At 68.4% G+C, this 114,962-nt stretch carries 103 protein-coding genes, 1 tRNA gene and 2 pseudogenes (1 of these 106 running past the window's edge); 48 read left to right on the top strand and 58 right to left on the bottom strand.

Annotated elements, in window-relative coordinates; all coding sequences use genetic code 11:
- The 5 genes in view from AC0662_RS18890 to AC0662_RS18870 are tightly spaced (at most 13 nt apart) and all read left to right on the top strand, a layout consistent with a single transcriptional unit that may run on beyond the window.
- A protein-coding gene (locus AC0662_RS18890; protein WP_452197152.1) for a DUF5691 domain-containing protein crosses the window boundary here: on the top strand, window positions 1-813 show its 3' portion. Its footprint begins 591 nt before the window's first position; the window shows 813 of its 1,404 coding nt (coding positions 592-1,404); its start codon lies beyond the left edge, outside the window; the stop codon is at window positions 811-813.
- Entirely contained in the window at window positions 810-1,892 is a 1,083-nt protein-coding gene (locus AC0662_RS18885; RefSeq protein WP_452197153.1) for an ATP-binding protein, read from the top strand. Before AC0662_RS18890 ends, AC0662_RS18885 begins: the two co-directional genes overlap by 4 nt.
- On the top strand, window positions 1,889-4,066 hold the full coding sequence (locus tag AC0662_RS18880; protein ID WP_478302083.1) for a DUF5682 family protein: 2,178 nt from the start codon (window positions 1,889-1,891) through the stop codon (window positions 4,064-4,066). Before AC0662_RS18885 ends, AC0662_RS18880 begins: the two co-directional genes overlap by 4 nt.
- Window positions 4,063-5,211, top strand: a complete 1,149-nt coding sequence (locus tag AC0662_RS18875) for a VWA domain-containing protein (RefSeq protein ID WP_452197155.1) — start codon at window positions 4,063-4,065, stop codon at window positions 5,209-5,211. Before AC0662_RS18880 ends, AC0662_RS18875 begins: the two co-directional genes overlap by 4 nt.
- A gap of 13 nt (window positions 5,212-5,224) precedes the next feature.
- Window positions 5,225-5,656 carry a GNAT family N-acetyltransferase gene (locus tag AC0662_RS18870; RefSeq protein ID WP_478302081.1) on the top strand — a complete coding sequence of 144 codons (432 nt, stop codon included), beginning with the start codon at window positions 5,225-5,227 and terminating at the stop codon, window positions 5,654-5,656.
- Here the strand turns inward: AC0662_RS18870 and AC0662_RS18865 are convergent.
- Together AC0662_RS18865 and AC0662_RS18860 are read right to left on the bottom strand one after the other, a co-directional pair.
- On the bottom strand, window positions 5,653-5,997 hold the full coding sequence (locus AC0662_RS18865) for a YciI family protein (protein ID WP_478302079.1): 345 nt from the start codon (window positions 5,995-5,997) through the stop codon (window positions 5,653-5,655). The genes AC0662_RS18870 and AC0662_RS18865 overlap by 4 nt on opposite strands.
- Complete coding sequence (locus AC0662_RS18860; protein WP_478302077.1) at window positions 5,994-6,947, bottom strand: aldo/keto reductase; 954 nt, start codon at window positions 6,945-6,947, stop codon at window positions 5,994-5,996. The genes AC0662_RS18865 and AC0662_RS18860 overlap by 4 nt, the downstream gene beginning before the upstream one ends.
- A gap of 139 nt (window positions 6,948-7,086) precedes the next feature.
- Between AC0662_RS18860 and AC0662_RS18855 the strand changes: the two genes are divergently transcribed.
- On the top strand, window positions 7,087-7,656 hold the full coding sequence (locus AC0662_RS18855; RefSeq protein ID WP_478302075.1) for a TIGR03086 family metal-binding protein: 570 nt from the start codon (window positions 7,087-7,089) through the stop codon (window positions 7,654-7,656).
- Here the strand turns inward: AC0662_RS18855 and AC0662_RS18850 are convergent.
- The 3 genes from AC0662_RS18850 to AC0662_RS18840 all read right to left on the bottom strand — a co-directional run bounded on the left by AC0662_RS18850 (window position 7,627) and on the right by AC0662_RS18840 (window position 10,282).
- On the bottom strand, window positions 7,627-8,802 hold the full coding sequence (locus tag AC0662_RS18850; RefSeq protein ID WP_478303402.1) for a hypothetical protein: 1,176 nt from the start codon (window positions 8,800-8,802) through the stop codon (window positions 7,627-7,629). The genes AC0662_RS18855 and AC0662_RS18850 overlap by 30 nt on opposite strands.
- Window positions 8,786-9,859, bottom strand: a complete 1,074-nt coding sequence (locus tag AC0662_RS18845; protein WP_452197160.1) for a glycosyltransferase family 2 protein — start codon at window positions 9,857-9,859, stop codon at window positions 8,786-8,788. The genes AC0662_RS18850 and AC0662_RS18845 overlap by 17 nt, the downstream gene beginning before the upstream one ends.
- Window positions 9,860-9,928: 69 nt before the next feature.
- Window positions 9,929-10,282 (bottom strand): GrpB family protein, encoded by a 354-nt coding sequence (locus tag AC0662_RS18840; RefSeq protein WP_478302072.1) that lies wholly within the window; start codon window positions 10,280-10,282, stop codon window positions 9,929-9,931.
- 431 nt (window positions 10,283-10,713) lie between these two features.
- Here AC0662_RS18840 and AC0662_RS18835 point away from each other — a divergent pair, with 431 nt between their 5' ends.
- Entirely contained in the window at window positions 10,714-13,563 is a 2,850-nt protein-coding gene (locus AC0662_RS18835) for a S8 family serine peptidase (protein WP_452197162.1), read from the top strand.
- Between the two features lie 39 nt (window positions 13,564-13,602).
- On the opposite strand, the gene AC0662_RS18830 is transcribed toward AC0662_RS18835, so the two are convergent.
- The 5 genes from AC0662_RS18830 to AC0662_RS18810 are packed head-to-tail and all read right to left on the bottom strand — an operon-like array spanning window position 13,603 to window position 19,754.
- The gene (locus AC0662_RS18830; RefSeq protein WP_452197163.1) at window positions 13,603-15,207 is read right to left on the bottom strand and encodes an ABC transporter ATP-binding protein; all 1,605 of its coding nucleotides are present in this window, start codon (window positions 15,205-15,207) and stop codon (window positions 13,603-13,605) included.
- Window positions 15,204-16,343, bottom strand: a complete 1,140-nt coding sequence (locus AC0662_RS18825) for a serine hydrolase domain-containing protein (protein ID WP_478302070.1) — start codon at window positions 16,341-16,343, stop codon at window positions 15,204-15,206. The genes AC0662_RS18830 and AC0662_RS18825 overlap by 4 nt, the downstream gene beginning before the upstream one ends.
- Window positions 16,343-17,230 carry an ABC transporter permease gene (locus AC0662_RS18820; RefSeq protein WP_478302068.1) on the bottom strand — a complete coding sequence of 296 codons (888 nt, stop codon included), beginning with the start codon at window positions 17,228-17,230 and terminating at the stop codon, window positions 16,343-16,345. The genes AC0662_RS18825 and AC0662_RS18820 overlap by 1 nt, the downstream gene beginning before the upstream one ends.
- Window positions 17,227-18,204 (bottom strand): ABC transporter permease, encoded by a 978-nt coding sequence (locus AC0662_RS18815; RefSeq protein WP_452197166.1) that lies wholly within the window; start codon window positions 18,202-18,204, stop codon window positions 17,227-17,229. Before AC0662_RS18815 ends, AC0662_RS18820 begins: the two co-directional genes overlap by 4 nt.
- Window positions 18,204-19,754 carry an ABC transporter substrate-binding protein gene (locus AC0662_RS18810; protein WP_478302066.1) on the bottom strand — a complete coding sequence of 517 codons (1,551 nt, stop codon included), beginning with the start codon at window positions 19,752-19,754 and terminating at the stop codon, window positions 18,204-18,206. The genes AC0662_RS18815 and AC0662_RS18810 overlap by 1 nt, the downstream gene beginning before the upstream one ends.
- Window positions 19,755-19,891: 137 nt before the next feature.
- On the opposite strand from AC0662_RS18810, the gene AC0662_RS18805 reads away from it, so the two are divergent.
- From AC0662_RS18805 to AC0662_RS18765, 9 genes are all read left to right on the top strand, one after another.
- Window positions 19,892-20,455: a TetR/AcrR family transcriptional regulator gene (locus AC0662_RS18805; protein ID WP_452197168.1), complete on the top strand. Its 564-nt coding sequence runs from the start codon at window positions 19,892-19,894 to the stop codon at window positions 20,453-20,455.
- Window positions 20,452-21,309 carry an LLM class F420-dependent oxidoreductase gene (locus tag AC0662_RS18800; RefSeq protein WP_478302064.1) on the top strand — a complete coding sequence of 286 codons (858 nt, stop codon included), beginning with the start codon at window positions 20,452-20,454 and terminating at the stop codon, window positions 21,307-21,309. Before AC0662_RS18805 ends, AC0662_RS18800 begins: the two co-directional genes overlap by 4 nt.
- Before the next feature lie 85 nt (window positions 21,310-21,394).
- Entirely contained in the window at window positions 21,395-21,601 is a 207-nt protein-coding gene (locus AC0662_RS18795) for a hypothetical protein (RefSeq protein ID WP_452197170.1), read from the top strand.
- A gap of 10 nt (window positions 21,602-21,611) precedes the next feature.
- Complete coding sequence (aceB, locus tag AC0662_RS18790; RefSeq protein WP_478302062.1) at window positions 21,612-23,177, top strand: malate synthase A; 1,566 nt, start codon at window positions 21,612-21,614, stop codon at window positions 23,175-23,177.
- 156 nt (window positions 23,178-23,333) lie between these two features.
- Window positions 23,334-25,130 (top strand): peptide ABC transporter substrate-binding protein, encoded by a 1,797-nt coding sequence (locus tag AC0662_RS18785; RefSeq protein WP_478302060.1) that lies wholly within the window; start codon window positions 23,334-23,336, stop codon window positions 25,128-25,130.
- A gap of 1 nt (window position 25,131) precedes the next feature.
- Window positions 25,132-26,109, top strand: a complete 978-nt coding sequence (locus AC0662_RS18780) for an ABC transporter permease (protein ID WP_452197173.1) — start codon at window positions 25,132-25,134, stop codon at window positions 26,107-26,109.
- Complete coding sequence (locus AC0662_RS18775) at window positions 26,096-27,028, top strand: ABC transporter permease (RefSeq protein WP_452197174.1); 933 nt, start codon at window positions 26,096-26,098, stop codon at window positions 27,026-27,028. The genes AC0662_RS18780 and AC0662_RS18775 overlap by 14 nt, the downstream gene beginning before the upstream one ends.
- Window positions 27,025-27,999 (top strand): ABC transporter ATP-binding protein, encoded by a 975-nt coding sequence (locus tag AC0662_RS18770; protein ID WP_452197175.1) that lies wholly within the window; start codon window positions 27,025-27,027, stop codon window positions 27,997-27,999. The genes AC0662_RS18775 and AC0662_RS18770 overlap by 4 nt, the downstream gene beginning before the upstream one ends.
- Window positions 27,992-28,768, top strand: coding sequence for an ATP-binding cassette domain-containing protein (locus AC0662_RS18765; protein WP_478302058.1), 777 nt, complete (start codon window positions 27,992-27,994; stop codon window positions 28,766-28,768). The genes AC0662_RS18770 and AC0662_RS18765 overlap by 8 nt, the downstream gene beginning before the upstream one ends.
- A gap of 547 nt (window positions 28,769-29,315) precedes the next feature.
- Here the strand turns inward: AC0662_RS18765 and AC0662_RS18760 are convergent.
- The 9 genes from AC0662_RS18760 to AC0662_RS18720 all read right to left on the bottom strand — a co-directional run bounded on the left by AC0662_RS18760 (window position 29,316) and on the right by AC0662_RS18720 (window position 39,906).
- Entirely contained in the window at window positions 29,316-30,476 is a 1,161-nt protein-coding gene (locus tag AC0662_RS18760) for a DegT/DnrJ/EryC1/StrS family aminotransferase (protein WP_478302056.1), read from the bottom strand.
- Complete coding sequence (locus AC0662_RS18755; protein WP_478302054.1) at window positions 30,458-32,206, bottom strand: polysaccharide deacetylase family protein; 1,749 nt, start codon at window positions 32,204-32,206, stop codon at window positions 30,458-30,460. The genes AC0662_RS18760 and AC0662_RS18755 overlap by 19 nt, the downstream gene beginning before the upstream one ends.
- Window positions 32,207-32,305: 99 nt before the next feature.
- A complete protein-coding gene (locus AC0662_RS18750; RefSeq protein ID WP_478302052.1) occupies window positions 32,306-33,610 on the bottom strand; it encodes a hypothetical protein in 1,305 nt (434 codons plus the stop codon).
- A gap of 84 nt (window positions 33,611-33,694) precedes the next feature.
- Window positions 33,695-34,351, bottom strand: a complete 657-nt coding sequence (locus tag AC0662_RS18745; RefSeq protein ID WP_478302050.1) for a Rid family hydrolase — start codon at window positions 34,349-34,351, stop codon at window positions 33,695-33,697.
- Window positions 34,348-35,928: a flavin monoamine oxidase family protein gene (locus AC0662_RS18740; RefSeq protein WP_478302048.1), complete on the bottom strand. Its 1,581-nt coding sequence runs from the start codon at window positions 35,926-35,928 to the stop codon at window positions 34,348-34,350. The genes AC0662_RS18745 and AC0662_RS18740 overlap by 4 nt, the downstream gene beginning before the upstream one ends.
- A gap of 153 nt (window positions 35,929-36,081) precedes the next feature.
- Complete coding sequence (locus AC0662_RS18735; RefSeq protein ID WP_478302046.1) at window positions 36,082-36,456, bottom strand: cupin domain-containing protein; 375 nt, start codon at window positions 36,454-36,456, stop codon at window positions 36,082-36,084.
- 5 nt (window positions 36,457-36,461) lie between these two features.
- Window positions 36,462-37,214 (bottom strand): S1 family peptidase, encoded by a 753-nt coding sequence (locus AC0662_RS18730; RefSeq protein WP_478302044.1) that lies wholly within the window; start codon window positions 37,212-37,214, stop codon window positions 36,462-36,464.
- An 84-nt stretch (window positions 37,215-37,298) separates the two neighbouring features.
- A complete protein-coding gene (locus AC0662_RS18725; protein ID WP_478302042.1) occupies window positions 37,299-39,419 on the bottom strand; it encodes a bifunctional polysaccharide deacetylase/glycosyltransferase family 2 protein in 2,121 nt (706 codons plus the stop codon).
- Between the two features lie 7 nt (window positions 39,420-39,426).
- Window positions 39,427-39,906, bottom strand: coding sequence for a hypothetical protein (locus AC0662_RS18720; RefSeq protein WP_478302040.1), 480 nt, complete (start codon window positions 39,904-39,906; stop codon window positions 39,427-39,429).
- A 256-nt stretch (window positions 39,907-40,162) separates the two neighbouring features.
- On the opposite strand from AC0662_RS18720, the gene glgX reads away from it, so the two are divergent.
- The 6 genes from glgX (at window position 40,163) to AC0662_RS18690 (ending at window position 48,809) form a co-directional block, all read left to right on the top strand.
- Window positions 40,163-42,280 carry a glycogen debranching protein GlgX gene (glgX, locus tag AC0662_RS18715; RefSeq protein ID WP_478302038.1) on the top strand — a complete coding sequence of 706 codons (2,118 nt, stop codon included), beginning with the start codon at window positions 40,163-40,165 and terminating at the stop codon, window positions 42,278-42,280.
- A complete protein-coding gene (treY, locus tag AC0662_RS18710; protein ID WP_478302036.1) occupies window positions 42,277-44,673 on the top strand; it encodes a malto-oligosyltrehalose synthase in 2,397 nt (798 codons plus the stop codon). Before glgX ends, treY begins: the two co-directional genes overlap by 4 nt.
- Before the next feature lie 5 nt (window positions 44,674-44,678).
- Window positions 44,679-46,406, top strand: a complete 1,728-nt coding sequence (treZ, locus tag AC0662_RS18705) for a malto-oligosyltrehalose trehalohydrolase (protein ID WP_478302034.1) — start codon at window positions 44,679-44,681, stop codon at window positions 46,404-46,406.
- 158 nt (window positions 46,407-46,564) lie between these two features.
- Window positions 46,565-46,759: a hypothetical protein gene (locus tag AC0662_RS18700; RefSeq protein ID WP_452197189.1), complete on the top strand. Its 195-nt coding sequence runs from the start codon at window positions 46,565-46,567 to the stop codon at window positions 46,757-46,759.
- 179 nt (window positions 46,760-46,938) lie between these two features.
- On the top strand, window positions 46,939-47,901 hold the full coding sequence (locus tag AC0662_RS18695) for an AAA family ATPase (protein WP_478302032.1): 963 nt from the start codon (window positions 46,939-46,941) through the stop codon (window positions 47,899-47,901).
- Between the two features lie 89 nt (window positions 47,902-47,990).
- On the top strand, window positions 47,991-48,809 hold the full coding sequence (locus tag AC0662_RS18690) for an SAM-dependent methyltransferase (protein WP_478302030.1): 819 nt from the start codon (window positions 47,991-47,993) through the stop codon (window positions 48,807-48,809).
- Here the strand turns inward: AC0662_RS18690 and AC0662_RS18685 are convergent.
- The gene (locus tag AC0662_RS18685; protein ID WP_478302028.1) at window positions 48,799-49,488 is read right to left on the bottom strand and encodes a Type 1 glutamine amidotransferase-like domain-containing protein; all 690 of its coding nucleotides are present in this window, start codon (window positions 49,486-49,488) and stop codon (window positions 48,799-48,801) included. The genes AC0662_RS18690 and AC0662_RS18685 overlap by 11 nt on opposite strands.
- Window positions 49,489-49,519: 31 nt before the next feature.
- Window positions 49,520-52,099 carry a GNAT family N-acetyltransferase gene (locus AC0662_RS18680; protein ID WP_478302026.1) on the bottom strand — a complete coding sequence of 860 codons (2,580 nt, stop codon included), beginning with the start codon at window positions 52,097-52,099 and terminating at the stop codon, window positions 49,520-49,522.
- Window positions 52,100-52,189: 90 nt separating this feature from the next.
- On the opposite strand from AC0662_RS18680, the gene AC0662_RS18675 reads away from it, so the two are divergent.
- Complete coding sequence (locus AC0662_RS18675) at window positions 52,190-52,897, top strand: siderophore-interacting protein (protein WP_452197194.1); 708 nt, start codon at window positions 52,190-52,192, stop codon at window positions 52,895-52,897.
- A 10-nt stretch (window positions 52,898-52,907) separates the two neighbouring features.
- Window positions 52,908-53,360 carry a GNAT family N-acetyltransferase gene (locus AC0662_RS18670; protein ID WP_452197195.1) on the top strand — a complete coding sequence of 151 codons (453 nt, stop codon included), beginning with the start codon at window positions 52,908-52,910 and terminating at the stop codon, window positions 53,358-53,360.
- Here AC0662_RS18670 and AC0662_RS18665 read toward each other — a convergent pair.
- Window positions 53,335-54,195: a serine/threonine-protein kinase gene (locus AC0662_RS18665; protein ID WP_452197196.1), complete on the bottom strand. Its 861-nt coding sequence runs from the start codon at window positions 54,193-54,195 to the stop codon at window positions 53,335-53,337. The two genes, AC0662_RS18670 and AC0662_RS18665, sit on opposite strands and share 26 nt — an antisense overlap.
- Window positions 54,196-54,392: 197 nt before the next feature.
- Window positions 54,393-56,129, bottom strand: coding sequence for an ABC transporter ATP-binding protein (locus tag AC0662_RS18660; RefSeq protein ID WP_478302023.1), 1,737 nt, complete (start codon window positions 56,127-56,129; stop codon window positions 54,393-54,395).
- A 219-nt stretch (window positions 56,130-56,348) separates the two neighbouring features.
- On the opposite strand from AC0662_RS18660, the gene AC0662_RS18655 reads away from it, so the two are divergent.
- Window positions 56,349-56,969 (top strand): response regulator, encoded by a 621-nt coding sequence (locus AC0662_RS18655; RefSeq protein WP_452197198.1) that lies wholly within the window; start codon window positions 56,349-56,351, stop codon window positions 56,967-56,969.
- 7 nt (window positions 56,970-56,976) lie between these two features.
- Here the strand turns inward: AC0662_RS18655 and AC0662_RS18650 are convergent, their stop codons facing one another.
- The 3 genes from AC0662_RS18650 to AC0662_RS18640 are packed head-to-tail and all read right to left on the bottom strand — an operon-like array spanning window position 56,977 to window position 60,214.
- Window positions 56,977-57,618, bottom strand: coding sequence for a TMEM175 family protein (locus AC0662_RS18650; RefSeq protein ID WP_478302021.1), 642 nt, complete (start codon window positions 57,616-57,618; stop codon window positions 56,977-56,979).
- A 25-nt stretch (window positions 57,619-57,643) separates the two neighbouring features.
- A complete protein-coding gene (gene arfA / locus AC0662_RS18645; protein WP_478302019.1) occupies window positions 57,644-59,191 on the bottom strand; it encodes an arabinosylfuranosidase ArfA in 1,548 nt (515 codons plus the stop codon).
- A gap of 21 nt (window positions 59,192-59,212) precedes the next feature.
- Window positions 59,213-60,214 carry a LacI family DNA-binding transcriptional regulator gene (locus AC0662_RS18640; RefSeq protein ID WP_478302017.1) on the bottom strand — a complete coding sequence of 334 codons (1,002 nt, stop codon included), beginning with the start codon at window positions 60,212-60,214 and terminating at the stop codon, window positions 59,213-59,215.
- Between the two features lie 162 nt (window positions 60,215-60,376).
- Between AC0662_RS18640 and AC0662_RS18635 the strand changes: the two genes are divergently transcribed.
- A complete protein-coding gene (locus AC0662_RS18635; protein WP_452197202.1) occupies window positions 60,377-61,066 on the top strand; it encodes a glycoside hydrolase family 75 protein in 690 nt (229 codons plus the stop codon).
- Between the two features lie 4 nt (window positions 61,067-61,070).
- On the opposite strand, the gene AC0662_RS18630 is transcribed toward AC0662_RS18635, so the two are convergent.
- Window positions 61,071-62,111, bottom strand: coding sequence for an aldo/keto reductase (locus AC0662_RS18630; protein WP_478302015.1), 1,041 nt, complete (start codon window positions 62,109-62,111; stop codon window positions 61,071-61,073).
- Between the two features lie 125 nt (window positions 62,112-62,236).
- Here AC0662_RS18630 and AC0662_RS18625 point away from each other — a divergent pair, with 125 nt between their 5' ends.
- Together AC0662_RS18625 and AC0662_RS18620 are read left to right on the top strand one after the other, a co-directional pair.
- Window positions 62,237-63,286: an aminotransferase class V-fold PLP-dependent enzyme gene (locus AC0662_RS18625; protein ID WP_452197204.1), complete on the top strand. Its 1,050-nt coding sequence runs from the start codon at window positions 62,237-62,239 to the stop codon at window positions 63,284-63,286.
- Window positions 63,287-63,327: 41 nt separating this feature from the next.
- Window positions 63,328-63,756, top strand: coding sequence for a MerR family transcriptional regulator (locus tag AC0662_RS18620; RefSeq protein ID WP_452197205.1), 429 nt, complete (start codon window positions 63,328-63,330; stop codon window positions 63,754-63,756).
- A gap of 13 nt (window positions 63,757-63,769) precedes the next feature.
- Here AC0662_RS18620 and AC0662_RS18615 read toward each other — a convergent pair whose 3' ends face one another.
- From AC0662_RS18615 to AC0662_RS18560, 12 genes are all read right to left on the bottom strand, one after another.
- Window positions 63,770-64,264 (bottom strand): SRPBCC family protein, encoded by a 495-nt coding sequence (locus tag AC0662_RS18615; RefSeq protein WP_452197206.1) that lies wholly within the window; start codon window positions 64,262-64,264, stop codon window positions 63,770-63,772.
- Window positions 64,261-65,118, bottom strand: a complete 858-nt coding sequence (fdhD, locus tag AC0662_RS18610) for a formate dehydrogenase accessory sulfurtransferase FdhD (RefSeq protein ID WP_452197207.1) — start codon at window positions 65,116-65,118, stop codon at window positions 64,261-64,263. The genes AC0662_RS18615 and fdhD overlap by 4 nt, the downstream gene beginning before the upstream one ends.
- Entirely contained in the window at window positions 65,106-66,500 is a 1,395-nt protein-coding gene (locus tag AC0662_RS18605) for a molybdopterin molybdotransferase MoeA (protein WP_478302012.1), read from the bottom strand. The genes fdhD and AC0662_RS18605 overlap by 13 nt, the downstream gene beginning before the upstream one ends.
- 89 nt (window positions 66,501-66,589) lie before the next feature.
- Window positions 66,590-66,811, bottom strand: a complete 222-nt coding sequence (locus AC0662_RS18600) for a formate dehydrogenase subunit delta (protein WP_452197209.1) — start codon at window positions 66,809-66,811, stop codon at window positions 66,590-66,592.
- The gene (fdhF, locus tag AC0662_RS18595) at window positions 66,808-69,648 is read right to left on the bottom strand and encodes a formate dehydrogenase subunit alpha (RefSeq protein WP_478302010.1); all 2,841 of its coding nucleotides are present in this window, start codon (window positions 69,646-69,648) and stop codon (window positions 66,808-66,810) included. Before fdhF ends, AC0662_RS18600 begins: the two co-directional genes overlap by 4 nt.
- Entirely contained in the window at window positions 69,645-71,153 is a 1,509-nt protein-coding gene (locus tag AC0662_RS18590; RefSeq protein WP_478302008.1) for a formate dehydrogenase beta subunit, read from the bottom strand. The genes fdhF and AC0662_RS18590 overlap by 4 nt, the downstream gene beginning before the upstream one ends.
- On the bottom strand, window positions 71,150-71,644 hold the full coding sequence (locus tag AC0662_RS18585) for an NAD(P)H-dependent oxidoreductase subunit E (RefSeq protein ID WP_478302006.1): 495 nt from the start codon (window positions 71,642-71,644) through the stop codon (window positions 71,150-71,152). Before AC0662_RS18585 ends, AC0662_RS18590 begins: the two co-directional genes overlap by 4 nt.
- Before the next feature lie 71 nt (window positions 71,645-71,715).
- On the bottom strand, window positions 71,716-71,934 hold the full coding sequence (locus tag AC0662_RS18580; protein WP_478302004.1) for a hypothetical protein: 219 nt from the start codon (window positions 71,932-71,934) through the stop codon (window positions 71,716-71,718).
- Complete coding sequence (locus AC0662_RS18575; protein ID WP_478302002.1) at window positions 71,931-72,896, bottom strand: D-alanine--D-alanine ligase family protein; 966 nt, start codon at window positions 72,894-72,896, stop codon at window positions 71,931-71,933. Before AC0662_RS18575 ends, AC0662_RS18580 begins: the two co-directional genes overlap by 4 nt.
- Window positions 72,893-74,029 carry an alanine racemase gene (gene alr / locus AC0662_RS18570; protein WP_478302000.1) on the bottom strand — a complete coding sequence of 379 codons (1,137 nt, stop codon included), beginning with the start codon at window positions 74,027-74,029 and terminating at the stop codon, window positions 72,893-72,895. Before alr ends, AC0662_RS18575 begins: the two co-directional genes overlap by 4 nt.
- A 159-nt stretch (window positions 74,030-74,188) precedes the next feature.
- Complete coding sequence (locus AC0662_RS18565; RefSeq protein WP_452197216.1) at window positions 74,189-75,334, bottom strand: ROK family transcriptional regulator; 1,146 nt, start codon at window positions 75,332-75,334, stop codon at window positions 74,189-74,191.
- A gap of 150 nt (window positions 75,335-75,484) precedes the next feature.
- Entirely contained in the window at window positions 75,485-76,183 is a 699-nt protein-coding gene (locus AC0662_RS18560; protein WP_452197217.1) for a GAF and ANTAR domain-containing protein, read from the bottom strand.
- 113 nt (window positions 76,184-76,296) lie between these two features.
- Between AC0662_RS18560 and nhaA the strand changes: the two genes are divergently transcribed.
- The 3 genes from nhaA to AC0662_RS18545 all read left to right on the top strand — a co-directional run bounded on the left by nhaA (window position 76,297) and on the right by AC0662_RS18545 (window position 79,683).
- Window positions 76,297-78,183, top strand: a complete 1,887-nt coding sequence (nhaA, locus tag AC0662_RS18555; RefSeq protein WP_478301998.1) for a Na+/H+ antiporter NhaA — start codon at window positions 76,297-76,299, stop codon at window positions 78,181-78,183.
- Between the two features lie 88 nt (window positions 78,184-78,271).
- Window positions 78,272-78,733 carry a rhodanese-like domain-containing protein gene (locus tag AC0662_RS18550; protein ID WP_478301996.1) on the top strand — a complete coding sequence of 154 codons (462 nt, stop codon included), beginning with the start codon at window positions 78,272-78,274 and terminating at the stop codon, window positions 78,731-78,733.
- Between the two features lie 107 nt (window positions 78,734-78,840).
- Complete coding sequence (locus AC0662_RS18545; RefSeq protein WP_478301994.1) at window positions 78,841-79,683, top strand: SAM-dependent methyltransferase; 843 nt, start codon at window positions 78,841-78,843, stop codon at window positions 79,681-79,683.
- Here AC0662_RS18545 and AC0662_RS18540 read toward each other — a convergent pair.
- The 3 genes from AC0662_RS18540 to AC0662_RS18530 are packed head-to-tail and all read right to left on the bottom strand — an operon-like array spanning window position 79,680 to window position 81,868.
- Window positions 79,680-80,183 carry a tetratricopeptide repeat protein gene (locus tag AC0662_RS18540; protein ID WP_452197221.1) on the bottom strand — a complete coding sequence of 168 codons (504 nt, stop codon included), beginning with the start codon at window positions 80,181-80,183 and terminating at the stop codon, window positions 79,680-79,682. The two genes, AC0662_RS18545 and AC0662_RS18540, sit on opposite strands and share 4 nt — an antisense overlap.
- A 7-nt stretch (window positions 80,184-80,190) precedes the next feature.
- Window positions 80,191-80,550: a DUF1622 domain-containing protein gene (locus AC0662_RS18535; RefSeq protein ID WP_452197222.1), complete on the bottom strand. Its 360-nt coding sequence runs from the start codon at window positions 80,548-80,550 to the stop codon at window positions 80,191-80,193.
- A gap of 16 nt (window positions 80,551-80,566) precedes the next feature.
- Entirely contained in the window at window positions 80,567-81,868 is a 1,302-nt protein-coding gene (locus AC0662_RS18530) for an FAD-binding oxidoreductase (protein WP_478301992.1), read from the bottom strand.
- A gap of 81 nt (window positions 81,869-81,949) precedes the next feature.
- On the opposite strand from AC0662_RS18530, the gene pdxR reads away from it, so the two are divergent.
- Together pdxR and AC0662_RS18520 are read left to right on the top strand one after the other, a co-directional pair.
- Window positions 81,950-83,347: a MocR-like pyridoxine biosynthesis transcription factor PdxR gene (gene pdxR / locus AC0662_RS18525; protein WP_478301990.1), complete on the top strand. Its 1,398-nt coding sequence runs from the start codon at window positions 81,950-81,952 to the stop codon at window positions 83,345-83,347.
- Window positions 83,348-83,402: 55 nt separating this feature from the next.
- Window positions 83,403-84,146, top strand: coding sequence for a GNAT family N-acetyltransferase (locus AC0662_RS18520; protein ID WP_478301988.1), 744 nt, complete (start codon window positions 83,403-83,405; stop codon window positions 84,144-84,146).
- Here the strand turns inward: AC0662_RS18520 and AC0662_RS18515 are convergent.
- The gene (locus AC0662_RS18515) at window positions 84,136-85,059 is read right to left on the bottom strand and encodes an MBL fold metallo-hydrolase (RefSeq protein ID WP_478301986.1); all 924 of its coding nucleotides are present in this window, start codon (window positions 85,057-85,059) and stop codon (window positions 84,136-84,138) included. The genes AC0662_RS18520 and AC0662_RS18515 overlap by 11 nt on opposite strands.
- 124 nt (window positions 85,060-85,183) lie before the next feature.
- On the opposite strand from AC0662_RS18515, the gene AC0662_RS18510 reads away from it, so the two are divergent.
- Both AC0662_RS18510 and AC0662_RS18505 read left to right on the top strand, forming a co-directional pair.
- The gene (locus AC0662_RS18510) at window positions 85,184-86,059 is read left to right on the top strand and encodes a LysR family transcriptional regulator (protein WP_452197228.1); all 876 of its coding nucleotides are present in this window, start codon (window positions 85,184-85,186) and stop codon (window positions 86,057-86,059) included.
- A complete protein-coding gene (locus AC0662_RS18505; RefSeq protein ID WP_452197229.1) occupies window positions 86,056-86,928 on the top strand; it encodes a serine hydrolase in 873 nt (290 codons plus the stop codon). The genes AC0662_RS18510 and AC0662_RS18505 overlap by 4 nt, the downstream gene beginning before the upstream one ends.
- 9 nt (window positions 86,929-86,937) lie before the next feature.
- On the opposite strand, the gene AC0662_RS18500 is transcribed toward AC0662_RS18505, so the two are convergent.
- Window positions 86,938-87,324, bottom strand: coding sequence for a RidA family protein (locus AC0662_RS18500; protein WP_478301984.1), 387 nt, complete (start codon window positions 87,322-87,324; stop codon window positions 86,938-86,940).
- A gap of 61 nt (window positions 87,325-87,385) precedes the next feature.
- On the opposite strand from AC0662_RS18500, the gene AC0662_RS18495 reads away from it, so the two are divergent.
- The gene (locus AC0662_RS18495) at window positions 87,386-89,251 is read left to right on the top strand and encodes a DUF6807 family protein (protein WP_478301982.1); all 1,866 of its coding nucleotides are present in this window, start codon (window positions 87,386-87,388) and stop codon (window positions 89,249-89,251) included.
- Here AC0662_RS18495 and AC0662_RS18490 read toward each other — a convergent pair.
- Together AC0662_RS18490 and thiS are read right to left on the bottom strand one after the other, a co-directional pair.
- A complete protein-coding gene (locus AC0662_RS18490; protein ID WP_387766253.1) occupies window positions 89,226-89,999 on the bottom strand; it encodes a thiazole synthase in 774 nt (257 codons plus the stop codon). The genes AC0662_RS18495 and AC0662_RS18490 overlap by 26 nt on opposite strands.
- Before the next feature lies 1 nt (window position 90,000).
- The gene (gene thiS, locus AC0662_RS18485) at window positions 90,001-90,204 is read right to left on the bottom strand and encodes a sulfur carrier protein ThiS (RefSeq protein WP_478301979.1); all 204 of its coding nucleotides are present in this window, start codon (window positions 90,202-90,204) and stop codon (window positions 90,001-90,003) included.
- A 169-nt stretch (window positions 90,205-90,373) separates the two neighbouring features.
- On the opposite strand from thiS, the gene AC0662_RS18480 reads away from it, so the two are divergent.
- The gene (locus AC0662_RS18480; protein WP_452197233.1) at window positions 90,374-91,381 is read left to right on the top strand and encodes a LacI family DNA-binding transcriptional regulator; all 1,008 of its coding nucleotides are present in this window, start codon (window positions 90,374-90,376) and stop codon (window positions 91,379-91,381) included.
- On the opposite strand, the gene AC0662_RS18475 is transcribed toward AC0662_RS18480, so the two are convergent.
- Entirely contained in the window at window positions 91,378-93,924 is a 2,547-nt protein-coding gene (locus AC0662_RS18475; RefSeq protein WP_478301977.1) for a glycosyl hydrolase, read from the bottom strand. The genes AC0662_RS18480 and AC0662_RS18475 overlap by 4 nt on opposite strands.
- Window positions 93,925-94,025: 101 nt before the next feature.
- Window positions 94,026-94,970, bottom strand: a complete 945-nt coding sequence (locus tag AC0662_RS18470; RefSeq protein WP_478301975.1) for an ArsR/SmtB family transcription factor — start codon at window positions 94,968-94,970, stop codon at window positions 94,026-94,028.
- Between the two features lie 78 nt (window positions 94,971-95,048).
- Between AC0662_RS18470 and AC0662_RS18465 the strand changes: the two genes are divergently transcribed.
- Both AC0662_RS18465 and AC0662_RS18460 read left to right on the top strand, forming a co-directional pair.
- The gene (locus tag AC0662_RS18465; protein ID WP_478301973.1) at window positions 95,049-95,453 is read left to right on the top strand and encodes a pyridoxamine 5'-phosphate oxidase family protein; all 405 of its coding nucleotides are present in this window, start codon (window positions 95,049-95,051) and stop codon (window positions 95,451-95,453) included.
- A gap of 31 nt (window positions 95,454-95,484) precedes the next feature.
- Entirely contained in the window at window positions 95,485-95,994 is a 510-nt protein-coding gene (locus AC0662_RS18460; RefSeq protein ID WP_452197237.1) for a YceI family protein, read from the top strand.
- A gap of 28 nt (window positions 95,995-96,022) precedes the next feature.
- Here the strand turns inward: AC0662_RS18460 and AC0662_RS18455 are convergent, their stop codons facing one another.
- Both AC0662_RS18455 and AC0662_RS18450 read right to left on the bottom strand, forming a co-directional pair.
- Window positions 96,023-96,694, bottom strand: coding sequence for a G5 domain-containing protein (locus AC0662_RS18455; protein ID WP_478301971.1), 672 nt, complete (start codon window positions 96,692-96,694; stop codon window positions 96,023-96,025).
- 109 nt (window positions 96,695-96,803) lie between these two features.
- A complete protein-coding gene (locus tag AC0662_RS18450) occupies window positions 96,804-97,787 on the bottom strand; it encodes an ArsR/SmtB family transcription factor (RefSeq protein WP_478301969.1) in 984 nt (327 codons plus the stop codon).
- Window positions 97,788-97,953: 166 nt separating this feature from the next.
- Between AC0662_RS18450 and AC0662_RS18445 the strand changes: the two genes are divergently transcribed.
- Both AC0662_RS18445 and AC0662_RS18440 read left to right on the top strand, forming a co-directional pair.
- A tRNA-Lys gene (locus AC0662_RS18445) sits at window positions 97,954-98,026 on the top strand.
- Window positions 98,027-98,272: 246 nt separating this feature from the next.
- Entirely contained in the window at window positions 98,273-99,703 is a 1,431-nt protein-coding gene (locus AC0662_RS18440; protein ID WP_478301967.1) for a helix-turn-helix domain-containing protein, read from the top strand.
- 87 nt (window positions 99,704-99,790) lie between these two features.
- Here the strand turns inward: AC0662_RS18440 and AC0662_RS18435 are convergent, their stop codons facing one another.
- On the bottom strand, window positions 99,791-100,129 hold the full coding sequence (locus AC0662_RS18435; protein ID WP_478301965.1) for a DUF3024 domain-containing protein: 339 nt from the start codon (window positions 100,127-100,129) through the stop codon (window positions 99,791-99,793).
- A 261-nt stretch (window positions 100,130-100,390) separates the two neighbouring features.
- Here AC0662_RS18435 and AC0662_RS18430 point away from each other — a divergent pair, with 261 nt between their 5' ends.
- The gene (locus AC0662_RS18430) at window positions 100,391-101,338 is read left to right on the top strand and encodes a type IV toxin-antitoxin system AbiEi family antitoxin domain-containing protein (protein WP_478301963.1); all 948 of its coding nucleotides are present in this window, start codon (window positions 100,391-100,393) and stop codon (window positions 101,336-101,338) included.
- On the top strand, window positions 101,241-102,176 hold the full coding sequence (locus AC0662_RS18425; protein WP_478303400.1) for a nucleotidyl transferase AbiEii/AbiGii toxin family protein: 936 nt from the start codon (window positions 101,241-101,243) through the stop codon (window positions 102,174-102,176). Before AC0662_RS18430 ends, AC0662_RS18425 begins: the two co-directional genes overlap by 98 nt.
- 76 nt (window positions 102,177-102,252) lie before the next feature.
- Here the strand turns inward: AC0662_RS18425 and AC0662_RS18420 are convergent, their stop codons facing one another.
- Both AC0662_RS18420 and mobF read right to left on the bottom strand, forming a co-directional pair.
- Window positions 102,253-104,229, bottom strand: coding sequence for an ATP-dependent DNA helicase (locus tag AC0662_RS18420; RefSeq protein ID WP_478301961.1), 1,977 nt, complete (start codon window positions 104,227-104,229; stop codon window positions 102,253-102,255).
- Window positions 104,230-104,791: 562 nt separating this feature from the next.
- A pseudogene (gene mobF / locus AC0662_RS18415) lies at window positions 104,792-105,862 on the bottom strand (MobF family relaxase); the annotation flags it as partial.
- A 470-nt stretch (window positions 105,863-106,332) separates the two neighbouring features.
- On the opposite strand from mobF, the gene AC0662_RS18410 reads away from it, so the two are divergent.
- On the top strand, window positions 106,333-106,503 hold the full coding sequence (locus tag AC0662_RS18410) for a hypothetical protein (protein WP_478303398.1): 171 nt from the start codon (window positions 106,333-106,335) through the stop codon (window positions 106,501-106,503).
- Window positions 106,504-106,539: 36 nt separating this feature from the next.
- On the top strand, window positions 106,540-106,731 hold the full coding sequence (locus AC0662_RS18405) for a hypothetical protein (protein WP_478301959.1): 192 nt from the start codon (window positions 106,540-106,542) through the stop codon (window positions 106,729-106,731).
- A 28-nt stretch (window positions 106,732-106,759) separates the two neighbouring features.
- Here AC0662_RS18405 and AC0662_RS18400 read toward each other — a convergent pair whose 3' ends face one another.
- The 3 genes from AC0662_RS18400 to AC0662_RS18390 all read right to left on the bottom strand — a co-directional run bounded on the left by AC0662_RS18400 (window position 106,760) and on the right by AC0662_RS18390 (window position 108,901).
- Window positions 106,760-107,929: a hypothetical protein gene (locus AC0662_RS18400; RefSeq protein WP_478301957.1), complete on the bottom strand. Its 1,170-nt coding sequence runs from the start codon at window positions 107,927-107,929 to the stop codon at window positions 106,760-106,762.
- Between the two features lie 65 nt (window positions 107,930-107,994).
- On the bottom strand, window positions 107,995-108,627 hold the full coding sequence (locus tag AC0662_RS18395; protein WP_478303396.1) for an AbiTii domain-containing protein: 633 nt from the start codon (window positions 108,625-108,627) through the stop codon (window positions 107,995-107,997).
- Window positions 108,557-108,901: an AbiTii domain-containing protein gene (locus tag AC0662_RS18390; RefSeq protein WP_478301955.1), complete on the bottom strand. Its 345-nt coding sequence runs from the start codon at window positions 108,899-108,901 to the stop codon at window positions 108,557-108,559. Before AC0662_RS18390 ends, AC0662_RS18395 begins: the two co-directional genes overlap by 71 nt.
- Before the next feature lie 548 nt (window positions 108,902-109,449).
- On the opposite strand from AC0662_RS18390, the gene AC0662_RS18385 reads away from it, so the two are divergent.
- Together AC0662_RS18385 and AC0662_RS18380 are read left to right on the top strand one after the other, a co-directional pair.
- Window positions 109,450-109,641, top strand: a complete 192-nt coding sequence (locus AC0662_RS18385; RefSeq protein WP_478301953.1) for a hypothetical protein — start codon at window positions 109,450-109,452, stop codon at window positions 109,639-109,641.
- Between the two features lie 121 nt (window positions 109,642-109,762).
- Complete coding sequence (locus AC0662_RS18380; RefSeq protein ID WP_478301951.1) at window positions 109,763-110,986, top strand: RES family NAD+ phosphorylase; 1,224 nt, start codon at window positions 109,763-109,765, stop codon at window positions 110,984-110,986.
- Here AC0662_RS18380 and AC0662_RS18375 read toward each other — a convergent pair.
- Window positions 110,983-111,558, bottom strand: coding sequence for an SLATT domain-containing protein (locus AC0662_RS18375; protein WP_478301949.1), 576 nt, complete (start codon window positions 111,556-111,558; stop codon window positions 110,983-110,985). The genes AC0662_RS18380 and AC0662_RS18375 overlap by 4 nt on opposite strands.
- Window positions 111,559-111,661: 103 nt before the next feature.
- Between AC0662_RS18375 and AC0662_RS18370 the strand changes: the two genes are divergently transcribed.
- Window positions 111,662-112,834: a HEPN-associated N-terminal domain-containing protein gene (locus tag AC0662_RS18370; RefSeq protein WP_478301947.1), complete on the top strand. Its 1,173-nt coding sequence runs from the start codon at window positions 111,662-111,664 to the stop codon at window positions 112,832-112,834.
- An 83-nt stretch (window positions 112,835-112,917) separates the two neighbouring features.
- Here AC0662_RS18370 and AC0662_RS18365 read toward each other — a convergent pair.
- Window positions 112,918-114,531: pseudogene (locus tag AC0662_RS18365) on the bottom strand (IS1634 family transposase); the annotation flags it as partial.
- Window positions 114,532-114,962 lie beyond the last annotated feature (431 nt).

The following is a 114,962-nucleotide window of genomic DNA, read 5'->3' as shown; positions in this document are numbered from 1 at the left end:
GCCGCCGCGACCCGCGCCGACTTCCTCGGCCTGCTCGCCGACGGACTCTCCCTGGCCGACGAGGAGTTCCTCGAGGCGGCCCTCGACGACCGTTCCCGCGAGGTACGCCGGGGCGCCGCGCGGCTGCTCGCCCGGCTCCCAGGATCCCGGTACGGCGACCGCATGACCGAGCGCCTGCACGCACATCTCACGCCCACCCAAGGCGTGCTCGCGGTCGACCTGCCGCGCAGCCTCACGCAAGCGATGGAACGCGACGGCCTCGACTCACAGAACCCCGAAGGCCTCGGCAAACGGGCCTGGTGGTTCGTGCAGATCGTCGCCAACACACCCTTGCAGGCGATGGATATCGAGTGGTTGCAGACGCCCGTCGAGGGCTGCGCACCCGATATCCTCCAGGCGGCCTGGGCCGAAGCCGCCATCCGCGAGGGCTCCTCGGAGTGGGCCCGCGCGCTTCTCGACAGCGAGTCCTCGACCGGCAGCCGGAGTCCCGCGGAGTTGTTGCGGCTCTTGCCACCTGAGGAATGGGCCCGCGCGGTCGACGGGCTGCGCGCGACTGTGGACGTCGCCGAGCTGGTCGGTGGGCTCCCGGTCCCGTGGCCGGCGGAGCTGGGCGGCATGATCCTCGACCAGCTCGGCAAGGTCGGTACCAACCGCGCCTGGGCCCGGCTCGCCAGTATCGCGGCCCGCGCGGTGCCGTCCGACGTACTCGACCATCCGATCACCCGTGAACCCACCGGCGAGGAAGACACCTGGCGTCGGCGCCTGGTGGAGACCCTGACCTTCCGCCGCGAAATGTACGAGGAGCTGTCATGACGACCGAGGTACTGCGCCCGCACGCGGAAGTCGAGTACGCCGACGAACTGCGAGCCCTCGCGGCCGCCGACGACAAACCACGCCCGCCCGCGTGGCAGCTGTCACCGAGCGCCGTGGTCACGTACCTGCTCGGCGGGCAGGCCAACGGCACCGAGATCTCACCCAAGTACGTCGGTCCGCGGCGGCTGATCGAGGTCGCGGTCGCCACCCTCGCGACGGACCGGGCGCTGCTGCTGCTCGGCGTACCGGGGACGGCGAAGACCTGGGTCAGCGAGCACCTCGCGGCCGCGATCAGCGGTGACTCGACCCTGCTGGTGCAGGGGACGGCGGGCACCGCGGAGGAAGCGATCCGGTACGGGTGGAACTACGCCCAACTGATTGCCCAGGGCCCCAGTGAGGCGGCGCTGGTGCCGAGTCCGGTACAGCGCGCGATGACCGACGCGAAGATCGCCCGGATCGAGGAGCTGACCCGGATGCCGTCCGACGTCCAGGACGCGCTGATCACGATCCTGTCCGAGAAGACGCTGCCGATCGCCGAACTGGCCACGGAAGTCCAGGCCCGTAAGGGATTCAACGTCATTGCCACCGCCAACGATCGGGACAAGGGCATCAACGAGCTGTCGAGCGCGCTGCGCCGGCGGTTCAACACCGTCGTCCTGCCGTTGCCGGACTCGGCCGAGGACGAGGTGGAGATCGTGTCCCGCCGGGTCGCGCAGCTCGGTTCGGCGCTCGAGCTGCCGCAGCCGGACGACGCGCTCGACGAGATCCGCCGGGTGGTGACGATCTTCCGCGAGCTCCGGTCCGGCCGGACCGAGGACGGCCGGACGGCGGTCAAGTCCCCGTCCGGAACGCTGTCCACCGCCGAGGCGATCAGCGTCGTCACCGGTGGTCTCGCGCTCGCGGCCCACTTCGGCGACGGGGTGTTGCGGCCGACCGACGTGGCGGGTGGCATCCTCGGCGCCGTCGTCAAGGACCCGTCGGCGGATCGGGTGGTGTGGTCGGAGTACCTCGAGACCGTCGTCCGTGAGCGCGACGACTGGGCGCCGTTCTACCGGGCCTGCCGAGAGATCTCCGGATGACCGTTCACCTGTTCGGGATCCGGCACCACGGGCCGGGGTCGGCGCGCGCGGTGGCGACCGCGCTGGCCGAACTCGAGCCCGACATCGTCCTGATCGAGGGACCGCCGGAGGCCGACAAGATCGTCGAGCTGGCCGGGTCCGACGAGATGGAGCCGCCGGTCGCGCTGCTCGCTTATGCCGTGGACGATTCGACGCGCGCGGCGTTCTGGCCGTTCGCGGTCTTCAGCCCGGAGTGGCAGGCGATCAGGTACGGGCTGTCCGCCGGGGTGCCGGTGCGGTTCTGCGATCTGCCCGCGGCGCAGCAGTTCGCGTCTTCGGGTGGTGCGGGCCGGCGGGCGGCGTCGATCGACCCGCTGGCGACGCTCGCCGAGGCGGGCGGGTACGACGATCCCGAGCGCTGGTGGGACGACGTGATCGAGTCGCGGCGTGGTGGCGCCGAGCCGTTCACGGTGATCGCCGACGCGATGCGCGAGCTACGGCACGGCGAGGACGCGACGGGTCGCGAGGCGCAGCGCGAGGCCTACATGCGGACGGTGCTGCGGAAGGCGCAGCGCGAGGGTTTCGATCGTATCGCGGTGATCTGCGGCGCCTGGCACGTCCCGGCACTCGAGCTTCCGTTGCCTACGGCAACGCACGACCAACGGATCCTGAAAGGCCTGCCGAAGCGGAAGGTCGCATGCACCTGGGTGCCGTGGACCCACGGCCGGCTGGCCGCGACCAGCGGGTACGGCGCCGGCATCACCTCCCCGGGCTGGTACCACCACCTGTTCACCGCGCCGGACCAGATCACCACCCGCTGGCTCTCCAAGGTCGCCCAGGTGCTGCGGGACGAGGATCTCCCGGTCTCCAGCGCGCACGTCATCGAGGCGGTCCGGCTCGCGGACACCCTCGCCGCGCTGCGTGAACGACCGCTCGCCGGGTTGAGCGAGGTGACCGAGGCGACGCGGGCGGTCCTCTGCGGCGGGAACGACGTACTGCTGGATCTGGTGACGCGGGAGGCGGTGGTCGGGGAGCTGCTCGGGTCGGTCCCCGGCGAGACGCCGCAGGCGCCGGTCGCGGCGGACCTGGCGGCGCAGGCGCGGCGGTTGCGGATGCGGCGGGACGTGACCGAGCGGGTGGTCGAGCTCGACCTGCGGAAGCCGAACGACCTGGAGAAGTCCAGACTCCTGCACCGGCTGCGGATCCTCGGCGTGCATTGGGGGATTCCGGCTACCGACGAGCGGCGCGCGCAAGGAACGTTCCGGGAGATGTGGCAGCTCGCGTGGGACCCGGGCCTCGAGGTCGAGCTGGTCGCCGCCGGCGCGCACGGTACGACGGTGCTCGGGGCCGCGACGACCGTGATGCTGAAGGCGGCCGACTCGACGACGCTGGCCGATGTCACGGCCGCGCTGGAGAAGTCGCTGCTCGCCGATCTCGCGGACGCGCTGCCGCCGTTGCTGCAGGGCATCGACACTCGGGCGGCTGCCGATGCCGACGTCGGGCACCTGATGGCGGCCCTCCCGGCCCTCGCCCGAGCCTCGCGGTACGGCGATGTGCGCGGCACCGACACCGCGGGCCTCGCGGCCGTGGCGGGGCGGATGGTTTCGCGAGTGTGTGCCGGTCTCGGTCGGACCGTGCACGGGTTGGATCCGGACGCGGCGGCCGCCGTACAGGAGTTGATCGACGGGGTGCAGGACGCGACTGTGCTGTTGGCGGAGGACGTTCGATCGCAGTGGTTGGACACGCTGGAAGGGCTGAGCGATCGGTCCTCGGTGCCGCCGTTGATCCGCGGGCGGCTGACGCGGCTGATGCTCGACACGTCGCGGTTGCCGGACCACGAGGTCACGCTGCGATTGGGGCGCTCGCTGTCGCCCGGTACGCCGACCGCGGACGCGGCCGGGTACGTCGAGGGGTTCCTCGCCGGCGGCGGACTGTTGCTGGTGCACGACGAGCGGCTGCTGGCGATGGTCGACGGGTGGCTGGCAGCGATCCCGGACGACGCGTTCACCGAGGTGCTGCCGTTGTTGCGCCGGACCTTCGGGACCTTCGCGGCGCCGGAGCGGCGGTCGATCGGAGCACGGGCGCGGGTCCTCGCGGATCCCAGTTCGATGGTTGTTGCTGAAGACAACGACCTCGACGCAGAGTTGGCCGCCACCGCACTTCCCGTGGTTGCTCAGTTGTTGGGGGTCTCATGAGTGACGAACGCATGCGCCGCTGGCGGCTGGTGCTGGGTGGCGAGGCGGAGGAGGAGACGGGGACGACGTTGTCGGCCGAGGACCGGTCCGTCGACGCGGCGCTGGCCGCGTTGTACGACGCCGCCGAGGGTGAGTCGGGTACGCAGCGGTCGGCCGGGCTGGGGTCGTCGGCGCCGCGGGTGGCGCGCTGGCTGGGGGACATCCGGCAGTACTTCCCGAGCACCGTCGTACAGGTGATGCAGCGGGACGCGGTCGAGCGGCTCGGGATCACCCGGATGCTGATGGAGCCGGAGCTGCTCGGGGCGGTCGAGCCGGACGTGCACCTGGTGTCGACGTTGCTCGCGCTCAACGAGGTGATGCCGGAAGAGACCAAGCAGACCGCGCGCGACGTGGTCGGGCGGGTCGTGGCCGAGCTCGAGGCGCGGCTGGCGGAGCGGACCCGGGCCGCCGTCACGGGCGCGCTCGACCGGGCCGGGCGGACGTCGCGGCCGCGGCACTCGGACATTGACTGGGACCGGACGATCCGGGCGAACCTGAAGCACTTCTCGCCGACGCTGGGGACGATCGTTCCGGACCGGCTGGTCGGGTACGCGCGGCGGAACCACAGCGTGCAAAGGGATATCGTGCTGGCGATCGATCAATCCGGATCGATGGCGGAGTCGGTCGTATACGCGTCGCTGTTCGGCGCGGTGCTCGGATCGATCCGGACGTTGCGGACCTCGCTCGTGGTCTTCGACACCGCGGTGGTCGACCTCACCGATCAGTTGGAGGACCCGGTCGACGTCCTCTTCGGCACGCAGCTTGGTGGCGGGACAGACATTAACCGAGCGCTCGCGTACTGCGAGGAGCTGGTGACCAAACCCGCCGAAACCGTGCTGGTGCTGATCTCGGATCTCTACGAGGGCGGCGTCCGGGAGGAGATGCTGCGCCGAGCGCGTTCCTTGGTGGAGTCCGGCGTCCAGGTGATCGCGCTGCTCGCCCTGGCGGACTCGGGGTCCCCGTCGTACGACGCCGAGAACGCGGCCGCGTTGGCAGAGCTCGGCGTACCGACGTTCGCGTGTACTCCTGATCTGTTCCCTGACCTGATGGCCGCAGCCATCCGCCGCGAGGACATCGCCGGCTGGGCCGCAACCAACATCACCTGAGGAGGCTGGCCGAATGCGGATCAGTGCGATCGAAGAGTCCGAGTTCGACCGGGCGGCCGAGCTGTGGGAGGCATCGGTCCGGGCGACCCACACCTTCGTCACCGAGGCGGACCTCGACGTCTTCCGTCCGCTCGTACGGGCGTCGTTCGGGGAGATCGCGCAGCTCGCCGGCTTACGGACCGACGACGGGCTGCTGATCGGGTTCATCGGCGTCGAGGACGGGAACATCGAGATGCTGTTCCTCGACCCGGTCTACCGGGGGCGCGGCGGCGGCAAGCTGCTGCTGGAGCACGCGTTCACGGCGTACGCCGCCACGTCGGTCGACGTCAACGAGCAGAACCCACAGGCCGTCGGCTTCTACGAACACCACGGCTTCCGAACCGTCTCCCGCACCACCCACGACTCGACGGGCAAGCCCTACCCGATCCTCCACATGGTTCGTTAGCCGGCGACCTCCAGGATGTCGATCGGGGTGTACGGGTCGGCTTCGGCGAAGCGGAGGGCCCAGTGGATGGCTTCCTCCTTGGAGTCGACGCGGATGATCGAGACGCCCGCGACCAGTTCCTTGGTCTCGGCGAACGGCCCGTCCAGCACCCGCGGCTGGCCCGGCGCGGGGAACGTCACGCGGGCCCCGCGGGAGCTCGGCATCAGCCCCTCGCCGAGCACCAGCACCCCGGCCTGACGCATCTCTTCGAGGACGGCGTCCGCCCGCTCGAGGATCTCCGGGTCCGGCGGGTTGCCGGCCTCCAGCTTGGCGTTGGTCTTGTGCAGCAGCATGTACCTCATAGCCGTGACCTTAATGCCGTCCAGAACTCCGGCGGGATCTCCAGCTCGTGCCACGCCGCGACTTCGGCGATCTCCCGCGGCGTCCGCGCTCCCACCACGACAACCGGTACGGCGGGGTGCCGCAACGGGAACTGCACCGCGGCAGCCAGCAGCGGTACGTCGTACTCCCGGCAGAGCGCTCGTAGCCGGTCGATGCGCTCCAGCACCTCCCGCGGGGCCCGCGCGTATCCACGAGGTACCCCGTCTGCGGTGTCGGCGAGGACGCCGCCCTGGAACACCCCGGCGGCGAGGACCGCCACCCCGAGTTGCTCGCACAGCGGCAGGAGTTCCTCGGCGCCGGTCTGGTCGAGCAAGGTGTACCGCCCAGCGAGCAGGATGCAGTCGGGCCCATCGACTCCGGTCTCGCGCAGGAACCGGGCTGCGACGTCCGCGTGGTTCACGCCGAGCGAGATCGCCCGGATCGTGCCCCGTCCGCGCAACTCGGACAGCGCCCGGAGCGCTTCCGTCGAGGCAGTCGCGAAGTCCAGGTCCGGGTCGTCGATGTGCAGGACGTCGATCCGGTCGATCCCCATCCGCTCCAGGCTCGCCTCGAACGAGCGGATCGTCGCGGCGTACGAGTAGTCCAGGCGCGGGCCGATCCCGGTCGGCGGCTCGGCCCAGATCGGCTGCAGGTCCGGCCCGCCCGGCTCGATCAGCCGCCCCACTTTGCTGCACAGTACGAAGTCGCCGCGGGGTCGCCCGCGGAGCGCCAGCCCGGCCCGCTGCTCGGACAACCCGTAGCCGTAGACCGGCGCGGTGTCGAAGAGCCGCACGCCCAGCTCCCAGGCCCGGTCGATCGTCGCCACCGCCTGCTGCTGCGGCACGGCCGCGAACATCCCGCCGATGGACGCCAGCCCCAACCCCAGCTCGCTGACCCGCAATCCTGTCCGCCCGAGCTCCACCGTCCGCATTTCCCCCACGCTAGAAGGCAGCACCGACACTCCAGGCCATCACAATCGCTGGCGCGCCGGATCGCCCCGCGTGGCGGCGTACCGGCTCGCCGATTGTGATGGCCTGGAGATCCGCTGCGGTTGGGGGCACCATGCGTTCATGGGTGAGATCGCGGAGCGGTACCGGCGGCGCGCGGATGCCTTCGAGCGGAAGGTCGCGGCGGTCCGGCCGGACCAGTGGGAGAACCCGTCACCGTGCGCGAAATGGACCGCGCGGGACGTGGTCGCGCATGTCGTCACGATGCATGCCGCGATGCTGACACCGGTCGCGCGGAAACTGGAGCCGGCCGACGACCCGCTGCACGCGTTCCAGGAGGCGAAGGCCGCGATCGAGGACGTTCTCGACGATCCCATCGCCGCGTTGACCGAGACCGACACCCCGGGCGGGCGGATGACGACCGAGGAACACATCGACCAGGTGGTCTCCGACGACCTCGTGCTGCACGGCTGGGACCTCGCGCGGGCGACCGGTCAGGACGAGACGATGGACGCCGGCGACATCGAGCGCTTGTGGGCCACTGCGGTCGCGATCCCGCCGGAGCTGATGGCGAAGTACCGGACGCCAGGCGCCTTCGGCGAGGGCATCGAGGTGTACGGCGCCGAAGTACCCGTGCCGCCCGACGCCCCGCTGCAGGACCGGCTACTCGGTCTGCTCGGGCGTGAACCCTAAGAGCTCGGGGAGCGTGCTCGGGGCGTAGTACGTCGTCGGGTCGGTGCAGGTGGGCGCGGCGGTGAGCTGGGCCGGCTCGCTCATCAGGAGCGCGTGACCCTTCGCGATCGCCGGGGCGAGGTACTCGTGGCCCGGAAGGTTTGCGACCGCGGTCCGGCAGCCGAGCGCCATCCCCTCGAAGAGCGCGGTGGTCGAGACGCCGACCTGGTACGTCGCCGACGCGAGCAACTCCAGCGTGTTGCCGCCCGTGGAGAGCTGGACGCCGGCCGGAATCGTGTAGTCCTCGGGACGCTCGCTCGGGTGCAGGCGATACAGAACCTCGAGGTCCGGATGCGCTTTCGCGACGGTCGCGGCGACCTGCACGAGCTCCGTCCCGATCGTGCCCTGCGAGAGGAAGACGACCCGGTTCGGTTCCTTCGGGCCGACGGGTGGCAGGAACGGGGCGCCCATCACCTCGGTCCGCTGGCCGGCCGGGAGGTCCGCGACGTCGATCCAGTACGAGCCGAAGCACCACAGCTCGTCCGGCTGGTCGGCGACGGCCGGGCGGCCCGGGTAGCTGTAGCCGAGGTGGAACGGGCTGATCGCGCCGTGCTGCAGCTCGACGACGCGGATCCCGAGATCGCGCGCGGCGCCGACGATGTGCTGGTGGAAGTACGCCACCACGAGGTACACGGTCGTGATCCGGTGCTTCTTCAGCAAGGCGCGGTACAGGGCACGCAGGCGCAGGTGCTTCGGTACCTCGCGGGCGAGCAGCGCACCCACCGGGACGCGGACACCGGTGAGTTTTTCCAGCGTGTCCGCGACGCCGCGGTCGTCGACCGTGCCGCGGTGCACAGCGCCGGCGGCGGAGGTGAAGAAGTCCAGGTTCTTGCTGCCGGCCAGCGGGGTGCCGTTGATCCCGGAGTCCAGGATCAGGGCGCGGTCGCCGAGGGTACGGCGGAGCTCGTCGGTGTAGATCTCGACACCGTTCGGTTTCCGCGGATGCGGTACGACGAGAGCGTCGTACCGGCCCGGGAAGGGCGTGCGGGTGACGACGCCGCTGACGTGCCGCGCGACCAGCGCTGCCTTGTCGTACGGCGTCCGCCGGACCGGGTGTGGCGCGCCGTGGATGCCGCTGCGGCGGGTCAGCTCATGGAAGACGCGCATCCGGATGATCGGCCAGGGACGAGTCCCCTTGATCTGCCACTGGAGCAGATCCAGATCGCTCTCCACCGTCCAGATCGCCCGGCACAGGTCCGCCACCGTCGGCGGTGTGCTCGGAGGTGTGGTCGGCGCCGTGCCGTTCCCGGTACTCGTCATGGTTGATCCCTACTATCCCGGCGAGACTCCCGACGCCCGAGAAGAACCGGCGGACTGCCTTCAGCAGGTGCGTCTTCCGGCCGAGCAGCAGCCCGGCGAGGGCGAACCCGATCGCGGAGATCACCCGGGCCGAAGCATAGGCCAGCACCAGCACGTAGCTGATCGCGCCCGGGCGGATCAGCAGGCGGCTGATCGTGTCGCCGCTGCCGGAGCGGAACGCGCGCCGGACCAGCCAGCGCAGCGTGGTACGGCCGACCGGGACCTCCTCGGCGATCCAGGCCTTCTCGCACCACACGATCCGGAACCCGGCGCGGTGCACGCGCAGGAAGAAGTGCAGGTCGCTGGAGCCCGTGTAGCGGAACGCGGGATGGAAGCCCGGGGTGACCGAGTGGTAGACCCGCCGGCTCACCAGGGTGTTGTTCGTGTACGCCTTGCGCAGTTCCTCGCCGGTCGGGTGCTTGCCGGTCGAGTCGTGGACGTCGCTGTAGAGGTTCCACGGCGGGGCGCCGTCCGGAAGGTTGCCCTTCACCGGGCCGGTGACAACGTCGGCGCCGGTCGCCTCCCAGGCGGTCAGCAGCGCCTTCAGCCAGCCCGGCGGGGCGACCTCGTCGTCGTCCACGAAGATCAGCGCGTCGTCGTTCCAGCACAACTCGACCGATCGCTCCCGGGCGAACGGGATCCCTGGCTCCGGTTCCACCACGGACTCGATCGGGTACGGCGTACCGTCCCCGAACTCTTTCAGAACCCGCGCGGCCGACCCTTCCGCATCGTTGTCCACCACCACGATCCGGATCGCATAATCCCCGTCGGAGGGCAGTTCCTGAGCCTGCAAACTCGTCAACAACCCTCGCAACAGAGCAGGTCGCCTGAAGGTAATCACCGCGATGGCGACACTCGTGCTCATGGCGCCCGAGACTATCGGTCCACGCCAACAACCGCCCATCCACCGGGTGTGACATCAATCCACCCCCACTCATGTATCACTGGGGCCGCACTCCCATCCGGTGCGCTGGGCCCACTCGTCCGCGCGGCGAATGGTCTGCCAGAACCAGGGGAGTTTCGCCTCGGTGTAGGCGGCGCCGTCGTGCGGGTGCTCGGCGGCGAGCCGGCGCTTCAACGACGCGTACGGCGCGAGCTCCGCGGAGTGGGCGCGGAGGTAGTGCGTTGTGAAGCAAGGTTGAGGTCGTTTCGGGAGCGTGCCGGTGGTGGTGTGGGGAGTTGTGTTGGTCGTTCTGGGTGGGTAGTGCTCCCCGGTCGTGCCGGGTCTGCCTCGTCGGGGCGGGGTTGGGGAGGATTGTGGCCCGATTCGGGAGGAAGATCCTCCCACGCCGCGTCGTGGGCCTGCGGGGGCAAGCCCGCGGGGTGGTTCACCACTGACGTTGTCCCTGAACAGCGCGCAGGCAGGCGGCCAAGGGGCCGTTTCAGGGGTGAGCCGCTTGACGATGACAACCTCAACGTTGCTTGACGACGCAGTAGTCCGAAACCGGCCGGTGCCGAAAGCAGGGTCAGCCGGTGACCGGGTGTCAGCGTCCTTTCCAGACGTTCCGCCAACCACGGTCGCGCGACCAGCCCGGACCGCCGAGCCGGCGGAAACAATTTGGTGGCGAGCACCGTCGTCGGCCCGGAAAGCATAAATCGCGGTCCGTTGTAACGCTTGGGATCAATCGAACGATTTAAGGCCGTGGCCGAATCTCATCGGCCCGTCCCGTCATGCCCCTGGGAGTTGTGGTGTTTCCGTCCCGTTTACCGCATCTGGTCGTGTCCGCGGCTGTGATCGCGGCCGGTCTGGTGGTCGTCACCAGCTCGTCCGGTAGTGCCGATGTGTCCGCTGCTCCCAACGTGCGCCGGGTGAAGTTCCAGCCCGGCACCGCGAGCGGACCGGCGTACGACCCCAAGTCGGTGATCGTGCAGTTCAAGCCGAAGGCCACCAGTTCGGCGCGCAAGGCCGCGCTGGCGAAGGTCAAGGGCACGCCCAAGGCGTCGGTGACCGCCGACGTCGTGACCGTGACCGGTGACGTGCCGGCGCCCGAGCTGCTGAAGAAGGTCAAGGCCGATCCGACCGTCGAGCTCGCCTCGCTGAACTACATCCGGCGGAAGTCCGCGACCCCGAACGACTGGCTGTACGCGAACTACCAGAAGTACCTGCCGACCGTGCGCGTCGACAAGGCGTGGGATCTCTCGAAGACCGCGGGCAGCCAGACGATCGGTGTCCTGGACACCGGTGTCGACGCCGGCCACCCGGATCTGGCCGGCCACCTGCTGCCGGGCTACAACACCTTCAACACGGCGCTCGCGCCGACCGACGGCGACGGGCACGGTACGGCGGTGACCGGCATCATCGCGGCCGGGACCGGCAACAGCACCGGCATCGCCGGCGTGGCCTGGAACGCGAAGGTCCGGCCGATCAAGGTGCTCGACGACACCGGCTCGGGTGACGACACGAACTTGATCAATGGCCTCAACTGGGCGGTCAAGAACAAAGTCCGGGTGATCAACATGTCGCTCGGTGGTGAAGGCGACGACCCGGTCCTGCACACCGCGATCAAGAACGCGGTCAACGCCGGTGTCGTCCTGGTCGCCGCGGCCGGCAACACCGGCGGCGACTCGTCGAACCACTTCCCGGGTGCCTACCCGGAGGTCCTGTCCGTCAGTGCCACGACCCCGGCCGGCGTGCTGACCAGCTTCAGCAGCTACGGCGACGCGGTCGACATCGCCGCCCCGGGCTACGACATCACCAGCACGGCACCGCGTGACCAGACCCCGGCCGGCTACGAGCCGTACTGGCTCGGCCTCGCGGGTACGTCGTTCTCGTCCCCGATCGTCGCCGGTGTGGCCGCACTGGTCCGTGACAAGTGGCCGTCGTACACCCCCGCCCAGGTGATGGCGCGTCTGAAGGCGACCGCTCGCGACGCCGGTCCGCGCGGCACCGACCCGTACTACGGCGCGGGCATCCTGGACGCCTACCAGGCCCTCGGCGGCAAGTGGACCACAGACTTCCCGCAAGGCGCCGCGGACAAGAACGACCAGCCGGCCCGCGCGGGCGAGCTGATCGCCGGCGTCGCGGTCTCCGGGACGATCAGTGTCGAAGGCGATGTCGACTGGTACAAGCTCCCGTCGAGCGCCGCGCACTCGGCGCGTATCGACCTCACCGGACCGGTGTTCGACTCGGGCACCTACGCGCAGAACTTCGGGCCGGTCATCTCGGCGTACGACAGCAATCTCAAGCCGTTGGCGTTCGTCCAGAAGCCGGAGCCGCCGGTGGACAGCCAGGGGTACGAGATCCCGCAGGCGCTGACCGCTTCGACGTACGTCAACGTCCCGGCCGAGACGATGTACATCGCCGTCCGGAACGCCAACGGTTCGCGGGACAGCCGCGCGTACTCGCTGAAGCTGATCAATGCGGTCGGCACCGGCGGCACCGCGCCGATCCCCGCCTACCCGGTCGTGGACGCGCAACCCGGGGATCTGTCCTCCGGCGTCTCGATCCTTGCCAAACCCACGATCACCTTCCCCCGGAACGTCGACGAGAACAGTGTCGTCAACGGTGGCGTGAAACTGCTCAACGGCAAGACCGGTGCGGTGATCCCGACGACCGTCACGTACGACCACACCGTCCGCCGGGCGGAGATCGCGCCGGCGTCCCCGCTCGCTGAGGCAACGCCGTTCCGGATCGTCGCCGACGGTGTCGTCTCGCTCGATCCCACGGTGCCGATGGTGCCGTTCACCTCGGTGTTCAGTACGGAGGACCGCCTTCCGGGGCCGGTGCAACTCGTCGGGGTCGGCGCCTATCTGGCCGCCAACCTGACGTGGACGATCCCGCCGACCACGGACCTCGACCAGGTGATCATTCGCCGCAATGTCGGGAGCAAGGCGCCGACGACGGCCACCGGGACGCTCGTGTACGCGGGCACAGGGTACTCGGTGAAGGACACCGGGCTCGCGCAAGGTACGACGTACACGTATGCCGCCTGGATCAAGGACCGTGCCGGGCACTACAGCGCCCAGCCCGCGGTGAAGCAGTTGCTGGGGATGAAGTCGGGGATCAGCGTGACGTCGACGCTGATCAACTACGGCGGCGCGATCACGATCAAGGGCAGCACGCTGCGGATCGACAACCTGGCGTACGCCGGGTTGCCGGTGAACGTCTACGTCCGGCCGAAGAACTCGTCGAAGTTCACCTTGCTGGCGGCGCTCAAGACGTCGTCGACCGGGACGCTGTCGCTGACGCACAAGCCGCTCGTGTCGTCGGTCTACATGCTGACGTTCCCAGGGAACGGGATCCTGATGGGCACCCGCACCGCCGACGTCACCGTCCAGATCAAGCCGACGATCTCGGCCACCCTGTCGCCGGCGTCCATCCGCCTCGGCGCGACCACCGCCTTCAGTGGGTACGTCGCGCCCGCGCACGCCGGCCAGACGGTCTACCTGCAGCAGTACGGCAGCAAGGTGTGGAAGTCGATCGCTTCGGTCAAGCTGAGCACGTCGGGTAAGTACGCGTTCGGCATCAAGCCGGCCGTGCGTGGCCAGATCGCCTACCGGGTCTTCTTCCCGGGCGACGCCGACCACGCCCCGGCGTACACGGTGAACAAGATCGTCACCATCAGCTGAACACCAGCACGGGAGGGCCGCCTGGCCCTCCCGTGCTGGTCAGGCTGTGGTCAGCGTGTGACCGGGGATCGCGGCGATCAGTTGCTTGGTGTACTCCTCGCGCGGGGACCGGAAGATCGTGTCCGGGTCCCCGGACTCGACGACCTGGCCCGCGCTCATCACGTAGACATGGTGGGACACCAGCCGGACGACGGCCAGGTCGTGGCTGATGAACAGGTACGAGAGCCCGAGCTCCTGCTGCAGCGAGACCATCAGGTCGAGGATCTGTTCCTGGACCAGCACGTCCAACGCGCTGACGGCCTCGTCCATGACCACCAGTTCGGGGTTCAACGCGAGAGCACGGGCGATCGCGACTCGCTGCCGCTGACCGCCCGAGAGCTCGTGCGGGTAGCGGTCGGCGAACGAGGCCGGCAGGGCGACCTGGTCCAGCAGCTCGGTCACCGCCTTCTGGCGGGCTGCGGCGTCGCCGATCTTGTGCACCCGCAACGGCTCCGCGATGACCTGCGCGATCGTGTACCGCGGGTCCAGCGAGCCGTAGGGGTTCTGGAACACCGGCTGGACCGAGCGCCGGAACGCCATCAGCTCCTTGCCTCGCAACCCGGAGATGTCGGTCCCGCGGTACCGAACGGTGCCGCCGTCCGCATCCTCGAGCCGCAGGGCGAGACGGGCAGTCGTGGATTTGCCGGAGCCGGATTCGCCGACGATCGCGACGGTCTGTCCGCGCGGGATGACCAGGTCGACGTTGTCCACGGCCAGGAACGGTTCGGCGCGGCCACGGAGGCGGTACTTCTTGACGGCGCCGGTCATCTCCAGCAGGTTCTCCGGCTCCTTCGCACGAGCGGGCGCCACCTTCGCACTGGCCATGCCGGGCGCCGCGGCCAGCAGCCGGCGGGTGTACTCGTGCTGCGGTTCCGCGATGAGTTCGGCGGCCCGACCGGTCTCGACGATCTCGCCGCGATACATCACCGCGACCCGATCCGCCCGCTCCGCGGCGAGCGCGAGGTCATGGGTGATCAGCAGTACGGCGGCGCCGAGCTCGGACGCGAGCTGCCCCATCTGGTCCAGGACGAGACGCTGCACGGTCACGTCGAGCGCGGACGTCGGCTCGTCGGCCAGCAGTACCTCGGGCCGGCACGCGAGCGCCATCGCGATCAGCACCCGCTGCCGCATGCCGCCGGAGAACTCGTGCGGATACTGGTTGAAGCGCGCCTCGGCATCGCTGATACCCGCCTCGCCGAGCAGCCGGACCGCCTCAGTACGAGCGGCCTCCCCTTTGGCCAGACCGTGGACCTCGAGTGCCTCGACGATCTGGGCCCCGATCCTCATCACCGGGTTCAGGTTCGTCATCGGGTCCTGCGGAACCAGGCCGATGCGGTTGCCGCGGATGCCCGTCATGCGCTTCTCGCTCGCCGCGGTGACGTCCAGATCGCCGAGCATGATCGTCCCGCCGGAGATCCGGCCGTTGTCGGCCAGCAACCGGTTCACGCACGCGACCAGGGTCGACTTCCCGGAGCCGGACTCGCCGACGATCGCGAGCGTCTCACCCGCGGCGACGTCGAGGCTGACGTTGCGGACGGCTTCCACCTCGCCGCGCGAGGTGGTGAAGGCCACCGACAGGTCGCGCACCTTCAGGATGGTGGTCATCGTTCCTCGTTCGCGGTCTGATCGAGCAGGTGTACGGCGCCGTCCAGCAGCGTCGCCTGAATCTGTGCGCCGGTGACCAAGCCGTCCATCCGAGCGCCTATCTCCGACTGGGTCCGGCCGAGCGTGCCGTAGAGACGCATGGCCCCGCCGGCGATCACGATCGGCCGCTCGAGTCCGAGGGCGAAGTACGTGCCGGTGAAACCACCGTGCTGGAGCAACGTCAGCGGACCTTCACCGGTCATGATCTGCGTACGCCGGAACCCGACCGCCTGCTCCGGCTGGATCGCCGCCGGTCGGGCGAATCGCGTCAGTACCTCGCGCAGCTCGTCACTCTGGAGTGCGGCGCCGAGAAGCAAGAGATCGTCGACCGTGCTGAACAGACCGGCGTGCCCGGCAATGCCTCCCAGCGCATGGGCTGCGTTGCCGTCGTCGACCTCGCCCCGCAAGCTTCGCCATCGCCAGCCGTCGAACGCGTCCGGAGCGAACGGGACGGCGTACGGCCGGCCGGTGGCGATCATCTCGAACTCGTAGCCGTCGCCGTCCGCGCTGGTGACGGCTTGATCAGCTGAGATCGGACCGTACGACGCGGTGAGCGACAGCGGCTCGGCGATCAGCTTCTGGAAGGCCTCCGCCTGGCCGAGCGTCGTGATGCGTTCGATGATGTGTCCGGCCAGGATCAGTCCGAGGTCGGAGTACCTCCACGTCGTGCCCGGCGCAGCGGCGTGCGGAACTGTCTGAGCGCGGAGCAGTGCGTCGTCGCGGTCGCCCGGTTCGCAGTACAGCGGCCACCAGGGCTGGAGGCCGGCTGTGTGCGTCAGCAGTTGCTCGACGGTCGCATCGACGTGGAAGTCGGGCAGATACCGCTGCGCCGACGCCTCGAGATCCAGCGAGCCTTCGGCCATCAGGAACATCGCGAGCGTGGTCGTCGAGGCGACTTTGGTGACCGAGGCAAGGTCCAGGAACAGTTGGCGAGTCATCGGTACGCCGACCGATTCGGCACCCGGAAGCACCGCCCAGCCCCCGGCGTGGACCTGGGTCTCGCCGCCGATCCGGACTCCGGCGATGGCACTCGCCGGGTGCTGGTGCTCGCCGCCGAGACTGAGCAGCCGGTCGACGACATCGCCGAGCACGGCCATCACCGGGCTCCGGTCCTGGGGTCGAGCGCCGCACGCAGGCTGTCGCCGAGAAGGTTGAGGCCGATCACCGCCAGGATCAGCGCGGTCCCCGGGAACAGCAGCATCCACGGCGCGACGCTGGTCAGCGTCTGGGCGTCGTACACCATGCCGCCGAGCGACGCGGCCGGCGGCGGCGTACCGAAACCGAGGAAACTCAGCGCCGCCTCGGTCAGGATCGCCCAGGACAGCGACAGCGTGACCTGGACGACCAGGAGGCCGCGCATGTTCGGGAGGACGTGCTCGAACAGGGTCGAGAACCGGCTGCGCCCGATCGCGGTCGAGGCCAGCACGTAGTCGGCGGTGCGCAGCGTGAGCACCGGCCCGCGGGCGACGCGGGCGAAGATCGGCAGGTAGACGATGGCGATCGAGATGCTGACCGTGACCCAGCTGCGCTTCAGCGTCGCGGCCAGGGCGAGCGCCAGCAGCAGCGACGGGAACGCGAAGAGCACGTTGGTGACGACGCCGACGATCCGGTCGACCAGTCCCTGGTAGTAGCCGCCGAGTACGCCGAGGACGGTCCCCGCGATCGCGGCCGCGGCCACCGAGACGATTGCTATCCGCAACGAATTGGCCAGTCCGGAGGCAACCCGCGAGAAGACGTCACGACCGAACTGGTCGGTCCCGAACCAGTGCGCCGAGCCGGGAGACTTGAGCGCGTCCGCGACGTTCTGGTGCGCGGGGTCGTACGGCGTCAGGCCGAACAGCGACACCAACGCGACGACGAGAACGAGCAGCATCAGGACCACGCCGACGATGCCGGCCGGCGTCCGGAACGCCTGCAGCCAGGCCCGGGTACGCCGGGGCGCATCGATCGGTACATCGGGGACGTCGTGCAGCTCGGCGCTCATCGGACCCGCGCTTTCGGGTCGACGAGTCGGTAGACGAGATCGGTGAGCAGGTTCACCAGCACGAACATCGTGGCGATGATCAGCACGGTGCTCTGCACGACGGCGTACTCCTTCTGGGTGAGGCCGAGCAGGACCTGCCGGCCGATCCCCGGGATCGCGAAGATCTGCTCGGCCACCAGGGCGCCGCCCAGCAGGAAGCCGAACTGCAGGCCGGTCATCGTCACCACCGGAATCAGCGCGTTGCGCAGGATGTGCCGGATCTGCAGGCGGCGCTCGGGCACACCCTTGGCCCGCGCGGTCCGGACGTAGTCCTCGGCCCGGATGGACAGGATCGCGGTCCGCGTGGTCTGCAGGACGGGCGGAGCGATGCTGATGCCGAGCACGAGGACGGGCAGGATCATCTGCTGCAGGTTGAGCCCGGGGTCCTGGGCGAACGTCTTGAACCCCTCGCCGTTCGGATACCAGCCGAAGGTGTTCGCCAGCCAGCTGGCCAGGACGGTGGCCAGCAGGAACGACGGAACGGACAACGCCAGCAGGCTGCCCAGCTGGGTGAGGTTGTCGCGTGCCTTGCCGGGGCGGCCGGCGGCGACCACGCCCAGCGGCACACCGAGGAGGAGGCCGGCCAGGATCGCCAGGACGGCCAGCTCGAGCGTGTTCGGCAACGCCTGCCCGGTCAGCTGGGCCACGCTCACGTGCGAGGTGGTGGAGACGCCCAGATTGCCGGTCAGGACTCCGCGAAGCCAGTCGAAGTACTGGACCGGCAGCGACTTGTCGAGGCCGTAGTACGCCTCGAGGGACCGGACCTGCTCGGGTGACAGCTCACCGGCGGCGGTGCCGTACGACGCCGTGATCTGGTTGCCCGGCACGACCCGGAGCAGCACGAAGGTCAGCACGGACACGCCCACCAGCGTCAGGACGGCCTCACCGATCCGTCGCGTGACTGGATGGCGCGCCAGGACACGGACGTTGTTCATCAGGACAGCGAGGCCTTCCAGAGCGTCGACAGGCTCGCGTCGCTGCGCGCCTCGAAGTTGGAGACCTTGGTGTTGACCGCGATGAACTCCTTCGGCGTGAACAGCCAGACCCAGGCCGCGTTGTTCACGAGCTGGTCGGACAGCTTCTTGTACGTCGCCTGCCGCTTGGCGGTGTCGGTGGTGGCGATGCCTTCGGCGAACAACGTGTCGAGCTCCGGGGAGCTGTAGCCGGCCACCTTGTTGTAGCTGCCGGTGGACGTGAAGTACCGGGCGTACATGGTGTTCGGGTCGGCGCTGCCGCCGTTCTGTGCGATGGCGGCCTCGAAGTCACCGGCTAGCCACTTCTGCACGTAGGTGTTCGAGTCCAGGGTCTGCACGTTGACCTTGATGCCGACCTTGCCGAGCTGGGCCTGGACGTTCTGTGCCTCGTTGACCGCGGTGGAGTACAGGCCCTGCGACGTGATCAGGTTCAGCGCGAAGCCGTCGGGCTTGCCTGCCTTGGCGAGATAGTCCTTCGCCTTCGCGAGATCCTGGTTCGCGCAAGGCTGCGCGCTCGGGTCGGACTTGAACTCAGGGGAGGTGATCGGCCCGGTGATGTCGCCCGCGCCGAGCGCGGCGGAGTCCACCACCTCCTTGCGGGCGATCGCGCACTGGATCGCCAGTCGGGCGTTGACGTTCGTCAGCGCCGGAGACGTCGCTCGGAGCTGGAGCACGTGGTACTGCAGCGAGGCGACGGTGTCGACCTTCACCTTGTCGGACGTCGCGGTCTTGGCCGTCACGGGGTTGTCGAAGACCGCCACGTGGACCGATCCGGTCTTCAGCGCCGAGACCATCGACTGGTCGTCGGGGATGATGCGGAACTCCAGGTTGGCCGCGCCCGGCTTGCCACCGGCGAAGTCCGGGTTGCGCTGCAGCGTGATCGACTCGTTCGGCGTCCGCTTCGAGAACTGGTAGGGACCGGAGCCGATCGGTTTCGTCTGCAGGCTGTCGACCGTGACGTCCGATGGGACGATCCCGGTGTTCACCCCGGTCAGCCCGACCGGGAACGACGCGTCGGGTTTCTTCAGCTTGACCACGACCGTGGTCGGGTCCGGCGCCGCGACACTGGCGACCGAGGCGAAGTACGACTTCGAGCTGGCCTTGGAGTCGGGGTCCATGATCTTGTCGAAGGTGTACTTCACATCGGTGGCGTCGAGCGCGGAGCCGTTGGTGAACTTCAGGCCCTTCTTCAGCGCGAAGGTGTACGTGATGCCGTCGGCCGAGACCTTCGGGAGCTCGGCCAGGCCGGCGATCGGATTGTGGTCCGCGTCGGTGTCGAGCAGGGTCGAGTAGATCTGCGAGAGCACCTGGATCGACTGCTCGGACGTGCTGGTCCACGGGACCATCTGGGTCGGATCCGCGGTGATACCGAAGACCAGCGTGGAGTCGGCGCCGGCCGACCCCAAGCCTGGAGAACTGTTGCCTGAGCACCCGGCGACCAGCAAGGCGGCGGCGGTAACGGCGGCACCAGCACTGAATGCGCGGCTGCCGGCGCGGCTGACCTTGGACACGAGAGGCCTCCTTGGCATCGGGTGTGTCGACTGAGTGTCCTGAGGACACTAGGTCAATTTCTTACCAGACTCGAACCTCGGTCGGCGACCAAATCACCACAGGTTGGTTTGCTGTACCTGTGGGTACAGTTGGCCGGATGGAGACCGTTGAGCGGCTGATTCGCAGTACGCAGGAGTTGTTGTGGGAGCGGGGGTACGTCGGGACCTCGCCGAAGGCGATTCAGCGGGCGGCGGAGGCGGGGCAGGGGAGTATGTATCACCACTTCGCGGGGAAGGCGGAGTTGGCGAAGGCGGCGATCGAGCGGTCCGGGGCTGACCTGCGGGAAGCGGCGGAGCGGCAGCTCGGCGGGGACGGGTCGGCGACCGAGCGGATCAGTGGGTACCTCGAGCGGGAGCGCGACGTGCTCAAGGGCTGCCGGGTTGGGCGGTTGACCGCAGATCCGGACGTGGTTGCGGATCCGGAATTGCGGGCACCAGTGGCCGAGACGTTCGCCTGGTTGCGGACGCGGTTGGCGGAGGTTGTTGCGGAGGGCAAGCGGGACGGTGAGTATCCGGCGACGCTGGATGCGGACCGGACGGCCGCGACGATCGCCGCCGTACTGCAGGGTGGTTACGTGCTGGCGCGGGCGGCCGGGTCGACCGAACCGTTCGAGCTCGCCGTTCAGGGCTTGATCGACTTGTTGCCGGAGGCTACGAAGTGAAAATCGGTGCGGTGTTCCCGCAGCTCGAGATCGGCGCGGACCCGAAGGTCGTGCGCGACTGGGCCACGACGGTGGAGGCGGCCGGGTACAACCACGTGCTCGCCTACGACCACGTGCTCGGCGCGGACCCGGCGAACCGCCCGGGCTGGACCGGGTACACCGACAAGTCCTTGTTCCACGAGGTTTTCGTCCTCTTCGGGTACCTCGCCGCGGTCACCACCGACCTCGAACTGGTGACCGGCGTGCTCGTGCTCCCGCAGCGGCAGACCGCGCTGGTCGCGAAGCAGGCGGCCGAGGTCGACGTACTGAGTGGTGGCCGGCTTCGGCTCGGCGTCGGCATCGGGTGGAACGCGGTCGAGTACGACGCACTCGGCGTACCGTTCGAGAAGCGCGCGGCGCGGATGACCCAGCAGGTCGAACTGCTGCGCAAGCTGTGGGCCGAGCCGGTCATCTCGTACGACGGCGCCTTCGATCACGTCGAGGAGGCGGGCCTGAACCCGTTGCCGGGCAGGGAAATCCCGATTTGGTTCGGCGGCGGTGCGGACGCGGTACTGCGACGTACCGGCCGGATCGGTGACGGGTGGATGCCGCAGTCGGCACCGGACGCGAACGCGCGGCGGCAGATCGCGATGATCCGCGAGGCGGCCGAGAAGGCGGGTCGTGATCCGGCGAGCGTCGGGATCGAGGCGCGGTTGACGCTGGGCGCCGTACCCGAGCAGGACTGGCAGGCCTTCGCGGAGGGCTGGCGTGAGCTCGGCGCGACCCACCTCTGCGTCAACACGATGAACATGGGCCTGGCGAAACCCGAGGACCATGCCGGCGTACTGCGTGAGGTCCTGCCTCAGCTCACGTAATCGGCGAACGGGCCGGGGCCGACGATGCCGGGGACGGGCTGTTCCACCGAGGTGACGTCGAACGACTCCCAGGCGGGCATGTTCGGTGTTGTCGAAGCCGATCACCCGTGCGTGGCGTGGCGGCTTGGAGGAGTTCACCCCCGGCGGACCGTTCACGGTGTCGCTCAACGTGAGCGGCGCCCGGGCGCGACTCCTCGTCCAGGGCAGTGAGGTGGCGGTGCAGGAGAAGGACGGCTGGATTACGGTCGGGGTAGATCGGATCACCGATCACGAAGTCGTAGTACTGGATTAAGGAGCTCCCCGTGTCAGTCGATGTCACCGGCCCGATGAACGAGCGGTACGACGAGATCCTCACCGAGCGTGCGCTCGGCCTGATCGAGACGCTGCACCGCGCGTACGACGGGCGGCGGCGGGAGCTGCTCGAGCGCCGCAAGCAGCGGGTCGCGGAGATCGCGGCCGGAGCCGCGCTGGGGTTCCTGACCGACACGAAGGACATCCGGGACGACCCGGAGTGGCGGGTCGCGCCCGCCGCTCCGGGCCTCGTCGACCGGCGGGTGGAGATCACCGGCCCGACGGACCGGAAGATGACGATCAACGCGCTGAACTCCGGCGCGAAGGTCTGGCTGGCCGACCAGGAAGACGCGAACACGCCGACCTGGGAGAACGTCGTCGGCGGCCAGCTGAACCTGCTCGACGCGATCACCCGCCAGATCGACTTCAGCACCGACACGAAGAGCTACGCGCTGAAGCCGGACGCCGAGCTCGCGACGATCGTCGTCCGCCCGCGCGGCTGGCACCTGCCGGAGAAGCACATCCTGGTCGACGGCGAGCGGACGTCCGGCTCGCTGGTGGACTTCGCGCTGTACTTCGCGGCGTGCGCGCAGCTGCAGCTCGACCGGGGGCAGGGACCGTACTTCTATTTGCCGAAGATGGAGTCGCACCTCGAGGCGCGGTTGTGGAACGACGTGTTCGTCACCGCGCAGGAGGCGCTCGGGATCCCGCGCGGAACGATCCGGGCGACGGTGCTGATCGAGACCTACCCGGCCGCGTTCGAGATGGAGGAGATCCTCTACGAGCTGCGCGAGCACTCCGCCGGCCTGAACGCCGGCCGCTGGGACTACATGTTCAGCGTGATCAAGACGCACCGCACCCGGGGTACGGCGTTCCAGTTGCCGGACCGCAACAGCGTGACGATGACCGTGCCGTTCATGCGCGCGTACACCGAACTACTGGTGCGGACCTGCCACAAGCGCGGAGCGCACGCGATCGGCGGGATGGCGGCGTTCATCCCGAGCAAGGACCCGGCCGTCAACGAGCAGGCGTTCGCGAAGGTCCAGGCCGACAAGACCCGTGAGGCCGGCGACGGTTTCGACGGCTCGTGGGTCGCGCACCCGGGCATGGTCGAGACCTGCCGCGCCGTCTTCGACTCCGTGCTCGGCGAGCGCCCGAACCAGGTCGACAAGCTCCGCGAGGACGTCTCGGTGACTGCCGACCAGCTCCTCGACGTCGCCGCCACGCCCGGTGCGGTGACCGAGGCGGGCCTGCGCAACAACGTCAGCGTCGCCGTTCAGTACCTGGCCGCCTGGCTGGAGGGCACCGGAGCGGTCGGGATCTTCAACCTGATGGAGGATGCGGCCACCGCGGAGATCTCGCGCTCGCAGATCTGGCAGTGGCGACAGGACCACGTCGTCCTCGACACCGGCGAAACCGTCACCACCGAGTTTGTCGAACGCATCGCCGACGAGGAGATCGCCAAGCTCGGCACGCCGGAGCGTTACGACGCCGCCCGCGCACTGCTCCTCGAGGTGGCGCTGGCCGACGAGTACGTCGACTTCCTGACGCTGCCGGCGTACGAACGCTTCAGCTGACACCTGAGCCGCCCTTGACCTGACAAGGGAGTAGCCGCCGCGACCACTGGTCGAGACCAATTACGGTTATGGCCGTAAAGCGTTGACTTCGCGCCCTGACGGTCCTACGGTCCCGACCATAAGTCGAGTTCCGGACGCCAGAAAGGCGGCACTCCCTTGACCAAGCGTGCGAGGACGAGCTCGGTTCCCCCTGCCGGTCAGACCCGGCGCGACTTCCTCCGGTGGTCCGGCCTGACCGTCGCCGCGATCGGCGGCAGCTGGTCGTTGACCGGGTGCGGACTGTTCGGCGACGACAGCAAGGCCGCCGCCGATGGGAAGTCGACGCTGACGATCGACTACGTGCCGGTCGAGGTGCTCGACCCGCAGGTGATCACCAACGGCATGTGGATCCTGAGCCGCGGCATCTCCGAGGGTCTGGTCGCCCAGAACGAGAAGGGCGACGGCGTCCAGCCGGCCGTCGCGAGCGAGTGGAAGGTCTCCGACGACCACCTGACCTACACCTTCACGCTGCGCGACAACGCCCAGTGGTCGGACGGCAAACCGGTCGTTGCCCAGGACTTCGAACGCACCTACAAGCGGCTGTTCACCCCGGCCGGCGGTTCGGCCGGTGGTACGACGCTCGGCGCGAACAGCTATCAGACCGCGACCGGGATCAAGGGCGCGCAGGACTTCCTGGCCGGTGTCCTGACCGACTGGACGAAGGTCGGCGTGCACGCGAACGGCGACCACGAGCTCGTCCTCACGCTCGCCAACCCCAACCCGGACTTCCTGCTCGCGCTCACCCACCCGGCGATGCTTCCGCTGCCGATGGATCTGGTCGAGGGCAAGCCGAAGGAGTGGCAGAACCCGCCGAACTACGTGTCCAACGGCCCGTACACGGTGAGCGAGTGGGTGGCGAACTCGAAGCTGATCCTGGTGCCCAACGAGAAGTACTGGGACCGCGACAAGGTCAAGATCGGCCGGATCCAGGTCAACCTGGTCGAGCCGAGCGCGGCAGCGACCGCGACGGTGCCGTACGAGAACGGTGAGACCGACCTGGTCCAGCTCGCGGGGCCCGACGTACTGCGGTTCCAGAAGGACGGGAACCTGTCGAAGCAACTCCAGCAGACCGCGAACTACAGCATTCTGTACCTCGCGAAGCTGCGCAGTCAGCACAAGGCGATGGAGGACGTCCGCGTCCGCAAGGCGCTGTCGCTGGCGCTGGATCGCAAGACGTTGGCCGGCGTACAACCCGGGCAGGAACCGGGCGTTTCGCTGGTGACCAGCCGGACCGCGGGCTGGGACGAGAGCATCGGGATCAAGGAAGACGTCGCCGAGGCGAAGAAACTGCTCGCCGAGGCCGGTTACCCCAACGGACAGGGCCTGCCGCCGGTGCGGATCTTGGTCGGCGCACCGGACACGACGCTCGCCGACGCGATGGTCGACAGCTGGACCAAGCAGCTCGGTATCAAGGCGAGCGTCGACCACGTCGAGGCCGGTGTGTACACCGAGCGGCGCTGGCAGGTCCAGAAGGGCAACTACATCGGCTTCTACTACGGCACGTTCGCCGGGCTGCCGACGTGGCCGACGATGGTGGGCTCGCTGTGGTCGCCGAAGAACGTGCAGGAGATCAGCCTGCCGAGCGATCAATGGCAGCAGTACCAGGCGCTGCAGGACGACAAGAACCTCAAGCCGGCCGACAAGACCGCGCAGCTGAACGCCGTCCTCACCGCACACGCCTCGGCTCCCGCGCGCGAGATCGGTGCCCTGGTGGAGAAGGCGAACCTCGAGACGGACGACGCGAAGCGGCTGGAGGTGTACAAGCAGGCCGCGAAGCTGCGCGAGGAGCAGTACCTGTACCTGCCGGTGCTCTGGCTGAGTCTCTTCCACGCGGTCAAACCGAAGGTGCACGGGCTCCAGCTCCGCGCGTACCCGGACTACTTCTACCTCAAGCCGCTGAGCGTAGGGGAGTGACGTGGGCCTCGCCGTGTACCTCGGCAAGCGCGTGGTACGGCTGGTGCTGTCCCTGGTCGCGGTCTCGATCATGACCTTCACCCTGCTGCAGCTCGCGCCCGGCAACTTCGCGGACCTGCAGCGGGTGAACAGCGGCGCCACCAACTTCGGTGGCGTCGGCACCGAGTCGATGGTCGGCGAGCTCGAGTCCAGGTACGGCGCCGACGTACCGGTCTGGAAGCAGTACCTGATCTTCATGAAGGGCGCGGTCGTCTGGGACTTCGGCCCGTCGTACAAGTACGCCAGCCGCAACGTGCAGGACATCATCGCGGAGGCGTTCCCGATCTCGGCCACGCTCGCGGTGCTGGCCGTCGTGCTCGCGCTCCTGATCGCCGTACCGGTGGGGGTGTTCGCGGCGTTGCGGCAGAACTCGAAGTCGGACCACACGACGATGTTCGTGGTCACGCTCGGGCACGCGCTGCCGAGCTACTTGAGCGCGGCGTTCATGATCCTGCTGTTCTCGGCCACGCTGAAGTTGTTGCCGTCCGGCGGCTGGAACGGTCCGAAAGACCTGATTCTGCCGGTGCTCGCGCTGAGTCTCGGTCCGGCCGCGGTGCTGGCGCGGTACGTGCGGTCGAGCATGCTCGAGACGCTGCGCGAGGAGTACGTCACCGCGGCGCTGGCCAAGGGCGGCCCCCGGCGTACCGTCATCGTCCGGCACGCGCTGCGCAACTCGCTGATCCCGCTGGTGACCGTGGCCGGTCCACTGCTGGCAGCGTTGATGACGGGCACCGTGTTCGTCGAAGCACTGCTGCGCATCCCCGGCCTCGGGCTGTACTTCGCCAACGCGGCGGCCAGCCGGGACATGCCGTTGCTGATGGGTACGGCGATGTTCTTCGCACTGATCCTGATGCTGACCAACCTGGTCGTGGACCTCGTCTACGGGCTCCTCGACCCCCGGATCCGCACCGTGGGAGGTGGGTCTCATGACGGCCACTGAAGGTGTCGAGGCGGCCGGCGAACTGGCCGCGGCCGGCGCCGAACCCGAACCGATCGAGCTCGGGACCACCGCGCGTGGGCCTTGGTCGCGGGCCTGGTCGCGGTTTCGCAAGCACCGGTTGGCGTTCGGCAGTCTGATCTTCTGCGGGTTGCTGATCGTCGTCGCGATCGCCGCGCCGCTGATCGCGCCGTACGGCTATGAAGAGACCGACATCCAGCACAAGCTGGCCGGTCCGGGCTCGGAAGGGCACCTGCTCGGCACCGACCTGCTCGGCCGCGACATTCTCAGTCGACTGATCTACGGCTTGCAGACGGCGCTGACCGTGGCGTTCGGCGCTGAGCTGACCGCGCTCGTACTGGCGTTGGCGATCGGGCTGCTCGCCGGCTACCTCGGCGGCCGTGTCGAGCAGATCCTGATGGCCTTCACCGATGTGATGTACGCGTTCCCCACCTACTTGTTCGCGGTCGTGATGGTCACGGTGCTCGGTCGCAGCATCTTCGCGCTGGTGGTCGCAATTGGCATCGCGTCCTGGGTCACCCAGGCGCGGCTGGTCCGGGCCCAGGTGATGACGCTGAAGGAACGCGAGTACGTCGAGGCGGCGCGGTCGATGGGCGCCAAGGGAAGCACGATCGCGATCCGGTACATCCTGCCGAACGCGATCGGGCCGATCCTGGTCACCACCAGCTTCGCGATCCCGGCCGCGATCGCCGCCGAGGCGGGCCTGGCGCTGCTCGGGCTCGGCGTCCAGCCGCCGACACCGTCGTGGGGCGCGATGATCAGCGAGGGCAGCCGGTACCTGCTGGCGGCGCCGCACATGCTGGTCGCGCCGGCGGTGCTGTTCGCGCTGACCCTGCTGGCGTTCACCTGGATCGGCGACGGCGTACGGGATGCATTCGACGCGAGTGGGGAGCAGCGATGAGCGAGGAGCCCCTGCTGTCCGTGCGCGGGTTGCGGACGACGTTCCGGCGCGACGGCGGTTCATTGACCGCGGTCGATGGCGTGTCGTTCGACGTACGCCGAGGGCAGGCGCTGGCGGTCGTCGGTGAGAGTGGCAGCGGTAAGAGCGTCACCATGCGCAGCCTGATGGGCATCCTGCCGCGGACCGGCCGGGTCATCGGCGGCCAGGCGATGTTCGACGGTCGCGATCTGCTGTCGATCGGTGAGAAGGAACTGCGCCGGATCCGCGGCCGCGAGATCGCGATGGTGTTCCAGAGCGCGATGGAGGCGATGAACCCGACGCTGACGCTGGAGCGGCAGCTCACCGAACACCTGCTCTGGCACGGCCTGTGTACCAAGGCGGAAGCGCGGAAACGCGCGGTCCGGGCGCTCGGCGACGTCGGCATCCCCGACCCCGAGAAACGGATCCGCACCTACCCGTTCCAGCTGTCCGGCGGGATGCGGCAGCGGGCGATGATCGCGATGGCGATGGTGACCGAGCCGGCGCTGCTGATCGCCGACGAGCCGACCACCGCCGTGGACGTCACCGTGCAGCGGCAGATCCTGGACCTGCTCAAGGACCTGAAGGACCGCGGTACCGGCGTCATCATGGTCACCCACGACCTCGGCGTCGCGCGCTACTTCTGCGACGACGCGGTGGTGATGTACGCCGGTCGCGTGGTCGAGCGGGCACCGATGGACCGGCTGCTCGACGACCCGCGGCACCCGTACAGCGTCGGGCTGCTCGGGTCCGGCGTCGAGGTCGGCGGCCGCGACCTGCCGCTGCGGCCGATCCCCGGCAGCCCACCCGACCTGACCAGGCGCCCGGACGGCTGCCCGTTCCACCCGCGCTGCGCCCGCGCCGAACTGCCGAAGTGCGGAACCGAACAAGAGACCTTGACCATCGGTCCCGGCCGGGACGCTGCGTGCTGGAAGGTGGCCGTCGATGCCTGACGAACTGGTCCGCGCCAAGTCCGTGACCAAGATCTTCCGGACCCGCGCCGGCGAGATACGCGCCGTCGACGACGTCTCGCTGACGGTACGCCGTGGTGAGACGCTCGGCCTGGTTGGCGAAAGTGGCAGTGGTAAGTCGACGATGGCTCGGCTCGTGATGGGGCTGCAGACGCCTACGTCGGGGCGGGTCTCGTTCGACGGGAAGGATCTCGGGACGCTTCCGCCGCGCGAGTTGCGGGTGTTGCGGCCGCGGATGCAGATGGTGTTCCAGAACCCGTACGGTTCACTCCTGCCGCACTTCAGTGCCATCGGCAACGTGATGGAGCCGTTGCGGCTGCACCAACGGGGGGATCAGAAGTCCCGGCGTACCAAGGCGCTCGAGTTGCTCGATCTGGTCGGGATCAATACGCGCCACGCGGAGCTCTATCCGCGGCAGTTCTCCGGCGGTCAGCAGCAGCGCATCGCGATCGCGCGGGCGCTGGCGCTGGAACCCGACCTCCTGGTGTGCGACGAGCCGACATCCTCACTGGACGTCTCGATCCAGGCGCAGATCCTGGAACTGTTCACCGACCTACGGCATCGTCTCGGGTTGTCGTTCCTGTTCATCTCGCACAACCTTGCGGTGGTCGAACGCCTAGCCGACCGCGTCGCCGTGATGAACAAGGGCCAAGTAGTCGAAGAAGCCACCACCGAGACCCTGTTCCGTTCCCCCCAAGACAACTACACCCAACAACTCCTCTCCGCAGTCCTCCCCATCCGCCAGTCCTAATCGCCCACGCGTGCTGGGCGTGTGCTTCCTACGCCGCGATGCCCTCACCGCGCCCGCTCCGCGCGCTCCCACTCACCCCGGCCCACCGCCGTACGCGAGTCTCCGGCTGTCGCCGACGCGAGTGCGAACTCGCGGCTGCGATTGCGTCCCCCTCGCCAGCAGACGAGAACGACCCAAGCGTGCTGAGCAGGCGCTTGCCCGCCCGTCCGCCTGGCCCCGCGTTCCCGCAGCACCGCGACTGGGGAGGATTACCGGCCGTTTTGGGTGCAAGATCCTCCCCAGTCCCGCACGTTCATGATCCCGTTGCCGTGATCGCGTCGCGTCTGCCGAGTGAGCGCCGTACGCGAGTCGGCGGCTGTCGCCGACGCGGGTGCGAACTCGCGGCTGCGATTGCGTCCCCCTCGCCAGCAGACGAGAACGACCCACGCGTGCTGAGCGAGTGCTGGCCCGCTCGTCCGCCGGCATCATCCCGCGCGTCTCTCGTAGTACCGGGACTGGGGAGGATTACCGGCCGTTTTGGGTGCAAGATCCTCCCCAGGCGGGTGGCTTATGGGGTTGCTGCGGTGGTGATTGCGGTTGCTATGGCTTGGGTTTGGGGCTCGGTGCCTAACAGGTAGGGCTGGGGGAGCCAGATGGTGTCTTTGGAGACTGTGTCGGCGTTGGGGCAGGTTGGTTCGGGGTAGGGCTGGCCGAGGCGGTCCGTGATTGCTTGGGACTCGCGGAGTACGGCGGCGTTGCGATGGAGAGGGACATAGCCGGAGGAGGCTCGGGTGAGGCCGGCTTCCTTGAGAGACTCAAGGACGGCGTCGCGTTGGCCGGGGACTCGGAGCATGAACAGGTGGCGGCCGTGGGCCGTGATCGCCGGGTCCTCCGGAGGAAGCTGAATGCCGTCGACCTTCCCCAACAGCTCCGTAAGCAAGCGCGCGTTGCGTTCCCGGATCTCCTGCAGCTTCGGATGCCGGCGGAGCTGGACGCGCAGGATCGCCGCCTGGAACTCGGTCAGCCGCAGGTTGTACCCGACCGCCTCATGCTGATACCAGCCACCACCCGGCACCCGGCCGACGTTCACCAGCGAGTACACCGCCCCGGCCAGCTCCGGCGAGTCGGTGAGTACGGCGCCCCCTTCGCCGGCCGTGATGTTCTTGCTGCTCTGGAAGCTGAACGTGCCGAGATCCCCGATCGCGCCGACCGGTCGTCCCTTGTACGCCGCTCCGTGGGCCTGCGCCGCGTCCTCGATGATCGTCAGGCCGTGCCGGGCGCCGAGTGCGGTGAAGGCGTCCAGGTCCACGGGCCGGCCGGCGAGATGGACGACGACAACCGCCTTGGTCCGCTCAGTGACAGCGGCCTCGGTCGCGACCGGATCCAGCAGGTGCGTGTCCGGATCCACGTCGGCGAACACCGGCACCGCTCCCACGAACAGCGCCGCCGAGGCGGTCGCGATGAACGTGTACGGCGGCACGATCACCTCGTCGCCGATGCCGACGCCCGCGGCGCGCAACGCCACCGCGATCGCGAGAGTCCCGTTGGCCAGACAGACCGCGTGCCCGGCCTGCTGGTACTCCGCGAACTCCTGCTGGAAGGTCGCGACGACATCCCCGCTGGTGCTGCCCCACTTCCCCGAGTGCAGGACGTCCAGCAGTGCCTTCTCCTCGTCGTCGCCGTACTCCGGCCACTCCGGCCAATCCGCCATCATGGTGTGATCACCCATCTGTTGTCTCCAGCAACGATGTCCGTGCTCAGTTCGACAAACGTCCGGCCGAAGCGGACCACCTTGCGCGCCGATCCCGAGCCTTCCTTGACGATCGGCTCGGTCCCAGGGTTCGGAATCGCGAGCAGAAGCGCGGCTCCTGGTACGGGCTCGGCCGCCTGCGCTCGTACCGCGAGACCGTCCGGGTGCGCCTCGACCGAGAGGGCGACGCCACGTCGGCTCCGCTCCCAGTCGTTGATCCGCCCGGCCGTCCACCACGGCATCCCGCGCCGCCGGGCCTCCTCGGCGAGTGCGATACACGCTGCGCGGGTCGGTGGACGACGGTGCAGGTGTGGCCCGTGGAACAAGAAGTGCGCGACGCCGTGCACCGCCTGCGCGCCGTCCAGGATCACGTCGCGGACGGCGGCATGCCCGGCCCACGCGAGATCCTGGGTGTGCAGCGGCAGGTTCAGTACGTCGTAGAACCGGTTGCCCTCAGCAACCGGCGCCAGCGGGAACGACACGTGCGCGGCTCCGAACAGGAAGCCGACGTCACCTTGCTTACTGGGCCCGCGGGACTCGTCGATCTGCACACCGAGCCGCTCGCACCAGGTGTAGAACTCGGTCCACCCTTCCCACCGGGTGTAGTGGTTCTTGTTCGAGATGATCTGTTCGGTGCCGGTCACCGCCTGCGCCCAGGCGTACTGCGCGCGCATCTGCGGCCAGCCCCACACCGCGAGGTCGGCGTCGCCCATCGCGTTGTAATGCAGGGCATTCTCGTGCCCCGCCGCGGTGATCGCGGCGTACAGATCAGTGGAGTACCCGCCGGGGAAGACATGGCACCAGGTCACGGAGACGCCGGCCTCGGCGAACGCGTCGATGGCCGCCTGGCCCTCGTCCTCGACGTTGCCGTCCGAGTCGTGCGACATGTGCGCGACGGCGTCGACACCGGACGGCCAGTACCAGAGCCAGGGCACCGTGGCGCCGGCCTGTTCGGCGCTCCACCACAGGCTCTGCGCGAACAGCGCGCACCACCAGTCTGCCTGCGGCTGGTCGAACATCGGTACGGCGCTCGGCGGCGGATAGGTGTGCTCGTACGGCGTGACGTGGTCCGGCTCGCCCGGTGGCATCGCCCGGTCGCGCTCGAAGCTGAGCGCCATCCCGTCCTCGCACTTGAGAAGACCGTCGTCGATCGGCGCGGTTCCGTCCGCGGCCGGTACGCCGTCCGCGCTGACGGCGTACCCCTGCTGGATCCGGACGATGCTCTGCCACAGGTCGACGCCGTATGTCAGGACGACGCCCGCGCCGAGGCGGCGAAGGGTGACCGCGGCGGTGTCGTCCTGCCAGCGGGCGAGGACCTCAACATTCTCGCTGGTCAGCCGGCTCCCGCCATGCGCATGGAGTGGGATCGGTGGCACGGACGACCAGACCGAGCTGTCAGCGACCGTGACGTGGTCCTCCAGCACGGTCTCGTACGCCGTGACGCCGGCGAGCGTGGACGTCGGGCCGGGATCGCCGACGATGATCAGCGCACCGCCGTCACGCACCCACTGCTCGAGTGCGCTCGACGGCTCGGACTGTGGGGTGGTCGCGAAGACGAGCACGGAGACGTCGTCGGGCGGCGTGGCCGCCGCGTCCGGGGAGATCGAGCGGTAGGGCAGCCGGAGATGTCCGAGCACCTCGGTCAGGTAGACCCACCAGGCGTCCTGACCCGCCTGGTGGGCCCGCTCGATCGCCACCTGGTCGTCCACCACTGCGACTGCAGGAAGAGGTTCTGGCACGCGAACTACCCTGCCCCAGGCATTCACCTTCGGCAAGACCTAAATAGCTGTTATGGACGACCGTAATAACTAACGGGGGAGCTTCTCGACCAGTAATTGGTACGGCCGCGGCGGTCGGCCGAGCTTGTTCGAGCGGGGTGGCGGCATCGGCCAGGCCAGTCCTTCGTCGACCAGTGTGCTCAGGGTCCGGCGCGCGGTTCGGAGTGTGACGCCGAGCAGTTCGGCGACCCGCTCCGCGTCGACGATCCGCTCGGTGTCGTTCGCCTTCTCCAGTTGCTCGGCCAGCGAGGCCAGGATCTGTAGGGCCCGCGAGTCCTCGTGCACGGGTCGCTCGGCGGCGCGGGCGCGTTCGCCGGGGACCTGCAGAACGAAGCCGTGCGGACCGACCACGAACGCGGTGCCGCCGCCCGCTGCCTTGTCGACCGCGGACTGGGCGTTCACCTCCGCCTCGCGGGTCGACGTGCCGAGCCCGATGCCGACCTCCAGCCGGATCCCGAGCTCCTCGGAGATCCGGTCCAGGAACGGGGCCATCGACAAGTTGTCGGTGGCCAGCCGCAGCGAGCCCATTGTCGTGACGATCAGGAAGCTGTGCTCGTCGCGCGGCACCACCGCGGCGTCCATCGGCCGGGCGTCGCGCAGCAGTTCGCGGTGCAGCGACAGCTTCAGCTCCTGGTACCAGTACGCGCTCGCGCTGGCGTGCGCCGGCAGGGAAGCGGCCGGCACCCGGACGATCATCGTGACGATCCGCGACTCCTCGAGCTTGGCGCCGCCGCCCATCAGGATCGCGGTCGTCAGCGCCTGCCGGATCGTCATCGACGACGGCGTCATCCGCAGGGTCGGTACGCCGGCCTCGCGCAGCGCGACGTCGACGGTCGGCACCGTCGTCACCGCACCGGTAGTCCGACCGCGCTGGTACAGGGAGCGATGGAAGCCGAGGAACTCCGCGGCCGACTCCGGTCCGGTGTACTCCTTCAGCCGTACGCCGGACGCGCTCAGGCCGACCTCTTCGTAGACAAGCGTCAGATCACGCCGCGACATCGTGTCGACGCTGATCCGGGCCGGATCGAAGACCTTCTCCAGCACGCCGCGGAGCAAAGTAGAGAACAATGCGGGCCCGCCGCTCGGCACGTACGTCGCCGGGACCGGCAGCCCGCCCGCGACCGCCATGTCGTACGGCAGCGGGCCGGCGAACAGGAAGACGTCGACCCGCGACGCGATCCGCATCGCCTGCTCGTGCGCGTCGAGTTCGTCGGCGTACACGGCAGTGACCAGGCGCAGTGCCGGGTTGTCCAGCTCGCGGCCCAGGTCGATGGTCCGGTGCACGATCTGGTCGGCGCCGACGAGGCCGACCGTGACCTGTTCGTGGGGCGCCATGTCAGCGACTCCGGCCGGCCGCGCGAACGAGTAGCACCCAGCCAGGTTAACCGGCTGGGTGCTACGGAGGCCGGACCTCCGGGGTCAGCGCTTCGGGTACGCCGCGTCGACCTCCACCTCGACGAGCCATCCGGCGACCGGGAGATTCTCGATCTCCAGGGCGAACCGGGACGGGCGGGACTTGTTGACGACGAACGGTTTCGCGGGTGCCGCCGTACCGAGGGGGACTGCGACGTACGCGCCGGTGGTGAGGTCGGTGTTGGCGAAGTACTGGCGGTACGCGCGGTTCCAGCCGGCGAAGTCGGCGGTCGCGGCGCCGGCGGGGTTCTGCAGGAACACGCGCATCGTGTACACGTCGGCGTACGACAGGCCTGCCGCCTGCAGGTTCTCCCCGATCCGGCGCAGCACGTTGATGCCCTGCGCCTCGGTGATCGTCACGCCCGCCGGCAGCGTGCCGCCGGGGAACACGACGGTGTCGACGTACGCCGCCTCGGATCCGGCCGGTGCCCCGGTGTTGAGGGCCGACGGGCCGATCCCGCTGGTCTTGTAGACCGCTGTGTTCGCACCGATCCCGACGCCACTCGCGATCATCGGGTTGGCCTGCCCGGCGGGCAGTGCCGGGACGACCGTGCCAGGCTTCGGCGGCTGTGGCTTGTCCCACCAGCCGGCCGCTGTCCCGGCGCCGGCCGTGAACGACACGACCACGGCGACAACCCCGGCGATCAGGCGTGTCCTCTTCATCGGCCGGTCACCACCCGGCTGTGCAGGGCGGTCACGGTGGCCCGGGCCGATGTGATCGCGCCGTGCTGCCAGGCGATCACATGCGACAGGTGGTCGCCGGCGAAGTAGATGTTGCCGGTGGCATCGAGCAGCCGGGCGTAGATCCCGTCGGTCTGGGACGGCCAGCTGACCCAGGACGCCTCCGAGTACTTGGTGCCCATCCAGTTCACCGAGAACGACGCCTTGACGTCCTTGCCGTAGGTGTCGCCATGGATCTTGGTGCCCTGGGCGAGGGCCCGTTCGAGGCGGGCGGCCGGCGTCAGGGCGCCGTACGTGTTCGCGTTCGTGCCGGTGTTGTAGTAGCCGATCAGCGTCCCGCGCTCGCCGTGGAAACCGTACGAGGGATACCAGGTGTTGACCGTGTCCAGGGTGCTGTTGGTGATCCCGCCGTAGATCCGGTGGTCCTCCTCCCACCAGCGCCGGCCGTACTCGATGCCGATCTTGCCCGCGTTCGTCGGCCGCGCGTACCGGAGCGACTCGAGGATCGGCGCGGGCAGGTTGGACGGGACCTTCGCGGCCAGGTGCGGCGGCAGTGTGCAGATCGCGTAGTCCGCGCTGAGCACCCGCGTCCGCGTACCGCTCGTGTAGGTGACCTCGACGCCGGACGTGGTGTTCCGCAGACCGGTCACCTCGGCGCCGTAGTGGATCTTGTCCTTGCCGATCGCGCGCTCGAACGCGTACGGGATCCGGTCCATGCCGCCGACCGGCTGGAACATCATCATCGCCTGGTCCCAGCCGAACTCGAACGAGAAGTAGTTGCCGACGCCACTCGCGAAGACGTCGCTCAGGGCGTACGGCGCCGCCGTCGTACCGCCTTCGAGTCCGGCACCCGGCTCGACGGTGTAACCGCGACGGCCGTCGGCACCGGTGTAGGCGAACCCGGACGCCTTGTTGCCGATCGAGCCGAAGCTGCCGAGGAACCCGATCAGCGCCTGCTTGTCGGTCGCCGTCAGCACGGCGTCAAGGGCGCCCTGATCCGTAGCGGTAGCGAGCAGTTCGGCGACGTACCCGTAGACGTCCGCCTTCGCGGTGCGGTGCCGGATCGGCTTGTTGGACAGGGCGCTCGTGCCTTCGCGGTACAGGTACGCGTCGGCGTTCTGGTTGACGAAGGGCTCGATCGCGACGCCGAGTTCACGGCAGTAGTCGAGCGTCACGTGGTGCTGCGGCAGCCGGCCCGGACCGGCGTTCATGTACTGACCGGGCGAGAACGTCGCGCGCTGGGTGTTGCCGGCCAGGTCGGTCTCCACGGTGCCGCCGCGGACCGTCCAGTTGCGGCCGCCCGGACGGGTCCGCGCCTCCAGCAGCGTGACCTGGTAGCCGGCCTTGAGCAGTTCGTACGCCGACGTGAGACCGGCGATCCCGGCGCCGAGCACCACGATGTGCTTGCGGCGGCCGTTCATCTCGACCCGCGACGGGGCGGCGTACGCGGGGGTCTCGGCGACACTCGTGAGGCCGAGTGCGGACATCGTGGAGTACAGGACTCCTGCGCCACCGGTGATACCGACCTGCTGCAGGAACTGACGTCTGGTCTGCGCCATGCCTTCTCCTCACTGGGCAACTCGCTGAGCAACTCACTTGGGCGGTGGAGTTGCTGACGAGAAAGCTATGGAGAAGGTGTTTTCGCGGCGTGACAGGACCGTAACGAGCAGACGCTCGTACCGAGAGGTATGTTGCGAGTTGACGAACCTGACCTAACCGCGTGGCGGAGCGTCGACGTTTACGGTAGGGATCCCACCGCCGGCGCGGGCGATGATCGCCAGCGACGGGTCGTCGGTGGGGTTGCTCTCGCGGTGGATGGTGAACGCGGGCACGTGCACGAAGTCGCCCGCCACCGCGTCCAGGTACTCGTCGGTGCCTTCGAACTCCAGACGCAGTACGCCGGAGACGATGTAGAGGCTGCTCTCGTTCTTGTCGTGGTGATGCCAGCCGGAGATGGCGCCGGGCTGGGTGACCACCTGCCCGGCCCACAGGATCGGGAGCTCGAAGGCGCGCATCCGGAGCATGCCGGAGGTCGGATCGGCGGCGACCAGGTCGCCGGCCTTGATGACGCGGACTGGTTCGGGCATACCCCTCAGTGTTGCAGCAGCGCCTTGGCCATGGTGGCGACCTCCGCGTACACGCCGGGCTTATCGGGTTGGGCACAGCCCTGACCCCAGGAGACGACACCGAGCAGACGGCCGTTCAGGACCAGCGGGCCACCGGAGTCGCCCTGGCAGGCGTCGGTTCCGCCCTTGCGGTAGCCGGCGCAGATGTTGGTCGCCGCCGCGTAGCCGCCGGCGACGTAGCTCTTGTTCGCCAGGCAGGCGTTGTCCCCGAGGTCCGGCACCGAGGCCTTCTGCAGCGTCGTGTCCGGCCCGGTGCCCTGCGTGTCACCCCACCCGTAGACGACCGGTACGGCGCCGGCGCGGTCCGCCCGCGCGTGCGTCTCGAGCGGCAGCACCGGTACGCCGCGGAACGGCCTGCTCAGCGTCAGTACGGCGACGTCGTACCGGTGGTCCTTCGTGTTGTAACCGGGGTGGATCCACACCTTGCGGATCCGCGACGTCTGACCGACCGAGTTGTCCGCGAGATCGGCCCGCCCCTGCACCGCGTAGTACGTCGACATGTCCTCGTCCATGCAGTGCGCGGCGGTGACGATCTTGTCCGGCGCGATCAGGGTCGCCCCGCAGTACAGCCCGTTCGGCGACGCGGACTGGCTGTTGTTCAACGCAATCGCCCACGGCGCCTCGGTCGTACTCGCCACCGTCCCCCCGACGATCACCGGTCTTGCCCCGGCGGTGACAACGAGCAGAATCCCGGCAAGTAGTACGACCCGCTTCAACATCTATTTCACTCCACGTGAGACAACAATCGCTCCACGTAAAGTTTCACACCGAGCCCAGTCGCCCGCAGGCCCCACGCCGTACTGCTAGGAGCCGACTGGGGCTTGGAGGCTTCCGTAGCGTTCCATGCGTTGCCAGCGGAGGCGGGTGCCGGCCAGTGCGGTGAAGACGGACTGGATGACTACGAGGTACATCAGCTGGCGGTAGACGAGCTGCTGCAGCGGCAGGGTCCACAGTGGTCCGGAGCGCTCTCCGTCGAGGCGGAAGGCGTAGAAACCCATAGCGAGCTGCAGGAGGACGAAGCCGGCCCAGACCGACAGCACGCGGACCGGATTGAGGAAGACGAGTCCGTAGATCGCGAACACGTCCACAACCGGCGCCAGCAAGGGCAGCAGCACCTGGAAGAGCATGAGGTACGTCAGACCGCGCCGACCGAACTTCCCGGCCCGACCGCCCTGCACTGCCGCGCCGCGGTGTTTCCACATCGCCTGGAGCGTGCCGTAGCACCAGCGATACCGCTGCCGCCACAGTGCGCCCAGTGACGCCGGCGCCTCGGTCCACGCCACCGCGCTCTCCTCGTACACCACTCGCCACCCGTCCCGGCACAGCGCCATGGTCAGGTCGGTGTCCTCCGCCAGCGTCACGTCACTCAGCCCACCGATGCGCTCCAACGCCGTACGACGGAATGCGCCGACCGCACCGGGCACGGTGGGCATGCACTCGGCCAGGTCGAACAACCTGCGGTCCAGGTTGAAGCCGATCACGTACTCGATGTGCTGCCAGCGCCCGATCAGACCGCCGCGGTTGCCCACCTTGGCGTTCCCCGACACCGCGCCAACGGCAGGGTGCCCGAACGGCTGGATCAGCTTCCGTACGGCGTCCGGCTCGAACACGGTGTCGCCGTCGACCATCACGATCAGCTCGAACCGCGCCGCCTGCAGTCCGGTGTTGAGTGCGACCGGCTTACCCGCATTGGCCTGCCGGATCACCCGGACCCCGGGAATCCGCAGTGCCTCGACGAGGTCCGCCGTACCGTCGGTCGATCCGTCGTCGACGACGATCACCTCGAGCGGGTGGTCCGACGCCACCAGCGAGCGGATGGCCGCCTCGATCCCCGCGCTTTCGTTGTAGGCCGGAACGATGACGCTGACCGGTTCGGTCACGGGTGGTCCGTACGACCAGTCGCGCATCTTCGCGTGGCGCCGTGCGGCGACGACGGTGGTGATGGCCCGGAGCACGCTCAGCGCGCCGGCGGCGTACAGGAGCCAGGTGATGATGCTGAGGATCCAGTCGCTGATCCGCATCGCCCAGATGGCTGCCATGCCACGGCCGCGTTCCAGCAGACCTGCGGAGTGCGTGGGGTCGGGCAGACCGACCGCGTCGCTGACCGTCGCGAACCGGAAGCCGCGAGCCTTCAGCCGCGGGAGCAGCTTGCTCAGCGCCTCGACGGTCTCGCTGCGGTCGCCACCGGCGTCGTGCATCAGCAGCACCTGGCCGGCAGTGCTGCTCGGCATCGAGTTGGCGATCACCTGGTCGGTGCCGGGCTTGCGCCAGTCCTCACTGTCCTGAGTGGTGAGCACCGACAGGTATCCGGCGTCCCGGATCTGCTGGAGAGCGGCCCAGTCGCGGTCCGTCAGCGCGCGCGGTTCCGAGGAGTACGGCGGCCTGAGCAGCGTCGTACTGAGACCAGTGGCACCCGCGAGGATCAGCTGGCTCTGCCGGAGTTCCAGTGCGCGGCGCCAGGGTGCCGCGGTGGAGAGATTGGCGTGGGTGAAGCTGTGTACTGCGATCTGGTGGCCTTCGGACACGATCCGGCGGGCGATGTCGGGATGCGCGGCGACCGCCGTACCGACGACGAAGAAGGTCGCGTGCACCTGCTGATCCCGGAGCAAGTCCAGGATCCTCGGTGTCCAGACGGGATCCGGTCCGTCGTCGAAGGTGAGTGCGATGGTGCGCGCGTGCGGTGACACCGAGCGCGGTGCGCCGGCTCCGGCGTCGATCACCGGTCCGCCGGTGATGATCGACCGCGGGACTGTTCCGGACCCACCGACCGGCTGGACCGCGCCGTCCGGCGCCGCACCGAACATGTGGTGCGTGTAGCCGTTCAGCAACAACATGCTGGACAGGCAGACCAGCAGCATCGTCAGGACGATCCAGTGCGTCCGCAGCGGGACCGGTTTGGCGCGTCGAGCGACCGGTCTGCTCACGATTCGTTCACGGCTTACCCGGCGTCTTGGTCTGACCCGTCGGCGGCGCGGTCGGCTTCTTGCCGTGCGTCGTGGTCGTCGTGGTCGTCGTGGTCGTCGGCGCGGTGGTCGTGGCCGTTGTAGTGGGAACGGTCGTCGTAGTGCTCGTCGGTACGACGGTGAGCGTCGGGGGCACCGGTGTGACCGGCGGGACGATCGTCGGGGAGACGCCGGGCGTCACGGGAGCTGTGGGGGGAGCGCTCGTGGGAGCCGTCGTCGCCGACGTGGTGGTCGAGCTCGTCGTACCGGTGGTCGTCGACCCGGAGTCGGTCGAGGAGGTGCTGCTCGGCCCGTCGCCCGGCTTCGTGGTGCCGGCGACGGAGGTCGGGAGGGGAGTCTGGATCGCGGCTTCGACCGGCTCGGTCGGCCGGTTCTTCGGCTTGGCGGCTTCGGGGAGGGGGATCAGCGGCGTGTCCATGTGCGGTCCGCCGAGAAGGCTACTGGCCATGAGCACCAGGTAACCGACGGTAGGCACGGCAAGGAAGGCGCCGGTTCTGCGGATCGTGCGACGGCGGCGCCCGGTCGAGTCCAGAAAGACAGGCCGCCGGGAAGGCGGTTTCACAAGCGCAAGACCTTAGCCCAGTTGAGCCGAAATTGGGACGTTAAAGCCCTTGCAGCTTCCTGCAACCCCTTACCCAGTGAATTCTTGGAACCGAAACACCCCGCGTGCGGCCTCCGACGGTCCGGGTGGCTACTGTCATCAAGTGCAGAAATGGCCTGGTCGTCCCTACCCTCTCGGTGCCACGTACGACGGCGCCGGGACGAACTTCGCGGTGTTCTCGGAGGTTGCCGAACGCGTCGATCTGGCGCTGCTCGGCGAGGACGGCACCGAGCAGCTGGTGCAGCTGACCGAGGTGGACGGGTTCGTCCACCACGCGTACCTGCCGGGCGTGCAGCCCGGCCAGCGGTACGGCTTCCGCGTGCACGGCCCGTACAACCCGGCCGAAGGCCACCGGTGCAACCCGTCGAAGCTGCTGCTGGACCCGTACGCGAAAGCGATCGACGGCCAGCTGGACGGTGACGAGTCGCTGTTCAGCTACCGGTTCGGCAACCCGGACGAGCTGAACACGATGGACAACCGGGAGCACACGATGCTCTCGGTGGTGACCAACCCGTTCTTCGACTGGGGCACCGACCGCCCGCCGGGCCACGCGTACCACGAGACGGTCATCTACGAGGCACACGTCAAGGGCCTCACCAAGACGCACCCGGGCCTGCCCGACGAGATCCGCGGCACGTACGCGGGGATCGGGCACCCGGCGATCATCGAGCACCTCAAGGAGCTCGGGGTGTCCGCGATCGAACTGATGCCGGTGCACCAGTTCGCCCAGGACGGGCACCTGCAGGAGATCGGCCTGTCCAACTACTGGGGCTACAACACGATCGGCTTCTTCGCGCCGCACAACGCCTACGCGTCGACCGGCACCCGCGGCCAGCAGGTGACCGAGTTCAAGGCGATGGTGAAGGCGCTGCACGAGGCGGACATCGAGGTCATCCTCGACGTGGTCTACAACCACACCGCCGAGGGGAACGAGTTCGGCCCGACACTGTCCTTCAAGGGCATCGACAACGCGGCGTACTACCGGCTGGTGGACGAGGACAAGCAGCACTACTACGACACCACCGGCACCGGCAACAGCCTCCTGATGCGGCACCCACACGTCCTGCAGCTGATCATGGACTCGCTGCGGTACTGGGTCACCGAGATGCACGTCGACGGCTTCCGCTTCGACCTCGCGGCCACACTGGCCCGCCAGTTCCACGAGGTGGACCGGCTGTCGGCGTTCTTCGACCTGGTCCAGCAGGACCCGGTGGTCAGCCAGGTGAAGCTGATCGCCGAGCCGTGGGACGTCGGCGACGGCGGCTACCAGGTCGGCAACTTCCCGCCGCTGTGGACGGAGTGGAACGGCAAGTACCGCGACACCGTCCGGGACTACTGGCGGGGCGAGAAGTTCACGGTGGCCGAGTTCGCCTCCCGGCTGACCGGTTCGTCGGACCTCTACCAGGACGACAGCCGCCGGCCGTTGGCGAGTATCAACTTCGTCACCGCCCACGACGGCTTCACCCTGCGCGACCTGGTCTCGTACAACGAGAAGCACAACGAGGCGAACGGCGAGGGCGGCAACGACGGCGAGAGTCACAACCGCTCCTGGAACTGCGGCGTCGAGGGCCCGACCGACGACCCCGAGGTACTGCGGCTGCGGGCCAAGCAGGAACGCAACTTCCTGACCACGCTGATGATCTCGCAGGGTGTGCCGATGATCGCCCACGGCGACGAGCTCGGCCGCACCCAGGGCGGCAACAACAACGTCTACTGCCAGGACAACGAGATCGCCTGGATCGACTGGGAGCTCGCCGAGCCGCAGAAGCACCTGCTCGAGTTCACCCGGTCGCTGGTCCGGCTGCGCAACAACCACCCGGTGCTGCGCCGCCGCCGGTTCTTCCACGGCGACACCGGCATCGACGGACTCGGTGATCTGGTCTGGTTCACGCCGAAGGGCACCGAGATGCAGGGTGGCGACTGGCAGCGCGACGACGCCCAGGCGATCGCGGTGTTCCTGAACGGCGACGCGATCTCCGAGCCGGACCTGCGTGGCGAGCCGGTGGTCGACGACTCGTTCCTGGTGTTGCTGAACGGCAACTACGAGCCGGTCGACTTCCTCCTCCCACCCGAGGAGTACGGCGAGAGCTGGACGGTCGCGGTCGACACGACCAGCGTTGCCGGTGAGCCGGCCGCCGAGCCGCATCCGGCCGGCACCACCGTCCAGCTGGAGGCCCGCGCAACGATGGTCCTGACCCGCCCGCGGCAGGCCGCCGGATGATGGGGGTCCCGCAGGCCACCTACCGGTTCCAGCTCCGCGCCGAGTTCGGCTTCGACGACGCCGCCGCGGTAGTCCCGTACCTGTCGAGCCTCGGGATCTCCCACGCTTACCTCTCCCCGGTCCTCCAGGCCGCCCCTGGGTCCACCCACGGGTACGACGTGGTGGACCACAGCCGGCTGTCCGAGCAGATGGGTGGGCGCGCCGCGTTCAACCGGCTCTCGCTCCAGCTGGCGCAACACCGCCTCGGCGCGATCGCGGACGTCGTACCGAACCATGTCGCCGTGCCGACGCCGGAGAGCCTGAACAAGGCGCTGTGGTCGGTGCTGCGGCTCGGGCCCGGTTCGCAGTACGCCGAGTGGTTCGACGTCGACTGGGGCTCGGGGAACCAGCCGTTGCTGATGGCGGTGCTCGGCCAGCGCATCGGCAAGGTGCTGGCCGACGACGAGCTGTCGATCGACGGCGACGTCCTGCGGTACTACGACCACGAGTACCCGCTGCGGCCCGGGACCGAGGAGCTGCCGCTCGAGGAGCTCGTCACCGAGCAGTGGTACCGCTTGGCCCATTGGCGGGTCGCTGACGAGGAGCTGAACTACCGGCGCTTCTTCGACGTCGACACCCTCGCCGCGGTGCGTCAGGAGACCCAGGAGGTCTTCGACGCGACTCACGAGCTACTGCTCGCGCTGCTGCACGAGGGCAAGCTCCACGGCTACCGGATCGACCATCCGGACGGGCTGGCGGACCCGCGTGGTTACCTGCGCCGTCTGGCCGAGCGGACCGGTGGCGCGTGGGTCGTGGTCGAGAAGATTCTCGAGGGCGACGAGGAGCTCCCCAGCGACTGGCCCTGCGCCGGCACCACGGGGTACGACGCTCTGCTGCGCGTCGGCGGCCTGTTCGTCGACCCCGCCGGCGCGGCGCCGCTCGCAGCGCTGCACTCCGAGCTGACCGGTGCACCGGCCGACTTCGGGCCGGTGGTGGAGGAGGCGAAGCGCGAGATCGTCCAGCACGGGCAGTACGCGGAGGTGCATCGGCTGGTCGAGTTGCTGGCGCGCATCTGTCAGGACGACGTCCGGCTGCGGGATCACACCAGGCGGGCGTTCCACGAGGTCGTGGCCGAGCTGCTGGTCCAGTTCGATGTCTACCGCGCGTACGTCGTGCCTGGGGAGGAGCCGTCGCCTACGGCAGTCGCTGCGTTGGAGCGGGCGGCGGACAAGGCGCGGGCGAATCTCGCCGAGGACCGGCACGCGACGCTGGACGTCGTACTGCATCTGCTGCTCGGGCGGGAGACGAGCACGATCGACGAGCAGGCGCGAGCCGAGCTGATTGTGCGCTTCCAGCAGACCTGTGGACCGGTGATGGCGAAGGGGGTCGAGGACACCGCGTTCTACCGGTGGCTGCGGCTCACGTCGCTGAACGAGGTCGGTGGCGACCCGGAGCACTTCGGTGTCACGCCGGAGGAGTTCCACGCGTACTCGACCCAGCTGAACAAGCACTGGCCGAAGACGATGACCACGCTGTCAACGCACGACACCAAGCGGTCGGAGGACGTCCGGGCCCGGCTCGGAGTGCTGTCCGAGCAGCCCGCGGCGTGGTCCGAGGCGGTCCGGGAGTGGCGTCGGCTGTCGGAGGACCACCGGACTCCCGCGCTGGACGGCAGCACGGAGTACCTGTTCTGGCAGACGCTCTTCGGCAGCTGGGACGACGGACCGCTCGCCGAGGACCGTCTGCAGGCCTATCTGCTGAAGGCGATCCGTGAAGCGAAGCGGCACACGTCCTGGACCTCGCCGGACGACGAGTACGAGCAGACCGTCGCCGCCTTCGCCACTGCAGTGCTGAACGATGACAACGTGCTCACCGCGGTACGCCGCTTTGCGGACGAGCAGACCGAGTACGTCCGGGCGGCGACGCTCGGTCAGAAGCTGGTGCAGCTGACGATGCCTGGCGTACCGGATGTCTATCAAGGCACCGAGCTGGTGGACCTGTCCCTCGTCGACCCGGACAACCGGCGACCAGTGGACTACAAGGACCGCGTGGCGCGGCTGCAGCGTTTGGACTCAGGGGGCAAGCCGGAGGACCTGTCCGACGAGAAGCTGCTCGTCACGTCGCGGGCGATCCGCCTCCGCCGGCAGTACCCGGATGCGTTCGGGGGCAGCTACGCGCCGCTTCCGACGTCCAACGGGCACGCGGTCGCGTTTGCTCGTGGCGACGCTGTCATCACCGTGGCGACCAGACTGCCGGCCGCACTGCGCCGTCTGGGCGGCTGGGGTGAGAGCACCGTCGTATTGCCGGCCGGCCACTGGAAAAACGTGCTGACCGGCCGTGAGGTCGGCAGCGGCGCGGCGCGGATCGACGAGCTGCTGAGCGACCTGCCCGTCGCCTTGCTGGTCAGGAGCTGAGACTCGTGCACACCTTCCGCGTCTGGGTGCCCAAGGCAACCAACGTCGACCTGGTCCTGCGCGACGGCGTGCTGCCGATGCGCTGGGTCGACGACGGCTGGTGGGAGCGCGAGGTGGTCGAGGCGCACCACGGCACCGACTACGCGTACTCAGTCGACGGTGGCGACCCGATGCCCGACCCACGCAGCCCGTGGCAGCCCGACGGTGTACACGGGTTCAGCCGGGTCTTCGAGGCGGACCGCTTCGAATGGAGTGACGACAGCTGGACCGGTCGCGACGTCCACGGCTCGGTGTTCTACGAGCTGCATCTGGGCACGTTCACGCTCGAAGGAACGCTGGACGCCGCCGCGGAGCACTTGGACTACTTGGCGGTGCTGGGCGTGGAGGTGGTCTCCCTCCTCCCGGTCGCCGCGTTTCCCGGCGTACACGGCTGGGGGTACGACGGTGTGGACCTCTACGCCGTCCATCACCCGTACGGCGGTCCGGAAGCACTGCAGCGGTTCGTCGACCGGTGTCACGATGCCGGACTGGCCGTTTGTCTCGACGTGGTCTACAACCACCTCGGTCCGAGCGGCAACTACCTCGCGAGCTTCGGTCCGTACTTCACCGACCGGCACTCGACCCCGTGGGGTCCGGCGGTCAACCTCGACGACACCGGCAGCACCGAGGTACGCCGATGGATCTGCGACAACGCACTGCGCTGGTTCCGCGACTTCCACATCGACGTACTGCGACTGGACGCCGTGCACGCACTGGTCGACGACAGCCCGACGCATCTCCTCCAGCAGCTCTCGACCGAGACCGCGGCGCTGTCGCGAGAGCTCGGCCGGCCGCTGGGGCTGGTCGCCGAGTCCGACCTGAACGACCCGCGCACCGTGGAGCCGGTGTCCGCGGGCGGGATGGGGATGACGGCGCAGTGGAGCGACGACTTCCACCACGCGCTGCACTCACTCCTGACCGGCGAACGGTTCGGGTACTACGTGGACTTCGGCGACCCGGCCGTCTTCGCGAAGACGCTGACCCGGGTGTTCCTGCACGACGGGACGTACTCGACCTTCCGCGGCAAGGACTGGGGACGACCGGTCGACCCGCGCAAGCACCGGGGTGGTGAGTTCCTCGCCTACACGTCGAACCACGACCAGATCGGCAACCGCGCGCTTGGCGACCGGCCGGCGCTGACACCCGGCCAGCTCGCGATCGGCGCGGCGCTGGTGCTCACCTCGCCGTACACGCCGATGTTGTTCATGGGTGAGGAGTGGGGCGCCTCGACACCGTGGCGGTTCTTCACCGACTTCGACGAGCCGGCGCTGGCGGACGCGGTGCGGACCGGGCGGCGGCGGGAGTTCGCGGAGTTCGGGTGGGACGCTGACGAGATTCCGGACCCGCAGGACCCGGAGACCTGGCGCAGCTCGGTGCTGGACTGGTCCGAGCTGGACGACGCGCCGCACCACGAGCTGCTCGGCTGGTACCGGCACCTGCTCACCTTCCGCGCCCGGATGCCGGAGCTGCGCGACGACCGGCTGGAATCCGTCGGGATCTCCTACGATCCGGCCGGGCGCTGGCTGGTGGTGGCGCGCGGCAGCCTGCGCGTGGTCGCGAATCTGGCGGCCGAGCCCGCCGTGGTGCCGGTCGCCGAGGACCCGGAGTACCTGGTGATGGCGTTCGGCACCGCCGAGGTGACGGTCGACGGTGTGCGGTTGCCCGGTCACGGTGTCGCGATCGTTTCCGTCTGAGAATTTCCAAGACGGCACATTTGTGGACCAAACCAACAGAACTTGGCGTTGAACCCTGTTGATCCGTGGTGATTTCCGGAATTGCTTGTCTGCGGGGGTTGTCGTGGACGACCGTTGTTGAGCCAGCAGGGGACCGGGGGGATCGACGGGAGGGTCGAATGACAGTCGGAGGCGTCGACACTTACTACGACTACGAAGAAAAGCAGTGGAAGAGTCGGAGGCTGGGTGGCGGGCCGATCCGCCGCGGCCCGGTCTGCCCGGCCCCACGCGCCGCGGACCACGCGGTGCACGACACGAACCATGAGCGCCGCCCGTCCGCGGCCGCGACCACGCCACACCGGACCACGCGCTGACCTGACGACACACCGGTGGCAGGGCCCGCCAGACCAGGCCACCGCCGGCGCGCGCACAAGCCGCCAGCTCAGGGGGCATCCCCTGAGCTGGCGGCTTTGCGCTGTGGATTCCCCACCGGATGGACCACGACTGAGTACTCTCGCTCAGTGCAGTCCGGCGTAGACCTGGGGAGAACTGAGTGAGCGCGACGATTCCGCCCGGCGAGGCGTACCGGCTGGTGGCGGACAACCTGGCGACGGTGATCCACGGCAAGCCCGAGGTGATCCGGCTGGCGCTGACCGCGCTGTTCGCCGAGGGCCACCTGCTGATCGAGGACGTCCCGGGGCTCGGCAAGACCACGCTCGCGCGGTGCATCGCGCGCAGCATCGACGCCGGCTGGAACCGGATCCAGTTCACCCCGGACCTGCTGCCCGGTGACATCACCGGCGTGACGGTCTATCACCAGGGCACCGAGTCGTTCGAGTTCCACCCGGGCGGGATCTTCGCCAACGTGGTGGTCGCCGACGAGATCAACCGCGGTACGCCGAAGACGCAGTCGGCGCTGCTCGAGGTGATGGCCGAGCGCCGCGTCACGGTCGACTCGAACACCCGCGCCGTACCGGACCCGTTCCTGGTCGTCGGCACCCAGAACCCGATCGAGATGGAGGGCACCTACCGGTTGCCCGAGGCCCAGCTCGACCGGTTCCTGATGCGGATCGAGATCGGGTATCCGGACCACGACGCCGAGGTCCGGATCGTGCTTGGTGACACCGGCCGCGTCGGCCCGGACTCGCTGAGCCCGGTGATCGACGTGCCGGCGCTGCGGAACGCGATCGCCGCCGTCCGGTCGGTACACGTGGACCCGGCGATCAGCTCGTACGCCGTGAAGCTCGCCGCCGCGACGCGGGAGCACACCGCGGTCCGGTACGGCGCCAGCCCGCGGGGCAGCATCGCCCTGGTCCGGGCGGCCCGCGCGTTCGCGGCGACCGACGGCCGGGCTTTCACCACCCCGGACGACGTCAAGCAGGTCGCCCACCCGGTCCTCGCCCACCGGCTGGTGCTGACACCGGACGCGGAGCTGAGTCAGCGGCCGCCGTCCTCTGTCGTCGACGAGGTGCTGGCCGCGGTGGCGGCGCCGACGGCCGGTTCGACCGCGAGCTGATCATCGGGACAGGACGGGCCGGGGCCGGGAGCGAGGTAGTCTCCGGCTCGCATAGAGTGACGCTTGTCTCGACAGGAAGGATCCGCTCGATGGCCGACGCAGACAAGCAGGAGACGTCGAACACGCCGTACTTCGACACCAGCAAGCCGAGTATCGCGCGGACGTACGACTACCTGCTCGGAGGCAAGGACAACTTCGCCGTCGACCGCACCTTCGGTGACCGGTTCATCAACGAGCTTCCTGGCTCGCCGGTGATCGCCCACGACAACCGCGGTGCGCTGATCCGCGCGGTCCGCGAGATCGTCACGAACACACCGGTCCGGCAGTTCATCGACCTCGGCAGCGGCCTGCCGACGGCCGACAACGTGCACCAGGTCACCCAGCGATACGCGCCGGACGCGAAGGTCGTGTACGTCGACAACGACCCGATCGTGCTCGCGCACGGCCGCGCGCTGCTCGCCGAGAACGACAACACCACGGTGATCCAGGCCGACCTGCGGGAACCGAAGGCGATCGTCGAGCACGCGGACACCATCCGGCTGATCGACTTCTCGCAGCCGGTCGGCGTGATCTTCAGCGCCGTGCTGCACCACGTCAACGACGACGAGGACCCGGCCTCGATCGTGCGCTTCTGGTACGACCGGATCGCGCCCGGCAGCCACGTCTTCATCAGCCACTTCCGCAGCGAGAACGACCCCCGCAGCCAGGAGCTCGAGCAGGTCCTGCAGGGCTCCCTGGGCCGCGGCCGCTGGCGCACCGACGAGCAGATCCTGGCGCTGTTCGGCGACGGCTTCACCGTCCTCGAGCCCGGCCTGGTCCCCGCGGTGGAGTGGCGCAACGACGACGCCCCGGACGACCTCACCGACTACCAGCGGCTGATCACCGCGGTCCTCGCCGTCAAGAACTGAGCGCGCCGCCGGGCTCGAACAGTTCCCAGTGGCCTTCGGAGACGACCTCGAGCTTTCCGTCGGCCACCGTGATCGCGGTGGCGTCGTCGACGCCGTACGCCGGGACCGGGACGCCTTCGGCCCACGTCGCCACGTTGGCGACCCAGGTGTCCTCCATGTTGGGGTGGTCCAGGTGCGGGTACAGCGCGATGTCGATCAGGCCGAGCGGGGTCTCGCTGCCGGAGGTCGGCACCGGCCGGTCGTTGTAGTTCTCGCCGAAGCTCGCGGTGACCGCCATGCTGCCGGCGCTCACTCCGACGTACACCATCTCGCTGGGTAGCGCGGGCAGCAGGTCTGCGAAGCCGGACTCACGCATCCAGTGGCACAGGTACATCGGGTCGCCGCCGCCGACCAGAAGTACGTCGGTCTCCTGGAGCTGCGGCACCCAGTTCTCCTTGGGGAGTCCGGGGAGCGCGGTGAGTTCGAGAACCCCCACGGACTTCCAGCCCAGACCGACCATCGGACCGCCACCGGTCCCGCTGATCAGGCGGTAGGCGATGCCCGGGCCCTCGGGGAAGTAGTACGCGGCGGTGGGGATGCAGAGCGCCGTACACTCCTCGATCGGTTTGTCGAGCAGGGCGACGAGCGCGCTGTGGATGCTCGGATTTCTGACGCCCGAAGAGGTGAGAAGGTACTTCACGGCAGGCCTCCCATGATCGTTGCGGGCCACGCTATCCCTGAAAGCCCTCCCAGGTGCGGAAAGCGAACTGCGCGGTCTTCGAGTTTCCGTTTGGCTGGGTGATTGTTGCCTTGGGACCGAGGGTGAAGCCGCTGCGGCGGAAGCGCTCGATCGCGCGCGTGTTCCGTACGTCGGGCTCGACCACGATCCGGGGGTTTCCGAGGTGCTCGAACACAAACCGCGCGAGCACCTCCACCAGATGCCCGGTGAACCCCGAACGCGCCTCCCCGGGCGCGATCAGCAGATGCACCCCGATGTCCCCGGCCTGGATCTCGTACGCCGCCCCCGCGGGATCCGCCTGCGGATCGTACGTCTGCAGCAACGCAACCGGCACCCCGTCCAGCCGAACGACGTACACGTGATGCGTCGGCACCGAATCCAGGAACCGGTACGTCGCAGCGACCTCCGCCCGCGACAACTCCTGCAGACCCCAGAACAAAGCCCGCTCGGCCGTCACCCACTCGAAGATCAGGTCGAGGTCACGCTCCGGGTCAGCCTCCGCGATCTCGACCGCACCGAAGTCGTCGACGGTGACCTTGTACGTCCGGTCCTCGCGTACCGTCTCGCCGCTCACCGGGACCAGCGCCCCGCGCAACCAGTGCGGAAGCTGATCGTGGTGATGCGGGTCGCCGAGTACGCCGGATGCGCCGAGCGGCACCACCCACCGACTGGCCGAGCGGTCGGCGAGATCCCACGCATAGCGGGCCGCGGACGCGCGGACACACACGTCGGTCAGCCCCGGGAGGCTAGAGGTGGACATCACGCAATGGTGATCGCCGGACAGCCCGAGGTCGTACGGCTCCTCGCCCGGCGCGAACACCGGACCCCGCAGCGCATGCAACGGAGCGAGCTGATGGGTCTCACCCCACGGCGGGCGCGGCTTCCGGGCGGCGACCTCCTCGAGTGCCTCCCGGGCGAGCCAACGCACGTTGATGTCCGGGAGAAGGTCGATGGACAGCAGGTTCTCCAGCGCGAAGGAGACATGCGTCAGCGGGTCCATCCACGGCGCGAAGATCTCCGCGACCTCGGCGTTCTCGAGGTTCGTGAAGTGGTCGGTGAGCCGCGACACGAGCGCCTTGCGAAGAGCGGCGTACGACGAGGCCGTCGTGCTCGTGGCGTCCATGCTCCGGTCCCAGGCGAGCAACTCGGTGCGGAGGGCAACGGCCGCAGGGGACAGGTCGGCAAGGTCGAGGAGGTCGAGGATGGAGCCGGCCGAACCGAGGTACGTGTCGGTGTGGATGGCCGGCATCTCGTCGACCGCCCAGTCGTCCCGAGCGTTCACGAGTTCGCGGATCCGGCTGGAACGGTGCGGCGCTGCGAACTCGACACCCAACGGCGCGGCGAGTTCGCGAGCATTGGCCATCACCGCAGGACCGTCGACCTCCGTCCGCGGCATCTCGTGCCAACCATCCCATTGGTACTTCGGATCCCACGCGGGCACCACGCGCAGCATGTTCTCCCGCTCCCGACGCGGAACGACCCCCGCGGTCCGATGCAGCAGTCCACCCTCGGTATCCGCAGCCAGCACGACGTTCACGGGCTCGACCCAGTCGTCGAACGCCGCGTCGACATCGGCCACAGTGGTTGCCCGCAGCAAGTTCCCGAGCGCCTGAAACCCCAGCCGGCCGGTCACTCGCGGCGGGTAGCGCAGCGAGATCGCCCCGGAGGTGGTCTGCATGATCACCGGACCCCGATCGGTCTCGATCACCTCGACCGTGATCGGGTCGGCGTCGGCCACTTCCACCACCTCGGTGTGATGGGTGGCCGGCTTCCAGCCGTCCGGGCCGAGCGCCGTGACGCCGTCCGCAGTACGCCGCAGCTGTTCCGCGTAAAGATCCTGATAGTCGGCCATCGCGTTCGTGATCGACCACGCGACAGTTCCGGTGTGCCCGAAATGCGCGAGGCCGGGGACGCCAGGGACCGCCAGACCAAGCACGTCGTACTCGGGACACGTGAGCCGGATCTGCTGATAAACGCCGGGGCTCTCGACGTAGCGGTGCGGGTCGCCGGCGACGATCGGCTGCCCCGTCGCGGTGTGCGACCCCGGGATCATCCACCCGTTGCTCCCGGCACCATGTGGACCCTCGGACGTGAAGAGCTCGAGCGCCTCGTCCCCGAGGTGTTCCGCGACATGCGTCCGCCATAGCTTGCCCGGGAACCCGGCGAACAGCACGTGCACCGCCAGCCAGATCCCGAGCGGCGCCCACGGCTCCCACTCCTCCGGCGTCAGCCCGGTCTGCGCGAACTCCGGCGCCCGAGCCGCCCCACCCGGCAGCCCGTGATTCACACCCTCGACGTACGCCGTCACCCACTCGCGCGTGTCGCCGTCGAGCGCCTCGAAGCACCGCCGAGCCGTGTCCGCCAAACGGGCCTGGCGCGCGAAGACGTCCCACGCCGCGGCCTCGGTCCCGAGGAAGGCGGCGCTCGTCCCGAGGTACCGGCGGCGCTCCAACTCGATCTGCCAGGCCCGGTCCCGCGCGGCGTTCACGCCCTGCAGGTACACCAGCGCGAGCGGATCCCCGGCCTCCAGGTGCGGTACGCCGTACGTGTCCCGGAACACCCTCGCGTTCACTACGACTCCTCGTTTAAATTAGGTTAGGCTGCGCTAACTTACGCAGCAGCAATCCGCCCACGCAAGAGCAATTCTCGCTGGAGGTCCATCGTGAGGCATGGCTGGGAAGGCGTCGTCCTCAAGTTGTTCCGGGCGAAGGATTTCGCCTTCACCGTGACCGGTGCCGAGCAGGTCACGGAGCGCTACCGCCGGGTGCACTTCACCGACGGCGGCCTGCTCGAGGCGATCGGGGTGCACCCGACGATGTGGGTGCGGCTGTGGTTCGACAACGCCGGCAAGCCGCACCAGCGCGCGTACACGCTGGTCGATCCCGACGCCACGGCCGGGACGTTCAGTCTGGAGTTCGCGCTACACGACGGCTGCGCGAGCGACTGGTCCCGCAAGGCTCAGCCGGGCGACACGATCGAGGCGACGGTGCAGGGCACCGGGTTCGACGTGCCCGATCCGCTGCCGCCGCGGATGCTGGTGATCGGCGATCCGGCCTCGCTGCCGGCGATCAACTCGCTGCTGGCCGTCGCGCCGAAGTTGCCGGCCACGATCTGGTTCGAGACCACGCACGACGGCGATCAGGACCTGCCGTTCCGGATCGACCCGGAGCATCACGAGCTGCGCACGATCCCGCGGCCGGAGATGGTCGCGACCGCGAAGGCCGGGCTCCGCGAGCTCATCGGCCCCGACAGTTTCGTCTGGATCGCCTGTGACACCGCGACCACGCGCGCGCTCACGGCGTACGTGCTGAAGGATCTCGCCGTCCCGAAGCATCGCGTGAAGTCCCTCGGGTACTGGAAGGCCGCGTAATCTGGCGGCCGTGATCACCTCGCTCGACGTCACCGACCGCGCGCTCGCCGAGCGGCTGCTCGCGATCCAGCACGCCGCGTACGCCGTGGAGGCCGAACTGATCGGTTTCGACGGCATCCCGCCGCTCCAGGAAAACCTCGACGGCCTGATGTCGAGCAGCGAACACTGGCTCGGCCGGTACGACGGAACGCTGCTCGTCGGCGCGGTCGCGTACGAGTTCCCGGACGACCGCACCGTCGAGATCTCCCGCCTGATCGTCGACCCCGCGCACGGCCGCCGCGGTCACGGGCGCGCGCTCCTCGACGAGCTCGACCGCATCGAACCGCGACCGGTCAGCCTGGTCTCCACCGGCGCGGTCAACACCCCGGCCACCGCTCTCTACAAGTCCCGCGGCTACGCCGAGGTCTCACACACCACGATCGCCCCCGGAGTCGACGTCACTCACTTCCAGCGCCGGCGCTGACGGCCGTGCCGGCGTGGCGATCCAGCCAGTCCGGCCAGGGCCGGAGTTCGCCGGCAGCGTCTGCGAGCGCGACCAGGACGTCTGCCGTCGTGCCCCGTTTCTCCGGTTGCTCGGCCAGCAGCTGCTCGATGACGGGAAGCAAGGGGGACGCCGGAATCTCGACTCCCTCCGCGAGCGGGACGCCGGTCACCGCCTCGGCGAGGATCATGCCGAGTCCGAAGAGATCCATCGCGGCCGAGACCGGTTCGCACGCCTCCTGCTCCGGCGCGGCGTAGCCCGCCGTACCGACCGGATGCCCTTTCCGTTGGGTGGCGCCGATGCGCCGCGCGGTTCCGAAGTCGATCAGGATCGGACGGGCGTCGCGGAGTACGACGTTCTCCGGCTTGAGGTCGAGGTGCGCGAGTCCCCGTTGATGCAATGAGGCGACAGCCGGGAGCAGTTGGGAGCCCAGTACGGCGGCCTCCGCCACGGTGAGTGCGCCGGTTTCCTCGAGTTCCTCGTCGAGCGCCGGACCGTCGACGTACTCCATCACGATGTGCGGCACGGGTGCGGTGGTGCCGTCGGCCAGCAGGCGTGGCAGTGCGGGGTGTGGATTGCTCGTCAGTGCAGCGGTTTCCCGGCGCAGCGTGCGGACCGCGCGCGGGTGGCGGATCTGATGCGGGCGAGCGAGCTTCAGTACTGCTGGGCTCCAGAGCTCCGGGTTCCAGACGAGCCAGGTCTCACACCTCGTCCCGACGCCGAGGCGTTCGATGGCGAGGTTCCGGCCAGGCAGCTCGGAACCTTCCTCGAAGTCCCAGATCGCCAAGCCGTCGTCCGGGTCCAACAACTGCTCCATGCATCCTCCTAGGGCGAGCGTGTGCTGCCGTCGGCCGCCGGGGAAACCCGACGGCCGACGGTCACCTGGTCAGCAGCGGCTGCGACTACGGCTCCTACTGCGGCTTCTGCTGCGAGAGCGGCTGTGCTTCCGATGCTTCCTGTGGCATCGGTTGGACATCAGCGGTTCGATGCGTGCCATGGTGTTCACCCCCCTTCTCATCCTGGTCTGTGCTCCAGGTCTGTGACGATTGACGACGGCCGGTGCTGGTCGGGGCGGGTCAGGGTGACCACCCGGTCGGCGATGCTCGCCAGCTCGCGGTCATGGGTGACGATCAGGACAGTGCGATGCGCGGTGGCGCTCTGGATCGCCTGCACCACACCTGTGGCGGACCGTGGATCGAGCGATGCCGTCGGCTCGTCGAGCAGGACCATTGGCGCGTGCGAGACCACCGCCCTGGCGATCGCGATCCGTCGGCGCTGGCCGCCGGACAACCGGACGCCGTTCTCGCCGAGCGAGGTGTCGTAGCCGCGTGGTAGTCGGCCGATGAACTCGTCGACCAGTGCGGTCCGGCCGGCTTCGAGGACATCGGCCCGGGTGGCCGCAGGATTGCCGAAGGCAATGTTCTGCGCCACCGTCGCGTCGAGCAGCCAGGGGTCCTGCGGGACGTAGGCGAACCGGTTCCGCACGGTGAGCTGCTGGCAGTAGCGCACGTTCACGCCGTCGATCAGGACGCGGCCGGCGTCGACGTCGTACAGCCGGAGCAGCAGGTGCAACACGGTGCTCTTGCCTGCGCCGCTCGGCCCGATCAGGCAGACCGTCTCGCCGGCCGCGATCCGGAGGTCGAAGTCGTCGAGGACGGATTGACCGGACTCGTACTGGAACCCGACCCTCTCGAAGCGCACGCCTCTGACCAGCGGCGGCGCGACCCACGCGCCGGGCCGATCGTTGACGGCCTCGGTGCAGTCCAGCACCTCGCGCACCCGGCCGGCGCTCGCACCGGCCTTGGCCATGACCGCCGACAGCCTGGTCAGCCCGCGGATCGGGGAGTACAGGTCGCGCAGGTACGCGGTCACCACCAACAGCCCACCGACGGTCAGTCCGCCGTGCAGGACGGACAGCCCGCCCACCACGAGCACGAGCGCGGAGCCGACCGAGAGCAGGATGTCGGCCACCGGGGCCCAGCGCGCGTCCACTCTGACCGCGCGCAGTTCGACGTCCAGGACCGCGCGGTTGCGCCGCTCGAACTCACCGGTGGCGTGATCGATCCGTCCGAACGCCTGTACGGCGCGCACGTTGCGCAACAGGTCGACCGTCGACGCGGTCATCCGCCCGGACTCGGCCCGCGCATCCAGTTGCGCCGCTCGGATCCGGGCCCGTTGCCGGACCGCCAGCCCACCGAGCACCGGCACGACGGTCAGTCCGATCAGGAGGAGACCCGGGTCGAACGCCAGCAGCAGAGCGAGTACGCCGACCAGCATCACCGCGTCGGGCAGGAACGACGTGGTGATCGCGACCACGCCGTCCAGGATCCGGCCCACGTCGGTGGTCAGCCGGGACACGAGTTCGCCGCTGCGCATCCGGTCGTGCCACCGTAAGGAACGTGTCATCGCGCGCTCGAACATCAGCGCCCGGAGTGCCGCGCCGATGCGTTCGGCCGCGCCCTCGGCGGTCCGCATACTCGCCATCTCGAGGAGTCCGTCGACGGTCACGAGGACGACCGTGGCGGCGCCGGCCAGGACGAGCAGCTGCGCCGGCGACAACCCGTCCAGGGCTGCGAACCGCCCGGTGAGCGGCTTCGACCCGAGCGCGTGGTCGACCGCCAGCGCCAGGGGCCAGGGGCGGAGCAGCGCGACCCCGACCTGAAGGATGACGAGGAACGCTGCGCCGGCCAGGGCCAGGGAGTGCGAGCGGACCGCGGGGGCCGCCACGCTGAGGCTCAGCGGCGCTTTCATCATTCAACAATCGCGGCCACGACAGCCCCGCCGCTATTGCACTTTTGGGCTAGCACTCCCCGGTCGCTGGCCGTCAAACGCTTGTCGCAGTCGATGACGAAAAGCGGTTGAGACCTGCTCACGCAGTGCAGATCGACCTATCATCCACAGTGGGGGGGGACTACAGATGTGGGGCTACGGGGATCTGCGTCGAAACAAGCGGGGACAGCGGGCGACCGGATGATCCGGGTGCTGGTGGTCGACGATCATGACATCGTGCGGACCGGGCTGTGTCAGCTGCTGGCAGCCACCACCGATCTGGTCCCGGTGGGCAGCGCGGCCAATGGCGCAGAGGGAGTGACGCTGGCCGCGCGATTGCTCCCGGACGTCGTGCTGATGGACCTGTCGATGCCGGTCCTGGACGGGATCGCCGCCACCGAACGCATCGTCGCGGCGAATCCCCGGGCCCACGTCCTGGTACTGACGTCGTTCAGCGACCGCAACCGCATCGTGGCCGCACTGGACGCCGGCGCGGAGGGGTACCTGCTCAAGAACAGTCCGACCGAGGCGATCCTGACGGGCATCCGGCAGGTGGCCGCCGGCGGCTCGCCGCTCGATCCGCTGGTGGCCCGGGAGTTCCTCACCAGCCGACGACTGTCACCGCGGGACATCACCTTCACGAGTCGCGAGCTGGAGGTTCTGGAGATGCTCAGCGGCGGCCTACCGAATCGAGCGATCGCACAGCGGCTAGGGATCAGCGAACGGACTGTGAAGGCCCATCTGACCAGCATCTTCCACCGGTTGGGCGTCGCCGACCGGACGCAGGCCGCGCTCTGGGCCCAGCGGCACGCCAATCACTGAGCGCCATTCACTGGGCGCCGGGCACCGGTGTGGAACCGCGGGTTCTGACCTGCTCGAACGCGTAGTACACGGCAAGCAGGAACACCACGAGCAGCGTCAACTGCGCGGAGATGAACGAGATGCCGATCGTCGCGCCGTAGATCACCGTGCCCATCGAGTAGCGGATCACCGACCTGCGGGCCTGGCGCTTGGTCATGTCGTGCTCGACCAGGTGGTTGCGCAGGACGTACCACCAGATCAGGCTGAACGCGATCGCCGCCAGGGTCAGGTTCGCGCTGTAGACGGCGGCCGCGACGTTCGCGTTGATCGAGTCGTCCTCGAGGTGCTCCGCGAACAGGCTCGTCGGGAACGGCAGCAGCGTCGCCCAGAGCAGCAGCAACAGGTTCAGGAACATCAGCCCGCGGTCGGCGCGCTTGATCTGCCGGAACATCGAGTGGTGGTTGACCCACATGATGCCGAGGATCGCGAAGCTGGTCAGGTACGCCGCGAACTGCGGCCACTCGTCCAGCAACGCCGGCCACAGGCGTTCACCCTCCTCGAGCTTCGGGCTGTGCAGTTCGAGGACGAGGAGGGTGATCGCGATCGCGAAGACGCCGTCACTGAAGGCTTCCAGGCGCGCGGTCTCGGCAAGGTCGGACGAATTACTCACGGCCACATAGTCTGAGCCAGCGCTGTCAATCCGTCGACAGAGAAACCGCTGTCCAGCTGATCGCCGGGAGCGTAATCGTCAGCTTGCCGTCCCGCAACCGGGCGTCCGCCGGCTGCGGGGTGACGCGGTCGGGCTGCGTGGCTGTGTTGGTCGCGAGCGGGTCGGCGTCGTGGATGAGGACGGCCTCGTCGATCGTGGTGACGCCGGCGCGGCTGACGTCGACGGTGACCTCGACCGGGCCTTCGGTCGAACGGTTGACCGCGAAGACGGACAGACGGCCCTCGTCGTACGTCGCCACGGCGTCGACCGCCGCCACGTCGCCGTACGCCGCGGTGGTGACCGTCGGCGAATCGGTCTGCAGGTGCAGTACGTCGCCGGCGGCGAGCCGCGAGGTGATCGCGAACGGGTGGAACGTCGGCTGCTTCCACGCCGCGCCGCCGGGCTCGGTCATGATCGGCGCGATCACGTTCGCCAGTTGGGCCAGGCAGGCGACCGCGACCCGGTCGCTGTGCCGCAGCAGCGAGATCAGAAGGTTGCCGACGACAACGGCATCGGTGACGTTGTACTGGTCCTCGATCCGCCGCGGCGCCACCTCCCACTGGTCGCCCGGACCGTCGGTGCTGCGCGAGCGGTCGGAGTACCAGACGTTCCACTCGTCGAACGAGATGCCGATCTTCTTGCTGCTCTTGAGCTCCGCGCCGACGTGGTCCGCGGTGGCGACGACTGAGTCGATGAAGTGGTCCATGTTCACCGCCGACGCCAGGAACGAGGCCGTGTCGCCGTCCTCGTTGCCGTAGTACGCGTGGCAGGAGATGTAGTCGACGAACTCGTAGGTCTCCCGCAGTACGTCGCGTTCCCAGGTCCCGAACAGCGGCATCTTCGATGACGACGAGCCACACGCGACCAGTTGCAGACCGGGCTCGATCATCCGCATCGCCCGCGCCGTCTCGGCCGCGAGCCGCCCGTACTCCGTCGGCGTCTTGTGCCCGACCTGCCACGGGCCGTCGAGTTCGTTGCCGAGGCACCACAGCTTGATCCCGTACGGCGACGCGCCGTGCTGCTCGCGCAGATCGGACAGGGCCGTGCCGCCCGGGTGGTTGGTGTACTCGAGCAGGTCGAGCGCCTCCTGGACGCCCCGGGTGCCGAGGTTGATCGCCATCATCGGCTCGACGCCGGCCTTCGCGCACCAGCGGCTGAACTCGTCCAGACCGAACTCGTTGGTCTCGATGCTGTGCCAGGCCAGGTCCAGCCGCCGCGGCCGCGACTCGCGCGGGCCGACGCCGTCCTCCCAGCGATAGCCGGAAACGAAGTTTCCGCCGGGGTAGCGGACCACGGAAACGCCCAGCTCACGGGTCAGTTCGAGGACGTCCTTGCGGAAACCGTCCTCGTCCGCGGTGGCGTGGCCGGGCTCGTAGATGCCGGTGTAGACACACCGGCCCATGTGCTCGACGAAGGTGCCGAACGTCCGCCGGTTGACCGGCGCGATCCGGAAAGTGGGGTCCAGGGTGATGGTGGCAGCGGTCACGGGGGAGGCCCTTCTACATCGGTGTAGTACATCGATGTAGAAGATCATGGGGGCCGGAGCGGTGGTCGGTCAAGAGGTCGATTCGCGAACGTGCAACTCGTACGGCGCGACGATTTCCTCCGGGGTGGAGTCGTCACCACTCATCCGGCGGACCAGCAGGTCGACCGAGGTCCGCGCGATCTGCACCCGCCCGGCGTCGACCGTGGTGAGCGTCGGACTGCTGAACGCCGACTCGTCGATGTTGTCGAAGCCGGCCACCGCGACGTCCTCCGGAACACGGATTCCGCGCCCGGCGAGCGCGCGGATCGCCCCGAGCGCGAGCAGGTCGTTCAACGCGAACACCGCGTCGAACTCGATCCCCCGGTCGACGAGTTCCGCGATCGCCTCGGCCCCGCTCGACCGGCGCCACGCCCCTCCGGAAACCGCGAGCTCCGCGGCAACGGGGACGCCGTACTGCGTGAGTGTCTCGGCGTAGGCGCCGTACCGGATGGCTGCGGTGCCGACCTGCTCGCCGGGGCGGATGCCGAGTACGGCGATCCGCCGGCGGCCCTGGTCCAGGAGATGGCGTACGACGGCCTTCGTACCCTCGACGTTGTCGATCATCACGTGGTCGACCGGGCCGTGGAAGATCCGCTCGCCGAGCAGCACGATCGGCGTGGAGGTCTGCAGTTCGTCGACGTCCTCCGGGCCCAGGCCGAGCGGGCTGTAGAGCAGTCCGTCGACGAGGTGGCCGCGTGGGCGCGCCAGCGCGGTCAGTTCGCGATCGCGGTCGGCGCCGGTGGTCTCGATCATCACGGTGAGGCCGTGCTCGCCGGCCGCTGCGATCACCTCGTCGGCCAGCTCCGCGAAGTACGGGTTGCTGAGCTCGGGGACGGCGAGGGCGATAACGCCGGTCCGGCCGGACTTCAGGTTCCGGGCGGAGATGTTCATCCGGTAGCCGAGCGTGTCGATCGCGGCCAGCACCCTGGTCCGGGTCTCCTCGCGGATGTACGGGTAGCCGTTCATCACGTTCGAGACCGTCTTCGGGGACACGCCGGCCGCGCGCGCCACATCGCGCATGGTCACCGCCATCACATCACCCCTGGCCGCCGGTCGTTGGGCAGCCACGGTAATGCACCCGCGCGGCGCGGTCATCGTTGCTGCCCGCCACGATTCGGGGTGTTAATTAGTAACTACTGTCTGTACTGTGATGGGCGAAAACCTTCATCTTCCGTTCGCCCCCCGGAGGTTGCGATGGTTCGCCGATTGACCGTGGTCTGCCTGGCGCTGGCAGTGGCCGGCCTGGCATTAGTGGTGCCGCAACGAGATTCCCAGGCCGACGAGCTGGCCGGCCCGACCGCGGACCAGCTCCGCATTCGGGCCTCCTGTGAGTCGCAGCTGTCCAACGGGAAGTACGCCCCTGACGAGGACGGATCCGCGTCTGTTGCCGTGTGCAAGTCCGGCGACGCGGTGCACTGGACCGCGGACCTCGACATCGATTGTGACGGGCAACGAACGACGCAGTGCAGCGAGGACACCGACCCGTCGTTCCAGCCCGACACCTCGTTCCATCAGTCCGACGGACAGCCGCTGAACTCGGCCGGGTTGCCGTTCATCGTCGTACCGCTGCCGAGCTCGATCTGGAAGTACGGGTCGGCCGGGATCGCTGGTGGGACAGTGGCTGCGGTCGTCTATCAGGACAAGGTCGCGTACGCCGTGGTCGGTGACGAGGGTCCGACCGGGATCATCGGCGAGGGCTCGTACAAGTTGGCGCAGCAGCTCGGGATCGACCCGGACCCGGCGTCCGGTGGTGTGGACGGTGCGGTCGTCACGTACATCCTGTTCCCGGGTGTTACGGCCGCGCCGATCGAGAGCGCGGCCGATGCGGTGAGCAAGGGTGAGACGGCTGCGAACGCGTTCGTGAACGGTGCTACAGGCCAGTAAGCAGTCAGCGGTCGGTCAGGGCGCGGCGCCGCTGGGTGACGTCGGTCAGGGACTGGGGTTGCCAAGCGGCGTCCGCGCGGTACACGTCGGTGCCGGGCGGGACGATCTCGTCGATCCGGTCGAGGGTCTTGTCGTCGAGCGTCAGTTCCGCCGCCTTCAGCAGGCCCTCGAGCTGCTCCATCGTGCGCGGACCGGAAATCACCGACGTGACCGCCGGATGCGTGGTGACGAACGCCATCGCAAGCTCGGGCAACGTCGTACCGATGCCGTCGGCAACCTCGACCAGGTGCTCGACGGCGTCGTACTTCGCCGCGTTCGCGGGCAGCGCCGGGTCGAACCGATCGGGCGCCAGCGCGGCGCGACTCGAGGCCCGGTCCAGCGGCTGGCCCTTCCGGAACTTTCCGGAAAGGAAACCGAAGGCGAGCGGGCTGTAGGTCAGAACGCCCATTCCGAGTTTCCGGCAGGTCGGCAGCACGGAACGCTCGATGCCGCGGGCCAGCAGCGAGTACGGCGGTTGGTTGGTCCGGAAACGCCCGTAGCCACGGGTTTCCGAGACGTGGCTCGCCTCGACGATGTCCTCGGCCGGAAACGCCGAACAGCCGAACGCCCGGATCTTTCCGGCGCTCACCAGGTCACTCAGCACCCACAGCGTTTCCTCGATATCCGTGGTGTGGTCCGGCCGGTGCACCTGGTAGAGATCGATCCAGTCCGTGCCGAGGCGGCGCAGGCTGTCCTCGACGGCGCGGGTGATCCAGCGCCGCGAGTTTCCGCTCCGGTTCCGGCCCTCGCCCAGCGGAAAGTGCACCTTGGTCGCGAGGACGACGTCGTCCCGGCGGCCCTGGAGTGCCTTTCCGACGATTTCCTCGGACTCGCCGGCGGAGTACATGTCCGCGGTGTCGACGAAGTTGATCCCCTGGTCCAGCGCGTGGTGGATGATCCGGACGCAGTCCTCGTGATCCGGGTTTCCGACCGCACCGAACATCATCGCCCCGAGACAGTGCGTACTGACCTCGATCCCGGTCCCACCCAGCGTGCGATAGCGCATGACAGCAGCTCCCTAGCGTTCCGATCCGTGATGTCCCGCACGATAGTGTCCTGAGTCGGACGTTCGACTCAGGACACTAGGAGCTAGAGCGCTGTCTAGGTCAAGTGCTGCCTACAGTGGGCGCCATGGACATTGCTGGGCTGGATATCGCTGGATTGTGGGATCCCGAGCCGGGGTGGCTGAACACGGCGTCGTACGGACTGCCGCCGAAGCCGGCCTGGGAGGCGTTGCAGGCGGCGCTCGCCGACTGGCGGGTCGGTGCGACGAGTTGGGAGCCGTGGGACGAGTCGACCACCCGCACGCGCGCCGCGTTCGCCCGGCTGGTCGGGGCCGAGGTCGCGGACGTGTTCGTGGGCAGCACGGTGTCCGCGGCGGTGGCTCCGATCGCGGCCGCGTTGCCCGACGGGGCGAAGGTGCTGACCGACGACGTCGAGTTCACGTCCAACGTTTTCCCGTGGGAGGTGCACGCGGACCGGGGCGTCGAGCTGATCGCCGTACCGGGTGATCAGGTGCTGGCGGCGATCAAGCCGGGGATCGACGTGGTGGCTGTCAGCGCTGTGCAGTCGGCGACCGGCGCCGTCCTCGACCTGCCCGCGGTAGTTGCCGCGAGCAAGCAGATCGGTGCGCTCGTGGTGATCGACGCGTCCCAGGCCGTGGGCTGGCATCCGATCACCGTCGACGGTGTCGACGCGCTGATCGTCCACAGCTACAAGTGGTTGATGGCGCCCCGCGGCGCGACGGTCGGCTACCTGTCCCCACGCCTGCAGGAGCGCTGCCGTCCGTCGGCGGCCGGTTGGTACGCCGCCCGCGACGTGCACGGTTCGTACTACGGCCCGGTGATGGAGCTCGATCCCGGCGCGCGCCGGTTCGACCAGTCACCGGCCTGGTTCAGCTTCGTCGGCGCCGCGCCGGCGCTTGAACTGGTCGAGCAGATCGGGGTCGACACCATCAACAGGCACAACCTCGCGCTGGCGAACGACTTCCGCGCCGGCCTCGGCCTCCCGCCGTCGAACAGCGCGATCGTCAGCACGAGCCTCCCCGGCGCGCAGCAAGCGTTCGACGCCGCCGGAATCCGCGCCGCGGTCCGCGACGGAAAACTGCGCGCGTCGTTCCACATCTACTCCACGAACGACGACGTACAACTCGCCCTCGAGGCCCTCAAGCCGCTGTTGTGAGGCCCTGGAGGATGGTCCAGGCGCGGGTTAGGGTGCCGCTCATGGGTGGTGGACTGAGTATCGGGCAGGTGGCCGAGCGGACCGGGCTGAGTGTGCACGCGCTGCGGTTCTACGAGCGCGAAGGGCTGCTGGCGGATCCGGTCCGGCGGGAGTCGAACGGGCGGCGCGTCTACACCGAGGACGACGTCGACTGGCTGACCATGTGCATCAAGTTCCGCTCGTCGGGAATGCCGCTGGACACGATCCGGAAATACACCGATCTGGTGCGCCAAGGACCCGGAAACGAGCAGGAACGGTTGGCCCTGCTGCGCAGCCACCAGGACTACGTCAGCGCCCAGATCGCGGAGCTCAACGAGTGCCTGGGCGTGATCACCCACAAGGTCACGATCTACGAGGAGCACGTCGACGCCGGCACCGCCGACTGCCTGTGGGTGAGTCCGTCCACACAGACAGCCAGCGAAGCCTCCTGAGCACACCGCCGGGCTAGGCCCGCATGGCCGATTCCATCGCGGCCAGGGTCGTGCGCATGTTCGCCGCCAGCTGGTCGAGCCGGCCCTGGATGACCTCCGCGGCCCGGTCCGGGTGCTCGACGGCGCCGATCCGCATCCCGCTGTTGGCGGGTCCGTGCGTGAAGGTCTGCCGGACGAGCGTCCGGGACCCGCGGCGCTCCAGTTCGTACTCCCAGTGCGCGAACGGCTCCTCCTCGCCGCCGTACACGTCCCACCCGAAGCGGTACGGCGCCTCCGCGACGGTGACCGTGCAGGTCACGTAGGTCTCGAACCCGTCGGCGAAGCGGTTCCGCGCCTCGAAGCGGGCGCCTTTCTCGATCGTGTCGTCGAGCCAGGCGCCGTAGTAGCACTCCGGGCTCCACTCGCCGTACCGGTCGATCGCGGTGATGCCGGACCAGAACTCGTCGATCGGCAGGTCGATCAGGACCTCGACACCGGTGGTCGCACCGGTCACTCCGTAGTCGTTCATGCCCGGTACGTCGGACGCGCCGCGGCGGGCTCGACATTTACGCGATCCGGGCGGCTGTAGAGATTCAGGCTCCGGTTGCGGATGAAGCCGGCCAGTGTCAGACCGGACTCAACGGCGAGGTCGATCGCGAGTGAACTCGGGGCCGAGACCGCGCCGAGAACCGGGATGCCGGCCATCACCGCTTTCTGGGCGAGCTCGAACGACGTCCGGCCGGAGACGATCAGGATCAGGCCACGGGCCGGGACGTGGCCGTTGAGGAGGGCCCAGCCGATGACCTTGTCGACCGCGTTGTGCCGGCCGACGTCCTCCCGGACGACGAGCAGGTCGCCTGTCGCGGTGAAGAGCCCGGCCGCGTGCAGGCCACCGGTGCGGTCGAAGACCTGTTGCCTGGCGCGGAGAGCGTCGGGCAGCGTCGCGAGGACGTCGTACGCGATCTGCACGTCGTCGGCTGCCGGGGAGTACCGGGTCTTGGTGCGGACCGCGTCGAGGGAGGCTTTGCCGCAGACACCGCAGGACGACGTGGTGTAGAAGTTGCGCTCCACGCCCGTGACCGGGGCCGGGACGCCGGGGGCGAGGCCGAGGTCCAGGACGTTGTACGAGTTGCGACCCTCGTCGTCGCGGGAATCGCAGTACCGGGCGTCACGAATGTCATCGGGTTTTCCGATCACGCCTTCGGTCTGCAGGAAACCGTGTGCGAGTTCGACGTCGTGACCGGGGGTTCGCATGGTGACTGCGAGAGGTTTTCCGTCGACGCGGAGTTCGAGCGGTTCCTCGACGGCGATCGAATCCGGGCGTGAGCGCTCGCCGGCGGGGCTGAGCCGGACGACCGGGCGGCGGGCGATCAGCCGCCCCACGGACGGGCCCCTGGGTCGAGCGGCAGCAGGCGGGCGGCGATGGCTTCGGACGGGCCCGGCGCGACCACGGCGAGCGCGTCGGCGCCGGCGGGACCGCGGAGCATGGCGGCACCACCATGACCGATCGGTACGGCGCCTTGTGGCGTGAGGCGGACCGGGACGAGCCGTGTGCTGGTCGGGTGGCACGGGATGCCGCCCGGGACGGCGATGTGCGTGAGCTCGGGGAGCGGGAGGCCGCGCATCCGGCTGATGGCGGCGCCACCGAGCGTCAGGAAAGCAACGAGCGCGGCGAACGGGTTGCCGGGGAGACCGAGCACCAACCGTCCGTCGGGCAGCTGCGCCAGCGCCTGCGGATGACCGGGGCGGCAGGCGACACCGTCGACGATCAGTTCGGCGCCCAACTCGGCGAGCGCGGGCCGCAGATGATCGGCCGGGCCGGCGGCAGACGACCCCGACACGAGAATCAGGTCAGCCTGACTCTCACGCAGAGCGTCGATCAACTCAGCCCGTGAATCTCCCAAATGCCGAACCGCACCAGGGCCCGCGCCGGAAGCCGACGAGCCGCCGAGGGCGGCGGGCGAGGCGGGGGACGGGGGCGAGGCGGGGGACGCGAGGCCTGCGGAGGCGGTGGGTGAGGCGAGGGGTCTGGCGCCGGCTTGGGTGATGAGGGTGGGGAGCATGGGGCCGATGGCGTCGCGGACTCGGCCGGGGGTGGAGGGGCCGCGGTGGACCAGTTCGTCGCCGGTGACGAGGGCGGCGACGGTCGGGGGCGGGATGACGGTGAGGCGGTTGAGGCCGACTGTCGCGGCCAGGCCCAGGACGGCGGGGGTGACGACAACACCCGCGGGGAGCAGTTGGTTGCCGGGCGTGCACTCCTCGCCCGCTCGGCGGATGTGCCGACCGTCCTCAGCCGGCCCCTCCAGCCGGTCCCCGGTCACACCCGCGTCTTCCGAGCGATCCGTCGACGTCGCTCCCGCGTTCTCCGAGCGATCCGCCGGCGTCACGACCGCGTCTTCTGAGCGGACCACCGATGTTGTGCCTGCGGGTAGCGTGGCGCCGGTGACGATGCTGGTCGCCTCGCCGTCCTCGAGTGCTCCCGGATCTGCGGCTCCGGCCTGCACGTGGCCGATCACGCGCCACGGTCCGGCGCCGCGGACGGCGTACCCGTCCATCGCTGCTCGGTCCACGGGTGGGACGGCCACCGGGGACACCAAGGGGGTCGCCAGTACGCAGCCGCCGGCCGTGTCCAGGCCGCGGCTCGCCGCCTTCCCGACCCGCGCCGCCGCGTGCGCCAACCGCCGAGCCACGTCCCACGGCACGACATCCCGCTGCGCCCGGAGACCACGGCCTCCGGAGGCTGCACCACCCGGCCCGTCCTCCACCGGACCACCCTCTCCAACCCGCCCCGGCTTGTCGAACCGGTCCCGTTCCCCGGACGTGCTGCCAGGGTTCGGCTGGGCTGTGGGATGGGTCACTGGGTGGCCCGAAGGTGGCGGGCGGCCGCGGCGGCGGCCGGCACCAGGTCGGTGGCTCCGGAGTCGGCGTGGGCAATCAGGGCCTGCTTCATCCGCGGGTCCCAGGTGGCCTTCAGGTGGTTGGCGATCGCGGTGGCGGCGTCCGCGGGCGCCCGGTGCGCAAACTGCGCGGCGATCTCGTTCGCCAGCCGCACGTACGGCGGCACGCCGCCACTCACCGGTTGCCTCCGGCAATGACAGGTTGACGGTCGGCTGCCGGCTCCTGGGTGGAATCGGTGCTTACGGATTCCGGAATCAGGTCGACCTGAACGGCGGTCACCTTGTACTCGGGGCAGTTGGTGGCCCAGTCCGAGTTCTCCGTGGTGACGACGTTGGCTCCGCTGACCGGGTGGTGGAATGTGGTGTAGCAGACGCCGACCGGCATCCGGTCGGAAATCTTCGCCCGGAGCTCCGTCCGGCCCACCCGGCTCGACAGCGCGATCAGGTGGCCGTCGGTCACGCCGCGGACCTCCGCATCGTGCGGATGCAGCTCGAGCACGTCCTCGGGATGCCAGGCCACGTTCGCCGTACGCCGGGTCTGTGCGCCGACGTTGTACTGCGACAGGATTCGGCCTGTCGTGAGGATCAACGGGAATTTCCGCGTCGACCGCTCCGACGTCGGCACGTACACGGTTTCCATGAACCGGCCCTTGCCGCGGGTGAACTCGTCCTCGTGCATGATCGGCGTTCCCTCGGGGTGCTCGACGTTGCACGGCCACTGGATCGAGCCCAGCTCGTCGAGCTTCGCGAACGACACCCCCATGAACGTCGGTGTCGTCAGCGCGATCTCGTCCATGATCTGCGCGGCCGACTCGTAGTGCATCGGGTACCCCATCGACTGCGCGATCTCGCACACGATTTCCCACTCCTGTTTCCCGGTCCGCGGCGCCATGATCGGCCGGACCCGGTTGATCCGCCGCTCGGCGTTCGTGAACGTTCCGTCCTTCTCCAGGAACGACGTTCCGGGCAGCAGGACGTGCGCGAACTTCGCGGTCTCGTTGACGAACAGGTCCTGGACGACGAGCAGGTCGAGCGCGCCGAGTGCGGAAAACACATGCTGCGTGTTCGGATCGGACTGCGCGATGTCCTCGCCCTGCACGAACAGGGCCTTGAACGAACCGTCGATCGCGGCGTCGAACATGTTCGGGATCCGCAATCCGGGCTCGTTCAGGATCGGCGTACCCCAGAGTTTCTCGTAGATGTCGCGGACGTCGTCGTCGGAGACGTGCCGGTACCCGGGCAGTTCGTGCGGGAAGGAACCCATGTCGCACGATCCCTGGACGTTGTTCTGTCCGCGCATCGGGTTCACCCCGACGCCCGGTCGGCCGATGTTGCCGGTAGCCATCGCGAGGTTCGCCATCCCCATCACCATGGTCGAGCCCTGGCTGTGCTCGGTGACGCCGAGACCGTAGTAGATCGCCGCGTTGCCGCCGGTCGCGTACAGCCGGGCCGCCGCGCGGATCTTGTCCGCCGGTACGCCGGTGATCTCGGCCACTGCCTCGGGGCTGTGCTCGGGCTGCCCGATGAACGTCTCCCAGGCCTCGAAGTCCTCGCACCGGTCGGCGACGAACTCCCGGTCCACCAGGCCTTCGGTCACCACCACGTGCGCGAGCGCGTTGACGATCGCGACGTTCGTCCCCGGCCGGAGCTCCAGGTGGTACGTCGCCTCGACGTGCGGCGTCCGGACCAGATCGATCCGCCGCGGGTCGATCACGATCAGCTGGGCACCCTGCCGGATCCGCTGCTTCATCCGGGACCCGAAGACCGGGTGCGCGTCGGTCGGGTTCGAACCGATCACCAGGATCACGTCGGACGCGTCGACGGAACGGAAATCCTGCGTTCCGGCGGATTCCCCGAAGGTCTGCTTCAGCCCGTACCCCGTCGGCGAGTGGCAGACCCGCGCGCAGGTGTCGACGTTGTTGTTCCCGAACACCGCCCGGACCATCTTCTGGACGGCGTACACCTCCTCGTTCGTGGTCCGCGAGGACGTGATCGCGCCGATCGACCCCGGCCCGTACGTCGCCTGGATCTCGCGCAACCGGCGCGCGGTGAACCCGATCGCCTCGTCCCAGGAAACTTTCCGCCACTCGTCCGAAAGCGTGTTCCGGACCATCGGCTCGAGGACGCGATCCGGGTGGCTCGCGTACCCGAACGCGAACCGGCCCTTCACACACGAGTGCCCCTCGTTCGCGCCACCGTTCTTGTACGGCACCATCCGGACCAGCTCGTCACCTCGCAGCTCGGCCTTGAACGAGCACCCGACCCCGCAGTACGCGCAGGTCGTCAACACCGTCCGGGTCGGCATGCCGAGATCGACAACCGACTTCTCCTGCAACGTCGCGGTCGGGCACGCCTGTACACACGCGCCGCACGACACGCAGTCGGAGTCGAAAAAGGACACGCCCGCGCCCGCGGCGACCTTGGAGTCGAACCCGCGCCCCTCGATCGTCAGCGCCAGCGTCCCCTGTACTTCGTCACACGCCCGTACGCACCGCGAGCACGCGATGCACTTGGACGCCTCGAAGTCGAAGTACGGGTTGGAGCTGTCGGTCGGTAGGTCCATGTGGTTCGCGCCGGCCTCGACGCCGGATCCGTACCGGACCTCGCGGAGCCCGGTGACTCCGGCCATGTCCTGCAGCTCGCAGTCCCCGTTCGCGGAACAGGTCAGGCAGTCGAGCGGGTGGTCCGAGATGTACAGCTCCATCACGCCGCGGCGCAGTTTCCCGAGCCGCTCGTTCTGCGTCCGCACCACCATGCCGTCCGCGACGGGCGTCGTACAGGAGGCCGGCGTACCCCGCACACCGTCGATCTCCACCACGCACAGGCGGCAGGATCCGAACGCTTCGAGGTTGTCGGTCGCACACAGCTTGGGTACGTCGACGCCCGCCTCCTTCGCCGCCCGCATCACCGACGTACCCGGTGGGACCTGCACGGGCACTCCGTCGACGGTCAACTCGATGGTCGCCGCGCCGGGGCGGGCGGGGGTGCCGAAGTCGGGTTCCTTGAGCAAGCTCATGCGCCGAAGTCCTTTCCGAAATGGCGGACGGCACTACGTACCGGCATGGGGGTGAGCCCGCCCATCGCGCAGAGCGAGCCGTCGGTCATCAGTTCGCAGAGGTCGTCGAGTACGACGAGGTTCTTCGCGCGGTCCTCGTCGGCGACGATCCGGTCGATGGTCTCGACGCCGCGGACCGCGCCGACCCGGCACGGTGTGCACTTCCCGCACGACTCGGCGGCGCAGAACTCGAAGGCGAACCGCGCCATCGCCGCCATGTCCACGGTGTCGTCGAACACCACGATCCCGCCGTGCCCGACCATCGCGCCGGCCGCGGCGAACGCCTCGTAATCCATCGGCAGCTCGAACTGCTCGACCGGCAGGTAGGCCCCGAGCGGACCGCCTACCTGCACGGCCCGGACCGGACGCCCGGACGACGTGCCGCCGCCGAAGTCGTCGACCAGCTCGCCGAGCGTGATCCCGAACGCGGTCTCGACGATCCCGCCGCGCGCCACGTTCCCACCGAGCTGGAAGACGCTGGTACCGAGCGAGCGCCCGGTCCCGTACGCCGCGTACGTCGCGGCACCGTCCGCCAGGATCGTCGGAACCGTTGCCAACGACAACACGTTGTTCACCACGGTCGGACGGCCGAAAAGCCCTTCCAGTGCAGGGATCGGAGGCTTCGCGCGCACCATGCCGCGCTTTCCTTCCAGGCTCTCCAGCATCGAGGTCTCTTCGCCGCAGATGTACGCGCCCGCGCCGACCCGGACCTGCAGGTCGAAGCCGAACCCTGAGCCGAGGATGTCCGGCCCCAACCAGCCTTCCGCGCGGGCCAGCGCGATCGCGGCCCGCAGCGTCGCGACCGCGTCCGGGTACTCCGATCGCAGATAGACGTACCCTTCCGACGCGCCGACGGCGTACGCGGCGATCGTCATGCCCTCGATGAGCGTGAAGGGGTCGCCCTCGATCAGCATCCGGTCCGCGTAGGTGCCGGAGTCGCCCTCGTCCGCGTTGCAGCAGACGAACTTCAGATCGGCGTCGGCGCCGAGCACCGTCCGCCACTTGATCCCGGTCGGGAACCCCGCACCGCCGCGGCCCCGAAGCCCGGAGTCCACAACGGTCTCGACCACGTCGACCGGCGCCATTCCCAGCGCGGTCCGGAGTCCAGCGGTCCCGCCGTGGTTGACGAAATCCGTGGTCGACAGCGGATCGACAACGCCGACCCGGCGGAACGTCAACCGCTGCTGCCGTTTCATCCACGGCAGGTCGTCCACCACCCCGAGGTTGGGTCCCTCGCCCCGCAGCATGCCGGCCGCGATCAACCCGTCCACGTCCTCCGGAGCCACCGGGCCGTACCCGATCCGCCCCGCGGCCGTCTCCACCTCGACCAACGGCTCCAGCCAGAGCATTCCCCGGGACCCGGTCCGCACGACCTCGACGGTGCCGGAAACCGCGGAAATCCGTTCCGCAACCTCGTCGGCACCCACCGACCGCGCGGCGGAATCTTTCGGAACGTAAACCCTCACCGGACCTCCCCGAGCAGCGCGTCCAACCGGGTCGGCGTCACCCGGCCGTGCAGCTTTCCGGAAAGTTGCACGGCCGGGCCGAGCGCACAGTTTCCGAAACAGAACACCTCGTCGAGCGTGATCCGGCCGTCGGCGGTCGTCTCACCGAACCCGCACCCGATGCTGCGCCGGGCATGCTCGGCCAGCGCGACGGCGCCCACCGAGCGGCACGCCTCGGCCTGACAGATCGACACCGTGGCGCGCCCGGCCGCGGTACGCCGGAAGTCCTTGTAGAACGTGACGACCCCATGTACCTCCGCGACCGCGAGGTTCAGCACGTCCGCGATCACGGGGACGTCGGGCTGATCGACGTACCCGAGTTCCTCCTGGACCGCGTGCAGGATCGGGATCAGTGGACCGCGGAGGCCTTGCAGTTCCTCGGCGATCCGGCGCACGCGTTCGGCACGCCCGGGGACCGGGACGGGGACGGAGGCCAAGACGTCACTCGTCATGTATACAATATTCCGTCGCCACAGCGGCACGGTCAAAGCAATGCTGCCTATCACCTGATAGGCAGCAGCTATCAGGTCAGGCTCTCGATCGGCCGCAGCCCTTCGACGACGTGCAGCCGGATGCCGGCGGGTAGGAACGTGTCGGCCAGCGCGAGCCGATCGGCGACGCTCTCGCGGGCGAACTGCCGGCCGGTCGTCGCGATGTCGCGGGTGAACAGGTCGACCAGCGGCTCGCAGTTCTCGATCGCGGGGATGGCGGTGATCCGGTCGTCGCTCAGCAGGACGGTCATCCGCGCGCCACCGCCGTCCGGATCAGGGTGTTGACGACTTCGGCGTACGACAACCCCGCCGCGGCCCACATTCGCGGGAACTGTGATGCGGGCGTGAACCCGGGGAACGTGTTGATCTCGTTGACCACCAGCTCACCGTCCCGCGGCACGAAGAAGTCCACCCGGGCCAACCCCGCGCACCCGAGGACTTCGAAGACGTCGAGCGCGGTACGTCGCAGCTTCTCGGCCAGCCCAGCCTCGAGCGGCGCCGGTACGACGAACCGCGTGGCACCGCTGTCGTACTTCGCGGTCGCGTTGAAGAACGGCTGCTCCGGATCGGCGTGGATCTCCAACGCCGGCGCGGTCTCGACCCGCCCGTCCGGGAACTCCAGCACCGCGAGATCGATCTCCCGCCCGACCATCTCGCGCTCGATCAGGACGTGCGGATCGATGATCGCCGCGTCCGCGATCGCGGCCTCCAACGACGTCCGGTCGGTCGCCCGCGTGACGCCGAAACTGGACCCGCCGTTCCCGGGCTTCACGAAGACCGGGAACTCGAGTCCGGCCGACTTGAGCTGCTGCAGCGCGGCCTCGGTGTCGATCAGATCCGGACCGCGCAACGTGACGCCGGGGGTGACCGGGATGCCGTGCGCCGCGAGAACCGCCTTGGTCAGGCTCTTGTTCAGACCCACCGCGCTGGCTGCGATCCCGCTGCCGACGTACGGGACCTTCAGTTGCTCGAGAAAGCCTTGCAGGCGGCCGTCCTCGCCGCCTTCACCGTGCAGCGCCGGGATCGCCACCGCGCACGCCTGCAGGATCTCGACCGCCTCGTGCTGCCCGTCCATCCAGTTGCCGTCGGCATCGATGACCAGCGGGATCGCCGTGTGGCCGAGGAGTTCGACCGCCTTCGCGATTCCCTTGCCGCTGGCCAATGACACCTGGTGCTCCGGGCTGTTGCCGCCCATCACCACTGCGACCTTCATCGGTTGCCCTCCTCGTACCGGCGCGGCACCCGGCTGCCGATGCCGCAGTAGATCTCGTGCGGAATGGTTCCGGCCAACACGGCCCAGTCGGCCGCGGTCGGCTCACCCGCGGAGCCGTCGCCGAAGATCGTCACCGGCGCACCGGGTTCGACCGCGAGGTCACCGGCGTCGACGACGAACTGGTCCATCGCGATCCGGCCGATCACCGGCATCCGGACGCCGTGACACCACACACTCGCCTGCTGTCCGGCGACCCGCGGGATGCCGTCGGCGTACCCGATCGGGACCAGGCCGATCGTGGTGTCCCGGTCGGCGACGAAGTCGTGCCGGTACGAAACGCCTTCTCCCGCGCGGATCCGGCGTACCTGGGCCAGTTTGCTCATCAGTCGCATCGCCGGTCGCAGCCCGAGGCCCACCTCGTCGATCCCGTACAGACCGGCGCCGATCCGGACCAGGTCGCAGTCCGGCGCGTCCAGGGTGATCGCCCCGGCCGAGTTGGCCAGGTGTACGACGCTCGGGCGTAGACCGGCCCGTCGCGCGAGACTCACCCCGGTCCGCAGGAGCTGGAGTTGCCGCGTGCTCTGGACGGCGTCGACCGCGTCGCCGTGCGAGAGATGCGACCAGATCCCGCGGACCGTGACGGCGCCGAGCGCCTCGTAGTGCGCCGCCGTTCGGGTGAGCTCGATCCACTGATCGGGCGCGCTGCCGGCCCGATGCAGTCCGGTGTCCAGTTTGAGGTGCACGAACTGGACGCCCGGAGTCGACGCGACGCGCTGGAGTTCGGCGACGGTCGAGACGCTGACATCCACGTCGACATCGCCGAGCAGCATGAGTTCGGCCGCGTCGTACAGCCAGGCCAGGATCGGTGCGGTCAGGCCGGCGGCGCGCAGTTGCAGCGCTTCGTCGGCGTGCGCGACGCCGAGCCAGGTCGCTCCCGCCTCGACCGCCGCGCCGGCGACCGGTACCGCTCCGTGGCCGAAACCGTCGGCCTTCACGACGGCCAGCACGTCCTGGGACACGCGTTCGCGAAAGGTACGGACATTGGCGCGGATCGCGGACAGGTCGACGACGGCCTCCGTCAATCCGGCGATCCCACGGGCAACCGGGCGGTGGCGGGACTGGACCAGGTACATGCTCGCTATTGTTGTTTCCGGCAACGATTGCGATCATCGGAGCGCGGACGGATGTGTGCGTGCGGCGACTACGACCCTGGTATGACGGCCCTCATCCCGATGAATGAAATTCGTTCGCGACGGTGAACTTTCCGGCTCCGCCGGGGGGAAACTTCCCCGCTACTCGGTGCCGAGGACGAACGTCTGGATCGCGACCACGGCCGCGCCGCGGGCCCATTCGCTGAAGTCCGCGGGCTGCAGGACCATCGGCAGCTCGGCCGCGGACGGGTGCCGATCGGCGTGCAGGCCGGCCAGCAGGTCCTCGTGCGCGACCTCGGCGAGCCGGATGCCTTCGCCGCCGAGCACGACCAGCTCGGGCAGGGTGAAGTTCGCGGCCGCGGCGATCAGTTTGCCGAGCGCGCGACCCGCCCGGCCGACCACCGCGGCGGCGGCCGGGTCGCCTTTCGCCGCCAGGTCGAGAGCTTCGTCGTAGTCGACCGGCCGGCCGAGCGCCGTACCGACCTGATCGGTGACGGCGCCGACGGTGAGCAGACTGAGGGCGCAGCCATGGTGGCCGCGGTCGCAGCGTGGTCCGTCGGGAATGAGCGGGAAGTGGCCGACCAGACCGAGCGTGACGTCCGGGCTGTCGACCGTTCGGTTGTGGACGACGAGGCCGTAGCCGACCCCCGCGCCGATGGTGACCAGGATGAACCGGTCCGAGTTCCGTCCGGCACCGAACCAGTGGGTGGCCTCGGTCAACGAGGTCAGGTCGTTCGCGATCACGATCGGGACGCTGGTGTGCGCGGCGAGCAGTTCGCCGAACGGGACGTCGACCCAGTTCAGGTACGGGCCCCAGCGGACCTCGGAACCGTCCGCGACCCGGCCGCCGATCGAGATGCCGATCCCGGTGAGCGCCGTACCGCCGGGGACCTGGACCGCGAGCTCGTCGGTGAGTTCGAGGACGAGCTCCGCGACCGCGGACGGTGTCGGGTCCGGGATCGGGCGCTCCACGCTCGCGAGCACCTCCGCACGCAAGGTGGTCAGGACGCCGATCGCGGAGTCCCCGGTGAGCTTGATGCCGACGAAATGGTGCGCGTTCGAATCGAGGTCGAGTGGCTGCGACGGGCGGCCGACCCGCGCATCGGTGGGGCCACCCTCGACCTCGACCAGCAGGCCGGACTCGACCATCGGCTTCGTCAACCGGGTCAGGCTGCCGGGGGACAGGCCGACGCGACGCGACAACTCGGCCCGCGAGAGCGGCCCGTCCAGCAAGATCTCCAGCGCCACCTGCCGCGAGGGCCCTGCCAGCGGCCGCCACTCACCCATCCCGAAAGGGTAACCGGGGAGACGCCGGGGCGTGACCCGGTCCGCGGTTCTGGCCGCACAAACCCCGGCGTCAGGCTCATCTCGCAGTATGCAACGGTTTCCCGCGCCTGGCTTGGCGACAACGGTGTCAGATCTCAGTCAATATCACCGTCAGTGCGGGAGCTTGCGGGTATCGATCAGTTGCTGCGCGACGTCGCGCAGTTTGGTGTTGGTGTCCTGCGAATAGCGCTTCAGGATCGCGAACGCGCGGTCCCCGTCGACGTCGAAGCGCTCCATCAGGATGCCCATCGCCTGACCGACCAGCTTCCGCGCGTCGACGGCCTGCGCCATCGTCTCCTCGTGCCGGGCGGAGGCCACCGCGACCGAGGCGTGCTGCGCAAGGATGTGTGCGACCGCCTCGTCGTCCGCGCTGAACGCGTCCGGCAGGGGGCTGTACAACCCCAGCACACCGACGTTCGGTCGCGACGCGTCACCGGTCGCCAACGGTACGTCGAGAACGCTGCGGACCCCGAGTGCTGCAACCTTGTCCGCCCACTCGGGCCACCGGTCGTCGGTGCCGGTGTCGCGGATCAGAACGGTCGTGCGATCACGCAGTGCGGTGACCAGCGGGCCACTCTCGGTGCTGATCTGCAGTGCGTACACATCAGCGACGACCGGGTCCGTGACCGCGGCGATCTCGGCCTGCGAACCACGGGTGTACAGCGCCACTCCGGCGTACGTGCAGTTCAACGCCTGGAGGGCGAACTGGACGACGGCGTCGATGGTCTCCTCGACGCCCGGGGCGTCGTGCAACTCGATCGCCAGACGGGCAAACATGTCCGCCGAATTGGCGAGGTCAGGCTCGGTCACGGAGGCTCCAGGACAAGGACGCGCAGTAGGGCACGCACATCATGCAGCCACAGGCCTGCTGAGTGTTAGCCGGAGGGCGCGGTTGGCGGCCCGCGCTGGTTACAGTGATCCGCATGACGGACTTCTCCGGCCTGTGGAGCGGCCGGACGAACTGGCGGCGGGAGTTCGCGGCACCGATGCGTGCCTTCCTCCGGACCGAGGCGGGGAGCTCCGGAGTACTGGCGGCTTCGATCGTGCTCGCGTTGCTGTGGGCCAACATCTCCCCGGGAACGTACGACGAGTTCTGGCGCACCGAGTTGTCGATCGGGCTCGGTCACGACGTGCTCAGCCTGGACCTGCGGGAGTGGATCAACGGCGGGCTGATGACGCTGTTCTTCCTCGTCGTCGGGCTGGAGGCGCGGCGCGAGTTCGATCTCGGCGACCTGCGTGAGCGCAGCCGGTTCGTGCTGCCGATGCTGGCCGGGATCAGCGGGATGGTCGTGCCGGTGCTGATCTACCTGGCGTTCAACGCCGGCGGACCGGGATCGCACGGCTGGGGCGTCGCGATGTCCACCGACACGGCGCTCGCGCTCGGGTTGCTCGCGCTGGTCGGGCGCGGCGTACCGGATCGGGTGCGGGTGTTCCTGCTGACGGTGTTCGTGGTCGACGACCTGCTCGCGCTGGTGGTGATCGCGGTCGTCTACAGCGAGGACATCCGGCTGATGCCGCTGATGCTGGCGATCGTCGCGTTCGTGATCGTCCTGGCGCTGTCGCTGTTTCACGTCCGCAAGGCCTGGATCTACGTCATCCTCGGCGTCCTGATGTGGGCCGCGCTGCTGCAGAGCGGCGTGGACCCGGTGGTCGCCGGACTCGCGATCGGCCTGACCGCACCGGCGTACTCGCCTGGGCGTGAGGAACTCGAGGAGGCGACCGGCCTGTTCCGGCTGTTCCGCGAGCAGCCGACGCCGGAGCTGGCGCGGTCCGCGACCGTTGGACTGACCACCACGATCTCGCCGAACGAGCGCCTGCAGTACCTCTACCACCCGTGGACCAGCTACCTGATCGTCCCGCTGTTCGGTTTGGCGAACGCCGGCGTGACGATCGACGCCAAGTTCCTCGCGCACGCGTTCACTTCACCGATCACCCTCGGCATCCTGATCGGGTACGTCGTCGGCAAGCCGCTGGCCGTGACGACCGTGTCCTGGCTGCTCGAACGGCTCACCGGCGGGCGTATCCGGCCCGGTGTCGGGTGGGCAGCGGTCGTGGGCAGCGGAACGATCGCAGGGATCGGCTTCACGGTCTCGTTGCTGATCGCGACGATCGCGTTCGACGGGGCGCAGCTGGCCGAGGCGAAGGTCGGTCTGCTCTCGGCGGTGATCGTGGCGTCCGCGCTGACCTGGGCGGTGTTCCGCGCGGCCAAGCTGCTGTCGCCGCCGAAGAAGGCGCTCGCGCTGCTCGGTGACGCGGAGCAGCTGGTCGACCTGACCGACCCGGTCGATCCGGAGCGGGACCACATCCGCGGTCCGGAGAACGCATCGGTCACCCTGGTCGAGTACGGCGACTTCGAGTGCCCGTACTGCGGGATGGCCGAGCCGATCGTCCGGGACGTGATCCAGGACGACGACCTGCGCTTCGTCTGGCGGCACCTGCCGCTGTCCGACGTCCACCCGCGGGCGCAGATCGCGGCGGAGGTCGCGGAGGCGGCGGCCACGCAGGGCAAGTTCTGGGAGATGCACGACCTGCTGCTCGCGAACCAGGAGAACCTGCAGCCGAAGGACCTGATCGGGTACGCCGAGCAGCTCGGGCTGGACGCCGATCGGTTGCACGACGACGTCAAACGGCACGTGGCGGCCGCCCGGGTGGCGCAGGACGTGGAGTCCGCGGACACCAGCGGCGTCTCCGGTACGCCGACGTTCTTCGTCAACGGTCAGCGGCACTACGGCGCGTACGACGTGGACTCGCTGAAGGCGGCGATCAAGGTCGCGCGGGCGCGGGCGAAGATCAGCACCCGGCGTGGCTGAATTTTGATGAACTAGGTCATTTCTGCCACTGTCGCCGTCCCCGCGGATCGCCGACGCTGGTGCCTCCCGATCCTTGAGGAGGCATCGCATGAAGACGTCCGCCGTGTTGAGTACCCGCGCCGCCGACCAGGCCGCCGCGGTCGCGCATTTCGCCGGCCGGCTCTCGTTCGAGGTGGACGCGGCCGACGTCGCCGCGGACATCGGCGCCGGCGTGACCGGCTGGGTGCTGGTCGACAGCCGGAGCCAGGAGAGCTGGGACCAGGGGCATGTGCCGGGCGCGATCCACCTTCCCCATCGCGAGATCGCGGAGCGCGCGCGGAGCGTCGTACCGGAGGGTGTGACCGTGGTGACGTACTGCTGGGGGCCGGGGTGCAACGGCGCGACCCAGGCGGCGCTGGCGTTCGCGCGGCTCGGGTATCCGGTGAAGGAGATGATCGGCGGGTTCGAGTACTGGGCGCGCGAAGGCGGGCCGATCGAGACCGCAGCGGGGGTCGAACGGCGGGCGCAGGATCCGCTGGTCGCGCCGCGCGGCGTGGCGTGCGCGTGCTGAAACCCCTGTGAATGTTGAGGTTTTACACAGATCGAACTCGCCGTGGTGAAACGCTGACTCTCCGTACGTTACCCTCGAAGTAGGGGTCCGACCGCGAGGGAGACAGTGTGACCGATCAGCCGAAGAATGACAGCGGGCTGGTCGCGTTCGGGATCGACACCACACGTCCGAGTGTCGCGCGGGTCTACGACTACTTCCTCGGCGGCAAGGACAATTACGCCTCCGACCGCGAGCTGTACGAGCAGATCATGAAGATCGCGCCGGAGGCCCCGGAGTGGGCGCGAGCGAACCGGCGCTGGCTCAGCGAGGTGATCACCTGGCTGGCCGAGGAGGCCGGCGTCCGGCGCTTCATCGACGCGGGCTCCGGGCTGCCGACCGCCGAGAACACCCACCAGATCGCCCAGAAGGCGAACACGAGCGCCTCGGTGGTGTACATCGACAACGACCCGTCCGTGGTCGCCCACGGGCGGGCCCTGCTGCTGGACAACGACCGGACGCAGTTCACCGCCGCGGACCTCACGAAGCCGGACGAGGTGCTGGCGGATCCGGCGGTCGCCGAGATCCTGGCCGCCGGCGAGCCGGTCGCGCTGGTGATGGCGCTGATGCTGCACCACATCTCCGACCTCGAGGAGACCCGGGCGGTCGCGGGCAAGTACCTCGAGGCGCTGCCGCCGGGGTCCTACCTGGCGATCACGCACGCCTGCAACCCGGGCGACGGCGGTCCGGTCGACGTCATGGTCACCGAGCTCGCGGAGAACGTCCGGCACGCCTTCCCGAACTTGGCGTTCCGGTCGGTCGAGGAGATTTCGTCCCTGTTCGGCGACCTGGAGATCCTTGAGCCGGGCGTCGTCCGGCTGGCCGAGTGGCACGTGCCGGGCGGCCGGATCACCGAGGACCCGACGATCGGCGTCCGCGACGCCATCTACGGCGGCGTCGCCCGCAAAAGCTAGCCCAGGTTCGCCAGGTAGTCGGCGTTCCCGCGGATCGCGGCCTCGTAGCGCTTGATCTCGGCGGAGTCGACCTTGTCGGCGATCAGCAGCAGGAGCGTGGCCAGCGCCTTGTCCTGATTCCCGGCCGCGTGCAGGGTCAGCGCCTTGAAGACCCGCAGCGAGTCCGACTCGGGGAACTCGGCGCAGGCCCCCTTGAACACAGCCAGCGACTCGTCGAAGCGGTTCAGGTTGCGCAGCGTGCTGCCGTACTGCAGCAGGCACTTGCGGCGGGTCTCCCCGGTCAGTCCGGGCAGCGCGCGCTCGTAGTACCCGACAGCTTTCTCCTCCAGACCGGCGGTGTCGTAGGAGCCGCCGACCTCGTAGAGGACGTACGGGTTGTCCGGGTGCTCGGTCAGCAGCTTCTCGAAGAAGTCGATCGTCGGGCCCATGTTCGCGCGGTCCCGGCGGGCGAAGGCTTCCTCGATGGTCGCTGCGAGTTCCGGGGTGAGTTCGGTTGTCACGTGTCCATCATGCCGCGTCGGACCGGTCGGTCCGGTGTTGCTGCCACGGCCAGGCGCCGGAGATCTCCACCTCGAGCGCGAAGCTCAGCACGGTCCGGATCACCACGATCAGTCCGAGCACCACGACATTCTCCAGGGTCGTCGCGACGATCACGGTGCGGATGATGTCGCCGACGATCAGGATCTCGAGGCCGAGCAGGATGACCCGGCCGAGATTCACCCGGACCTGCTGGTAGCTGCCGGCTCCCTTGCGAATGACGTCGTACACGTAGCGGAGCAGGACGACGGCGAGCCCGACGGCCATGATGGCCACGCCGACGCTCTCGATGACGCGCGCGACATCCTCGAAGACCTGCTCGAAGTGCACCCTTCATGGGTACCAGTCAGAGCGTGGCGGCGCTGCTCGGCTCGCCGGGCCGGATGTTCTGGTTGAGGTGGAAGACGTTGCCCGGGTCGTACGCCGTCTTGAGCGCGACCAGCCGGTCCAGCGTGGCCGGCGGGAACGCACGCTGGATCGGGTCGTCGGTCAGCACGTTCACGTAGGCCCCGCTCGCATACGGCGCCAGCGCCGCGGCGTACCCGCGCAGCTGATCGATCCGCGGCTCGTCCTCGGCCGGGTCCTGCCAGCGTGTGGCGGTGACGAGCTCGAACATCGTGTCCCGGCGGCTGAACGCCGTCTCGTCCGCCGGTACGTCGGCGATCGCCCCGCCGTACGCCTGCAGACTGGCCGCGATGCCCGGGAACTCGGGTGTCGCCAGCAGCGCACGGATCGCGTCGTCGGGCAGCGCCTCGAAGTAGTGCCCCTTCCAGTACCGGCGGACGCGATGGCCCTGCACGGAGTCGTCCCGGGTCTGCAGTTTCAGGTACGTCGTCTCCTCGACGACCTCACCCACCACGGGGCCGAGCGCGCGGAACGCCGGCAGCAGGTCCTCCCCGCCCTCGCCGACCCACACGTACCCGACCGTCACCGTGCCGGCGTCGCCCGACGTGAGGTGTGCGGTGAAGGTCGCCTCCCGCGGTGCGTCGGCGTTCAGGTCACGCCAACCGCGCAGTACCTCGAAGGCCGCCGACGCCGGGTAGGTCAGCTCGACGATCAACGCCCGTGTCCCGATCTGGTGCAGCTGGAACTCGAAGCTGGTGACGATCCCGAAGTTCCCGCCGCCACCCCGCAGGCCCCAGTACAGCTCGGCGTTCTCGTCCGCGCTCGCGCACACAATCTGACCGTCGGCGGTCACCACCTCGTACGACACCACGTTGTCGCAGGCCAGCCCGAACCGGCGCGCCAGCCAGCCCATGCCGCCGCCGAGCGTCAGCCCGCCGACGCCGGTGTGCGAGACGTTGCCCGCGGTCGTCGCGAGACCGTACTCCTGCGATGCCTGGTCGAGCTCGCCCAGCAACGCGCCGCCCTGGACCCACGCCCGTTGCCGAGTGGGGTCCACCCGGACCGTGTTCATCGGCGTCAGATCGATCATCAGGCCGCCGTCCGGTACGGCGAGACCGGCGATGCTGTGACCGCCGCAGCGGACCGCGATCTCCAGGCCGGCGTCGCGGCCGAAGCGGACGGCCTCGGCGACGTCCGCGGTACTCGAGCACTGGGCGATCGCGGCCGGTCGGCGATCGATCATCGCGTTCCAGACTGTCCGGGCCTCGTCGTACCCGGCGTCGCCGGTGCGCAGCACGATCATCGGTCTCAACTCCTCGTCGGTCGGTGTTCACCACCCTGACAGCGAAGCGGTCCTTCGATAAGGTCCAGTTGTGTGAGCCGAATGAGGACCAGTTCCGGAGCCGGCGAACTCCTCGTCGAGCTCCAGCGTGACAGCGGCGTCCCGCTGCACCAGCAGCTCGAGAGCGGGATCCGCACCCGGATCCGGGTCGGCCTGCTGCGGGCCGAGACCGTGATGCCGTCCACCCGGGCCCTCGCGCAGGACCTCGGCCTGTCCCGCGGCGTGGTCGTCGAGGCCTATCAGCAGCTGGTCGCGGAGGGGTACCTCGTCAGCCGCGGCGGCGGGTACACGCAGGTCGCCGACATCGCCGTGGTCGGGCCGACGGCCGCCCTCAAGTCCATCAGCGGGCCACCGCGGATCGACTTCCGCTACAGCCGCCCGGACGTCTCCCAGTTCCCCCGCGCGGCCTGGCTGCGATCGATACGCCGGGTGCTGAACGAGACGCCGTACCGGAGTCTGGCGTACATCGACGGGCGCGGGACGATCGAGCTGCGGACGGCGCTGGCCGACTACCTCAACCGGGTCCGCGGTACGGCGGCGCGCCCGGAGGACATGCTGATCTGCAACGGGTTCGCGCAGGGCTCGCGCTTGCTGCTCCAGGTGCTGGCGGCGCAGGGTCGTCGGCGGCTAGCGGTCGAGGACCCGTCCGACAACGACCTGCGGGACGTCGCGCGCGCGGCGGGACTCGAGGTGATCGGCGTACCGATGCTGGAGTCGGGGATCGATGTTGCCGCGCTGGAGGCGTCGGGTGCGGACGTCGTCCTGGTGACGGCCGCGCATCAGTTCCCGACCGGGGCCGTGGCGTCGGCGGAGACGCGGGCCGCGCTGATCGCGTGGGCGACCGCGCGCGACGGGCTGGTGATCGAGGACGACTACGACGCGGAATACCGGTACGACCGCGAGCCGATCGGTGCGATGCAAGGGCTCGCGCCTGATCGGGTCGCGTACGCCGGGACGGCGAGCAAGACCCTCGCGCCCGGGCTGCGGCTCGGCTGGCTGATCCTGCCGTCCTGGCTGGTCGAGCCGATGGCGCAGGCGAAGCTGATGGACGACCGTGGGTCGCCGGTGTTCGATCAGTTGGCGTTCGCGGACTTTGTGGCGCGGGGTGAGTTCGACCGGCACCTGCGCCGGATGCGGCCGCGGTACCGGGCGCTGCGAGACACGTTGGTCGAGCGGTTGGCCGCGCGCGTACCGGAGCTCGAGCCGGTCGGGGTGTCAGCCGGGCTGCACGTGATGACCTGGCTGCCGCCCGATCTGACCGAGGACGCGCTGCAGGCGGCGGCGCGGGAGCGCGGGCTCGGCGTGTACGGGCTGGCGCCGTACTGGGTCGCCGGATCGGGGCCGGCCGGGCTGGTGTTCGGGTACGGGTCGCTCACGCGGAAGGACGTTGTCGAGGGCATCGAGCTGCTCGCGGACGTGGTTGCCGCGCTCCGCGGCTGATGAATAACTATCCATTTCATTGCAATTTGATTCGGCCAGTTCTACTCTTGGTGGAGTGATCGCCGCAGCTCGCATCGACTCCCTGATGAACCAGGGCTGGCCCGCAGCCCACAGCACCGAACTCGACGGCTGGCTGGTCCGCCACAACGCCGGTGTGACCCTGCGTGCCAACTCGGTGCTGCCCGCGAGTGCCCCGTTCGACCTCGGCCGCGCCTTGGATTACGTCGAGAACCTGTACGCCGCGCACGACATCGCACCGTCCTTCCAGGTCGGTCCGGCGGCGCAGCCGGGTGACCTCGACGACCGGCTCGCGGCGCGCGGCTACGAGGTCCGGAACCCGACGCTGGTGATGTGCGCCGAGGTCGCCGACGTCCTCGCGAACCTCGCCGAGCCGACGGCGCCGGTGAATATATCCGCCGCGCCCAACGACTCCTGGATGGACTTCTGGTGGGCCGTCGACGGCCGCGGCGGATCTGCTGCGCAGGCCGCCGCCCGGCAGATCCTGAACCGCGTCCGCGCGCTGTACGCCGTGATCCCGTCCGGTGATCCGGTCAAGGCGATCGGGCGGCTCGCGCTGGTCGACGACTGGGCCGGGCTGTACTGCCTCGCCGTCGACCCGGCGCACCGCCGCCAGGGCCTCGCCCAGGCGGTCATCCACGGCTTGTTGCAGGAGGCAACAGCTCTCGGCGTGAACCGGGTCTGGCTCCAGGTCGTCGAGAGCAACGCGCCGGCCCGTGCCCTCTACGACCGGCTCGGGTTCCACACCGCGTCGCGGTACCACTACCGCGTCAAAGCGTGATCTTCTGCAGGTGATCCACGATGACGAACTCGGCCCCCGTCTTCTCGGCCGATGTCCGCAGCGGTGTCAGGTCGGTCCACGGGACGCCGGGCTCGGCGAGTGGCTTGTCGAAGTCGTCCCAGTGCGTGGCGATCACCTTCTTGACCGGCTTGATCGTCCGCAGCAGCCGGTCCGTGATGCCGGGTTCGCCACCCGGCGCCGCGAGGACCACGTCGACCTGCAGGTCGCGCAGGGCGTTCGGGTCGAAGTTCGCCGTACTCAGGCTGAGGATGCGCAGGCCGCCGATCGTGATCACGAAGGCGAGCGTGCCGCCCTCGACCAGGTCCTCGATCACCCGCGGGCGCGGCGGGACGGCGTACCGGTAGCCCGGGAACGCGTAGTCGTGGCGTTTGCCGCCGCAGGAGTGCAGCGACGGGAAGACCTCGATCGTGAAGCCGTCGAACGGGAGGTACTCGCCGCCGCGGACCGGTGAGAGCAGGTCGTCCGGCGTCTTCATCGCGCGCAGCAGGTTCGCGTGCGTCTCGGTGCAGAACACGGTCGCCTGGGTCTTCTGCGCGACATACGGTACGTCGGTCATGTGGTCGTAGTGCCCGTGGTGGACCAGGATCGCGTCCGCCGCGCCGAGGTGCCGGTCGATGACCTTCCGATCGATCACCAGCTTGGTCTTCGGGTCCGCGCCCTCCGGCGTGAACGTCCCGGTGTGGAACCGGGTCAGCCACGGATCCGTGAGCACGACGCTCTTCCCGCAGCGGATCTGCCAGGCGTGGTTCCCGAACCAGGTCAGCTCGACCGGCTTCCGCTCGCTGTTGGTCGTGGCGGCTTCGCTGCGGCCCTCGAGACCGACCACACTGGCTGCCCCGACCGCCGCCGCTCCGACGGCCGCCGCACCGGTCAACATCCCTCTCCGACTCACCTTCACGCTGTCTCCTCTCGTCGTCCCTGGACCTGCAGTCAAGGCGAGGGTGAACGTCCCTGTCGAATATGCTCTTGAGCATGAGGCGATTGTCTGGAGATATAACCGCAGGTCAGCAGGTTCCATGCTGACTGAGAGGCATCTGCAGATTTTCATTGCGCTGGCCGAGGAGCAGCACTTCGGGGATGCGGCGCGGGTTGTCGGCATCACGCAGCCGCCGTTGTCCCAGGGGCTGCGCCGACTGGAGGCGTTGGTCGGGGCGAAGCTGTTCGAACGCGGCGCGGGCCGGGTCGAGTTGACGCCGGCCGGGGCCGCCCTGCTGCCGTACGCGCGGCGGGCGCTGACGTCGATCGAGGAGCTGCACCAGGCGGCGGTCGCGCGTGATCCGGAGGGCCCGGAGATCCGGATCGGGCTCGCGCCAGAGGTTCCGCCGTCGGCGGGCGCGGCGGTGGCCGCGGCGTGTGGGGCGGTGATTCCGGGCAGCCGCGTGACGGTCGTGACCGCGCCGACGAGTTCGCTGGTGAATCAGGTGAGTACGGGCCGCTTGACGCTGGCCGCCGTGCAGCATCCCGCCGTACTGGATGGGCTAGAGGCGGGGCCGGTGTCGTTGCTGCCGACCTGGGCACTGGTGCCTGCGTCGATGGCGAAGGACGACGTTGTGGCTTTGCGCCAGCTGAAGGGGCTGCCGGTAGCAGTACGGCCGCGGGCCGAGGCGCCGGCGGCGCGGGACCTGTTCCTGGACACGTTGGCGCTGCATCGGCCCGATGGCGGGACGGTCGTGGTGACCGACGAGCGGGCCGGCTTGGCGATGGCGGCCGCCGGTCAGGCGATCGTGGTGACGGCCGACCCGGGGCTGACCGCGCCTGGGGTCGAGCGCCGTCGCCTCGCCGACGACCCGCTGCCGCTCCGCCTCCGCCTGGTCTGGTCGCGAACGCGGACGCCGTTCCTCCGCCCGAACGACGTGATGGCGCAGCTCACCGAAGCGCTGGTGGCGTCATGAGCGCCCGGATCCGCGGGATCTTCGAGGACGCCGGCGTCCGTGGCTGGATGCACGCGGTGTCGCTCGACGAGCCCGAGCGGACGGTCGAGCTCGACGCGGATGCCGTCGTGCCGATGGCGTCGGTGTACAAGCTGCCGTTGCTCGCCGGGTTCTGCCGGTTGGTGGACCTCGGGGAACTCGATCCGCGCGAGCGGGTGACGCTCGAGCCGTCGGCGCGGACGGCCGGACCGACCGGCCTGTCGGCGTTCGCGGACGCGGTGACGGTGTCGTTGCGCGACCTCGCCCTGTCGATGGCGACTGTCTCGGACAACGCGTCGGCCGACGCCCTCCTGGACATCGTCGGGCTCCGGCGGTTGGCCGAGATTCTGCAGTCCTTCGGCCTGCGTCGCACCTGGGTACGGCGGGGTTCGGCGGGCAACCTGCGGGACCTGCAACGCCGTACGGGCGCCCACGACCCGGACGCGGCGCTCGCCGTACTCGCGGACAACGACCGGACCGATCCGGCCGGGGTGTACGAAGCGGCGAACGGGTCGGCGAGTTGCGCGCGGGACATGACGTTCCTGCTGCGGCGGCTGTGGGCGGGGGAGTTGCTCTCGCCGGAGCAGACCGGTTACCTGAAGACCACGATGCATCGGCAGATCTTCCTGCACCGGCTGGCGTCCGGCTTCCCGCACGACGAGGTGCGTGTCGCGGGGAAGACCGGCACGTTCGGCGCGCTGCGGCACGAGGTCGGCGTGGTCACCTTGCCGGGTGGGGCCGCGTTCGCGATCGCGGTCTACACGCTGGCCGCACGCGGCGATTTCCGGCAGCCGCGGGTGGACGCCGCGATCGGTGAGGCCGCCCGGGTCGCCGTCGACCTGCTGCGCTAGTCGACCTGCTCAGATGACGGCGTACGCCTCGATCTCGAGGAGGGCGTCCGGGCTGAACAGGGCGGCCACCTGGACCGCCGAGCTCGCGGGCTTCGGGCCGGGGATGTAGCGGTCGCGGACCGGGCGGACGGCCGGCAGGTAACCGATGTCGGTGACGAAGAACGTCAGCTTCACGACGTTCTCGAAGGTCGCGCCGGCGGCCGTCAGGCACGCCTGCAGGTTGGCGAAGACCTGCTCGGCCTGCGCTCCGGGGTCACCGAGGCCGACGAACTTCCCGTCCGCGTCCAGGGCGACCTGCCCGGAGATCGCCACCCACTGTCCGTGCCCGGTCACGACGTGGCTGTAACCGTTGCCCGGAGCAACACCGTCGGCCTCGGGATATTCCAGCTCGCTCATGCACCAGATATACCGTGGACCGGGGTTGAGAAACCGCTTTCCAACGGGAGAAGATGTCGCTGTGGGACGGACGCCGAAGGACTCGATCACGATCGCCGACGTCGCGCGGGCGGCGGAGGTGTCGCGGGCGACCGTGTCCCGGGTGATGAACGGGCGACTCAGCGTCGCACCCGAGATCGTCGCCCGCGTGCGCGCCGCCGCGGATCGGCTGAACTACCGGCCGAGCGACCTGGCGCGCAGCCTGTCGCTCGGGCGGACGAACATGGTCGCGCTGGTGGTCCCGGACCTCGGCAACCCGCTGTTCCAGCAGATCCTCCGCGGTATCACGAACGCCTCCGCGGCGGCCGGGTACCAGGTGCTGGTCGCCGAGACCGACGAGGACCCGGCGGCCGAAGCGGCGATCGCGATCGAGGCGCGCCGGCGCTGCGACGCTCTGATCATGGTCTCGCCGCGGCTGGACCAGGAGCGCCTGCGCGAGCTGCTGCCGCAGGTGCAACCGGTGATCCTGGTCAATCGCCAGGGCCCGCCCGAGGTCTCGTCGGTGGTGGTCGACTACGGCCGCGCCGTCCGGATCGTCGTCGATCACCTGGTCGGGCTGGGGCATCGCCGGCTCGCGTTCCTGTCCGGTCCGGCGGCGAGCGCCTCGAACGCGCTGCGGTTGCAGGCCCTCGAGATCGCCGAGCGGGAGATCCCGGGGCTGGACCTGGTCCGGCTGGAGTGCGGCCGCTCGATCGAGGACGGGTACGCCGCGGTGGAGCCGGTGCTCGACTCGCATGCCACCGCGGTGGTCGCGTTCAACGATCTGGTCGCGTTCGGGCTGCTGGCGAGGCTCAACGAGGTCGGGGTCGCCGTACCGGCCGATCTGTCGGTGACCGGGATGGACGACATCGGGCTGGCCCGGTTCGCCGTACCGTCGCTGACCACGGTTCGGGTCCCGCAGAAGGATCTCGGGGAGCTGGCGTGGCAGCGGTTGCACGCGTCGATCGAGGCGCCGAGCGACGCGGCGGACGACGTACCCGAGCTGCGGCTGGCGGTGCGGGCGAGCACCGGGCCGGTGCCGCAGGAGCCGCGGTTGCAGGGCGCGCGTCCGGCGGGTCAGGTCGGCTGGCAGCAGCAGGGGGACATCTTCGCGCTCGAGAGTGACGCGGGGCTGCTCGCGCGGTACGAGTTCGGCCGGCGGATGCCGCAGGTGCATGCCCCGCGGCCGTACCTGCATCCCGTCCGCACGCTCGGCGGCCATCCGCTGACCGAGGTCAGTCCGGTCGACCACCGGCACCACTACGGCGTTTCGCTCGCGGTCCCGCAGGTCAACGGCACCTCGCACTGGGGCGGCCGGACCTACGTCCGCGGACAAGGCCCGTCCTTGCTGACCAACCACGGCCAGCAGCGCAGCCGCGGCGTCACCATCGAGGACGGCCGGACGCTCAACGACGACATCACCTGGTACGACGAGCAAGGCCGGCCGCAGCTCGTCGAACGCCGGCGCCTCACGGGCGACCTGGCCGTCGGCGGCTGGCGACTCGACTGGCGCAGCGTCCTCACCACGCGCTACGGCCCCATCCGCATCGAGAGCCCCGCGACGAACGGCCGCGCGGGAGCGGCGTACGGCGGACTCTTCTGGCGACTGCCGTCCGCCGAGACGACCGTGCTGACCGACCACGGCGACGGTCTGGACGCCGCGTTCGGCTCGACCAGCCCCTGGCTCGCGTTCGTTCAGGGCGACGTCACGCTGCTCCTGCTGCAGCACGACGACGTACGGCCGTGGTTCCTGCGGACCGGCGAGTACGTCGGTGCATGCCCGGCGCTCGCCTGGGACAAGCCGTTGGTGCTGCAGCCGAACCAGGAACTGCAGCTGTCGCTGACCGCCCTCTTGCTGGATCGGGCGGTCGACGCGGCGGAGGCTAAAACGCTGGCAACCCAGTTGTAGGCGAGGACGCGAGCGCCGACTGCCAGCGGCGCGGCACCCGGCCGGCGAGACGCGCGTTCCGGCCCGCGGAGACGGCGTCGCGCATCGCGGCGGCCATCAGCGCGGGCTTCTCCGCACGAGTCACCGGAGTCGCGAGCATTACCGCGGCACACCCGAGCTCCATGGCCAGCGCGGCGTCACTCGCCGTACCGATGCCGGCGTCGACGATCACCGGGACGTTCGCGGCCTCGGCGATCAGCGCGATGTTGTGCGGGTTGCGGATGCCGAGCGCGGAACCGATGGGTGCGGCCAACGGCATCACGGCCGCGCAGCCCGCCTGCTCGAGGCGGCGGGCCAGGATCGGGTCGTCGTTCGTGTACGGGAGCACGGTGAAACCGTCGGCCACCAAGGCGTCCACGGCGTCCAGCAGCTCGACCGGGTCCGGCAGCAGCAGGTGGTCGTCGGCGACCACCTCGACCTTGATCAGGTCGGTCTCCAGCGCCTCGCGGGCGAGTTTCGCGGTCAGTACGGCCTCGGCGGCGGTGTGGCAGCCGGCCGTGTTCGGCAGTACGTCGATGCTGTGCTTCTTCAGCACGTCGAGCACCGAGCCCTCGTGACCGGTGCCGAGCCGGCGCATCGCGACCGTGGTCAACTGGGTGCCGGAGGCAATCAACGCCTCCTCCATCACTTCCAGATTGGCCGAGCCGCCGGTCCCCATGATCAGGCGGGACGTGTACGTGCGGCCGCCGAGCTCCAGCGGGTCGTCCATCTCAGCCTCCCTGCGTCGCGCTGACGATCTCGACCCGGTCGCCGGGCCGCAGCGTGGTCTGCGCCCACTCGGCCCTGGTCAGCACGTTCTGGTTCACTGCCACCGCGATCCCGGTGGCGCGATCGGAGTACTCCGTGATCAGCTCGGCCACCGACTTGTCGGCCGGTACGTCGACCGCCGTACCGTTCACCCACACGGATTCCATCGCTCTCCTCCCTACGCCGGAATTACCCGATTCAGGTTCGGCGGTCGGTGACGGTCCGGTCACCCTCTCAGCCCACTCCCTGCGAGCTCCCGCGGACGGTTCGACTCTAACTCACGGCTTCCGTGGAAGCTAACGCAGTATCGTGCTCTGAACTGTCCCGAGGAGGGTCGTGGCTGCTGGTCGGCGGGTCGCTATCTCGGACGTCGCGGCGCGGGCCGGGGTGAGTCCGACGACGGTCTCGCACGTGTTGTCGGGGCGGCGGCCGGTGTCCGCAGCGACGCAGGCCCGGGTGCGGTCGGTGATGGACGAGCTCGGCTGGGAGCCGAACGAGGTCGCGCGCAGTCTGCGGACCCAGCGGACGCAGACGATCGCGCTGATCGTGCCGGACATCACGAACCCGTTCTACCCGTCGGTCGCGCGCGGGCTGCTCGATGTCGTCAGCGAGCCCGGGTACCAGGTGCTGATCGGGAACACCGACGGCGAACCGCGGGCCGAGCGGGACCTGGTGGCGCGGATGGTCACCCGCAGCGTCGACGCGATGGTCTTCGCCGGGTACTACAGCAAGGCCGCCGACGTCGCGGCCGCCGTCGCCGCCGGGATCCCGGTCGCGCTGATGGGCGGTCGCCGGGCCGCGCCGGGAATCGACGTACTGTCGTCCGACGACCTCGCCGCGGGCGAACTCGCGACCAGCTACCTGATCGACCGCGGCTATCAGCGGATCGGCTTCGTCACCGGGCCGGCCGGCGACGGTCCACCGGCTGATCGCGTCCAGGGGTACCGCCGGGCACTCGCCGCCGCTGGTCTCCGCTTCGTTCGGCAGCTGATCGTCCGCGAGGAGTTCTCCCGCGCCGGCGGTACGGCGGGATTGCACGCGCTCCTCGACTTGCCGCGACCGCCCCGCGCCGTCCTCTGTACCAACGACATGGTCGCGATCGGTGCCCTCGACGCCGTCCGGGACCGTGGCCTGCGGGTCCCGGACGACGTCGCCGTGATGGGTTTCGACGACATCGAGGCCGCCGCGCTGGTGTCGCCGTCGCTGACCACGGTCTCCGGCGATCCCCGCGAGCAGGGCCGGGCGGTCGGCCGCGTCCTGCTGGGCCGGCTGGAGGGGACGGCCCCCAGCCGGCCGCAGCGCATTCTGTTCGCGCCGTCAGTGGTACGCCGTGACTCGGCCTAGGGGGTCGTCACCGAGGTCACCGTCGCACCGGAGATGTACGTCGGCCAGACGCCGACCGTCACGCTGATCTGGCCGTTGGCGTCCGGAGTGAATGTGCTGGACAGACCGTAGAGGCTGGTGACCTGGACCGGTCCGGTCGCGTTCACCGTCACGGTCGTGTTCGACCCGCTCGCGGCCCAGATCGCGCGGAACGGCGTACCGTCGTTGGCCGCGTAGACCTGGTCGATCAGGCCGTTGCCCGGGAACTCCTTGCCGAGGAACGTCGCGCCGCGGAGCTGACGAGCGGCGGTCGCGTAGGCGACGTACGACGGTTTCGGGGTGTACTTGCCGAGGGCATCGGTCTCGTGGTGGATCAGGCCGAAGTTGTTCTCCTGCGCGGCCGGGTCGATGCCGTCGTTCTTGAAGTCGTACATGTAGAACCGGTCGACGTCGTGCCCGGGCACGTTGAGCATCGCGCGGGCCATGTACATCGCCTGCGTCGGTTCGGTGACCGGTGCGGCGCTGCCGGAGCCGGTGTACCAGCCGGCCTCGGTGATCCAGATCGGCTTGTCCACGCCACCGTTGTACTGCCGGATCGTCGCGCGCACCTGATCGATGAAGGTGCCGAGGCTCTCGGGCGCGTGCAGGAAGTTGTACGGGTGGACGGAGACCACGTCGAGGTACTTCAGCCCGCCGAGCTGGCAGAACTGCTGAAACCAGGCCTGCTGCGTCACGTCGGTGTCACTGCCGCCGACCACGGTCAACCCCGGGTGGTTCGCCTTCAGCTTCGTATAAGTTGTCTGCAGCAACGCGACGTACGCCTCGGGGGTCTGGTACGCCGCGCCCTCACCGTTGATGTCCCACTCGTTCCAGACCGCCATGTTCTTGATCTGCGGGTACTGCGTCGCGACCTTGTCGGCGTAGTTCGCGAAACCCGTGCGGCCGGCGTCGGTGGTCGGCGGCTTGAAACCGTCGTAGAACGGGTTGCCGCGATCGGCGATCAGCAACGGGTCGAGACCGTTGCTCTGGAACGCCTGCTGGTAGTTGGTGATCTTCGCGGGGAACGAGTACGTGCCCTGCGTCGTCTCGATGTCCTGCCAGTAGGCCTCGTCGCGAGCGGTCCCGGCGCCTGACTGCTTCACCAGCGGAATCACGTCCGGGTTCCACGACTGCGCGAAATGCGTTCCGGTTCCTTGGTACGTCGGGGCCGTGGTCGCGGCGACCGCGTCGACGTTGGCACTGGCCGACGTTCCCCCGTTGATGATGGAGCTCTTGTCGAGGGTCAGCATGATCGCCTTGGCGGGGCCGTGCCAGATGCCGTCGTCGGCGCCGCCGAAGTGCAGGTATCCGGTGCCACCGTCGAAGCGGGTGACGGTGAGCTGCTGCCACGCGGTGGAGCCGGTCAGGGTGAGGCGCTGCTGGTGGACCTGACCGGTCGCGTCGGTGATGCGGAGCCCGAGCGCGTTGATCTGGCTCGTCCTCACCCACAGACTCAGGGACTTCAGGTCGATCGGGACGAGATTGCGTTGCAGCGCGACGTAGTTGCCGCCACCGGTGAAGTCGCCGCTGAGCTTGGCGGACTGGGCGCCGGCGTGCGGGGAAGCGGTGTCGTAAGCGAGGCCGCCGGTCGCTCCGGGGAACTCGCTGCCCGGATAGAACGACCAGCCCTCGGCGGCGCTGTCGTAGTCGCCGAGCGGTGTCGTCGGGGTGCTCGCGAGGGCGTTCAGAGTGAAGTCGTCGAGGCTGACGCTGCTGCTGGTCGCGCCGCTGATCGCGCCCTTGTCCAGGACGACCTCGATCTGCTTGGCGGGACCGTGCCAGACCCCGTCGTTCGCGCCACCGAAGTGCACGTACTGCTTGCCGCCGTCGAACCGGCTGACGGTCAGCGGCTGCCAATCAGTTGCCCCCGACAACGTCAGGCGTTGCTGGTGCACCTGGTTGGTCGAGTCGGTGATGCGGAACGTCAGGAAGGAGAGGTTCGGCGACTTCGCCCAGAAACTCAGACTGGTGGCCGCGACCGACGGAACCGTGCGGTTCACGCTCACGTACGCGCCGCCGGCGCTGAAGTTTCCGGAAAGCTTTCCGGAACTGTTTCCGGAATGGTTGTCGGTGCTGTCCAGCGCGAAGTTTCCGGTGGCTCCGGGGAACTCGCTGCCCGGGTAGAAGGTCCAGCCTTCCGCGGCGTTCTCGAAGTCACCGACGCGGTTGGTGGTGAGGCCCGCGACCGACGCCGTACTGAGCGGGCTGAGGATCGCGAACGTGGTCTTGGCGGTCAGCGTACCCGCCTGGACGGTGAGCTGGTACCAGCCGCGGTTGGTGACCGAGACCTGGAGAGTGCTCGCGGCTGCTTGGCTTCCGGTCGCGACCACGGTGCCGTTGACATCGGCGGCGGACCAGGTGACGGACGCGGCGTCGGTGCTCAGACCGACGGTGACCGACTGGCCGTCGGTGAACACGTTTCCGAGGGTGATCGGGGTGAGGGCGAGGGTCGCCGCGTGGGCGGGGGCGATGGTGCCGATGCCGAGGAGGAGAACTCCGAGAACGAGGGCAAGGGTACGTCTCATGCCGACTCCTTGAATCAGGGCGGTGTGGGGTGAGACGTCGGCTGCCACGACGTTACAAATCGATTTGTACTATCGCTGTGGGTGATCGGGCTGTCAACAGCTCAGGCGAGATCGGTTCCGGTCAGCAGAGCGGCGAGCTCGGTCGGCCGGTAGAGCACCTGCTTCCCGGTCCGTTGCGGTTCGACGAGGCCGGTACGACGAAGCAGTTGAAGGTGCTGACTCACTGCGGACGGTGTCACTCGGAGCTCGCCGGCCAGATCGGTCGTCGTCCGGGGATGTGTCAGGAGCTCGAGGATGCGCGCACGCGGCGTACCGATCAACTGGGCGAGATCTTGCCGGGACGGTGGCTCGACGACCGACCACAGGTTCGCCTGACCGCGCGGTGGATAGCCGAGCAGCGGATCGGCGCCGGGATCGAACGGGATGACCGCGTGCGGTCCGAACAGCGTTGGTTGCAGGACGAGTCCGCGACCGTCGACGGCCTCGGTCCGGCTCGGGTTCGCTACCCGGTCGACCTTGAGCTCGCCGTCCGCGTAGCTGATCGCGGGTCCGAGGTCGTTGAGCATCGCGCCGGTGCCGTGCTGGGTAAGGACGTGACCGCGGTAGCTGATGTCTGCCGACAGCAGCGTCCGCATCCGGTTCCAGTACGGCGCCATCACGGCGTCCCAGTACTGGCGTAGTACCTCGACGACCTTGTCGACGGTCAGGTCGTCGGGGAGTTCGCCGTTGACCGCGACGATCTGACGCTCGAACGTGGCGCGGTCCACGGAGGCGATCACGTCCAGTTCGTCTGTGAGTTGGGTGAGCGGCGAGGTGGGGCGGGGCGTCAGGAAATCGGGGCTGCCCATGGTGTCGTTGACGAGCCGGCGCAGGACCGTCCAGTCGAGGTCGGCGACCTGCGGCTGCACGGCCCGCACCCAGCCCAGCTGCAGCGGGAAGCGGCCCGGATCCCGGAGCGCGCGCATCGACAGCACCATCTCCGCGACCGGCGACACCGCGAACCGGACATCGGCCAGGTCCTGCGAGTTCAGCAGGTAGGTCAGCACCTCCGGTCCCTTCCTCGTTGTTGGCCGATCCTAAATGTCGGTGGGCCGTGGAATGGTCGGTGCATGGGGTTCCGAACGATGGATGACAAGGAAGCAGCCGAGTTCCTGGCGCAGCCGCTGGTGGCCGTGCTGGCGATCGACGACCCGGGGTGGTCGCCGCATGTGACGCCGGTCTGGTTCCATCACCTGCCGGGCGAGAACAAGTTCCAGGTGATGACGCCGGCCAAGTCGAAGAAGGCGAGACTGCACCGGACCGGCTCGGGTGGCCTGTCGCTCTCGGTCCAGACGGCCGACGGCCCGACCGCGAAGTACCTCAACATGCAGGGCGAGGCGCGGTTGCTGCCGCTCAGTGACGACCTGCTGAACGCGATGGTGGTGAAGTACCTGCCGGAGGAGTTCCGCGCGGCGTACCTGGCCGACCCGCCCGAGGACTCGATGTTCGACATCACCCCGCGACGGATCACCACCGGCGTGATCGGCTGACAGTTCGCCGCGCTGCCCCGTCGTACCGGGTATGACGAAGCTCGCGGAGTTGCAGGGAGAGTACGTACTCGACGGCGAACGGACCCGGATCGGTTTCCTGGCGGCGCATCGCGTCGGGAGCAAGGTACGCGGGCGGTTCGCGGAGTTCGACGGTGCGGTTCGGTTGGACAGCGCGGATCCCGCGGCGTCCTCGGCCTGGCTCACCGTGCGGGTGGCGAGTGTCGAGACGGGCGACCGGCGGCGGGACGCGCAGTTGCGCAAGGATTTCTTCGGCGCGGCGACGTACCCGGTGCTGACCTTCGTGTCCACGGATGTTGTGCAGGTGTCGGAGCGGCGGTACGACGTGACGGGTGAGCTCACGATCCGTGGTACGACGCGGGCGGTGACCGTACCGTTCGAGCTGACCGAGGCGGGGCGTTTCACGGCGGCGCTGACGGTCGATCGGCAGGAGTGGGACGTGAACTGGAACGTGTTCACGACCGCGCTGGTGCGGGCGGACGTCGTACTCGAGCTCGATGTGGCGGTGAGCCGCAACAGGTGATGTGCTGCTGCGGCTCACCTCGGCGGGCTTACTCGCAAGCGATGCCGTCGTGGTCGGAGTCGAGGCGGTAGATGTCGGTGCCGATGACCTCGATCGGGCCGTCGACGTACTCCGGTCCGTTGCCGCTCCCGCCGGAACAGTCCACGTCACTGGCGATCGGGACGCAGCCGGAGTAGTTCGGGTCGCAGCCCGAGGACTGTTTCGGTTCGTCGACCTTGGTACCGACGACGGTGATCTGGGTCCGCGGCTGCTTGGCGACTTCCTCGCGGAGCAGGTGCTTGGTCGTCTGTACGCCGTTCACGAACGTGACGCGGTACGTCAGGCGGCGGGTGCCGTTGACGCCGGTGGTGCGGACCGTTCGCTCGCCCTTCGGCAGCGAGCTGTCGGTGACGGTCTTCTTCTTGAACGGGATCGTGCTGAACTCCACGACTTCCTTCGTCGTGGTCTTGGGTTTCGCCGGCGTGACGCTGGCGATCTTGGCCGGCGCGGTGGTGCTCGTCGCCGGCCCAGTGGGTGTGCCTGCGGGTGTCTCTGTGGGTGTCGGTGTGGGTGTCGCGGTCAGCGTGGTGGTGACGTGGACGGTAGCGATGGCGGCCGGCTCGCCGACTGTCGACGTACCGGAGTCCGCTCCACAACCGGCAGCGAGTGCGCCGACGGCCAGACACGCGACCGGAACCAGCGCAGCACGGAAGAAAGACACGTTTGTCCCCCCAACCCGCCGTCGGTTCCCCCCGCGGCGGGATTGTCAGCGCCCGGACCTCCCGGGCGAACACCGATCTGTACCAGCCGCGCTCAGAGACTCGCAAGCCTCAGAATTGCGCGCCAGTGAGGATGTTGGCCCCGATCGGGCTGATCGTGTGCCGGACCGCGCCGCCCGCGCGGCGGGTCGTCACCAGGCCGGTGCGGTGCAGGACGCGGGCGTGCTCACTCGCGGACGCCAGCGAGATCCCGGCGCGGGCAGCCAACTCGCTGGTCGAACACGCCTGCTTCGAGATGGTCCGCAGTACGGCGGCCCGCGTCCGCCCGAGCAGGTCGGCGACCGCCCGCTCCGGATCGACGCACCGCTCGGCCCACGCGGGGTCGTGGTGCACCGGGTAGACGAGGACCGGCGTACGCTCCGGATCGGCCGGCATGATCGGATGCCGCCAGCAGAAGTACGACGGCACCAGCCGCAACCCGCGCCCGTCGAGATCCCGGTCGAGATCGACATGCCCCATATCGACATGCAGGTACGGCGGCTCCCACTGCAGCACCGGATGCAATGTGCCCGCGAGCGACTCGAACCCGCCGGTCGTCACGGTATCGCTGTGCACCTTCACGTCCCGGCTGATCATCGCGGTCATGATCGGCATCTGCGGCGCGATGTGCGTACGGTGGAACTGCCGCAGCCCATGACACAACTTCGCCAGTACTGCGGGATCGCCGGCCGCGAGGCGACGGGTCCAGTTCGGCAACCGCACCTGCTCCTGATCCGCCAGCAGTCCGAGCTCACTCTCGAGCTGGTCCTGCGGAGTCGCCGCGATCGCGCTGAGACCCGCCTCCAGCCCGTCGACGGTCTCCGCCGGCGTCAGAAAATCCGGCGAGTAGCCGACCGGCGGCGCCAGCACCAGCAACTCCCGCTCCAGCGGCGTCAACCGCGCCCGCGTCCGCTGCCGCCACGCCCCGAACACTTCCGGCTCGTCATCGGTCTGCACCATGTGCATCCCGAGCAGCACTTCCCACAACGGATCCGGCTCCCGACAGATCGTCGTACGCGCCAGATCAACACACCCGAACCGGATCCGGAAACCCATCGCCTTGTCCTCCCCCGAGGAAGCAGAACGCCGAAACCCACCCCGACGTCACCACCGACCACCACGTAACTACACACCGTAAGCGCCAAGAGGGTCACCCCCGCTCCCTCACCCCGCCCAAGCAAACCCCCGCCAAACCTGACACACTGTTCCCTCACCCCCTCAGGGGCCTCTAGCTCAATTGGCAGAGCAGCGGACTTTTAATCCGCGGGTTGTGGGTTCGAGTCCCACGGGGCCCACAAGTTTCCGCAGGTCAGGCGCAGTTCGGCGCCTCGGCCGCGAAAGTCGGGTCTGCGCAAACTCTGCCAATACTCCGAGCGGCCGATACATGCCCGTCTGAGGAGGATCGGCGGCTCCGCGCAGCCAGCTGGCTGGCGCGTTGCTGAGCGACGTATCGCATCCTGTCGCACTGTTCTCGTTTCGTCCGATCTCCGGCTCGCCCAGCCGTTGAGCTGCCACGTGCTGGTGGACTGTGGAGGGCTGAGATGAGCAGACCGCACCTTCCGATCGGAACGTGGGGCAACGTCCGATCCCGCGCTGAGAGGAAGGACAGCAACGGCAAGGTGGTCTCCTGGCGCGCGTCCGCGTACTTCCGTGACCACGACGGGCATACCCGTGAGGTCACCGCGTCCGCCAAGACCAAGGGCGCAGCCGAGCATCGCCTACTCACGAAGCTGCGAGACCGGGCAAAGATCACGCAGTACGGCGAGCTGAGCCCGACGGACAAGATCAACGACCTCATCGACCTCTGGATCGAGAAGCTAGAGGAACGCATCGAAGACGGCCGGCGATCACCGACGACGCTGACGACCTACCGCACAGCCATCAAGAACTACGTACGGCCCGCCCTCGGCGAACTCCTGATCGGCGAGGCAACCACACCACGCATCGACAGAGTGATCGGAACCATCAAGCGCAACGCCGGCCGCCCCACCGCGAAGACTTGCCGCGCGGTCATCTCCGGGATGATGCAGCTCGCCGTCCGGTACGGCGCCCTGACCGTCAACCCGGTCCGCGAGGTCGAAGCAGTCGAGGCCCGTCCAAAGGACCCGCCCCGAGCGCTGACCACCGAAGAGATCGCCATCCTGCGCCAACAGTTGACTACCGATGAAGCCGCCCGGCACGCCGACCTACCGGACCTGGTCCTCTTCATGCTCGGAACAGGAGTCAGAATCGGCGAGTCTCTCGCGGTTCTGTGGTCGCAGGTTGACCTAGAAGCTGGCACCGTCCAAATCACTCACACCGTTGTTCGCGTCCCAGGCCAAGGCCTGATCCGCAAGGCCCCGAAGTCCAGAGCAGGCGTACGTGCCCTACCCCTGCCCGACTGGGCCATCACCATGCTCCGCCGCCGCCACGCAGCCGGCGTGAGCCTCGACGACCCCATCTTCGCCGACTCGCTCGGAGGCTTCCGTGACCCGTCCAACGTCCGCCGAGCCCTCCGCCGCGCATTGTCCCCCGTAGCCAGCACCGCCCGCCGCGACCTAGGCGAGACCCTCCGATCCGCCCGCCTCCAAGCCGGCCTCACCCGCAAACAGGTCGCCACGAAACTCGGCTGGCCAAAGACCAGACTCGAGCTCATCGAGACCGGCCGCATCAAGCTCGACCGCGAACTCGTAGCCACCCTCGTCAAGACCTACCGCATAAATCTCGACGCATCGCCCACCCTCAACGCCCAAGTCGACCAGGCAGCCCAACCCTCACCCTCAGACGCTCTGACCTGGATCCGATCCCACACCTTCCGCAAAACCACCGCCACCGCCCTAGACCGCCGAGGCCAATCCGCCCGCCAAATAGCCGACCACCTAGGCCAAGCCCAAGTCTCCATAACCCAAGACGTCTACATGGGCCGCCGAATCCACAACCCCTCCGCCGCAACTGCCCTGGACCAGGAGTTCGCGGATCTCGACCTCTGGTGAGAGGCCAGTTCGAACATGCGACGCACTGCTTAGGAAGATGAAGGCACAGAGGGATGCACGACCGACCAACTTGGCCGACCATCGCGGTCATCCCCAGAAGATGCTCGTCGGGTCGCGGTCGATCTCGGTCAGTAGGTCGTCGACACTCTGCGATGGGGCGAGTCTGTCGTAGGTATGGAAGCGCTGGTGTCGGTCGACCCAGTACAAGGTCCAGGACTTGTCAGTGGCGTTGTAGCGCAAGCGAGCGATTGCGGAGCTGGTCCAATCCGCCTGGATGTCGTCGTGCCAGGGCGGGCGCCGCTCAACGAGTGTCAGGTGGCGTGGGGCGACTTCGCACTCGATACGCAGTTGGTCGCGAGCGTGCTCCGGAACCCGTGTGGCGCACCATCGCTGTACGCGTTCGACATCCAGTTCAGACAGAGCCATTCAATTCACCAGTCGTGAGGCGACCCTGAGCTGTGCCGATCTGGTCAGCAGCTTGGCCGGTCGGGCGTGCGGAGCAGGCGGTGGGTCGACCTTCTTGACGGAAGTGCGACGCCGTACCTCAGACCCTACCGACCGGCGGCCGGTCGGACCTGGCCGATCGCCTCATGCAGCGGCCTGGATACTTGAAAAGTGACGTACTCATCGCTGTAGAGCTTCGAAAGTAACGCATTGATGTTACTCTTGAAGAGCAAGGAGGTGAGAATGATGCGTGCGGTTGACGTGCTGGAGTCACTGGAACTGGTTGGTTCCAGCCAGTGGGGACTGGTGACGACGGCCCAGGCCCACGAGGCAGGTGTGTCCAAGATGCATCTTTCCCGCCTTGCCGAGCGCGGAACTGTGCAGCGTGTTCGTCATGGCGTCTACGCACTCCCTTCCGCCGACACCGGACCATTGCAGGGGCTGCGCGCAGCCTGGCTAGCCACCGCCAGCCAGCCGGCGGGCAACCAGAAGCTGGCCGTGGTGTCTGGTGAGTCCGCAGCAGCCGTGCACGGCCTCGGTGATGTGCTGGCTTCCAAGTACGAGTTCACTACCGCAGTACGTCGGCAGACCACGCAGCCGGACATCCGGTATCGCAAGCAGGACCTACCGGACGCAGATGTCGCGCGGGTCGATGGGCTGCCGGTGACTTCCGTCGCGCGCACCGTCAACGACCTGGCCACCGGCGGTACCGACTTCGACCACCTCGCTGCAGTGGTCCGCGATGCAGTCGCCACCACCGACGCCACGTCCGGTTCCCTCCTACAGGCGCTCGAGCCGGCGGCCGAGCGGTTCGGATCTCCGGACGGCCACGCCTTGCTCGCAGAACTCCTGAAGGCAGTTGGCTACCGACCTGACACCGGACTGCTGGAGGTGGCGCCCCCTGAGTTGCGAGAGAAGCTCTTCCGGGCACTCGCGCCCCAGCTCGAAGACATCGTCAGCCGGGCCGTTGACGAGAAACTTCGCGAATTGGGACAAAGGATCGACTTCTCCTCGGCGACTCAACACGTCGTCAATGCAGCGCATCCTGACGGAACACGAGATGCCGCACGTCGGCAGAACAGGAAAATCGACGATGGCGGAACCGCTGACTCAGCTGGAAGCGAACCGGCTGCGACAGTCCCTGGGGGCCAAGCTGGCCAGCGAGGCCAAGAGCCGCGGCGTCGCGGCTGACCCGATCCGCAAGCAATACATCTTCACGATCTTCCTCAGCCGCATCTTTCAGGACTCCGACGCTCCGTGGGTGCTACTGGGCGGCAACGCGCTACTGATCCGAACCGGAGGCGGCCGATTCACCCAGGATGTCGATCTTGCTCGCGAGACACCGTGGACCAGTACCGACGACGCGTTGTCAGAACTGCGGCAGCTGTCCAGCCGTCCGCATCACGGAGACCCGTTCGAGTTCGAGCTGTACTCGATGACCGTCCAGCGAGAGATCGACCCCTATGGTTATGGCGCCGAAACCGCCAAGGTGAAGGCGCGGGCCTTGCTGGGCGGTCGAGAGTTCGAGTCCTTCAGCATCGATCTCACGACCCGGCGACACCTCGATGCCGCGGTCGATCATGTGCCACTCAAACCGATCATCGACCACGAGACCCTGCAAGACCTGCCGTCGGTTCCCACCACTCCGATCGAACACCACCTGGCCGACAAGATCTGCGCTCTGTACGAACGGCACGGCCAGGACGGTAACGAAGCATCGACCCGCTACCGCGATCTGGCCGACATTGTCCGGATCGTTGCGGCGATCCCGTTCGACGCCGCCAGGCTCTCCACGGTCCTCGCGCGGGAAGCCGGCCGCCGCCAGCTGACGCTGCCGAACAAGGTGCATGCGCCGAGTGAGGAATGGGTCGTCGGCTTCCCCCGGTCCGCCGCCGGGTTCGCCGAGTACCGACGTGAATACTGGGATCTCAACGCTGCACTGACCTTCTGCAGCACCTGCCTGGACGAGATCCTCAACGCCGAGCGAACCACTGGCACCTGGGATCCAGCCCGTCTCTCGTGGCAGTAGGACTGCGGGGCAAGACCGCACCGGTGTGCTCCTAACGGGCAAGATCTTTCTTCGGCGCCGATCCTGCTCATGGCTGTCAGTCCGGCTGCGTTGGGGTGATGGATTCTGGCGGCATTGCCGAGGGGGCTGTGTGGTTTGTCGGTCGTTCAGTGGCGCCCGATGAGCAGGCAGTGAGGAGGTTCAGGAGCCGGGAGTGTTGACGGCGTCGCACGGCTGCCTTCTCTGGTGGCGCGTCTCCGAGGACCGCAGGCGCATGGATCTGGTAGCCCTCCCTGTAGGCGGCGATCTCGCGCACAAGATCGGCGAGATCCTGGTCTGGTGGGGTACTGGCGACTCGGTGCAGTTCTCGGTACCAGGCAGGCTGCTCGGCTGAGGCTTTGCCGGCCAGCCAATCGGCGCGTTGTGCAATCTGGGATTCGAGCTCGCGGAGTGGGGCGATCAAGGTCGGGTCGCTGACGTGCGTTGCTGGGATTACTAGGCCGGCGACCGCAGTTGGGTGTTCGCCTCGGCGGCGGAGGGCTCTGGAAACCAGCCGATCGACCCTGGCGTGGAGGACAGCTGCGAGGTCGTTGGCGTTCGTCAGAGGCGATTGGTCGACGGCGCGATGGAGAACCTCGCTGACGTCGATGCTGGCGCTCTCGGCGCGGCGGAGCTCGGCGATCAGTGCGCCGTAGGCAGGGGACGCCTGGAGTGCCGCTTGGTCTGCTGGGTCGAGTCCGGAGGCGTCGATGGCCTGCTTGTAGCGGATCTTGGCGTCGAGTTGGCAGAGGTGTTCGTAGATGGGAACGAGACGGTCGAGGCGGGTGGCATTGTCGAGTTCGCGGCGGAGTACTTCGTGTGCGGATTGTTCGACGCCGGGGTCGTTGAGGACGGCTTCGAGGACGTCTTGCATGGTCTGTTCGGGATGCGGCTCGTGGAGATCCGAGGAGCTCTGGTGAGTGGCGACGTACGCCAGGTTGGTGTCGCGGCCGCGGGTCATGCCGACGTACGTCAGGGCTCGGGTTAGTTGCTCGGTGACGAGGAGGTGGGCGGTGTCGACGGTGGCGCCTTGGGCTCGGTGGGCGGTGGTGGCGTAGGCGAGTTCGACGGATTCCTGGACGTAGGCGCTGGGCAGGGTGACCGTGTCCTTGGCGTGGTTTTGGACGGTGAGGGAACCGTCAGGCCAGCGGTGGATGACGGTCCAGTGGTCGCCGTTCTTCACGAACTGGCGCTGACCGTAGGGGAGGCGGCGGCTGTTGAGGCGGGTGACGATGTAGTCGCCTAGGCCGACGTGGTTGCCGTTGTGGAGCTCGATGCCGTCGGGTTCAACCTTGCCGGTGGTGATGCGGTCGAGTCGGGCCCGGGCGTTGAGCCGCGCAACCGTGGTGTTGTCGGCGGCGATCAGGAGGCTGGTCTTGCCCCCGTTGGTGTCGGCGAGCCAGGCCTTGTAGGCGGCCTCTTCCATCTCGTCTGATGAGCCGGCGGTGAGTCGGTCGTGGTTGTCATAGGCATCGATGGCGCTCAGCTCGCCGCGACGCAGCGCGAGGCTGGCGTCGCGCTCCCACGGGTTCGTGAAGCGCCAGACGTCGGTGAGTTCGGCTGCCTCGGTGTCTTTGGCAATGAGCCGGAACGCGCCGCCGGTGCCGACGGCGGACAGTTGTGCGTCATCACCGACGAGCAGGATCTTCGCTCCAGCCGCATTGGCAGCGCGGGCAAGACTGGCGAGTTCCATGGTGCTGGCCATGGAGGCTTCGTCGATGATGACGAGCTGGTTCTTGTGGAAGGTCCATCGATCGCTCTGAGCTCTAAGGGCTGCGAGCTGAACGATGAGTCGTTCACGGCGGAGACGGCGTCGTGAGCGGCGAGCGAGCTCTGCGGCATGTTCGGTTTGCAGGATCTGTTCGCGGCGTTGTTCGGCGCCTAGACCGGCCGATTCGTAGATCCATTTGGCGATGTTCTCGGTGGGAGCGCCGATGGCATCGGACAGGACGGTTGAGGCGGCTGAGGACGGTGCGAGGGCGATGATCGATCCGTCGCCGTACGTGGACCCCCAACTGGCGGTGAGTGCGGACAAGAGGCTGGTCTTGCCGGCCCCGGCGGGCCCGATCAGGACCTCGAGCTTCTGCCCGCTGTCGCGATTCGGAGGAGCGCGACGGCCTTGTCGGCGCTGAGACCGGTGGTGTTGATCGATGCTGGCGCGATAGTGGGTGCGCCGGCGTCGCGGGCAAGGTCGAGGAGGACCGCCTCGGCGCCGAGGATGACGGGTGAGGTGTAGATCTGGCCGTTGTGGATCGTGAAGACGTTCTCGCCGCTGGAGCGGGTGACGGGGATGGTGACCAGTTCTGGTGCGTCAGGCTGATCGAGTGCTGCTCGGCCCGTTCGACGATCGCTTGCAGCGCGGTGAACCGGTCGCCGGGCGAGACGAAGCGCAGCAGCCGGGTCTGGCGTGCGGCCTCGGCGAGCAGGTTCCAGCGTGTCCAGGTGGCGCGTTTCGTTTGCAGCGTTAGGACAGTTGCGGTGCCGTACGCGTCGACCGTCTCTGGGCTCAGGTCTGTCGCAGCCAGCGGACGCTCGCCGACCCTGCTGAGGGATCGTCGGATGGCGGCGACTGTGTCGTGCCCGATGGCTTGGTTGGCGCGCTTTCGCCACTGCGCCATCAGCGCGGCGAGGGGTTGTGCGAGGTGCTTGGGTGGGCGGTTCATGAGGGTCGCCTGCTGCCGTAGGGCATACATTTCGCGGGCGTCAGGTGGGCGGATCTGTTCGCCGCGGTCGTCGAGAAGTGCGTTCAGATTGGCCTCGATCTGTGCGGTTCTGGCCGAGAATTCGCGGATCAGGTCGTCGGGAATCGTGTCGATTTCGAACGCCGGATTCCGCCGGGAACCGCGTTCGCGCAGCTCCCAGTTCACGCCGAGACGTCGGGTGAGATGGTCGGCGAGAAGCACGTTGTGGATCTCCGACATCGCCACCGCGGCCCGGTACAGCACGCGCCCATCGAGAGTTCGCCATGCGCCGTCCGGGCCTTGTACACGGTTCGCGACAACCACGTGGGTGTGCAGTTGCGGGTCGCCGCTGCGGCTGTCCCAGTGATCGAATGCGGCCGCGATCACTCCGCGGGTATCCAGTTGCGCGATGCCGCCATCGCCGCTCCTGGTAAACGCCGCGTGCTCCTCGATCAGCGTCAGCACATCCGCGATCGCTTCATGATGGGCGGCGACGATCTGCTCTTGGGTGCCAACGTCGGTCGTTGCCCACAGCGCCGATACTGACTTGACCGGAGAGAACGTGAGGTCGAAACCGGCAACCGCCTGACGGGACTTCTTCCGCATCTCTGCCCGCCGAATCCGTGCCACGGCGTGCACGCGCTCGGCATCCGGCAGTGCCGTGTCGAGGTCACGGATCCGCTCCCGGATGCGCTCCTCCGGGCTCTTGAAAACGCGATACGGCTCGCCGAGCATCCGGCCGGTCACCGGATCTTCCGCACGGCCAAACAGCGCAGCCATGTGGATCTCGGTCACCTCGCTGCCGGGCACCAACTCGCCGTCGCCCAGGCGGCGAAGCCCCTGTCCCAACCAGCGGCCAGGAGGGTATCCCGACGCCGTGTAGTACGCCGTCAGCGGTGTAGCCATCCGCCGATCAACGTCTCCAGCAGCGACATGCCGAAGCAGGTACTGGTACCCCTCTCCGGCGTTCAACCGGTGGATACTCATCACAGTTGACCGCCCGGAATTTGGCGGGTGCGTGCGTTCGCCAGCTCGCTCATGCAGGCTCAACGGCTGAGCGGCCAAGGGACCGATCGGCGCGGCACTTGGCGTGGACCGCCTGGCATGCAAGAGGTGTGACGGTGCTGCTGACCGCGTTTTGGCGCCAGGAGCAGTCGATGCGGCTCGGGAGGGAACGCTGAATCGTTGAGCGATCATCTAAAGAGCGTCCCGATACAAGGTCGGTGGGTTGATGACTGCACGTCCGGCGCTTCGGACGGGGCGTGGGTGCCGCAGCAACCGGCTCGCCACACGTTGGCGTGCAAACGTCCACCTCTCGACCAACCGGCCTCTCAAGCGTGAAGGGCTACGCCCGACCTATCAGCCGTGCACACCGTGGCGGCTGCTGTGGGACTGTATGCACTGATCCGTGCGGCGGCTGAGGTGCGTGATGGTGTACGGATCGCGGGAGCGGCTTCCTGCTCGACCTGGCCTATCTCACGTGGCGAGCGAGTCGGCAGGAACTGGGAGTCGCGGAGGCGCCGCCGGGGCTGCCGCGGCGGACGCTGCACCGGACATGTGTGATGGCGACGCTCACCAATCTGGCGAATCCGAATGTGATCCTGTTCTACCGTGCGTTCGTTCCGTAGTTCATCGCGACCGGCAGCGGCAGTTGGCCGGCCACGGTGCAGTTCCAGGTGCTCGGCACGGTGTTCATCCTCGTCGGGTTCCCGGTCGACGCGAGCGTGGCGCTGCTGGCCGGCACGCTCACCGACCGCTTCTTCCGCACCGGCAGCAGGATGCGGCGGCGCCTCGAGCGCGTCACGGCGGCGATGTTCGCCGGGCTCGCCATCCGGCTCACCGTGGACATCCACTGACGGCCGGACCGGGTGGTAAGCAGGTTGGTCACGAGGACGCGTTGCCGACGATCAGTACGGCGCCGATCCCCAACGCAAGTATCGCGGCGATGACCAGACCGGCCTTCCGAAATCGCGGCCACCGACTCCACCTGAGCCCGCACACGAGAAGCAGAAGCACGGTGAACACGGCCAGGCTCGTCGCTGTGATCTGAGCCCAGATCTCGTGTGTTGCCTGGATGACAGTCGGTACGACTGTGAACAGGCCTATAGCAGCGCCGAGGAACACCAGGATTGGATGAGAGCCTGGCCCGGAAACGGCCTCGAGGGCAGGCGTGACTGCAGGCTCCGGATGACCGTGCAGAGACGACGACTCTCCGGGCTCTTCCTTCGGACGCTTAATCGATTGCTTGACGTCAGCGCTGTTCAGTGCGGGGTTCGAGGGACCGTGGAAGTGATTGGTTATGACGCTGCTCGTGGAAGCTGGGTCAGCCGCCACCCCAGCCAACCGGTTGTCGCTGGGTAGCCAGCCCAACAATCCCTTGGCATCTGCTGACTCCTGGGCAGCCTTGTGGCGCTGGCGTGCGTGCCAGTACTGCCCGATGGTTGCGACTCCTCTGTAGAGCCGGATGTCGCGGTCGACGCTGTATCTCCACAGACCATCGTCGTTGGAACTGGATGAGGTCCACGGCTCGGAGGAGAGCAGCGACGCTGAGCGTCGGCCAAGTTCCCTCTCTTCGGCTTCAGGCAAGTCCAGGCCAAGCTCTTCGAGTACCTGGTTGAAGGTCACTTCTACAGGTAATGCCGGATCGCCATTCAGATACGCGTCTGCCGCGATGCGCGCGGCAGCCACCACCACCTCGAGTACCTGCTCGGTGCCGGAGCATGCAATCGCACCTGCGACGGTGAGTGACAGTCTTCCGCTGGGATCGGGTCGTGCACTTCCCTGCGGCCGGCCTCCGTGCAGGAAGAGCGATGGGAGCCGGCCGATGAGTTCGGTGAGGTCGGCGTCGGCGTCGCGGCTCAGGAGGGTTCGGTCGATCGCCTCGAATGTCGGCCAGTTGCCGGTGCGGTCGACTTCATCCCAGACAAGCTGAAGCAGCTCGGCTGCATCGTCCGCAAGCGCAGGCGGGTGCATCGAGTCGGAGTCTTCAGACATTCGGGTAGTCGATTCGGGTGCCGGATCGGAAGCCGACCCGGTGTGATTCAGCGCAGGCACGAGGTCAGGATACGCAGCGGGCGCGGATAACACGGCTGGTGGAGCGCCGCCATGCCGATGGCGGGTCAACCTCCGAGGAACCCGACTGCGGCGGCCACGACGGCGCCGCCGATCGCTTCAGTTCCAGCATCTTGGGCCACATCGGCGAACCATCGGCGCACTCTCACCCAGCGGCCCGGTCCGGCCATTGGACTTTCCTGGTCCTCCTTGGCGGCGGCGCGGAGACCGGTGATCAGGTCAGGCCCAAGGTCTGATTCCCCCAGAAAGTGAACGAGGCCTTCGACGTCTCCCTTGGCAGGTGGCTTGATCGCCTGCTTGACGTCTGTACTTCCGATCGCAACGTTCGAGGGGCCGTGGAAGTGATTGTTGATGACCATCGCTGCGAGGTGCTGCTCCGCGTCGGGCGTGCCCACCTGACCGGCATCTGGTACGACCTTCTCTAGCTCCAGGGCAAGGTCGAGTACTCGGTTGCGTACCGCGTCGAGTACGCCGACAAGCAGATGACGGGAGACTGGGATCTTGGCCTCGACGAGCACCATGTCCTCGACGACGATGCGTTGGACCAACCCGCGTTGCACAAACTGGTTGTAGTTATGGACGATGTTCGCGTTCCACGCGAGTGTGACGTCATCTTGGGCCGCCATGCTTCCGAGTTCGGCAACTGATTCGCGCAGCACGATTTCGAAAAGGGGAGTCAGCTTCCAGCTCCTTGTTCCAGCTGGAGCTGGGGATCTGCACGTTTCGCAGCTCCCTGCCGAACCCGCCCATGAAGTGGCCCAGAACGTGCACGTGATGCGGTCCCCGGTACCGCGGAACCTCGACGTCAGCCGGGTAGCGGCTGAGTTCATGCTCGATCCAGGCACCAAGGGGATGTGCGCCAGTTCTGGATGCCAGAACCTTGACCTGGCGGAGCAGACTCGCGATGGATGCTTCACCGGCCGCTCCGGTGATCAGGTCGTCCAACAGGGTCATTCGGAGTCCTCGTCTGTCCCGCAGCAGCCGGCAACAGTCGCAGGGGACCACGCCGCTGGGGCAGTCTGAGCGTAGTGCAGCCGACGGACAATCTGCCTGCGGTAGCGCCGTACCGAACCAACAGACGTATTGACTCGGTTCACGGTCGACGGCAATTCCTGCACGACGACTTGGAGCCGCTGATCGTCCCGCCGGCCGGAAGCAAGAACGACTTCTATCGCAACCGTGGCCTGAGAGCTCAGTGGCACACCATGTTGCGAGCTCGCTGATTCGCGCCGAACGAGCGTCAATCATTGGATTCTCCTTCCCTCCACGGACCTCCAGGTGCGTCAGCTCGTCGCGACCACGATTCGTCCGGCACACGTAGACGTGGTAGATCGCAGCGCGAATGCGGTGCAGACGGTGCAGGCGGTCTGCGATCCCACGATCACAGTTGTTCCGTACATCGAGGACGATGCGTTGCCGACCTTCGTCACCGCTACCTGTGGGCGATCTCATCCGGGGACCTGCACAGGGTCGATGACTTTGCTTCCCCGCACCACGCTCGGGTGAGCATCAACGGCAAGTCGGTCTTCGACGAACTGCTGGACGCAGACGGAGAGCTGGCGATGACGCAGTTGAGCGCCTTCTTGAACAGCAAGTGGCCTGACATCGCGACATCGGCTCGAGAAGACATCGGAGGAGTAGATGACTCCACCCGGTGCGTCTTCGCCAACCTGGCGCTATTGCCGACGTCGTAACGGGCGGAGGAAAGGTTCGACGACGGTGGCTCAGGGAGCGAATCGTCGAGCTGGGCGGACAAGAGTGGCAGCCTTCTGTCATTCTTCGGGTTGGACCGCAGGGGCCAGTGAGGAGCATCCGATGGCAATCCCGACACCACCGTCGAACCCGCGGCCGTTCACGTCCGTTCATGACTTCCTCGAGGACTGGGAGAACAGGGTCACGGATCTGAACGACCCGAATACCTGCATCTGTCGGCAATGCGTGATCGATCCTGACCTGTGGAGGTCCGTCGCCGATAGGGCAGACGATGGCCGGTGCGACTTCTGCGAGACCGTTCGCGCGGCCGTCTCCTTCGAGGAGCTTGCCGTAGTGGTGGAGGACGTCGTCCGCGACCGGTATCTGTCGGCGGAAGAGTCGGGTGTGTTCCACGATGACGGCGAGGGGAGTGCGCCTGTCGAAGACATCGCGGTGATCCTCGATGAGCTCCTGGACGGCGCGGTCGGCAACGCGGCTTTGGCGCCGCTGAAAGCGTTCGTCGCCGAGCGAAACCCTGTTGCCTATGGGTTCGTGCGGCGCCGTGCGGTGTGGGCGAGCTTGAACGACTTCGATGAAGGTGCGTGGCGGCTCGTCAAGGACCAAGCACGCGCCGGTGCTTTCGCGGCCGCCACGGAGTTCCTGCTGGCAGAGCTGCCAGGCGACGTCCTCGAACTCTTCAGACGCATCGAAAAGGTCGCGATGGTCGGGGGATTGTTCAAGCAGGCCACTCCGCGGCTGTGGCGTTGCCGGCCACGGACCGGGAACGAAATGCACAGTACCGGTTCAGCCCTTGGAAGCTCTCCGGTCGAGAAGGCAGACGAGGGCCGCCTGAGCGTCAAGAATCAATCGGTGTTCTATGGCAGCTCGAGTCTCCGCGGCGCGGTGATCGAAATGATCAACCACCACGGCGACGACGTCGAACTCTGCGCGGGCCAGTTCAGCTCGACGCGTGCGTTGGCGTATCTCGATCTGATGGAGCCGCCCCCGTGGCCGTCCCCGTTCGCACCGGATGCGGCTGAAACCGACGATGCGATCAGATTCCTCATCAGGTTCGCCAAGACGATCCGCGACCCCAAGACGGAGGATCCCAGCCACTACCGTCCGACCCAGATCTTCGTTGCCTTCCTCCTCTTCGCTCCCGAACCCCTGCGGATCGATGCAATCAAGTACGGCAGCAGCGTCGATCCGACATCGGAGAACTGGGTTGTCTTCGTCGACAACGAGCACTGTCGTGATCTCCGCAGCGGCGACGTCCTCGCCGATGACTTGTATATGTTGCTCGACGAGAGCACAGCGCAGCCCGTCGTGGCCCGCGACCACCTTTAGACAGGCTTTGTGCTGCCGGCCTGGGATTCCTGTTTCGGAGCCTCGGGCCACAAGCTGAATTCCGGCGGAAAGTAGGCGCGGGTGGAGGCCTCGTATTTCTTGAACGTGGCCGCTGGCACTGTCGGGGACGCGCCGGAGATGTCGTCGTACCGCTCGCGGACACGGTTGATGGCAGCGATGAGATCCGTCCGGGCCATGCCCCCGACGGCGCCGACCTGCGCGATCTCACGGCGCAGGCCACCGTATTCCCTGGACGCCGTCTGGTGTACACCGGCCTCGTCTCCGGACCGGAGAAAGGTCTGCAGCGCCGCGAGGACAGCCGCCGCGACGCTCACCATCCCGGTAAGTACCTTCAGCCACAGATCCGCAGGCTTCGTCAGAGTGCCGAAGACACTGGTTCCGACCAAAGCCGTCAGGATCACCGTCGGTACCCCCAACCATCGCGCCTTCCGCTTGTACCGCCCGGAGGTAGCGATGTGCGCCAGTTGCGCGCGACGCGCCCGGCGGTACCACTGAAGGAGCAGGACCCGCAGATCCGCGTCCCCGTCGGAATACCTGATCGGTGTGCTCATGTCGATCCCCCAAGACTTCGAAGTTGCTTCCCTGGAACATACCTGGAAGCGATCCTCGCGAAGCTGCTTGCGACAGCTCGTGCCGGGATGTTTGATCGAGCTCATGGGCATGGTCAAGCGCTACCTGGTGGAAGTCGAGGAACGCGGCTGGAGCGAGGTCGGTACGAATATCTGCAATGAATGCGTTGTCGACCCAGCGCTGATCGCCGCAGTCGACGCTCATGGTGGCCACGAGACCTGCGACTACTGCAAGAAGACGCCCACCGCGCCAAAGGCGAGCGCGCCGTTCGAGTTCGTACTGAAGCTCGTAGTGGACGGGCTGCGGCACGAATATGAGGATCCGATCGAACAGATGGCCCGGGACGGCGGCTATGTCGGCGACGTTCACGACACGTGGGATCTGCTGTGGGAGCTCGACATCACCGACAACGAGTCCGTCCAGGAAGATCTCCAGCGCGCGATCGAGACCGCTCAGTGGTGCCAGCGCGATCCGTATGCCGCGACACCCACCGAAGCCCTGCAACGGGGGTGGGCTGCGTTTCGAACCTTCGTCAAACATCGCCGCCGCTTCACATTCCTTACCACCGACCCGACGACCGCGAACGGCGCGGGTGCGCTCCCCATGCATGCCATACCCGCGTCAATCGCTGGAGCGGTCGCCGACGCTGGCCTCATACGGGAACTGCCGGCAGGTAGTGAATGGTGGCGCGTCTGTCCGCACAGTGCGACCGAGGGCTACTCATCCGCCGCCACCTTGGGCACACCGCCCGACACCGTCGCGCGTGACAATCGGATGTCACCGAAGGGCATCGGAGCCTTCTACGGCGCATCGACGGCCGCGGGCGCGCGAGCCGAGGTGGCCGGCTACGCTGACGAAGCGTTGGACGGCAGTATCGGGTGCTTCACCACCACAGTCGCACTCGCCGTCGTCGACTTGCGTGACCCGCCAGCGGCGCCCAGTCTGTTCGACCCCGAGCGGCGTAATCTCCGGGCGAGCATTCAGTTTCTCCACGGTTTCGTCAAGGACGCGACCGAGGCCGCCGATCCGTCGGCCTTGCAGAACCTTGATTACGTACCGACGCAGGTCGTGGCAGAGACCTTCCGCTATGACCTGCGAGTGGATGGCATTCTGTGCCGCTCCTCCAAGGACCCGACCGTGACGTCATGCGTCTTGTTCGTGCCAAGCCCAGAGGTAGCGGACGCCGGAAGCGAAACGGGCGAGACAAGGCTTGTCCTCGCGCCGACCACGGTGATGCACATCAAGGCGCCCCTTTGACAACGCGAATGCGACTCACCGGGGACGAGGGACACCTGAGTTGGGCCAAATGCTTTAGTGCCTTGCGGTGGGGTCCTGCAGCGCGTTGAGGATTGTGGCTCGGCGAGGCTGAGTGCGGGTGGGATGGTGGTGGTGATGCCGTTGATCTCGACGGTCGCTGAGCGAAGTGGCTTGAGGGTGCGCAGGACGCGTCGTAGTGAGAGGCCGGTCCGGTTCTGCACTGTGCGGCTGACGGCGAGGGCGGTGAACACGATGGTGAGGTGGGCCTCGATCGCGTCGCGGGTGCGGGCGAAGATCGGCCGGGCGCGGAGGTCGGTCTTGGACATCCGGAAGGACTGCTCGACCTGCCAGAGATCGTGGTAGCTGGCGATGACCTCGCCTGCAGGCATGACGCCGGCGGGGATGTTGGTGACGTAGCCCTTCAATCCGACCAGCCGCCGTGCCCGCGCGAGCGCCTTCTCATCGAGTGTCTGTGCGGCGTTGGTGGTCTTGACGAACCGCGGGCTGCGTGCGGTCTTCTCCCCGGCAACGACGGCCTTGGCGCGGTTCTCCTGCAGGGTCAGGGTCTTGGTGTCGCGGACCGAGCGCTTGGTCGAGTAGGCCCACACCGCCCGCCACGACCCCGGATGCCGGCCGGGATCCCAGATGGGCTCGGCCTTGATCTTCGGGTTGCTCGCCGCGTCTTTGTTGTGCCCGGTGCGCGGGGTGATGGTATCGATGAGCTGGCCGTCAGCGAACGCGTCCCCGTGCCAACGGAAGTGAGACTCCAGATCCTTCGGCGCCTTGGTCGCCCGGGATCCGACGATGAACCGCAACCCAGCGTTGTCGAGGTCCTTCAGATTGTTCGAGGACAGCATCCCGGCATCGGCCACGACGACCATGTCGGCCAGGTTGTGCCGTGCCTGGAACGCCTTCACGATCGGGACGATAGTGAGGGTCTCTGCCTGGTTGCCCGCATAGCAGCCGATCTCGAGTGGGAACCCACGCCGGTCTACCAGCAGCCCGACCACGATCTGAGGATCGACACGGCGTTCCTTGGAATAGCCGACCTTGCGCAGGTCGTCTTCCTTGTCTGCCTCGAAGTAGAGCGTGGTGACGTCGTACAACACCAGACTGACATCACCGCTGGAAAGAACGTGGTTGAAGCAGGCGGTCGCGATCTGGTCGCGATAGGTCCCTTCCCGAGCGCGCCGCAGCGTGCGTTTGCGAGTCGATAGGCTCGCTGAGACTCGGCCCATCTCGGCCAGCACGCGGTCGACGTCCAGCAGACTGGTCGGCTCGACCACGCGTGCGATCACCAGGTCGCGGAAGACCTCGTCGTCCACGACGTCGAAGCCGAGGCTGGAGTACACCCCAGCAAGAGCCTCTTAAAGCAGCGCTGAGGAGCTCTTGAGGACACGCGAGCGCGGCACCATCTGCCGCGCTGGCGGCGGGGCCGCGGCGCCGGCAAACAACCCGGGTGGTGTCGGCGGCGGGAGCAGCACGGCCTTCGGGACGGCCGGGGTGATGCCAAGGTCAAGGACTCCTTGACGATCATCAGCAAGCAGCCGGTTCGCTTCTTCGATCAGCAATCCGAGCTCGACCTCGTCGCGCGCCGAGCCGACATGACGAACGATCCGGCGCCGGCCCGCGACCGACTCAGCGATCTGCACCGCCGTGGCCCCAGACGCCGTGCGAACCCTCCGAACCCAGGCCACCGGCCGATCATACCGACCCGGATTAGTGCCTTGACGACGCACTAACCAACCGCATATCCGCAGGTCAGCGCGTTCCAGCCCCCAGAAACTTGCTCAAGTGACCCAAGTCAGGTCTAATGCTCGCACCGGTGTCGCACCCGTGCGTGGCGACGCCCGTCGGGTGATCTGCGATGGCGCAAGCCGTTCGGTTTGGCGTCGCGTGACGCCGAACGGAACGGCGGTAATCTATCGCTCGATATGCCTTAAAAACAAAGGGTTGCGCGATCTCCAAGGTCGCATAAGACTGGGCGGCTTGATGATGAGCTGACGTGTGCCGGCCAGCTCGCTTACAGCGAGTGAGGTGCCCCGAAGCTCCCGGACAGCGACCCAACTAAGATTGGGTCGTCTGGAAAGGAAAGTCTTTGCCACGTTCGAAGAGAAACTTCTCTCCT

It is taken from the genome of Kribbella sp. NPDC043289 (genome assembly GCF_056436705.1).
This window is presented reverse-complemented; position numbering and strand designations above follow the sequence as displayed.

Bases quoted from the DNA above. Each gene is read 5' to 3' on its own strand.
- AC0662_RS18885 (WP_452197153.1), top strand. From the start codon at position 810: ATGACGACCGAGGTACTGCGCCCGCACGCGGAAGTCGAGTACGCCGAC.
- AC0662_RS18880 (WP_478302083.1), top strand. From the start codon at position 1,889: ATGACCGTTCACCTGTTCGGGATCCGGCACCACGGGCCGGGGTCGGCG.
- AC0662_RS18875 (WP_452197155.1), top strand. From the start codon at position 4,063: ATGAGTGACGAACGCATGCGCCGCTGGCGGCTGGTGCTGGGTGGCGAG.
- AC0662_RS18870 (WP_478302081.1), top strand. From the start codon at position 5,225: ATGCGGATCAGTGCGATCGAAGAGTCCGAGTTCGACCGGGCGGCCGAG.
- AC0662_RS18865 (WP_478302079.1), bottom strand. From the start codon at position 5,997: ATGAGGTACATGCTGCTGCACAAGACCAACGCCAAGCTGGAGGCCGGC.
- AC0662_RS18860 (WP_478302077.1), bottom strand. From the start codon at position 6,947: ATGCGGACGGTGGAGCTCGGGCGGACAGGATTGCGGGTCAGCGAGCTG.
- AC0662_RS18855 (WP_478302075.1), top strand. From the start codon at position 7,087: ATGGGTGAGATCGCGGAGCGGTACCGGCGGCGCGCGGATGCCTTCGAG.
- AC0662_RS18850 (WP_478303402.1), bottom strand. From the start codon at position 8,802: ATGCGCGTCTTCCATGAGCTGACCCGCCGCAGCGGCATCCACGGCGCG.
- AC0662_RS18845 (WP_452197160.1), bottom strand. From the start codon at position 9,859: ATGAGCACGAGTGTCGCCATCGCGGTGATTACCTTCAGGCGACCTGCT.
- AC0662_RS18830 (WP_452197163.1), bottom strand. From the start codon at position 15,207: ATGACCACCATCCTGAAGGTGCGCGACCTGTCGGTGGCCTTCACCACC.
- AC0662_RS18825 (WP_478302070.1), bottom strand. From the start codon at position 16,343: ATGGCCGTGCTCGGCGATGTCGTCGACCGGCTGCTCAGTCTCGGCGGC.
- AC0662_RS18820 (WP_478302068.1), bottom strand. From the start codon at position 17,230: ATGAGCGCCGAGCTGCACGACGTCCCCGATGTACCGATCGATGCGCCC.
- AC0662_RS18815 (WP_452197166.1), bottom strand. From the start codon at position 18,204: ATGAACAACGTCCGTGTCCTGGCGCGCCATCCAGTCACGCGACGGATC.
- AC0662_RS18805 (WP_452197168.1), top strand. From the start codon at position 19,892: ATGGAGACCGTTGAGCGGCTGATTCGCAGTACGCAGGAGTTGTTGTGG.
- AC0662_RS18775 (WP_452197174.1), top strand. From the start codon at position 26,096: ATGACGGCCACTGAAGGTGTCGAGGCGGCCGGCGAACTGGCCGCGGCC.
- AC0662_RS18770 (WP_452197175.1), top strand. From the start codon at position 27,025: ATGAGCGAGGAGCCCCTGCTGTCCGTGCGCGGGTTGCGGACGACGTTC.
- AC0662_RS18765 (WP_478302058.1), top strand. From the start codon at position 27,992: ATGCCTGACGAACTGGTCCGCGCCAAGTCCGTGACCAAGATCTTCCGG.
- AC0662_RS18760 (WP_478302056.1), bottom strand. From the start codon at position 30,476: ATGGGTGATCACACCATGATGGCGGATTGGCCGGAGTGGCCGGAGTAC.
- AC0662_RS18750 (WP_478302052.1), bottom strand. From the start codon at position 33,610: ATGGCGCCCCACGAACAGGTCACGGTCGGCCTCGTCGGCGCCGACCAG.
- AC0662_RS18745 (WP_478302050.1), bottom strand. From the start codon at position 34,351: ATGAAGAGGACACGCCTGATCGCCGGGGTTGTCGCCGTGGTCGTGTCG.
- AC0662_RS18740 (WP_478302048.1), bottom strand. From the start codon at position 35,928: ATGGCGCAGACCAGACGTCAGTTCCTGCAGCAGGTCGGTATCACCGGT.
- AC0662_RS18735 (WP_478302046.1), bottom strand. From the start codon at position 36,456: ATGCCCGAACCAGTCCGCGTCATCAAGGCCGGCGACCTGGTCGCCGCC.
- AC0662_RS18730 (WP_478302044.1), bottom strand. From the start codon at position 37,214: ATGTTGAAGCGGGTCGTACTACTTGCCGGGATTCTGCTCGTTGTCACC.
- AC0662_RS18720 (WP_478302040.1), bottom strand. From the start codon at position 39,906: ATGGCCAGTAGCCTTCTCGGCGGACCGCACATGGACACGCCGCTGATC.
- treY (WP_478302036.1), top strand. From the start codon at position 42,277: ATGATGGGGGTCCCGCAGGCCACCTACCGGTTCCAGCTCCGCGCCGAG.
- AC0662_RS18700 (WP_452197189.1), top strand. From the start codon at position 46,565: ATGACAGTCGGAGGCGTCGACACTTACTACGACTACGAAGAAAAGCAG.
- AC0662_RS18690 (WP_478302030.1), top strand. From the start codon at position 47,991: ATGGCCGACGCAGACAAGCAGGAGACGTCGAACACGCCGTACTTCGAC.
- AC0662_RS18665 (WP_452197196.1), bottom strand. From the start codon at position 54,195: ATGGAGCAGTTGTTGGACCCGGACGACGGCTTGGCGATCTGGGACTTC.
- AC0662_RS18660 (WP_478302023.1), bottom strand. From the start codon at position 56,129: ATGAAAGCGCCGCTGAGCCTCAGCGTGGCGGCCCCCGCGGTCCGCTCG.
- AC0662_RS18655 (WP_452197198.1), top strand. From the start codon at position 56,349: ATGATCCGGGTGCTGGTGGTCGACGATCATGACATCGTGCGGACCGGG.
- arfA (WP_478302019.1), bottom strand. From the start codon at position 59,191: ATGATCTTCTACATCGATGTACTACACCGATGTAGAAGGGCCTCCCCC.
- AC0662_RS18640 (WP_478302017.1), bottom strand. From the start codon at position 60,214: ATGGCGGTGACCATGCGCGATGTGGCGCGCGCGGCCGGCGTGTCCCCG.
- AC0662_RS18635 (WP_452197202.1), top strand. From the start codon at position 60,377: ATGGTTCGCCGATTGACCGTGGTCTGCCTGGCGCTGGCAGTGGCCGGC.
- AC0662_RS18630 (WP_478302015.1), bottom strand. From the start codon at position 62,111: ATGCGCTATCGCACGCTGGGTGGGACCGGGATCGAGGTCAGTACGCAC.
- AC0662_RS18625 (WP_452197204.1), top strand. From the start codon at position 62,237: ATGGACATTGCTGGGCTGGATATCGCTGGATTGTGGGATCCCGAGCCG.
- AC0662_RS18620 (WP_452197205.1), top strand. From the start codon at position 63,328: ATGGGTGGTGGACTGAGTATCGGGCAGGTGGCCGAGCGGACCGGGCTG.
- AC0662_RS18615 (WP_452197206.1), bottom strand. From the start codon at position 64,264: ATGAACGACTACGGAGTGACCGGTGCGACCACCGGTGTCGAGGTCCTG.
- fdhF (WP_478302010.1), bottom strand. From the start codon at position 69,648: ATGAGCTTGCTCAAGGAACCCGACTTCGGCACCCCCGCCCGCCCCGGC.
- AC0662_RS18585 (WP_478302006.1), bottom strand. From the start codon at position 71,644: ATGACGAGTGACGTCTTGGCCTCCGTCCCCGTCCCGGTCCCCGGGCGT.
- AC0662_RS18580 (WP_478302004.1), bottom strand. From the start codon at position 71,934: ATGACCGTCCTGCTGAGCGACGACCGGATCACCGCCATCCCCGCGATC.
- AC0662_RS18575 (WP_478302002.1), bottom strand. From the start codon at position 72,896: ATGAAGGTCGCAGTGGTGATGGGCGGCAACAGCCCGGAGCACCAGGTG.
- alr (WP_478302000.1), bottom strand. From the start codon at position 74,029: ATGTACCTGGTCCAGTCCCGCCACCGCCCGGTTGCCCGTGGGATCGCC.
- AC0662_RS18565 (WP_452197216.1), bottom strand. From the start codon at position 75,334: ATGGGTGAGTGGCGGCCGCTGGCAGGGCCCTCGCGGCAGGTGGCGCTG.
- nhaA (WP_478301998.1), top strand. From the start codon at position 76,297: ATGACGGACTTCTCCGGCCTGTGGAGCGGCCGGACGAACTGGCGGCGG.
- AC0662_RS18550 (WP_478301996.1), top strand. From the start codon at position 78,272: ATGAAGACGTCCGCCGTGTTGAGTACCCGCGCCGCCGACCAGGCCGCC.
- AC0662_RS18530 (WP_478301992.1), bottom strand. From the start codon at position 81,868: ATGATCGTGCTGCGCACCGGCGACGCCGGGTACGACGAGGCCCGGACA.
- pdxR (WP_478301990.1), top strand. From the start codon at position 81,950: ATGAGGACCAGTTCCGGAGCCGGCGAACTCCTCGTCGAGCTCCAGCGT.
- AC0662_RS18510 (WP_452197228.1), top strand. From the start codon at position 85,184: ATGCTGACTGAGAGGCATCTGCAGATTTTCATTGCGCTGGCCGAGGAG.
- AC0662_RS18505 (WP_452197229.1), top strand. From the start codon at position 86,056: ATGAGCGCCCGGATCCGCGGGATCTTCGAGGACGCCGGCGTCCGTGGC.
- AC0662_RS18500 (WP_478301984.1), bottom strand. From the start codon at position 87,324: ATGAGCGAGCTGGAATATCCCGAGGCCGACGGTGTTGCTCCGGGCAAC.
- AC0662_RS18490 (WP_387766253.1), bottom strand. From the start codon at position 89,999: ATGGACGACCCGCTGGAGCTCGGCGGCCGCACGTACACGTCCCGCCTG.
- thiS (WP_478301979.1), bottom strand. From the start codon at position 90,204: ATGGAATCCGTGTGGGTGAACGGTACGGCGGTCGACGTACCGGCCGAC.
- AC0662_RS18475 (WP_478301977.1), bottom strand. From the start codon at position 93,924: ATGAGACGTACCCTTGCCCTCGTTCTCGGAGTTCTCCTCCTCGGCATC.
- AC0662_RS18465 (WP_478301973.1), top strand. From the start codon at position 95,049: ATGGATGACAAGGAAGCAGCCGAGTTCCTGGCGCAGCCGCTGGTGGCC.
- AC0662_RS18460 (WP_452197237.1), top strand. From the start codon at position 95,485: ATGACGAAGCTCGCGGAGTTGCAGGGAGAGTACGTACTCGACGGCGAA.
- AC0662_RS18450 (WP_478301969.1), bottom strand. From the start codon at position 97,787: ATGGGTTTCCGGATCCGGTTCGGGTGTGTTGATCTGGCGCGTACGACG.
- AC0662_RS18440 (WP_478301967.1), top strand. From the start codon at position 98,273: ATGAGCAGACCGCACCTTCCGATCGGAACGTGGGGCAACGTCCGATCC.
- AC0662_RS18435 (WP_478301965.1), bottom strand. From the start codon at position 100,129: ATGGCTCTGTCTGAACTGGATGTCGAACGCGTACAGCGATGGTGCGCC.
- AC0662_RS18430 (WP_478301963.1), top strand. From the start codon at position 100,391: ATGATGCGTGCGGTTGACGTGCTGGAGTCACTGGAACTGGTTGGTTCC.
- AC0662_RS18425 (WP_478303400.1), top strand. From the start codon at position 101,241: ATGGCGGAACCGCTGACTCAGCTGGAAGCGAACCGGCTGCGACAGTCC.
- AC0662_RS18390 (WP_478301955.1), bottom strand. From the start codon at position 108,901: ATGACCCTGTTGGACGACCTGATCACCGGAGCGGCCGGTGAAGCATCC.
- AC0662_RS18380 (WP_478301951.1), top strand. From the start codon at position 109,763: ATGGCAATCCCGACACCACCGTCGAACCCGCGGCCGTTCACGTCCGTT.
- AC0662_RS18375 (WP_478301949.1), bottom strand. From the start codon at position 111,558: ATGAGCACACCGATCAGGTATTCCGACGGGGACGCGGATCTGCGGGTC.
- AC0662_RS18370 (WP_478301947.1), top strand. From the start codon at position 111,662: ATGGGCATGGTCAAGCGCTACCTGGTGGAAGTCGAGGAACGCGGCTGG.